A 113,484-nucleotide genomic window follows, 5' to 3' on the forward strand; every position below is an offset into this window, starting at 1 on the left:
TTGGGCACCGATTTGGTCGCCGGCAAAAACCGCGTCCCCAAACCCGCAACAGGAAAAATCGCCTTCGTTACCTTGCTTCGCATCGTCTGCTCCTGAGGGACGTTCCGGTGGTCAGTCATACACATCACAATGTCGTTTTGCACAAACTTTAACTGAGAAACTTGCTGAAATTGCGTCATGCCGCAAAAGTTTGCGCCATCTGCCTCAGGCAATTCCCATCCCGGCCATCATTGCCTCGATCCTGGGCACATCCTCGGGGTTGTTCAGTTCCCAGAACTGCCGCCCGCGCGCCGCGACCTCGACGCAAAGCATCTGCCGCCCGCGTTCCAGAAACCGCAGTTGCTCCAGCCCTTCCAGCGTCTCGAGCATCCCGGCCCCCCAGGCCGTGTATTCCTCGAGCGCGCCGGGCCGGTAGGCATAGACCCCCACATGATGAAATACCGGCGTGGGCGCGTCGTCCGGGTAACGTTCTGCGGTATAGGGGATCACTTCCTTGGAGAAATAGAGCGCACGCCCCCCCTCGCCAAAGACGGCAGTGGTTCCGCCAACACGCCCCGCCGCGCGATCTTCGAGAAACCCGTTGAGGGCGCGCCCATCGCAGCGCAGCACGGGCGTCGCCACCATGGCCCCGGGATCGGCGTGCAAACCGCGGATGAGATCTTCGATGAACCAATGCGGCGTCAGCGGCGCGTCGCCCTGCAGGTTCACGATGATTTCATATCCACCGCCCAGATTGCGATTCGCCTCGGCGCAACGCTCGGTACCGTTGGCGCAACTCCGAGAAGTCATCACCACCTCTGCGCCAAAGGTCTCCGAGGCCGCCTTGATGCGGTCATCGTCCGTGGCCACCACCACGCGGTCAACGCCCGCGACCCGGCAGGCGGCCTCCCACGATCTGTGGATCAGGCTCTTGCGCAGGCCGGTCGCCCCGGCCAGCATCGCCAGCGGCTTGCCGGGATAGCGCGACGAATCGAAGCGCGCGGGGATCACGATGAGAACACTCATTCAGGCGTCTTTCAACTCGACATTGGGGGCGCAGGCGATGAAGAACGGATTGGCAAAGCCCTGCTTGCCATAGAGCAGCGGCTGATGATCGTCAAACCGCACCACGCGCCCGCCCGCGCCAAGCAGCACCGCGTGACCCGCAGCCGTGTCCCATTCCATCGTCCGCCCGACCCGCGGGTAGAGATCGGCCTCGCCCGTCGCAACAAGGCAGAACTTGAGCGAGGAACCGGCGCTCTTCATGTCCTTGACGGTATATTTGCCAATATAATCGTCCGTCGCCTGATCGCGGTGCGACTTGCTCGCCACCACCATCAGCGCGCCGTTGTCGGGGTCCGACACCCGGATCGGGCGCAGCCTGCCCGGTCGATCCCTGTCGAACGGCCCCTCCTCCTCAACCGCGCCGCCCCCCGCGAGGGTGTAGAACATCCGCCCCTTGGCAGGCGCATAGACCACGCCGCGCGTCGGCAAACCCGCCTCGACAAGCGCGATGTTGACGGTGAAATCGCCGCGACGGTTGATGAATTCCTTGGTGCCGTCCAGCGGGTCGACGATCAGAAAGGTGTCAGCCGTTTCCGCGTGCGAGGCGGCCTGTTCCTCGGTCACCAGCGCCAGTTCCGGAAACGCCTCGCGCAGTCCTGCCGAAATGATCTCGTCGGCGGCCTCGTCGGCCTCGGTGACCGGGCTTGCATCGGACTTGACCCTGACATCGAAATCGTCCGCCGCGTAGATTTCCATGATCCGGTCTCCGGCTTCGAGCGCCAGACGGCGCATGACCGCGATCAGCCTGTCATAATCCAAATTGCCACTCCCTGCCCTTCAGTCACCACACGGCGTTGTTAATGGATAGATTACTCGGGACCCCTTATGATACGCTCGTTTCGGGACAGCAAGAATCCCGACACAGAAAACCGCAGGCAAACAGGCAAATCCCGCCATGTTCAAAACCGCACGCTCGAAATCCAGTCTGCATTCAGCGGTCAGGCTAACCGAGCTGATCTATCACGCGACGGTGCGCAACCTGCGGCAGGGGCACGGCAATGCCATCATCGCTCTGGGAATGAACATCATGACTGCCGTAATCATGGTCATGGCATTCTATCTGATGTTCACGGTTCTGGGTATTCGCGGCGCCAAGCTGCGTGGCGATTTCCTGCTGTTCATGATGTCGGGCATATTCATGTACCTCACCCATATCAAGGCGCTTGGCGCGGTGCTCGGCGCCGAAGGGCCGTCATCTCCCATGATGCAGCACGCACCGATGAACACCATCGTCTCGATTGCGGCGGGGGCGCTTGGCGCGCTCTACATCCAGGTGCTGTCGATGGCCGTGATCCTGTTTGTCTATCACGTGGCCGTCACGCCGTTCGACATCCATCGGCCCATCGCGGCGTTTGGCATGCTGCTTCTGGCATGGTTCACGGGCGTGGGGGTCGGGCTTGTCCTGCTTGCGGTGAAACCGTGGTTCCCGAACTTTGTGTCAATTTTCTCGACCATTTATCAGCGCGCGAACATGATTGCATCGGGCAAGATGTTCGTGGTGAACACCCTGCCGCCGTTCATGGTCAACATGTTCGACTGGAACCCGCTCTTTCATATCATCGACCAGACGAGGGGGTTTGTCTTCATCAATTACTTTCCGCAGAAAACCGCGATCGACTATCCGATCTATGTCGGCATCTGCCTGCTGATGATCGGAATGATGGGTGAGTTCTATACAAGGCAGTACGCCTCGACCAGTTGGAACGCCCGCCGTTAATCCACCACCCGGCACGTCAGGTTGAGCCGCCCGCCCCCCTGCAGAAGCGTCGATGACCCGGCCCGGATCCGGTCCACGCCATGATGAATCAGCCGGGCGGGGCCACCCATCACCACCACATCCCCGGAACCCAGCCAGACCGATTCGGTCCTGCCGCCACGAACGACATTCCCGATCCGGAAGAGGGCGTCATCGCCCAGCGATACCGACAGAACCGGCCAGCTGAAATCGACCTCATCGCGGTCCTGATGCAGACCCATCCGCGCACCCGGTCCGTAATGGTTGATCAGACAGCAATCGGGCGCGCGGACGGTGCTGACAAGCGCATGCCAGATATCCAGAACGCATCCCGGGATCGGTGGCCAGGGCTGACCGTCCGGGTGACACCTCTCATAGCGATAGCCGCGCCGGTCGCTGACCCAGCCGTAACGCCCCGCAGAAGTCATGCGCACACTCATCGGCTTGCCCGACGGCGTGACCGGCGTGACAAGCGGCGCCTGCGCCGCGACCCCGCGCAGAGCGGCCAGCAGCGCCTCCTGCGCCGGGGCATCCAGCCACTCCTTGTAAATCGCAACACCACGTATGATCAACGTCGGCTCTTCCATCACGGGCCTCCAATCCTGCCAGAGGGCATAATTTAGGCCAAATTCACAAGATCCACCCCTCACCAATGCTTGCAGGGTCACCTGGCCCTGCCTATATACGCCCAGAAACACGGATGCCGCCTGTATTGGCACCGTCACTCATCGGGGGCCAGATGCCGCAACGGGTCTGGCTTTCGTCACATCGCCTAAAGAAGAAGGGATCGAAAACATGGCCAAAGTAATTGGTATTGACCTTGGCACCACGAACAGTTGCGTCGCCATCATGGACGGGTCACAGGCCCGCGTGCTCGAAAACTCCGAAGGGGCGCGCACAACCCCCTCGATCGTCGCATTCACCGAAAACGAGCGCCTCGTCGGCCAACCGGCCAAACGACAGGCCGTCACCAACCCCGAAAACACCATCTTTGGCGTCAAGCGCCTGATCGGGCGTCGCGCGGACGACGTCGATCTGGCCAAGGACAAGAAGAACATGCCCTTTGCCGTGATCGATGGCGGCAATGGCGACGCCTGGGTCAAGGCGCGCGGCGAAAAATACTCGCCCAGCCAGATTTCCGCCTTCATCCTCGGCAAGATGAAGGAAACCGCCGAGAGCTATCTTGGCGAAGAGGTGACGCAGGCCGTCATCACCGTGCCCGCCTATTTCAACGACGCCCAGCGTCAGGCGACCAAGGACGCGGGCAAGATTGCCGGCCTTGAGGTGCTGCGCATCATCAACGAGCCGACTGCCGCCGCACTCGCCTATGGTCTGGACAAGGAAGACACCCACACCATCGCCGTCTATGACCTTGGCGGCGGCACATTCGACGTGACCATCCTGGAAATCGACGACGGCCTGTTCGAGGTGAAATCGACCAACGGCGACACATTCCTCGGCGGCGAGGATTTTGACATGCGAATCGTCAATTATCTTGCCGATGAGTTCAAGAAAGAGCACGGCGTCGATCTGACTCAGGACAAGATGGCCCTGCAACGCCTCAAGGAAGCCGCAGAAAAGGCCAAGATCGAGCTTTCCAGCAGTTCGCAGACCGAAATCAACCAGCCCTTCATCTCGATGGGCTCGAACGGTCAGCCGCTGCACATGGTGGTCAAACTGACCCGTGCCAAGCTTGAAAGTCTGGTCAACGACCTGATTCAGGCCTCGCTCAAGCCTTGCAAGGCCGCACTCAAGGATGCGGGCATGTCGGCAAGCGATATCGACGAGGTCGTGCTGGTCGGCGGGATGACCCGGATGCCCAAGGTTGTCGAGGAAGTCACCAAGTTCTTCGGCAAGGAGCCGCACAAGGGCGTGAACCCGGACGAAGTGGTTGCCATGGGCGCCGCCATTCAGGCCGGCGTGTTGCAGGGCGATGTCAAGGATGTGGTCCTGCTCGACGTCACGCCGCTCTCGCTTGGGATCGAAACGCTGGGCGGTGTCTTTACCCGCCTCATCGACCGCAACACCACGATCCCGACCAACAAGTCGCAGATCTTCTCGACCGCCGAGGACAACCAGAACGCGGTGACGATCCGCGTCTTCCAGGGCGAGCGGGAAATGGCGGCGGACAACAAGATGCTGGGCCAGTTCAATCTGGAAAACATCCCGCCCGCCCCGCGCGGCATGCCGCAGATCGAAGTGACCTTTGACATTGACGCCAACGGCATTGTCTCGGTCTCTGCCAAGGACAAGGGGACCGGCAAGGAGCAGAAGATCACCATCCAGGCCTCGGGCGGTCTGTCGGACGAGGACATCGAGAAGATGATCCGCGATGCCGAGGAGAACGCTGAATCCGACAAGGCGCGCCGCGAACTGGTCGAGGCAAAGAACCAGGCGGAGAGCCTGATCAACTCGACCGAAAAGTCGATCGAGGAACATGGCGACAAGGTCGATCCGACCACGATCGAGGCGATCGAACTGGCCATCGCCGCTCTCAAGGACGAGTTGGAAGGCGACAATGTCGGCAAGATCAAATCGGGCATCCAGAATGTGGCCGAGGCGTCGATGAGACTTGGCGAAGCCATTTACAAGGCCAGCCAGGAAGAGGGTGACGACGAGCCTGCCGCTGCGGACCGCGCCGGTGCCAATGATGAAGAGATCCTGGATGCAGATTTCGAGGATCTCGACGACAATAAACGCGCCTAAGGCACGTATCGGAGCCTTCAGGCCGGTCCGCGACAGTTTCGGACCGGCCCCGATGCTCTGATACCAAGGAGGTCCTCGATGGCCAAACGCGACTATTATGAAGTGCTTGGGCTTTCCAGAGGAGCCTCGGCAGATGAAATAAAGAAGGCCTATCGCACAAAGGCCAAGGAACTGCATCCTGACCGCAACAAGGACAATCCTGACGCCGAACGCCGGTTCAAGGAAGCCGGCGAGGCATACGATGTTCTGAAGGATTCGGACAAGAAGGCTGCCTATGACCGCTTTGGTCATGCTGCCTTTGAGGGTGGTATGGGCGGCAATGGGCGCACGCAAGGCGGCGGATTTGGCGGTCAGGGCGATTTTGCCAGCGCCTTCTCGGACGTGTTCGACGACCTCTTTGGTGACTTCATGGGCGGCGGGCGTGGTGGCAGCCGTCAGCGCGCCGCACGCGGAGCAGATCTGCGCTATAATCTGTCCGTGACGCTGGAAGATGCCTATTCCGGCATGCAAAAGACCATCAAGGTGCCAACTGCCGTCGCCTGCGACGCCTGCGATGGCTCCGGCGCTGAGGGAGGCGCACAGCCGACAACCTGCCCGACCTGCTCGGGCATGGGCAAGGTGCGTGCGCAGCAGGGCTTTTTCACGGTCGAGCGCACCTGTCCCACCTGCGGCGGTCTGGGCCAGATCATCAAGAACCCCTGCAAGGTCTGCCATGGTCAGGGGCGTGTGCAAAGGGACCGCGCCCTCAGCGTGAACATCCCGGCGGGCGTCGAAACCGGCACACGTATCCGCCTTGCGGGCGAAGGTGAGGCTGGCATGCGCGGCGGGCCGGCGGGCGATCTCTACATTTTTATCGAAGTGATCAAGCATGACCTCTTCGAGCGCGAAGAGAGCAATCTCTTCTGCCGCGTGCCGGTCTCGATGGCCAAGGCAGCGCTCGGCGGTGACATTGAGGTACCGACCATCGACGGCGGTCGCAGCCGGGTGAAAATCCCCGCCGGGTCGCAATCCGGTCGTCAGATGCGCCTGCGCGGCAAGGGCATGCCCGCCCTGCGTGGCGGCGCGTCGGGCGACATGTTCATCGAGCTCGCGGTGGAAACCCCGGTGAACCTGACCGCAAGGCAGAAAGAACTGTTACACGAATTCGAGGCGCTGTCCGAGGACAACAACCCTGAAAGCAAGAGCTTTTTCTCCTCGGTCAAGAATTTCTGGGACTCGATGAAGAGTTAACAGCGCTCCACCGCAGACATTAACCCGTTGCTAACGATCCTGCGGCAGGGTTGGCGCATGACTGATCCGCGCGCCTTTTCCGATCTGCCCTTGCCGCTCTTTGCGGGGGATGAGGTGCGACAGGCTGCGCCGCTGCCGACCGGCAGGCTGCCTTCTTACATCCGCGATCACCGGCAACGGCTGCGGGCGCGGTTTCTCGCCGGCGGGGCGCAGGCCATGCCGGATTATGAACTGTTGGAACTTGTCCTCTTCCGCGCCATTCCCCGCCGGGACGTCAAACCTCTGGCGCATGAGTTGCTGAAAGAGTTCGGGGATTTCAACGCGGTTCTGTCAGCCTCGCCGGATCAACTCGGGACTGTGCCGGGCCTTGGCGAGGCGGCGGTCACCGAGATCAAGATCATCGAGGCCGCAGCGCATCGCCTGTCGCGCGCCCGGGTGCTGCGGCGACAGGTGATTTCGTCCTGGGATGCGCTGCTGGATTACTGCCATACCACCATGGCGCATCACGAGGTGGAGCAGTTTCGGGTATTCTATCTCGACCGCAAGAATGTCCTGATTGCGGATGAGCAACAGGCGCGCGGCACCGTCGATCACGTGCCGGTCTATCCGCGTGAGGTGGTCAAGCGCGCCCTGCAACTGAACGCCAGCGCCCTGATCCTGGTGCACAACCACCCCTCCGGCGATCCAACCCCGTCTGCGGCCGATATCGACATGACGCGACAGGTGCAGCGGGCGGCGGATGCGCTTGGCATCACGCTGCACGACCACATCATCATCGGCAAATCCGCCGAGGTCAGTTTCCGCTCTGCGGGTCATCTCTGACCGGGGGCTATTGCACCCAGACCTCGACCCGCCGGTTCACCTGCCGTCCCCAGGCGGTGTCATCGCATGCCATGGGCATCGCCTCGCCAAAGGCCACGACCTCCAGCCCGATACGGTCGAAATCTGCGGTCTCGGCGGTCCGCATGACGGCGCGCTTCACGGTCTCTGCGCGCCTCAGGGCAATCTCCTGATTGGTCGCGGCCGGGCCATCCCCGTCCGAAAACCCGACAAATACCAGCCGCCGCGCATCATAAAGCCCCAGTTCGAGCGCCCGCGCCAGTTGTGCGACATTGGAGCGCGACTGCGCATCCAGCCGCACTGATCCCGATTCAAAGCGGAACGTGGTCGTCAGTCTCCGGAGAGGCCCCAGAACCTGCACCATATGCTGCAGGTCCTCCAGCCCCACCTCGGTCCCCGCCTGCGCGATGGCATTGGCAAAGCGGTCGCCCTGCGCGTTGATCTCGATCTCTTCCGGGGCCTGATCGACAAAACCCGCGCGCCGGATGACCAGTTGCGCGGACGGATCGCGCAGATAGGCCAGAAATTCACGGCCCAGCGCGGGAAACCGCCTGGCTGGCAGATAGAGAAAGAGCGGCGCGGTCAGCGGATAATCCTCTGTCTTGACCGCGCGCCGGGAGGCGCGCAGCGCGAAACCGCACTCGCCGATCAGGGCGAGTTCCCATGTAGCGCCCTGCTCCGAGCGCGTCGTCAGGCCCAGCGCGAACGGATCACGGTTCACCACCTCGGCAAAGTCCGCTCCGTTGGCATGACGTCTTACCTTCTCTCTTAGGTTCAGCCGCTCCGGCACAAGCAGGCGCTGCACGCTGGCCTGGCCTATTCCCGTGCTCTCATCCCACAGATGCACATCAATCGGCGCATCCGGCCCGCCCAGCGCGGTCCAGTTGGTGATCTCGCCGGACAGTACCCTTGCCAGTTGCCGCAGGCTAATCCCCTGAACCGGATTGCTCGGGGCAACGACGGGAACAAGCGCATCGAGCGCCAGAACCCGCATGCGCCCCGATGCGGACAGATCGCCCAGCCCGGCCTCGCGCGCACGATCGAGTTCATCCCGGCGCACCTCGCGCAGGGCCATGGTGATATCGGCCTCATTGGCCAGAAGATCGGCAAACCCTTCATCAGTATTTGTCAGACGAAAGATGAACTCGCCGATCAGCCTGCGATCCGCGCCGGAGTGCACAGCATAGCGGGTCTCGTATGCGCTCAGATCCTCTCGCGTCACATCATGGTTTTCGCGAATGGCAAAAGCCTCGATCAGGGCGGGCATCAGAACCCGGCCGATCGTCGGCGCGCCGGAAAACACCAGCCGCGCCACATAGCTTTCAAGGTCGGGACAGCCGGGCCCCTCGCAGACCACGCCAGAGCCATCCACTGTCAATTCGCCATAAATGGTGTCGACGCGATAGAATTCGCCGTCAAAACCCAGCAGGTTTCCGGATATTTCCACGTCGCCCCGATGAGACCGCAACATGACATCCTGCGCCAGGCCGGATCCGGCCATGGTCAATGAGATCAGTGCGGCGGAAATCGCCGCACAAAGCCTTGTCATCAGGTGACCCCCGCATGCCGCGAACCTAGTTCCGGGTGATCTTCAGGCTATTGAACAGGTTTTTCAACACCAGAAAATCGCCGACCGCTTCGCAATCGGGCATGGCCAGCACGACTTGTTGTGCGCCGGAACTGACACCTCCCCGGCTGGACAGCGCATGCACCTCCAGATCGCGACCGCAATTGGCATCCGTCACCTCGGCCTCGACCAGAATCCGGGCCGCGTCCTGCTGCTGTGCGCGACCGACCGGAAAGGTATAGACCTCGGCATGGTGACCACCTGCCAGATCCGGCGCGCCGAGGCTGGTCAGAAATCCGCCATCGCCCGAAACCGCGCGGATCATGTCATGGCGTGCGCCGGCCCAGACATGACCCGCCTCACCAAAGTCCGCACCATATTCAAAGGCATGTACATGCACCCCGCCGGAACCGGCCCAATGGACGACATAGCGGTCATATATCCCGAGCACGCTGACGGTGGTTCTGGCAACCGCAGTCTCTTCCGCACCGAACGCGGCGACGAACACTGCCTCTTCGCCGAGTGCCGGAACCTCAAGGACGCTGCTGCCCTGATGGTCGGTCACCGCCGTAAAGCGCAGACCGCTATGTTCGAGCGTGAACCTCTCGTTGATCCTGCACGGGGCGTTCAGCGTCAGCCGGACCATCGCGGCAACCAGCGGTTCGGCGGTCATCACCTGATCGCAGACCAGAGCGGTCACGCTTTCCTCCTGTGGTGCGGGCGTCAATGCGCGCCACTCTTCGGTGACGGACAGCGCCACAGCCGTCGCCGGCAGTGCCGCGGGTTCGGGTGCGGTCGGGGGCAGCATGGGTGCGCCCGACCGGTCTACGCCACCGGCCATCTGCCGGGCGATCACATCGCCAGCCGAAACCCCGGTCACAGGCGTATTAGCGCCCGCCTCGATAAAGTAGGCGACCCCGAGCGCGCAGGTCAGAATACCGCCTGCGGTGATGTAACGTCGCGCCTTGGACATGACACTCTCCACATTTCAAAACGCTGGAGAATGTAGCCGGTGATTGGGGCTGTCTTGTGGCGCGGATGCAGCGGCCCTGTGCGGACCCGCTCAGGCCAGCCTTCCGTGGCAATGCTTGAATTTCTTGCCCGATCCGCAGGGACATTGCTCGTTTCGCCCCGGATTGCCCCAGGTTGTGGGGTCGCTCTCGACAAATCCGGGGGCGGCTCCCTCGGGCGTTTCCGGCTGGGCCCCTGCCATCATCGCAGCGCGCTGCTGCTCGAGTTCGCGCATCAGGGACTGCTGCTCTGTCTCGGTCATGGGCCGGATTTGCGCAAGTTTCTGCGTCACATCCGCCCGCAGACTGTTGAGCATCGACTCGAAGAGCTGGAACGCCTCGTTCTTGTATTCGTTCAGCGGATCGCGTTGCGCATAGCCGCGGAACCCCACGACGCTGCGCAGATGCTCCAGCGTCAGCAGATGTTCGCGCCATTTGCTGTCGATCGTTTGCAGAAGAACCTGCTTTTCGATCATACGCATGGTGTCCGGGCCGAATTGCGCGGCCTTGGCGGCCATCATCTCGTCGGCGGCCTTGTCCAGTCGCTCGATGATCTCCTCGTCGTCCACGCCCTCCTCGGCGGCCCAGTCGATTACCGGCAGATCCATGTTCAGCTTTTCGAGTACCGCAGCATAGAGCCCCTCGGTGTCCCATTGATCGGCATAGGTCTTGGGCGGCATGTATTGATCGACCAGTTCGTCAATCACCTCGGCGCGCATGTCGCTGACGATCTCGCTCAGATCATCGGCCTTCATGATGTCGAGCCGCTGCTTGAAGATCACCTTGCGCTGCTCGTTCATCACATCGTCGAACTTGAGCAACTGCTTGCGGATGTCAAAGTTGCGCGCCTCGACCTTGGCCTGCGCGCGCTCAAGGCTCTTGTTGACCCAGGGGTGAATGATCGCCTCGCCTTCCTTCATTCCCAGCGTCGAGAGTACCTTTTCCAGCCGCTCAGAGCCGAAAATCCGCATCAGGTCATCTTCCAGGCTGAGGAAGAACGCCGATGCGCCCGGATCGCCCTGACGGCCCGACCGGCCGCGCAGCTGGTTGTCGATGCGACGGCTCTCGTGCCGTTCGGTGGCCAGCACAAAGAGGCCGCCGGCAACCTTTACCGCCTCTTCGTCAGCCTTGTGCTCCTCTTCGATCCGGCGGCGGATCGCTTCGGGATCAGCCCCGGGTTCGGCGGCGATGGCTTCCATGACCTTGAACTCGACATTACCACCCAGCTTGATGTCGGTGCCGCGCCCGGCCATGTTGGTGGCGATCGTCACTGCACCCAGCTTGCCCGCATCCGCGACGATCTGCGCCTCCTGCTCATGCTGGCGCGCGTTCAGCACGTTGTGCCTGATCCCCGCCTTGGTCAGCAGGGCGCTCAACATCTCGGATTTCTCGATGGACGTGGTGCCAACCAGAATCGGCTGCCCCTTGCCATGTGCCTCGCGGATCTCGGCGACGATGGCGTCGTATTTTTCCTGCGCGGTGCGATAGACGGCATCGTCCTTGTCGATCCGGGCGATCGGCCGGTTGGTCGGAACCTCGATCACGCCCAGCCCGTAGATTTCCATGAATTCCTCGGCTTCGGTCACAGCCGTGCCGGTCATGCCTGCCAGCTTGTCGTAAAGGCGAAAATAATTCTGAAAGGTCACGCTGGCCAGCGTCACGTTCTCGGGCTGGATCGCGCAGCCCTCCTTGGCCTCGATCGCCTGATGCAGCCCGTCCGACAGCCGCCGCCCGGCCATCATGCGCCCGGTGAATTCGTCGATCAGCACAACCTCGTTACCGCGCACGATATAGTCCTTGTCCTTCTGGAACATCTTGTGCGCCCGGAGACTCTGATTGACGTGATGCACGATTGTCGTGCTCTCGGGATCATAGAGCGACTGCCCCTCCGGCAGAATGCCGCGCTCCTTCAACAGTTCTTCGAGATACTCGTTACCATCATCGGTAAAGGTCACGTTGCGGGTTTTCTCGTCTATCTTGTAGTCGCCCTCTTCCAGTTCCGGGATCAGCGTGTCGATGGTCTGATACAGTTCGCTGCGGTCATGGCTGGGGCCGGAAATGATCAGCGGCGTGCGGGCCTCGTCGATCAGGATGCTGTCCACCTCGTCCACGACGGCGAAATTATGACCGCGCTGATTCATCTCGTCGAGCGAGGATTTCATGTTGTCGCGCAGGTAGTCGAACCCCAGCTCGTTGTTGGTAGCGTAGGTCACATCGGCCGCATAAGCCGCCTTTTTCTCGGCTTCGGGCTGTTGCGGATAAACGACGCCCGTGGTCATGCCAAGCGCAGAGTAAACCTTGCCCATCCATTCGGCATCGCGTTTTGCGAGGTAGTCGTTGACCGTGACCACATGCACGCCCTTGCCCGAGAGCGCGTTGAGATAGCAGGGGAACGTGGCCACCAGCGTCTTGCCCTCGCCGGTCTTCATCTCGGAAATATTGCCCTGATGCAGGAATATCCCGCCCATCAGCTGCACGTCAAAGGCATGCAACCCAAGCGCCCGCCGCGCCGCTTCGCGACAATTGGCAAAGGCTTCGGGCAGGATCGCATCAAGGCTCTCGCCATCGGTGATCCGCTTGCGGAATTCGTTGGTCTTGTCGATCAGCCCCGCATCGTTCAGCGCCTCGAACTCAGGTTCAAGCGCGTTGATCCTGTCAACCAGCGGGCGCGCCAGCTTGACCCTGCGGTCGTTCGGAGTGCCAAAGATCTTTCTGGCGACCGTTCCAATACCCAACATGTTCCATCCGTTCCGGTGTTTTGACTGCCCGTGACAGGCAATCGCTTGCCCCGCTTGTCCGCGCGCCCTAAAACGGGCGCGAGTTAGCGGTTTTGCCTCGGTATGAAGGCGATGTAAGGGGCCGCTGTAAGAGTGTCAACGCTGCGCACCCGCGCACCCGCACCCTGCGGGCCAGATCAAGGATGAATCCATGCTTCCACGCCTTCTTTCCTCTGCTGCACTTGCCACCGGGCTGGCGCTTGCGACACCCGGCTTCACCCAGGATACCGCCACTCCGGATACCGTCATGGCCACGGTAGGCGGTACGGATATCACACTTGGCCATATGCTTTCGCTGCGCGCCAGCCTGCCGCAGCAGTACGATCAGCTGACCCCGGATATCCTGTTCACCGGGGTTCTGGATCAGCTCATCCAGCAAACACTGCTGATGCAGGCGCTAGAGGGTGACCTGTCGCGCGCCGCGCAACTCAGGCTGGAAAACGAGCGCCGCGCGATCATGGCGGCGGATGCGGTGGAGGTCGAACTGGCCACCGCCGTGACCGAGGAAGCCCTGCAACAAGCCTATGAGTCGCGCTATACCAATGCGGAACCCGAGACCGAATACAAGGCGGCGCATATCTTGGTCGAAACCGAGGAAGAGGCGCAGAAACTCGTGGAGGAGATCGCGGGCGGCGCCAATTTCGCAGCCCTCGCGCAGGAACATTCCATCGGACCCTCCGGCCCGTCCGGCGGCGACCTGGGCTGGTTCGGGGATGGCGTCATGGTGCCGGAATTCTTTGACGCGGTCGCAGCGCTCGAGGTCGGCACTGTCTCTGACCCGGTTCAAACACAATTTGGCTGGCACGTAATCAAGCTCAGCGAAACCCGGATCAAGGAACGCCCCGCCCTGGACGCGGTGCGCGAGGATCTGCTCGGGGAACTGCGGCAACAGGCATTCGAGGCCTATCTCGCATCGCTTGAAAGCGCGGCCGATATCACCCGCACCGACAGCAGCGGGTTTGACCCCGCCCTGATCAACCAAACCGACCTTCTGGAGAACTGAACATGGGCGCAACCCCACCGCTGTCACCGCTTGCCCCGGCGGCCTTTCCTGATCTGCCCGTGATTGCCGGGGTCAGCTTTGCGACCGCCGCCGCTGGCGTGCGTTATCAGAACCGCACCGATGTGCTGCTGGTCAGTCTGGCCCCCGGCACCGCGATGGCCGGGGCCTTTACCCGGTCGACCACCCGTTCGGCGGCGGTTCTGGATTGCCAGACCAAGATCGGCGGCGACCCTGCGCCGGGCGCCGCAATCATTGTCAACTCGGGCAACGCCAACGCCTTTACAGGACGGCGCGGCGCAGAATCGGTGCAGGCGGTGACAAACGCGGTGTCCGAAAAACTGGGCGTGCCGGTGGCCCGTGTCTTTTCCTCATCGACTGGCGTGATCGGCGAACCGCTGCCGCATGAGCGCATCATCGACAGTCTCGACGACCTGACAGCCGCCCTGTCCCCCGACGCCATCGCGACCGCAGCCCGCGCGATCATGACAACCGATACCTTTCCCAAGGGCGCGTCCGAGACCGTCGTGATCGACGGTCAGGCGGTGCATATCGCGGGCATCGCCAAGGGATCGGGCATGATCGCCCCCGACATGGCGACGATGCTGGTCTATATCTTTACCGATGCGGCGATGGATCAGGCGGTGCTTCAGGACATGGTGAGCGCGCTCAACCGCACGACGTTCAACTGCATCACCGTGGACAGCGACACCTCGACCTCCGACACCCTGCTGGTGGCGGCCACCGGCGGATCGGGTATCCGTGTGACCGAGAACAATGTCGGCTTCATGGAGGCGCTGCGCCGCGTCATGCTCGACCTGGCGCATCAGGTGGTGCGCGATGGCGAGGGGGCGACGAAATTCGTCGAGATTTCCGTGACCGGCGCAGCCTCGGATGCCGAGGCGCATATCCACGCAAAGGCGATCGCCAATTCCCCCCTGATCAAGACCGCGATCGCGGGCGAGGATCCCAACTGGGGTCGGGTCGTCATGGCGGTGGGCAAATCCGGCGCGCGCGCGGATCGCGACACGCTGGCGATCTGGTTCGGCGACATGCAGGTAGCCCGTGACGGCTTTGTCAGCCCCGACTATGACGAGGCGCGCGCTGCCGCCTACATGAAGAACCAGAACCTGATCATCCATGTCGATCTGGGCCTCGGCGGCGGGACGGCGCGCGTCTGGACCTGCGATCTAACGCATGGCTATATCGACATCAACGCGGATTACCGGTCTTGAAAACCGTCCTTGTTTCGGCCGTGGCGCTGATCGACGTGGACGGCCGCATCCTGCTCACGCAGCGGCCGGAGGGAAAATCCATGGCCGGGCTGTGGGAGTTTCCGGGCGGCAAGGTCGAACCGGGAGAAACCCCCGAGGCCGCTCTGATCCGCGAGCTGGAGGAGGAACTGGGCATCAGCACATGGGCCAGTTGCCTTGCGCCGCTGACCTTTGCCAGCCATTCTTATGCAGAGTTCCACCTGCTGATGCCGCTCTTTGCCTGCCGCAAATGGCAGGGGATTCCGCAGGGTCGCGAGGGGCAGAACCTGAAATGGGTGCGCGCGGCGGACCTCCGATCCTGTCCGATGCCACCGGCAGACATCCCGCTGATCCCGATCCTGCGGGACTGGCTGTGACGGTCAGGGGCCTTGTCAATCCGGCAGCCCGGTGTTCTCTTGTGGGCCGCAACGTCAATTTCTCTTGGACAGGTTGTGTAATTATCATATGGTGCAATCATGAAATGTGATTGGTGCGTCTCTTTACCGGGTTCTTTCACGTCAATCTTGGGGAATAGTCATGTTGCGCACCATTCAGGTTGGTTCCTGCATATTGATTCAGGGTTTTTTTGTCAGAATGCTTGAGAACGGCCTGATGCAGATCCGGGTAGGCACTCAACTGTATTGCGGACGGCCCGTTTCCCGCACGATCTGACATCCCCACAGGACATAGAAAAGGGCGACGCTAGCGCCGCCCCGTTCGTTCCATCATTACCTCATGGCACAATCATGCCAGCGTGCGTGTGACCTCTTCGCGTTCGAAGATCTCGATGACATCGCCGGGGCGGATATCATCGTAACTCTCAAAGGCCATGCCGCATTCCTGACCGGATTGCACCTCTGTCACTTCATCCTTGAAGCGTTTGAGGGTCTTGAGCGTGCCTTCGTGGATCACCACATCGTCACGCAACAGACGCACACCGGCAGAACGCCGCGCCACGCCTTCGGTCACGAGACAACCCGCGACCCGACCGATGCCCGTTACCTTGAACACTTCCTTGATCTGGGCATAGCCGATGAATTTCTCGCGGATTTCCGCGCCCAACAGGCCGCTTGCGGCGGATTTCACGTCATCCACGAGGTCATAGATGACGCTGTAATAGCGGATTTCCACGCCCTTCTGGTTGGCGCTGTTGCGCGCGGGCGCATTGGCCCGCACGTTAAAGCCAAAGACCGGCGCACCCGATGCCTCGGCCAGACCGATATCGGACTCGGTTATCGCGCCCACGCCGGAATGCAGCACGCGCACGCGCACCTCGTCATTACCGATCTTTTCCATCGCCTGCACGATCGCCTCGGCAGAGCCCTGCACGTCAGCCTTGACGACGATCGGCATCTCCTTGACGTTCTCGTCTTCCCTGGCCTTCGCCAGAAGCTGCTCGAGCGAGGTGCCCGCACCCACCGCCGCACGCTTTTCCTTGGCCGCATTGGCGCGGTATTCGGCGATTTCACGCGCCTGCGCCTCGGTCTCGACCACGTTCAGGACATCGCCCGCCTCGGGTGTGCCGTTGAGACCCAGAACCTCGACCGGGGCCGATGGCCCGGCCTCGGCGACACGTTCACCACGGTCGTTGATCAGGGCACGGACCTTGCCAAACTGTTCGCCCACAACGAAAATATCACCCTGACGCAGGGTGCCCTTCTTGACAAGAACAGTCGCAACAGGGCCGCGGCCCACATCAAGCTGCGCCTCGATCACAGCACCCTCTGCCGCACGGTTGGGATTTGCCCTGAGTTCGAGGATCTCGGCCTGCAGCGCAATCGCATCGAGCAGTTCATCAAGACCCAGCCCGGCCTTGGCGGAGACTTCGACATCCTGCACATCGCCGGACATGGCCTCGACAATCACCTCGTGACGCAACAGATCGGCACGCACCTTGTCGGGATCAGCCGCAGGCAGGTCGATCTTGTTGATCGCGACGATCATCGGCACCTTGGCCGCCTTGGCATGGTTGATCGCCTCGATGGTCTGCGGCATCACGGCGTCATCCGCCGCCACTACCAACACCACGATATCCGTCACCTGAGCACCCCGCGCCCGCATGCTGGTGAATGCCGCGTGACCGGGGGTGTCGAGGAATGTCAGCAGCGCGCCGCTGTCGGTCGTGACCTGATAGGCCCCGATATGCTGGGTAATGCCGCCGGCCTCGCCAGCCACGACCTTGGCGTCGCGGATCGCATCCAGAAGCGAGGTCTTGCCATGATCCACGTGACCCATGATCGTGATCACCGGCGGACGCGGCTGGAGATCCTCGGCCTTGTCTTCGACCGAGTCGATCACGTCCTCGACATCTGAATCGCTGACGCGCACGACGCGGTGGCCGAATTCCTCGATGATGAGCTCGGCGGTATCGGCGTCGATCGATTGGTTCTGCGTGACCATCATGCCGTTCTGCATCAGCGCCTTGACCACATCGCCGACCCGTTCAGCCATCCGGTTGGCCAGTTCCGAGACCACAATCACCTCGGGCAGTTGCACATCGCGCACGACCTTTTCGCGCTCCTGCACGCCGCCCATCGCCTTCTGCCGCGCGCGTTCCTGCTTGCGCTTCATCGCGGCCATGGATTTCTGCCGTCCGCCCTCGCCGCCCGCGAGCGCCTGATTGAGCGTGAGCTTACCCGACCGGCGGACATCCTCGCCGCCGCGGCCCTTGCTGCGGCGGGACTGCTGATCGTCGTCTTCGCGCTTGCGCGGCGCAGGGGCCGATTTGGCCGGGGCCTGACGCGCGGGTGCGGGCACTGCATCGGGCTCTGCGGCAGCAGCCGCGGCGGCCTTGATCGCGGCCTGTTCCGACACGCGCTTGCTGCGCTCGTCCTCGGCGGCCTTGGCGCGGGCGCGCTCTTCGGCCTCGCGCTGCTCGCGTTCCTTGGCCTCGGCCTCTTCCCGGCGACGCAGGCGTTCTTCTTCGCGGGCCTTTTCATCCGCTTCGCGCTGCGCGGCCTCTTCGGATTCGCGTGCCTTGGCGGCAGAGAGCGCCTTCATCCGGCGTTCCATCTCCGCATCCGTGATCCCGGCAGGGCGCTTTGACGCGGTGCCGGGGCTCATGGGTTTGCCGGCCTCGCCCGCAGCCCCCGCAGCGCCCGCGCCCGGCTTGGGCACGACCACGCGCTTGCGCTTGGTTTCCACCACGACGTTCTTGGTCCGGCCATGGCTGAAGCTCTGCTTCACGTTCCCCGGACGGGATCCGGCGCCACGCACACCCAAGGGTTTTTTTCCGTCGTTGTCGCTCATAGTGCTCTACTTTCCTTTCCGGCGCGCTATCTCGCCGTCCGAAACGCGCAGACCTTTCAGTCTTGCCGCCTCCTCTACAACACGTTGCAACAAACCTCCAGCGCCCAATGCCGCATGGATTGTGGTCTGCCGCCCAAAGGCCCGGCCCAGCTCTGCCGCCGTCAGCCAGCCTATGAAAGAGCCGCCATAGGGCGTGCTCAGCTTTGATTTTCCCCGCTCGGAGCCATCGCTGGCCTGGATCAGCACGCGGGCCTCTTCGCGGGCCAGCATGTCCTTGACCTTTTCATAACCCGACACCGCGCGACCGCCCTTGCGGGCAAGGCTGATCAGGTTGACCACCCGCTGCGCGAGCAACGCCTCGACCTGATCGGCCAGCCCCTCGGGAACCTGAACGGGCTGCCTGGCGACGCGGGCAAACAGCCCCTTGTTGGCGGCCTTGTCCAGCGCCGCGCGATCCGCAGCCACCCAGATGCCACGCCCCGGCAGCTTTTCAGCGAGGTCCGGCGCAACCTGCCCTTCGGGGCCGATCACGAACCGGATCAGCCCATGCTTGGGCTGCACCTCACCCGTGGCAATGCATTTGCGCTCTGGACCATCCGTCCGGTCTTTGGGTTGCCCGCCGCGCCCCATCTGATTCCTCTGAGACCTGATAAATCAGGCCTCAGCCTCCGTTTCATCGCCGTCGGTCTCTGCGGTCGCGGTCGCCAGATCGGCGGGATCGACCCAGCCCAGCATCACCCGGGCGGTCATCACCATGTTCTGCGCCTCTTCCAGCGACACGTCAAACTTCTCAAGCAATCCCTCGTCCTTGACCCGCGCGCCGTCAACCGTGGTCCAGCCACCGGCCAGTTCCCAATCCGCGCAGGTGGCAAAATCCTCCAGCGTTTTCACATCATCCTCGGCCAGAGCCAGCACCATCTGCGGCGTCAGCCCCTCAAAGTCGATCAGGCTGTCCTCTGCTCCCAGGGCGCGCGCCTTTTCCAGCGCCTCTGTTGCCTGCGCTTCCAGCACGTCGCGCGCGCGCGCCTGCAACTCGTTGGCGGTATCCTCGTCGACACCGTCGATGACCAGGAGCTCGTCAAGCTCGACATAGGCCACCTCTTCGAGCGTGGTAAAGCCTTCGGAAACCAGAAGCTGTGCAAAGAATTCGTCGAGATCGAGCATGTCCATGAACAACTTGGTCCGTTCCTCAAATTCCTTCTGACGGCGTTCGCTGTCCTCGGCCTCGGTCATGATGTCGATGTCAAGACCGGTGAGTTGGCTCGCCAGGCGCACGTTCTGACCGCGCCGCCCGATGGCGAGGCTCAGTTGCTCTTCCGGCACGACCACCTCGATCCGGCCTGCATCCTCGTCGATCACCACCTTGCTGACTTCTGCGGGTTGCAGCGCGTTGACAAGGAACGTCGCCTGATCCTCGTTCCACGGGATGATGTCGATCTTTTCACCCTGCAGCTCGTTGACCACGGCCTGCACCCGGCTGCCGCGCATGCCCACGCAGGCGCCCACCGGATCGATCGAGCTGTCATAGCTGATCACCGCGATCTTGGCCCGGCTGCCCGGATCGCGCGCCACGGCCTTGATCTCGATGATGCCGTCGTAAATCTCCGGCACTTCCATCTTGAACAGTTCCGCCATGAACTGCGGATCGGTGCGGCTGAGGAATATCTGCGGCCCGCGCTGTTCGCGGCGCACGTCCTTGATATAGCAGCGCACACGGTCATTGGGGCGATAGGCTTCGCGCCCGATCTTTTCATTGCGGCGCAGGATCGCCTCGCCGCGGCCCACATCGACGATGACGTTGCCGTATTCCTCGCGCTTGACCTGACCATTGATGATCGTGCCGACGCGGTCCTTGAATTCCTCATACTGCCGGTCGCGCTCGGCCTCGCGCACCTTTTGCAGGATCACCTGCTTGGCGCTCTGCGCGGCGATCCGGCCCATTTCCACCGGCGGCACCTCTTCGACAAAGGTGTCACCCACCTTGGGATCCTCAAGATACTGCCGGGCCTGTTCGACCGTCATCTCGGCCTGATAATTCTCGACCGCATCGTCCTCGACCACGGTGCGCACACGGGTAAACGTGGCGCGTCCCGTCTTGCGGTCGATCGTCACGCGGATGTCCATCTCGCTGCCGTAGCGGCTCTTGGCGGCGCGGGCGAGGGATTCTTCCATCGCCTCGACCACCAGCGCGGGGTCGATCATCTTTTCGCGGGCCACCGCCTCGGCGGTCTGCAACAGCTCCAACTGGTTGGCGGATGTGATTGCCATGGTCTCAGTCCTCCTCAGAACCGCTATCGGTCTCGGTTTCAATCTCGTCAAAGTGGTCTTCGTTGATCACGCCAGCCGCCTTGCGCTGCCGCAGCATTTCGCGGATCAGTTCGTCGGTCAGCACCAGCTTGGCGTCAGACAGCCAGTCGAATTCCAGCCCGATGGTGCCTTCCTCGACATTGATCAGCACCTCGTTGCCCTCGACCCCCGCCAGCACGCCCTTGAAGCGCCTGCGCCCGTCGATGCCCTCGGCCGTTTCCAGCTTGGCCTCGTAGCCTTCGAACGCCTCGAAATCCTTGAGCCGGGTCAGCGGCCGGTCGATACCGGGCGACGAAACCTCCAGCGTATAGGCATCCATGATCGGATCCTCGACATCCAGAATCGCGCTGACCGCCGTGCTGATCGCCGCGCAATCATCCACCTCGATCCCGCCCTGCGGTTTGTCCGCCATGATCTGCAGCGTATGCGTCTTGCCGCCCATCAGCCGGACCCGCACCAGTTCATACCCGAGATCCTCGATCACGGGTGTGATGATCTCGGCCAGCCGACGGTCAATCGCTGCCTTGGCAATCAGGTCGTTCGTCATCGTATCCAAGCACAAAAAAACGGGCGCGCGGCCCGTTGATCTAATCCGGTGGGCTGTCGGAGTGGACCCGAAAGCGCCGCTGTTGAGGGGCATATACGCTCCTCTCCCCGAGTCTGCAAGGCTTTGCTTCAAGAATCTGCCGCGCCGAACCGCGCCTGCCAGCAGGGCAGCAAGTCTCCCGCCAAGGGTGTGGCGGCATGGACCGCCCGCGCGATTGCCCGCGCCATGACACAAGCCGCCGCATGGCCCAGCAACACCTGATCCGCCAGATCGGGCGCAGGTCGCGCGCCTGTGGCTGCGGCAAAAACCAGATCGCCATCCATCAGCGTATGCGAGGGCATCAGCGCGCGGGCAAACCCGTCATGGGCCGCCGTCGCGAGCCTTGTGCATTGCGCCTGCGTGAGCCGCGCATCGGTGGCCACGATCCCGATGGTGGTATTGCCATGCTGCGCCAGCTTGGTCGGCGCGAGCATCGGATCGGGATAATCCCGCGCGACGCCGCGCCCGCCATACTCATCCCCCATCTCGAACGGGGCCGCCCAGAACTCCGGCCCACTCCCCACCGTGGCCGACCCCAGCGCATTGACCGCCACCAGCGCCCCCACCGTCACGCCCGAGGGCAGCACGACCGAGGCCGAGCCAAGCCCACCCTTGAGATTGGCGGTGCCCGCCCCGGTGCCCGCGCCCTCAGTGCCAATCCCGAAATCTTCTGCCGCCGCCGCCAAGGCCGCACGGCCCAGCCCGTTGTAAGGGTTTTCAACCCAATCCTTGTCACCGCCATTCAGGAGATCGAACAGGATCGCCCCCGGCACGATGGGCACCCGCACGTCGCCCACGGCAAACCCGCGCCCCGCCGCGCGTAACCCGTCCGCCACGCCCGACGCGGCATCCAGACCAAAGGCCGAGCCACCCGACAGCACCAGCGCATCCACCTGCTCAATCACCCGATCCGCGGCCAGCAGATCGGTCTCGCGCGTGCCCGGCGCGCCGCCCATCACATGCACGCCCGCCGTGAACGGTGCATCCGCCACCAGAACCGTCACACCCGACCGCAGGCGCATGTCCCCGGCATTGCCCACCCGCAACCCGGCCACATCGGTGATCAGATTTCGCGCGCCCGGTTTCGTTTTCATGCCGCAGCCCCCTATCGCTGTCGCAAACCCGCCTGCCAGATCCTGCCGGGTCGGCAAGAACGACTAGCAGGCCCGGGCGATGGCGTCGCCCCGATCAGGGCCAAGCAATGGGGCGGCGCATTGGCCGCCCCGTCACCGTCCCATTCCTGATCCCTCAGCCTTCCAGCGTGCGGCGCAGCAATTCCAGATCGTCGGCGATCTGTGCGTCCTGCACCCGCAATTCCTCGATCCGCTTGACCCCGTGCATTACCGTGGTGTGATCGCGCCCGCCGAAACGGCGACCGATCTCGGGCAGCGAGCGGCTGGTCATCTGCTTGCACAGATACATCGCCACCTGCCGTGGCCGGGCATAGCAGCGCGTGCGCTTGGGGCCGATCATGTCGCTGAGGCGAATATTGTAGTGATCCGACACCTTGCGTTGAATCTCCTCGACCGAAACCTTGCGCTCGGACGCGCGCAGCACATCGGCCAGACAGTCCTGCGTCAATTCATGCGTGATCGGCTGACGCACCAGAGAGGCAAAGGCAAAGAGCCGCGTCAGCGCCCCTTCCAGAGCGCGCACATTGGTGCTGATCCGGTGCGCCAGAAACTCCAGCACGCCGTCATTCAGAACCAGATCGGGATATTGCTGCCGGTAACGCTCGACCTTGGACTGCAGGATGCCGAGGCGCAATTCGTAATCCGTCGGATGCAGATCCACCACCAGACCGCATTGCAGCCGCGACTTGATCCGTTCTTCGAGATTGGCAATCTCGCCCGGCGCGCGGTCGGCGGAAATGACGATCTGCCGATTTTGATCCACCAGCGCGTTGAAGGTGTGAAAGAATTCCTCTTGCGTGCTGTCCTTGCCCGCGATGAATTGCACATCATCGACCATCAGAACATCGACCGAACGGAACACTTCCTTGAAATCCATCATCTTGCGGTCGCGCAGCGCCTGCACGAACCGATACATGAACTGCTCTGCCGAGAGATAGACGACGTTGAGCTCGGGATGACTGGTTTTCAGCTCCCATGCGATTGCATGCATCAGGTGCGTCTTGCCCAGCCCCACGCCCCCGTAAAGAAACAGAGGGTTGAATGTCGTCGGCCCACCCTCGGCCACGCGGCGAGCGGCGGCATGCGCCAGCTCGTTAGGTTTGCCCACCACGAAGGTGTCAAAGCTGAAACGTTCATCAAGCGGGGCTGCGGGCAGGAAACTGTCAATTTGCATCGAAATCGCCCCTGCGGTCGCATTCTTGGGCGCGCGCGTGGGGCGCGCGGCGCTGTTGGCCGCCACCTGAAAGGTTATGCGCCTGACATGGGGGACAAGGGAACTCATCTGATAGAGGATCAGATCGCCGAAATGCTGAGAAACGTAGTTCCCAAGGAACGTGGTCGGGACATGGAACGTGGCGACCCCGTCCGATACGCTGGAAAACTCCAGTGGTTCGATCCAGTTCCGGAAATTGCTCTGCCCGACTGATTGTTGAAGTTTCTTCTTCAACTGGCCCCATTGTTCTTGTGTCATGTTTCCCCGTTCCGCGACTTCTGTCAAACCATTGACACCGAAATATCCGTTACCACACCGGCAAAGCCGGACAATGCCGGCGCTTGATCAGACACAATTCGTTTCGGGGTTCTGAATACAGAAGAGACATACCGTTGGCTCGATGCAACGGACGTCACGTCCTCATCAAACTTGCGCGCATTCCCAGGTAAAACCCGTGCTTCGCGGCCCGTCCCAAAACCGCGCAGTCACCTACCTCAAAATGCTTTCGCAATGGACAAGACCAGAGCACGAATGCTCAGTTACAACGTTCGAGACGCATTTTGCGGCCCTCTGACGCTGATGCAGCCTGTCCCCCCAAGCGTGAATCGCAGGTTTGAAACTAGCAAGATCGCAGGAGTGCCGGCAACTTATCATTGTGCTTGACAGCGGCTTTCAGTGAAAAGAATCTCCTGCCCTTACTGAAGCACAGGCATGAAAAAGGCACCGTTCGCGACGGTGCCTTTTGCGTTCAATGGTTTAGCCTGACGCTTAGCCCAGCGCCTTGACCCGCGCCGCAAGGCGGGAAATTTTGCGCGAGGCGGTGTTCTTGTGGAAGACGCCCTTGGTCACGCCGCGCATCAGTTCGGGTTGCGCTGCGCGCAGCGCCGAGGCGGCCGCGTCCTTGTCACCCGAGGCGATGGCCTCTTCGACCTTGCGCAGAAAGGTGCGAATCCGCGAACGGCGGGCCTTGTTGATCGCAAAGCGGGTTTCGTTCTGCCGGGCGCGCTTTTTGGATTGAGGCGTATTTGCCATTTGAATCAGACCCTTATCTTGGTTCGGTATATGTTTAATTGCACGCATACCAACCCGGGCCCCCAATCTCTGGGGTCAAGATTCCTGCCTGAGCGGGCATCACGCGCATGTCTGGCGCAGGCCTATACGCGACTTCTCCGGAAAAGCAAAGACCAAATCTGACATCACTCCCCCAGCTTGGCATGCACCTCATCAAGATCAATCTCGCCGGTCGGCATCTTGTTCGAGGGATTCTCGAAATCGTATCTGAACAGATTGAAATCGCGTTTGTATATCTCGTAGACCAGATGCATCGACAGATCGTCGAAATAGTCCTCGACCGGATGGGCACGCCTGGGGCCGTGGCTTTCGGATTCATTGAACCGCGGGATCGTCTTCAGATCGACCGGGTGCGGGGTATCGACCGCGTCCAGCACCGCCTGCATGCCGTCGTTGAATTTCTCGGTCCAGAAAATCTTGTCATAGGTGCCGCCGTTCACGATGAAGGTCGAGATATGGCCTGACATCGACGACCAGTGGATGTCGGGTTCCATCGGGCGCTTCCAGCGGATGGTATCGCGCGCGAAAAGCAGGAAACGGCGAAAACTCTGGATCTGGTCAAACTCTTGCCTGCCGTCGTCGCCGCCCACCTGGATTCCGTATTTCTGGGTCAGCATCGGCACCAGTTTGCCGCGGTAGCGCCTGCCGTTGCGCTGGATGCCGCAAATCTTGTCGAAAAAGGAACTCAGGATGCGTGTGTAGGGGTTTCGCACGCAGGTAAACGCATAAGAGGCGTGGTTTTTGACATTGGCCTCGATCCGCGCCTGGCTGTCCTCAAGCGCCCATTTGTGCAGCCCGGTGGTCGCATCATGGATATCGCCGTCGAAAAACTCACCGTGGTCCGAGAAATACAGAATCTGCCCTATTGTGGAACAGGCGCATTTCGGCACGACACGGTAGACCATGCTTTCGCTCCGGGTCATCCATGTGCCGGGAAACCCCATTGATATCTGCCTCCGCGCGCCACATCCCGCTTTCTGCGGTTTTGACGATGTGTAACCTGTTCAAAAATCCAACGAAAGTCTGTTTATTCAGGCGGTGCTGATGGCTATTGCTGTAGACAACGCCAGAACGAGGGAGAAATTGTTTCCGCAATGGCAAGAATTGCGTTCATCCTGCTCTGCCACAAGGATCCGCAGGCGATCGTCCGTCAGGCAGAGATGCTGACGGCCTCGGGCGATTTCATCGCGATCCATTTCGACGCACGCGCCAAATCCGAGCATTTTGAAATGATCCAGACCGCGCTCAAGGACAATCCCAGCGTGGCCTTTGCCCGGCGGCGGATCAGATGCGGCTGGGGCGAATGGTCTCTGGTTCAGGCAACGCTTCATGCGATCGAGACCGCGCTGGAGTCATTTCCGAGAGCCACCCATTTCTACATGCTGTCGGGCGACTGCGCGCCAATCAAATCGGCCAGCTTTGCGCATGCCTTTCTGGACGCGGCGGATGTGGACTATATCGAGAGCTTTGATTTCTTCGAAAGCGACTGGATCAGGACGGGGATGAAGCAGGATCGCCTGATCTATCGCCACTTCTTCAACGAGCGCACGCAATCGCGCTGGTTCTATGCCGCCTACAACCTGCAACGCAGGTTGCGCCTGACGCGCGCTATCCCCGACGACATTCAGGTTCAGATCGGCAGCCAGTGGTGGTGTCTGCGGCGGCGCACCGTCGAATGGGTGATGGACTTCACACGCACGAGGCGCGACGTGATGCGATTCTTCCGCACCACATGGATTCCGGACGAGACTTTTTTCCAGACCCTCGTGCGACACATGGTGCCGGAAACCGAGATCCGCAGCAGGACACTCACGTTCCTCATGTTCACCGCTTACGGGATGCCAGTGGCGTTCTATAACGATCACTACGATCTTCTGCTGGGTCAGGACTATCTCTTTGCACGCAAGATCAGCCCCGAGGCGCTCGACCTCAAACAGCGCCTCGGCACGCTCTACAACAACGCCGGCGCCAGTTTTCAGATTTCGAACGAGGGGCGCAGCCTGTTCACCTTTCTGACCGCGCGCGGGCGCGAAGGACGGCGTTTTGCCCGCCGGTTCTGGGAAACCGAGAGCACCCTGGGGCGCGAACGCGAACTGCTCATCGTCGTCTGCAAGAGATGGCATGTCGCCAAGCGTTTCGTGGACCATATCCGTAAGGTGACCGGCCTGCCCGCGGTCGAATACCTTTTCAACGAGGAAAACACCGCCCTGCCCGACCTTGGCGGGATTCAGCGGTCGCTGGGAAAACGCGCGCGCCATCGCCGGGCGCTCGTGCGGATGCTGTTCGAGTATTACCGGGCAGACCGGCTTGTCGTCTGCATGGACCCCGGCGATCTGGATATTTTGCAGGATTTCTGCCGCGACCGGGCGACCACGAAGCTGCTGGAAATCCAGTGCGCGTTCAGCGATGCCTACCTGATCGGCCATGCCAGGCGCGTCGGGCTGGCCGGGGAACAGTCCCCGCCCGAGACGCTGGCGCGGCTCTTGCCCACGATTCGCGGGGACATGATCCATGAGAGCGACCGCATTCGCGATGCACAGTTCGAGAACCACATGATCCTGCGCGAGCGCGATGGTCGCGATCAGCGGATCCGTCTGATACAAAGGTTCCTTGATATATCACCTGAAATGGCGCAGGAAATCGCCGACACGCACCACCTTTTTGCAGACTGAGGACGGCCGATGCCCTACAGCTACGACGATCAGAATATCTTTGCCAAAATCCTGCGCGGCGAAATCCCGAACAATACGGTGCTGGAAACCGCACACAGCCTTGCCTTTCACGATATCCGGCCGCAGGCGCCGGTGCATGTGCTGGTGATCCCCAAGGGACCCTATGTCTGTTACGACCATTTCGCCGAGGCGGCCACAGATGCCGAGATCGTCGATTTCACCCGCGCCGTCGGCGAGGTCTGTCGCATGACCGGCGTGCAACCGGGCGAGGGCGGCGACGGCTTTCGCGCCATCTCGAACACCGGCGAGAATGGCGTGCAGGAGGTGCCGCATTTTCACCTGCATATCCTCGGTGGCCGCCCCCTGGGCCGGATGCTGACGCGCACCGATCCCTGATCCGTCACCGCTTGCAGGTCGGTCGGGATACGCCCATATGAGGCGAAATCGCAGGCATGAAACAACAGGCAGACCATGACATTTCGCAGCCGTATCGGCGCCATACTCGACTCTACCGGGGTTCAGAACACCATCCTCGGGGTGATTCTGTTCAACGCCGTGATCCTGGGCATGGAAACCTCGGACCCGGTCATGGACCGGGCCGGGCCGCTGATCCTGCTTCTGGACAGGCTGTGCCTGTCGGTTTTCGTCGTCGAGATCGCGGCCAAGCTCTATGCACGGGGCGTTGCCGGGTTCTTCCGGCGTGGCTGGAACATCTTTGATTTCGTGATCGTGGGCATTTCGCTGGTGCCCGCCACGCAGGGCCTGTCGGTGCTGCGGGCGCTGCGCATCCTGCGCCTGCTGCGGGTCGTTTCGGTCGCGCCCTCGCTGCGTCGGGTGGTCGAGGGGCTGGTGAACGCCTTGCCGGGGATGGGCTCTGTCTTTCTGCTGATGGGGATGATTTTCTACATCGGCTCCGTCATGGCGACCAAGCTCTTTGGCGCGACCTTTCCCGACTGGTTCGGCGATCTGGGACGCAGCGCCTATTCACTTTTTCAGATCATGACGCTGGAGTCGTGGTCGATGGGCATCGCGCGCCCGGTGATGGAGCAGTTTCCCTATGCCTGGGCATTCTTTGTGCCCTTCATCATGGTCACCACCTTTGCGGTGGTGAACCTGCTGGTCGGTCTCATCGTCAATTCGATGCAGGACGCGCACCATGCCGAGGATTCGGTCAAGACCGACAGCTACCGCGACGAGGTTCTGACGCGGCTGGCGCATCTCGAAACGCTCATCAAGGAGAGGCAGGGCAGCGAGCGCGTCGACTGACGGCGCATTGCGCAGGAAACGGGTCGATAGGCACCACCGGACGCGGCAGGTTACGGGCCTGACACAACCGGAGACCCGCCCATGATCACCTTCACCGCACTGCCCACCCCCATCGCCCGCGCCTGGCAGGCGGGCGCGCCCGATGCCTATGGCAACCCGCCAGAGCGCCATGTAGCGCAGGGCACCGGCAATCCCTGCCGCCACTGCCTGCGCTTCATCCCCGAGGGGGCAGGGATGCTGATCCTGGCCCACCGCCCGTTCGACGGCCTGCATCCCTATGCCGAGACAGGGCCGATATTCCTGTGCGCCGACGCCTGCCCCCGGCATGAGGGCGCGGCGATGCCGGAGATCCTGCGCGACAGTCCCGATTACCTGCTCAAGGGTTACAATGCGCAGGACCGCATCGTCTATGGCACCGGCAGGGTGGTGGCGGCGGCAGATGTCGCAGGCTATGCACAAGCAGTGTTCGAACGATCCGACGTGGCCTATATCCATGTCCGCTCTGCCCGTAACAACTGTTATCAGGCGCGGATTGACCGCGGCTGATCCCTCGTACTGGCGGACAATCGCTTGCACGCCGCGCCGATGCGCGCTAACTCGCCCAAGGCACCATTGGGGACAGGGCGATGAACGATCTGCGTGACAAGTATCTGACGGCAATCGCCGGCGCGCGCGATGAGGCGGCGCTGGAGGATCTGCGCGTGCAGGCAGTTGGCAAAAAGGGCGAGATCAGCCTGCAGATGCGCGAACTGGGCCGGATGACCCCCGAGGAACGGCAGGTCGCGGGCCCCCTCCTGAACGCGCTGAAGGACGAGATCAACTCGGCCTTGGCCGCCCGCAAGGCCGCTCTGTCGGATGCGGCGCTCGACGAGCGGCTGCGCTCGGAATGGCTCGACGTGACGCTGCCCGCGCGGCCCCGCCGGACGGGCACGATCCATCCGGTTAGCCAGGTGACCGAAGAGGTCACCGCGATCTTTGCCGACATGGGCTTTGCCGTCGCCGAAGGCCCCCAGATCGAGAGCGACTGGTACAATTTCGACGCTCTCAACATTCCCGGCCATCACCCCGCCCGCGCCGAGATGGACACGTTCTACACCCATCGCGCGACAGGTGACGAGCGCCCGCCGCATGTGCTGCGCACCCATACCAGCCCTGTGCAGATCCGCGCGATGCAGGCGCAGGGCGCGCCGCTGCGGGTGATCGCGCCGGGCCGCGTCTATCGCGCCGATTACGACCAGACCCATACGCCGATGTTCCATCAGGTCGAGGGGCTGGCGATCGACCGCGACATTTCCATGGCCAACCTGAAATGGGTGCTCGAGGAATTCGTCAAGGCGTTCTTCGAGGTGGACAATGTGGACCTGCGCTTTCGCGCCTCGCATTTCCCGTTCACCGAACCCTCGGCCGAGGTCGATATCCGCTGTTCCTGGGAGGGCGGGACGCTCAAGGTGGGCGAGGGTGACGACTGGCTCGAAATACTCGGAAGCGGCATGGTACATCCACATGTGCTCAAGGCCGGGAACATCGACCCGAACGAATGGCAGGGCTTTGCCTTCGGCATGGGCATCGACCGGATCGCGATGCTGAAATACGGCATCCCCGACCTGCGCGCGTTCTTCGATTCAGACCTGCGCTGGCTGCGGCATTACGGGTTCACGGCGCTGGATGTGCCGACATTGCATGGGGGATTGTCGCGATAGGCGCAAGTCTCGCTCCGCCCTTGACCATGCCGGAAATACAACCGAAAACACCAAAAAACACTTGAGCGGCAGGGGGAAATTGCTACCGTGCCCCTCCCGGCGTGAAACCGGCACCTGACAGGAGCGAGGGAATGAAACTCAGCATCGAACGCGGCGCATTGCTCAAGGCCGTGGCGCAGGCTCAATCCGTGGTCGAGCGGCGCAACACCATCCCGATCCTCGCCAATGTGCTGATCGAGGCCGAGGGCAGCAATGTGCATTTCCGCGCCACCGACCTGGATATCGAGGTGGTGGACAAGGCCCCCGCACAGGTCGAGCGCGCCGGCGCCACCACGGTTTCCGCCGTCATGCTGCACGAGATCGTGCGCAAACTGCCCGATGGCGCGCTGGTCACGCTGGCCGATGACGGCGCATCGGGGCGTCTTGCGGTGCAGGCGGGGCGGTCGCATTTCAATCTTGCAACCCTGCCGAAAGAGGATTTTCCGGTGATGGCCTCGTCGGAATATGCCAGCAATTTCTCGGCCCCCGCGCCGGTGCTGCGCCGCCTCTTCGACAAGTCGAAATTCGCGATTTCCACCGAAGAGACCCGCTATTACCTCAATGGCGTCTACCTGCATGTCGCCGATGCCGATGGCGGCCGCGTGCTACGCTGCGTGGCCACGGATGGCCACCGCCTCGCCCGGATCGACGCCGAACTGCCCGAGGGCGCGGCCGACATGCCCGGCGTCATCGTGCCGCGCAAGACCGTGGGTGAACTGCGCAAGCTGCTTGAGGATGACGAGATGAAGATCGCGGTCTCCGTGTCGGAGACCAAGATCCGCTTTGCCACGCCCGACATCACCCTCACCTCCAAGGTGATCGACGGCACCTTTCCCGACTACACCCGCGTCATCCCGCAGGGCAACACCCGCCGGATGGAGGTGGACGCCGCCGAATTCGCCCATGCCGTCGACCGCGTGGCGACCGTCAGCTCCGAACGATCGCGCGCCGTGAAACTCTCGCTGGACGAGGACCGGCTGGTGCTGTCGGTCAACGCTCCCGACAGCGGCGCGGCCGAGGAAGAACTGGCCGTGGCCTATGGTGACGAGCGGCTCGAAATCGGATTCAATGCCAAATACCTGCTGGAGATCGCCAGCCAGGTCGACCGCGAAAACGCCGTCTTCCTGTTCAACTCCTCCGGCGACCCCACCCTGATGCGCGAGGGCAACGACACGACGGCGGTCTATGTCGTCATGCCGATGCGGGTGTAAAAATAAACCCCGCAAACCGTGGTTCACGGGGGGGCTGTTGGGCGTACCATCCAGCGTTGCAACGCCTATATGGTCCTGAAAGGTTAAAATGTCAAGAATCGATCGCGTAAGAGGTGGCGTCTGTGTCGATGGTTTCAATCTCTATCACGCAATAGACGATCTGGGCCAACCCTACCTCAAATGGCTTGATCTGAGAAAGCTCTCAGAGAAATTTGCACGCGGTCATGCACATGTCATAGAAGAAATTGTATTTTGCACGGCATTCTTTCCGGGCGATTTCGGCAAACGAAAGCGGCACGAAGCATATAATGCTGCACTGGAGGCCCGCGGTGTGAAAATCCTCAAAGGACATACCACAAAAGAGCCGATGAAATGTAATACCTGCGGCAATCTGTGGGATCAACCGCGAGAGAAAGAAACCGACATAAACGTTGCGCTTTCCCTGTTCTCTGCCGCGATGACGGGAAAAGTTGATGTCGTATTTCTTTTGACAGCAGACACAGATCAGGCAGCAACGCTAAAGTACATAAAAGAGCATTGCCCACAAGTGAAGCGCGTAGTCGTGACGCCGCCAGGGCGCGAGAAATCGAAACATCTGAGAGACCTGTCACACGCAAATTTGAGGCTAGGTGAAGGCGATATTGATGACTGTGTTTTACCGGCAATGGTCCAACCTGAAAAAGGACGGCTGATTGTCAGGCCGGATAACTATCAACCGCCCGCAGGCTGGGTGCATCCTGATGAAAGACCAGCGTAGGCTGCACATTGCGTCTTTGACCCTCTCGCATTTCCGCTCGCATAAATCCGCGCGGCTGACGCTCGATTCGCGCCCCGTGGCGATCCATGGCCCCAATGGCGCGGGCAAGACCAACCTGATCGAGGCGGTTTCACTCCTCTCGCCCGGTCGCGGCCTCAGGCGCGCGGCGGCGCAGGACATGGCGCGGCGACCTGACGGCATCGGCTGGAAAGCAACCGTGATCCTGCATTCCCTTCATCAGGTCCACGAGGTCGAGACCATGGCAGAGGGCTCTGCCGCCCGGCAGGTCCGCATCGACGGCAAATCCGCTACCCAGCTTGCACTGGGCCGGATCGCCCGCGTGCTCTGGCTTATCCCGGCCATGGACCGGCTGTGGATCGAGGGCGCAGAGGGGCGGCGGCGGTTTCTGGATCGCATGACCATGAGCTTCATCCCCGCCCATGCCGAGGTCACGCTCGCCTATGACAAGGCCATGCGCGAACGCAACCGCCTGCTCAAGGATCAGGTGCGCGACGCCCATTGGTATCTGGCGCTGGAACGGCAGATGGCCGAGACCGGCGCAGAGATCCACGCCAACCGGCAAACCGCGCTGGCGCTGATCGCGGGCGCGCAGATGCAGGCCGAGACAGCCTTTCCCGCCGCCGAACTGGACCTGACCCAGACCGAAGGCGAAATGCCCGAAACCGCCGACGATCTGCGCGGCGCACTGGCCGAGAGCCGCTTTCGCGATCTCGTCGCCGGACGCAGCCTGATCGGACCGCACCGCGCCGATCTCTACGGCGTCTATGCCGCCAAGGGCGTGCCCGCCGCCGATTGCTCGACCGGCGAGCAAAAGGCGCTTCTGGTTTCGCTGATCCTCGCCAACGCACGCGCGCTGGCCCGCGATTTCGGCGCGCCGCCGCTGCTTTTGCTCGACGAGGTCGCGGCGCATCTTGACGCCACCCGCCGCGCCGCGCTCTATGACGAAATCTGTGCACTTGGCGCTCAGGCCTGGATGACCGGCACGGGGCCGGAACTCTTTGCCGATCTCGCCGACCGCGCGCAGCATTTCGAAGTCACCGACATGGACGGCGCCAGCCGGATCACCCAGAAAGCATCGCCATGACCCCACAGCGCGTCAGCCTCATCACCCTTGGTGTCGACGACCTCGATCGGTCACGCGCCTTTTATGCCGCCCTCGGCTGGACCCCCGCCGCGACACTGGAAGAGGTCGCATTCTACCAGTTGAACGGCCTCGTGCTCGGTCTCTTTGGCAAGACCGATCTCGCCGCCGATCAGGGCCGGCCCGGTGCCGCCCTTGGCACGGGCGCGATCATCCTGGCGCAGAATTTCCCGACAGAGGCCGAGGTGGATGCCGCCTATGCCACGGCCCTTGCCGCCGGGGCCACTCCGCTCAAACGCCCGGAAAAGGTGTTCTGGGGCGGCTATTCCGGTTATTACGCCGATCCCGACGGCCATGTCTGGGAACTGGCGATGAATCCCTTCTGGCCGCTCTCCGAGGATGGTAGCCTGACCCTGCCAGACGCGCCATGACCCTCGCCCCGTTCGATCTGGCGCTCTATGCGGCGGCCATGGCCGGCCTCTGGGCGGTGCCCGGACCGGTCTGGGTGGCGCTCACGGCGCGCGCTCTGTCGGGGGGCATGCGAGGGGCTTGGCCACTGGCAGTGGGCGTGGCATTGGGCGATCTGATCTGGCCGCTCTGCGCCATACTCGGCCTCGCATGGGTGCTGTCGCTCTATGGCGACGCACTCAGCCTGCTGCGCTGGATCGCGGCGGGGGTGTTCATTGTGATGGGCCTGCTCCTGATCCGCGCCCCGGCCCGCGCACCCGGTGCCGACAGTCGAATGACCCGCCCAGGGCTCTGGGCCGGGTTCTCCGTGGGTGTCGCGGCAGTGATCGGCAACCCCAAGGCGATCCTGTTCTACATGGGCTTTCTACCGGGCTTCTTCGACCTCTCCAGGGTCACGGTGCCCGACATCGCCGCGATCCTCGCGGTTTCGGCCGTCGTGCCGATGCTGGGAAATCTCGCGCTGGCCCTCTTTCTGGACCACGCGCGGCGTCTCTTGCAGAGCCCCAAGGCCATCGCGCGGCTCAATTTCTGCTCCGGTCTTCTGCTGGTTCTGGTTGGGCTCGTCATCCCCTTTACCTGACAGCTCATAACCGCAAAATATGGGGGAATGACGTGACATTCCCCCCCAGACTTCGTATAAAATTACAAACCGTCCAGAGGAAAATCCGCATGTCCGAAGCAGCCGCCGCGCCCGAAGAATACGGCGCCGATTCCATCAAGGTTCTCAAAGGCTTGGAGGCCGTCCGCAAGCGTCCCGGCATGTATATCGGCGACACCGATGACGGCTCGGGCCTGCATCATATGGTTTACGAGGTCGTGGACAACGGCATTGACGAGGCTCTGGCCGGTCATGCCGACGCGGTAAACGTCACCATCCACGCGGATTCCAGCGTATCGGTCAGCGACAACGGGCGCGGCATCCCCGTCGATATCCACGAAGGCGAAGGCGTCTCTGCCGCCGAGGTCATCATGACCCAGCTTCACGCGGGCGGCAAATTCGACAGCAATTCCTACAAGGTCTCGGGCGGATTGCACGGCGTTGGCGTCTCGGTGGTCAACGCCCTGTCAGAATGGCTTGAACTGCGCATCTGGCGCAATGGCAAGGAGCATTACGCTCGCTTCGCGGGCGGCTTTACAGTCGAACCCCTGCGCGTCGTCGGCGATGCCAATGGCCGCAAGGGCACCGAGGTTCGCTTTCTCGCCTCGTTGGAGACCTTCTCCAATCTCGACTACAACTTCGAAACGCTGGAAAAGCGCCTGCGCGAACTGGCCTTTCTCAATTCCGGCGTGCGCATCATCCTGCGGGATGAGCGCCCGACAGAGCCGCTCATGTCAGAGCTGTTCTACGAGGGCGGGGTCAGGGAATTCGTCAAGTATCTCGACCGCCACAAGACCCCGGCCATGGCCCAGCCAATCTTCATCACCGGCGAGCGCGACGAGATCGGTGTCGAGGTGGCGATGTGGTGGAATGACAGCTACCACGAAACCGTGCTGCCCTTTACCAACAACATCCCGCAGCGCGACGGCGGCACCCATATGGCGGGCTTTCGCGGCGCGCTGACCCGCACCATCAACAACTATGCCCAAACCACCGGCATCGCCAAGAAGGAAAAGGTCAGCTTTACCGGCGACGACGCCCGCGAGGGTCTGACCTGCGTGCTCTCGGTCAAGGTGCCCGATCCCAAGTTCTCCTCCCAGACCAAGGACAAGCTGGTCAGTTCCGAGGTGCGCCCGGCGGTCGAGGGTCTGGTCAACGAGAAACTCGCCGAATGGTTCGAGGAAAACCCCAACGAGGCCAAGGTCATCGTGACCAAGATCATCGAGGCCGCGCATGCCCGCGAGGCGGCGCGCAAGGCGCGCGAACTCACCCGCCGCAAGAACCCGATGGATGTCAATTTCCTCGCCGGCAAGCTCAAGGACTGCTCGTCCAAGGATCCGTCCAAGACCGAGCTTTTCCTCGTCGAGGGCGACAGCGCTGGCGGCTCGGCCCAAACGGGCCGTGACCGTGGCACGCAGGCCGTTCTGCCACTCCGCGGCAAGATCCTCAACGTCGAACGCGCCCGCTTTGACCGGATGCTGGGCAGTCAGGAAATCGGTAATCTCGTGATGGCGCTGGGCACCGGCATTGGCCGCGATGAATTCGACATCTCGAAACTGCGCTACCACAAGATCGTCATCATGACCGACGCTGACGTGGACGGCGCGCATATCCGCACGCTTCTGCTCACCTTCTTCTACCGGCAGATGCCGGAACTGATCGAGGGCGGATATCTCTACATCGCCCAGCCGCCGCTTTACAAGGTGATGCGCGGCAAATCCGAGGTCTATCTCAAGGACCAGGTCGCGCTCGAGGATTATCTCATCGCCCAGGGCACCACCGACGCCGCCCTGCGCCTTGGCAATGGCGAGGACATCGCCGGACCCGACCTTGTGCGCGTGGTCGAAGAGGCCCGACAGGCGCGGCGAATCCTTGAGGCATTCCCCACCCACTACCCCCGTCATATTCTCGAGCAGGCCGCGATCGCCGAGGCGTTTCTGGCCGGTCGTGTCGATGCCGACCTGCAAGGCGTGGCCGACACCGTGGCCCTCCGGCTCGACATGATCTCGAACGAATACGAACGCGGCTGGCAGGGGCGCCCGACACAGGACAGCGGCATCCGCCTGACCCGCACCGTGCGCGGGGTCGAGGAGATGCGCACGCTTGACGGCCCCGTCCTGCGCGGCGGCGAGGCGCGCAAGCTGGCGAAGATGACCGAACAGCTGCGCGAGATTTACCGCGACCGGGCAATGCTCCTGCGCAAGGACCGGATGCAGGCGATCCACGGTCCGCTCGACCTGTTGGATGCGATCCTGAAAGAGGGCGAAAAGGGCCTGACCCTGCAACGCTACAAGGGGCTGGGCGAGATGAACCCCGATCAGCTGTGGGAAACCACGCTCGACCCCGAGGCGCGCACGCTCCTGCAGGTGCGAATCGATGATGTGGCCGAGGCGGATGACCTCTTTACCAAGCTGATGGGCGATGTGGTCGAACCGCGCCGCGAGTTCATTCAGGAGAACGCGCTGAATGTGGAGAACCTGGATTTCTGAGGCCGCAGGTCAGAAACTGCCAAAGACGCTGCCAAGCGCGATGAGCAGGACCAGCGCCAGCACCGGAATGACCACCGCGACCACAGCAATATCCTTGTAGGCATCGCGGTGGCTCAGGCCGCAAATGGCCAGGAGGGTGATGACCGCCCCATTATGCGGCAGCGCGTCAAGACCGCCGGTTGCCACCGCCGTTACCCGGTGCAACAGATCCGGCGCGATGCCCGCCGCAGCTCCCATCTCGCGATAAGTTTCGCCCAGTGTGGCGAGCGCGATGCTCATCCCGCCCGAGGCAGAACCGGTCATCCCCGCAAGGATGCTGGTGCCAACTGCCAGCGAGATCAGCGGGTTGTCACCCCCCACCGTCACTACCCAATCGCGAATGGCGCCAAAGGCAGAGAGCGACGCGATCACCGCCCCAAAGCCCACGAGGCTGGCGGTGTTGAAGATCGGCTTCAGCGATCCGCTGGCGCCGCGATCAATCGTGTCGGCCAATTGTCCGGCAAGACGGGGGTAGTTGAACAGCACCAGCAGCCCCGAGGCCAGCGTCAACGCCGCAATGATCGACCATATGCCGCGCAGCGCTTCAACTGTCGTAGCACCGTAGGCGGGTTGTGACAGATAACCGGTATCGAGCCGGGGGATGATGACAAAGGTAAAGGCAAGATTCAAGACAATCACCAGCACCAGAGGCGTGGCCGCCAGCAGCAAGTCGGGCGGATCGGCAAGCGGCCCGGCTTCTTCCTCTGCTTCGATGTGATTGCCATAGCCGGGGCCAAGCGCATGCGCCCGACGGTCGAGCCAGAGCCAGCCCAGCCCCAACATCACCGCCGCCGAAATCAAACCCACCCCCGGCGCGGCAAAGGTGGTTGTGCCGAAATAGGGCATCGGGATTGCATTCTGGATCGCCGGGGTGCCCGGCAGCGCCGTCATGGTAAAGGTAAACGCGCCAAGCGCGATGCTCGCCGGGATCAGTACCTTGGGCAAGCGCGCCGTCCGAAACAGCACGCGGGCAATGGGATAGACGGCAAATGCCACGACAAAGAGCGACACACCGCCATAGGTCATCACCGCACAGGACAGGATGGTCGCGAGAATGGCGCGCTCTGCCCCCAGCCGGGTGATGATTCCATCGGCCAGAACCTGCGCGTTGCCGCTCGCCTCCATCAGCTTCCCGAACACCGCGCCCAACAGGAAAAGCGGAAAATACTGGATGACAAAGCCGCCCATCGCCTGCATGAAAATCTGCGTGTAACTGCCCAGAAGCGGTCCATCGCCGGTGGCCGCAACCGCCAGAAGCGCCATGGCCGGGGCCAGCACCAACAGGTTGACCCCGCGATAGGCCAGATACATGAGCGCCAGCAGTGTTGCGGTTATGATCGCAATGCCGGTCATCCGATGAAAGAATGCGGAAACCCGGGGCGGGGCATGATAAGGTTACTTTCGCTGCGCTGCAGCAATACTAGACCGATGCCGCACGGGGTGCAACAGAGCCGCGCGCGGGGCGCAGATCAGATCACCCGGATCACATCCTTGTCGATCGCCAGCATATAGCCGCGCCGCGCGATGTTCTTGACCAGAAGCTCGCTGACAAGCTGATTGCCCAACGTGTCGCGCAGGCGCTTGATCCGGGTGGCGCCGGCGGCCTCTTCGCAATCCTCGGGCTTGCGGCCCGAGATCACCGCCTCGATCTCGGCACCGGTCATGACGTCATCATCCAGCCGCGCCTCGGCCAGAACGCTCAGTGTTTCCATCGCCGCATCGGTCAGCTTGAACCCCATATTGTTGAGGTAAACGGTCTTTTCATCCCGGCTGATCAGCAGCGAACTGACCTGGATGCCCGATCGCTCGATCTGCGCCATGCGCCGGTTGAGCGTGATCAGCATGACCAGAAACACCAGCGATGCCACCAGCAGCGCGGTGGCAAAGACCAACAGGACGAATATGACCATCCGGTAACTCACAAGTGTTTCCGAGAACGCAGTGCCCGACAGCGCGAGTATTTCCAGCAGCTTGATCTCACCCTGCCCGGTCAATGCATCGTTCTCGACGAATATCCGCTCGACCCGCGCGTTGAAGGCGTTGGCATCGGGCAGGCTCAGAAACAGGAACACCGCCGCAAGGGTCAGGATCGCAACGATCGCAATAACCCCGATGATCACCACACGGTTGCCGGACCTGCGCGCGTCAGCGGCTGTGGCTGTTATCCCGCGCATCTGCGCGCCCCCGGATTACCCAAGTCATTTTTCCTTCTTCGACAGCACCTTGAGCAGGGTCAGACCCTTCTTTGCCAGTTGCGCCCTCAGCGCTGCCTCGGCCGAGGCGCAAGGCGCGTTGACGGTGGTCACATCATAGTAAAGCGCAAGCGGCTTGTCGCGCTTGGCCTTGTATTCGACCTCGCAGGCGGCATGTGCGCCGGTGGCGACCAGCATGAACCCTAAGGCGATAACGGGGAGGCGTGCAATATGTGTCATGCCGCCAAGATGCCCCGAACCCCACGGCTATTCAATAACCTGTGACTCAAAATGACCCGAAAACAGCGTGTTATCTGATATCATCGGGGCGTTATTGCCTGTCTGCACAGGTTGGTCCCAGTCTCAGTCTATCCCACAGTTCTCGCGGGTCAGCGCCCTGCGCAGTGGCACGACTGTCTAAAACCGGAAAGGAAAGACCATGCATCGCAGATTCATCGCTCTCATCGTCGGCACGGCGCTGGCTGTAACCGGCCTCACCGCCGCATCGGCTCAGGCGCAGGGTCGAGGAGACGCAGCTGCGATCGTGGCTGGCGTTGCCGCGCCTGCCATCATCGGCGCAACTGTCGTCAATCACCGCAAGTACGACCACCGCAGCGGGCATGTGGCCCGCGACTACGGCTATTCGCACAACTACTACGCGCCCAAAGGGTATGCCTACGCACCCAAAGGCCATGCAAAAGGGCACCATGCAAAGAAACGACACCACTACGGCTACAAACATCACTACAGACCGCGCCATTACAACCACCATCGCGGCTACTACGACTATGACCGCCGCTCGCGTTACTACCGCGACCAGTATGGCAAGTAATGTCGCCAGCCCCGGAAAGGAGCGCAAGATGTTCACCAGACTCACCTCAATCCTGATGATCGGCGCGCTTGCGCTGACCACCGTAACTGCCACCCCGACCATGGCGCGGGACCGCAGCGACAACCGCAACCTGATCGCCGGACTGGCCATCGGGGCGATCGTCGGCGCGGCGATCGCCAGCAACAACAGATCGCGAAACAGCGGTCACGGCGGGCATGTGTCGCAGGGCTATGTCGGCGACCCCTATGGGTACAGCCGGGGGTTCGGCGGCGGCCATGGCAAAGATTACAACTACGCCCGCCCCGCCGCCCTGCCCGGCGCCTGCCGGGTCTATGCCGGCAATCGTTCGGGTTATTCCGGGCGCTGCCTGAGCCGCAATTACCATGCCTATCACGCGCTGCCCTCGGCCTGCGCGGTGCATGTTGGCGGGCATCACCGGACAATCTACCGCGACCGCTGTCTGAACCAGTACGGCTATTACTGAGCCTTTCGAGCAGGCCGGCAGAGGGAAGGGGCGCGCCCCTTCCCTTTTGCATTTAGGGCGCGACCGTGCGATTGCAGGCCATGACCGGCCCTGATTTCACCCACGAGACGCTTGCCCGCTCTGCGGGATTCACTCACATCGCCGGGGTCGATGAGGTCGGACGGGGGCCGCTGGCCGGGCCGGTGACAGCGGCGGCGGTGATCCTTGATCCCGATACTATCCCGCCAGGGCTGAACGATTCCAAGAAACTGAGCGCCGGGCGGCGCGAAGCGCTCTTTGAGGCGATCCTCGCCTGTAGTCGGGTGGGCATCGCCCATGCCAGTGTCGAGGAGATCGACCGCCTCAACATCCTGCGCGCCGCGCATCTGGCGATGGGGCGCGCGATTGCGGCGCTCTGCCCGCCGCCCGACATGGCGCTGATCGACGGCAATCTCATTCCCCGCGGCCTGCCCCTTGCGGCGCGCGCCGTGATCCGGGGCGATGCCGCTTCACTGTCGATCGCGGCGGCCTCGATCGTGGCCAAAGTCACCCGCGACCGCATCATGCGGGATTTGGCGCAACAGTTCCCCGGCTATGGCTGGGAAAGGAACGCGGGCTATCCCTCCAAAAGCCACAAACAGGCGCTTCTAGATCTCGGCGTGACCCCACACCATAGACGTTCCTTCAGACCCGTCCACAACATCTTGTATCAAGAAAAATAACTAACACACTGATTCAAAAAAGAAATTGACGTCGAATCGCCTTTGACTCATCTTCGTGAACAACAAGACCAGAGCGCAGAAGCGCCGGGACAGAGGCAGAAGATGACAACGATGACCAAGCCCGAAAGCGCCCCTGCGCTGCCACTCAACACGATTATCGCCGGCGATTGCATCGAGGTGATGAATGGCCTGCCAGAGGCCAGCATCGACCTGATCTTTGCCGACCCGCCCTATAACCTGCAACTGCGCGGCGACCTGCAACGCCCCGACAACAGCCAGGTGGATGCGGTCGACGACGCCTGGGATCAGTTCGCCAGCTTTGCCGCCTATGACGAATTCACCCGGGCCTGGCTTGGCGCGGCGCGGCGGCTGCTCAAACCCAACGGCGCGATCTGGGTCATCGGCTCTTATCACAACATCTTTCGCGTGGGCGCGGCCTTGCAGGACGCGGGTTACTGGATCCTCAATGATGTGATCTGGCGCAAATCCAACCCGATGCCGAATTTCCGCGGCAAACGCCTGACCAACGCGCATGAAACGATGATCTGGGCCTCGAAATCCGAGGGCGCGAAATACACTTTCAACTACGAGGCGCTGAAGTCGCTCAATGACGGGGTGCAGATGCGCTCTGACTGGGTGCTGCCGCTGTGCACCGGCCACGAACGGCTCAAGGATGACAATGGCGACAAGGCCCACCCAACCCAGAAACCCGAGAGCCTGCTGCATCGCGTCCTGATCGGGTCCACCAATCCCGGCGACGTTGTGCTCGATCCGTTCTTCGGCACCGGCACCACGGGCGCCGTGGCCCGGATGCTGGGCCGCGACTACATCGGGATCGAACGCGAAGAGGCCTATCGCAAGGTGGCCGCGAAACGCCTCGCCTCGATCCGCAAATTCGACCGCGAGGCGCTTCAGGTCTCGACCTCCAGACGCGCGGAACCGCGCGTGCCCTTTGGCCAGCTGATCGAGCGCGGCATGCTGCGCCCCGGCGAGGTGCTGACCTCGATGAACGGCAAATCGGCCGCCAAGGTGCGCGCCGACGGCACATTGGTCGCCGACAGCATCAAGGGCTCGATCCACCAGGTCGGCGCGCATCTCGAAGGCGCGCCAAGCTGCAACGGCTGGACCTACTGGTGCTTCAGGCGTGACGGCAAGACCGTGCCCATCGACGTGCTGCGCCAGCAGATCCGCTCGGAGATGGAAGCGCTGCCCAACTGAGCTCACAAGTTACCGCCGGTGCCCGTGGCCTGACTTTCGCGGGCACCATTCACCTGCCCCGCCCTGACGGCGGGGCATTTTTCTGCTCAGCATCCAAGCCAAACGTTGCAAAACCCCAGCCCCGGTTGCGGCGCCGCGTGATCGACGGGCCGCGGGCTGGCGAAACAACCGCGGTAGCTGCCAGTTTATCCCGCCAAATCCGTATGACCTCCAAGCGTTACGCTACGCCTCAAAATCGCCAGGCCGTCCGTGCGGCCCGGCGATCGCGCGGCACCTTCGGTGCTATTCGCCCGGGTGCCATACGAAAGGCGGCTCAAGGCCAGAGACGGATCGCTTGTTCAACAGCACCGACGACACCTTGCGCCTCAGTATCCCCGCCCCGGATCGACCACGTTCAGCAGCGGCTCCCCCTTCCGCCAGCGCCCGAAATTTTCCAGAAACAACTCGAACGACTGCATCGCCCAATCCTCGTAGACCGCCGAACAATGCGGCGAGAGGATCACGTTCTCCAAACCCCAGATCGGGCTGTCCGCCGGCAGCGGCTCGGTTTCGAACACGTCGAGTGCCGCCCCTTTCAGCCGCCCGGCACGCATCGCATTGATCAGCGCGGCCCCGTCCAGAACCCCGCCGCGCGACACGTCCACCAGGATCGCATCCGGCTTCATCGCCACCAGCGCCCGCGCATTGACCAACCCCCGCGTCTGGGGCAACAGCGGCACCGACAGCACCACGATATCCGCCCGCCCCCACAGATCGGCCAGCGCGTCAGAGCCATGCACCTCGTCGACATTCTCCACCGGCTGCGGTCGTGCGCGGGTGCCGATCACCCTCAGGCCAAAGGCTTGGGCCCGCGCCGCAACCGCCTGCCCGGTGTGGCCCAACCCCACGATCAGCATGGTTTTGCCCCTGAGCGGCGTCATCAGACGGTTGGGCGGCCAGTGCCGCGCCGCGCGGTCCGCCGCCATCCCGTCGATATCCAGCGTGAAATGCAGAACCGCGCCCAGCACGTATTCCGCCATCATCGCGGCGGCGACCCCGGCGGAATTGGTAACCGTCACCGCGCCCATGTCCCACGGCGTCAGGTGATCCACCCCCGACCCGCCCACGGCGATCCAGCCGGGTCCATCGGGACCAAGCAGCGCCTCACGCGGGAAACCATCCCGCCCGCGAAAGGCGACCGAATAGGCGATGTCGGGTCTGAAATCCGCCAGAACCCGACCCAGCCCGTCATAGCTGTCGTGCCCCCGCGCCTCGATGCCCGGCGCGGCCTCGGCCAGACGCGCCAGCATCGGCGCGGGGTCGCTGGTGTGAATCAGGATGCGGGCGCTCTTGGTCATGGTCCGTCCGTTGCAGGGTGAATGAGCCCCGCAAGCTGCGAGAATTTGCAGGCCGGGTCAAGCAGGGCCTCGCGCATCTGCCAGATCGCCCTGATCCGCCCGTCCGACAGCGCCACCCCCGCCATGCGAAACAGCTTGTCGCGGATCTCCTGCTCCGACAGCGGATCCTCCGGCCCGCCGCGCGCATTGACATCCCCCGAGGCAATTACCCGCCCGTCGCGCAGCGTGATGGTGATATCCGACCAGCGCCCCTCGGGATAGCGCGCGCTGTGACGCGGTTCCTCGCGCACCGCGATGCGGTCGAGCGCGGCCAGAACGCGCGGATCGCGCAGACCCTCGCCCGTCACATGTTCCGGCGCGATCCGGCCATGCACCAGCAGCACCGCCAGGGCAAAACCCAGCGAATACTGCGCCTGCCGCGTGTCCTGCGGCACCCCGGCAAACAGCCGCGCGGAATAGGCGAAGGTGCCCACCCGCATCCTGGTCACCTCCTCGGCGGCAAAGTCATGCGCCGCCATCAGCTGCCGCAACGCCTCAAGCGCGCCATGCGCCCAGCGGCAGATCGGATAGGGCTTGATATAATTGCGCATCACCGTCCAGTCCTGCCCCAGATCGGCCCAGACATGCGCCACCTCGGGCCCCTCCACGGTGATCGCCGGCGCCCCGGTGAATCCGCGCTCGGCCAGAAGTGCGGCACTCATGCCCACATAGGCCCCCATGCCGGACCCGTCGCGCAGCATGGTGGGATTGTCGATCTCGCGCATCATCTGGCTGCGCGGCCCGTGATATTCCGCAATACCCAGCGCCTGACGGAACACGTCCCCGCCGTGCCCGCGCAGACGCGATCCCAGCGCCGCCACGCCCAGCGCGTTCCACGCCCCCGATGTGTGATAATCCGCAACCGTCGCATGCAGCGCCACCGCCGCGCGCGCCGCAACCTCATATCCCATGGCCAGCGCCGCCAGCGCCTGACGCCCGCTCAGATCCGGGCGATGTTCCGCCAGGGCAAAGAGCGCCGGCACCAGCGCACAGCCGATGTGCCCCTTGGTCGGGTTATACCCGTCATGCCCGTCCAGATTGTCGATCTGCGTCGCCAGCGCCCAGGCCGCCCCCGGCAGGCTGCACCGCCGCCCGTCAAACAGCAGCGTCGCGGCGTGCTCAACCCGGTTCGCGCCATGATAGTCACAGGCATAATCCCGCGCGATCACCGCCACATCAAGGCCAGAGGCCCCCGCTGCAACCCCCAGCGTGTCAATAAGCAGGGTGGACATGCGCAGCAGCACATCCTCCGGCACCGCCAATGCGGGATCTAGCGCAAAGCGCGCGATCGCATCAAACTGCAGGGAGTTGGCAGCGTCCGGCATGTTCACACCTCTCAGTATTCGGTCAGCCCATCCTGACCCAGACGCCCGGTCATATGAGCGCCGTTTGCGACATATCCTGTCCTGCATTCCCCACTTGCGAGAGACCCGTCCCGCTGTTACGATCTGGATCTACATCCGTTGGGGTGCCCGCAAGACCGGGCTGAGAGGCATCGCGCCAACCCATCGAACCTGATCCGGCTGATACCGGCGTAGGGAACGGACCTCAGCACGCCCAGCGCGCCCCCCGTCCGTTCCCGATAAGAGGAGAGGAACGGCACATGGTGGCGACAGCCCTGACAATCGCAGGCTCTGACAGCGGTGGCGGCGCAGGCATTCAGGCCGATCTCAAGACGTTTTCCGCTCTGGGCGTCTATGGCACGAGCGTGATCACCGCCGTTACCGCGCAGAATACCTGCGCCGTGACCGATGTGCATCCCATCCCCAACGCCACCATCGCAGCACAGATCGCCGCCGTTCTCGATGATATCAGGGTCGATGCGATCAAGATCGGCATGCTTGGCGATGCCAGCCTGATCGGGACCGTGGCCGAGGCGCTTGCAGGCTATCCCGGCCCCATCGTCCTTGATCCCGTGATGGTCGCCAAATCCGGCGCGCGCCTGCTGCCCGATGCGGCGCGGACGGCCCTGATCACCCGTCTTCTGCCCCGCGCCGATCTGCTCACGCCCAACCTGCCCGAGGCCGCCAGCCTGTTGGGCATGCCCGAGGCCGCCACGGATGCCGACATGCAGGAGCAGGGCGCGCGCCTGCGCGACCTGGGAGCCAAGGCGGTGCTGATGAAGGGCGGGCACGGCACCGGCGATATCTGCACCGACTGGCTGATCGCCGATGAGATCCTGCGCCTCGATGTCCCCCGCATCGCCACGCGCAACACGCACGGCACCGGCTGCACCCTGTCTTCGGCAATCGCGGCGGGGCTTGCACAGGGGTTGCCCCTGACCAGAGCGGTCGAAACGGCCCATCTCTGGCTGCACCGGGCGATCCGCGCCGCCGACACGCTTGGGATCGGGCAGGGGCACGGCCCGGTGCATCATTTTCACGAGGTCTGGAAATGACCGGATCGATCACGATTCGCGGTGCGGGCGTCGTCGGCCTCTGCGTTGCCACCGAACTGGTGGCGCGCGGCCACGCCGTCACCCTGCGCGATCCCGCCGCCGCGCCCGGATCACAGGCCTGTTCGTGGTGGGCGGGCGGCATGCTGGCACCCTGGTGCGAAGGGTTCACCGCCGAGGAGCCCGTCGTGCGGCTGGGACAGCAGGCCGCCGATTGGTGGGCGGCGCAGGGCGTGCCGGTCCATCGCAGCGGCTCGCTCGTCGTGACGCTGCAACGCGACCGCCGTGAACTCGATCAATTCGCCCGCCGCACAACCGGGCATCGTCTATTGACTGGCGCGGAGTTGGCAGAGTTAGAGCCTGTTCTGGCCGACCGCCACGACCGCGCCCTCTATTTCGAGTCCGAGGCGCATATCGACCCGCGCGCCGCCCTTGCGCATCTGCACGGCCGGTTACAACATGCCGGGGTGCGGTTCGAGCAGAACGACGCTGCCCCGGATGGTCCGGTGATCGACTGTCGCGGATTGGCGGCACGCGACAACCTGAGAGAACTGCGCGGCGTCAGGGGTGAGATGCTGGTGCTCCGCGCCCCCGATGTGACCCTGAACCGGCCCGTCCGCCTGCTGCATCCGCGCTTTCCGCTCTACATAGTGCCGCGCGGCGATGGTGTCTTCATGCTGGGCGCCACGCAGATCGAAAGCGCGGAACACGGCCGCGCCACTGTCCGCTCGGTGATGGAACTGTTGTCCGCCGCCTACGCGCTGCATCCCGCATTCGGCGAGGCGGAAGTGATGGAAATTGGCGCCGACGCGCGCCCCGCCTTTCCCGACAACCTGCCGCGCATCACCCGCAAGGGCGACACACTCCATGTCAACGGCCTGTTTCGCCACGGTTTCCTTCTTTCGCCCGCCGTGGCGCGGATGACGGCGGCGCTGGTGTCGCGCGACAACGAAATCCCGGAGTTCTACCATGAAGATCACGATTAACGGCACCCCCCAGAGCACCACCGCTGCCACCCTCTCCGACCTGCTCACCGAACTGGGTTATGGTCAGGCCAAGGTGGCCACAGCGGTCAACGAGGGCTTTGTGCCTGCGACCATGCGGGCAGAACACAAACTGACCGAGGGCGACCGCATCGAAATTGTCGCGCCGCGACAAGGGGGCTGACATGCCGCGTTTCTATGACACAGAGGTCACATCGCGCCTGATGCTGGGCACCGCGCAATACCCCTCGCCCGCGATTCTGGCAGAGGCATTCAAACGCTCCGGCGCGGGCATCGCCACCGTTTCGGTACGCCGCGAGGCGGGGGGCGAACGCGCCGGTCAGGCGTTCTGGGACATGATCCGCGATCTGGGCGTGCATGTCCTGCCCAACACCGCCGGCTGCCATTCGGTGCGTGAGGCAGTAACGACAGCGCAGATGGCGCGCGAGTTGTTCGACACCAACTGGATCAAGCTTGAGGTGATCGGTCACGCCGACACACTGCAACCCGATCCCTTCGGCCTGGTCGAGGCGGCGCGTATCCTGACCGACGAGGGATTCGCGGTCTTTCCCTACTGCACAGAGGATCTGGTGCTCTGCGAACGTCTGGTTCAGGCCGGGTGCCGGGTGCTGATGCCCTGGGGCGCGCCCATCGGCACCGGGCTGGGGCTAAACAACATCTACGGGCTGCGCAGCTTGCGCGCACATTTCCCCGACCTGCCGCTGGTGATCGACGCGGGCCTCGGCCTGCCGAGTCAGGCGGCGCATGCGATGGAACTGGGCTATGACGCGGTGCTGCTCAACACCGCCGTCGCCCGCGCAGGCGACCCGGCGGCGATGGCCGAGGGTTTTGCCCGCGCGCTGGAGGCCGGGCGGCTGGCCCATGAGGCCGACCCGATGGAGCCGCGCGACATGGCCGCCCCTTCCACCCCGGTTCTCGGCAAGGCGTTCCTGTGATGCCCCTTCCCCGTTTCTACCCGATATTCGACAGCGCCGAATGGCTGCGCCGCACTCTGCCGCTTGGGGTCAAGCTGGTGCAGTTGCGGATCAAGGATCTGTCCGGCGACACACTGAAACAAGAGATCACGCAGGCACAAAGCCTGTGCCGCGCCCACGGCGCGACACTGGTGGTCAACGATCACTGGCAGGTGGCGATCGACGCGGGCTGTGACTGGGTGCATCTGGGACAAGAGGATCTCGATACCGCCGACATCGCCGCGATCCGGCGGGCGGGGATCAGGCTGGGACTCAGCACCCATGATCATGCAGAGCTTGACCGGGCGCTGTTGCACGACCCCGATTACGTGGCCCTCGGCCCGGTCTATCCGACCATCCTCAAGAAGATGAAATGGCACGAACAGGGGCTGGACAAGCTGACCGAATGGAAGCACCTGATCGGCGACATCCCCCTCGTCGCCATTGGCGGCATGTCTGTGGAGCGTGCGGCGGGGGCGTTCGCCGCAGGGGCCGATATCGTCTCTGCCGTGACGGATATCACCCTCAACGACGACCCCGAGGCGCGGGTGCGGCAATGGATCGGGGCGACCGCATGAACCGCTACGCCCGCCAGATCGCCCTGCCCCAATTCGGGGCCGCGGCGCAGGAACGTCTGACGGCGGCGCATGTGCTGGTTGTCGGCGCGGGGGGCCTGGCCGCGCCGGTGCTGCAATATCTGGTGGGCGCTGGCGTGGGGCGCATCACGCTGATGGATGGCGACCGGGTGTCGCTCAGCAACCTGCACCGGCAGACGCTGTTTCGCATGGACGACATCGGCAGACCCAAGGCCGAGGCAGCCGCCGCGCATATGGCCGCGCTCAACCCGGAGTGCGTGATTTCCGCCGTATCGACACAACTGAACCCCCTGAACGCGCCGGATCGCGTGGCACAAGCCGATCTGGTGCTCGACTGCGCCGACAGTTTCGCCGCCAGCTATATCCTGTCGGACACCTGCCTTGCCCGGGGCAAACCGCTGATCAGTGCCTCCATCGTCGGCACTTCAGGGTACTGCGGCGGGTTCTGCGGCGGCGCACCCTCGCTACGCGCGGTGTTTCCCGACCTGCCGGACCGACTTGGTTCATGCGATGCCGATGGTGTTCTCGGCCCCTCTGTGGGCGTGATAGGCAGCCTTCAGGCCCAGATGGCAATCGCGATTCTGGCCGGGATAGACCCTGTTCCACTGGGCCAGCTTGTCACCTTCGAGGCGGTCGGCCACCGCTTCGGCGGCTTTCGCTTTGATGGCGCATCAGAGCCGGAGCAGGGTTTCACCTTTATCGCCCCCGCCCAGATTGCCCCGGGCGACTGGCTGATCGACCTGCGCGCCAGCGATGAACCCGGTCCGCCCCTGCCGGGGGCCATGCGCCGCACCGTGCCCGATTTCGACCACCCCGACACCCGCCCCGATGCCGCCCGCGCCGTTCTTGCCTGCCGCTCCGGTCTGCGGTCCTGGCAGGCGGCCACCCGATTGCGCAGCCATTGGGACGGAGAGATTACACTGATCGCCCTTGGCGACACCCAACAGGAGACTGCCCCATGAGATACTTCGCCCTGATCCTTGCCCTTCTGGCCGCCCCGGCCATGGCGCAGGACAAGATGACCCTGATTCTCGACTGGTTCGTCAACCCAGACCACGGCCCGATCATCCTGGCCGAAGAGTTGGGATACTTCACCGAAGCCGGACTCGAGGTCGAGATCATAGCCCCCGCCGACCCGAGCGACCCGCCCAAGATGGTCGCCGCCGGCCAGGCCGATCTGGCGATTTCGTATCAGCCGCAACTGCATATGCAGGTGGAAAACGGCCTGCCGCTGCGCCGTGTCGGCACGCTGGTCGCCACGCCGCTCAACTGCCTTTTGGTGCTGGCGGACGGGCCGGTCAAGTCCACCGCCGACCTCAAGGGGCGCAAGGTGGGCTTTTCCGTCGCGGGGGTCGAAGAGGTGCTCTTGTCCACCATCCTCGCGCAGCACGACCTCAGCCTCGACGATATCGAACTGGTCAGCGTCAACTGGTCGCTCTCGCCCTCGCTCATGTCCGGGCAGGTGGATGCGGTGATCGGTGCCTATCGCAATTTCGAACTGAACCAGATGGAGATCGAGGGCGTGCCGGGCCGCTGCTTCTACATCGAGGAAGAGGGGATTCCCGCCTATGACGAGTTGATCTATGTGGCCAATCCCGACCGGATGAATGCCGACATGCTCCGCCGCTTCCTGCACGCAACCGAACGCGCGACGCAATACATCATGAACCACCCGCAGGAGAGCTGGGAGATATTTGCAGGCACCTCGCCCGAATTGCAGGATGAACTGAACGAAAAGGCCTGGGCCGATACCTTTCCGCGCTTCGCCACGCGTCCTGCCGCCTTGGATCATGCCCGTTACAAACGGTTCGAGCAATTCCTGCTCGACACCGGAATGATAGAAACCCCGACGCCGGTTTCAGGCCTTGCCATGGACCTGAACGCGGAATGACCCATGACTACGGCATGACCTTCCCCCGCCTGCGCGATGCGGCGGGGACGGTCTGGCGGGATTACACCCATCACGCCTTTGTCGAGGGGCTGCGCGACGGCAACCTGCCGCGAGAGGCGTTCCTGGGCTATCTGGTGCAGGATTACGTCTTTCTGATCCATTTCGCCCGCGCCTGGGCACTGGCCGTCACCAAGTCCGAGACGCTGGAGGAAATGCGCGCCTGCGCCGCCACGGTCGATGCGCTGGTCAACGACGAGATCGGCCTGCATGTGAAAACCTGCGCCGCGGCGGGACTGAGCGAACATGACCTCTACAACGCCGAGGAACACCCCGCCAACCTCGCCTACACGCGCTACGTGCTCGATGCCGGGCATTCGGGGGATTTCCTTGATCTTCTGGCCGCGTTGGCGCCCTGTGTCATGGGATATGGCGAAATCGGCGCGCGCCTTGGGCCGGTCGCGGATGATCACCCCTATGCCGACTGGATCAGAACCTATGCCGGGGCGGACTATCAACAGGTCTGCCGCGACGCGGGCGCGCTCTTTGACGGGGCAGTGACCCGGCGTCTGGGAGATGCCCCAATGGGCACGCCCGGCTGGACCAGACTCTGCCAGCGCTTCACCACCGCGACACGGCTCGAGGTGTCGTTCTGGGACATGGGCCTGTCTTTCGGCGGCTGACACCCACCTGTCCGGTCGATGCGTGGTGACCCCGGCAGGATTCGAACCTGCAACCTGCCCCTTAGGAGGGGGCTGCTCTATCCTGTTGAGCCACGGGGCCACGCGCAGCGGTCTTAACCGGGGCGGGCGGCTTTGTCATCGTCAGATTTATCTGAAACGGCATTTCCGGCGGGGGCGTGGTGCGCAGGCCGCTTGATCCGGCCCGGCTGTTCGCGGTAACAGTTGCCATAGACCTTTTCTGGACAACACCCGTGCCCCCACATGACAGACACCCCCTGACCCTGCGCGACGTGTCCGAGGCGGCGGGCGTCTCGGAAATGACCGTAAGCCGGGTCCTGCGTCAAAAGGGGGACGTTTCCGAAGGCACCCGGCACCGGGTGCTGGAGGCCGCCAAGCGGCTGGGCTACGTGCCCAACAAGATCGCGGGCGCGCTGGCAAGCCAGCGGGTCAATCTGGTTGCGGTCATAATTCCGTCGATGTCGAACATGGTCTTTCCCGAGGTGATGACCGGGATCAGCGAAGTGCTGGAGCAAACCAGCCTTCAGCCGGTGGTGGGACTCACCGGCTATCGTCCCGAAAAAGAGGAAAAGGTGCTATACGAGATGCTCTCGTGGCGGCCGTCGGGGGTGATCATCGCCGGGCTTGAACATTCGGATGCCAGCCGTGCGATGCTCCGCGCGAGCGGCATTCCGGTGGTCGAGATCATGGACGTGGACGGCACGCCGATCGATTCCGTCGTCGGCATCTCGCATCGCCGCGCCGGTCAGCAGATGGCGCAGGCGATCATCCGGGGGGGGTATCGCAGGATCGGCTTCATGGGCACCAAGATGCCGCTCGACCACCGGGCGCGCAAACGCTTCGAAGGGTTCACCGAGGCGCTGGCCAAGGCCGGGATCGAGATGGCCGACCACGAATTCTATTCCGGCGGATCGGCCCTGCTCAAGGGGCGCGAGATGACCGCCGAGATGCTCCGGCGCACACCTGATCTTGATTTTCTGTATTACTCCAATGACATGATCGGTGCTGGCGGCCTGCTCTATCTGCTGGAACAGGGCGCGGATATCCCCGATCAGATAGGGCTCGCGGGCTTTAACGGTGTCGATCTGCTCAAGGGGCTGCCGCGCGATCTGGCTACGATGGATGCCTGTCGGCTGGAGATCGGGCGCAAGGCGGCAGAGATCATCGCGGCGCGCGCCGAGCACCCCGAAAATACCGATCCGGTGCGCATCACGCTGGAACCGACACTCAGCCTGGGCGACACGCTGCGCCGGGGATGATTCACGGGGCTTGTGCGGTCTCGTGAAATTTCGGCTTTGCATTTCACGCACGAATCGACAAAGGCTGTGCCGAAACGCGCTGGATCGTGCGAGCAACAGGGATGGCAAAATATGAAAATCGGATTCATCGGCCTGGGCAATGTCGGCGGCAAACTGTCCGGTAGCCTCTTGCGCAACGGGCATGACCTGACGGTGCATGATCTGAACCCGGATCTGGTGCGCGGCTTCGTGGCGCGCGGTGCCACTGCGGGCGAAAGCCCCGCACAGATGATGCGCGATTGCGAGGTGGTGATCACCTGCCTGCCCTCGCCCGCCGCGTCGGATGCGGTCCTGCAACAGATGCTTCCCGAGGTAGGGCCGGGCAAGATCTGGATGGAGATGTCCACCACCGACGAGGCGGAAATCAGGCGATTGGGACCGATGGTGATCGCGCGCGGCGGCGCGGCGGTGGATTGCCCGGTCTCGGGCGGCTGTCATCGGGCCGATACCGGCAACATCTCGATCTTCGCGGGCTGCGACCGGGCAACCTTCGAGCGGATCCTGCCGCTGCTGCAAACCATGGGCCGCCGCATCCTGCATACCGGCGAACTGGGCAGTGCGTCGGTGCTCAAGGTGATGACCAACTATCTGGCCACCGCCAACCTGCTCACGCTCTGCGAGGCGATGGTGACGATGAAGGCCGCCGGGATGGATCTGGGCACCACATTCGAGGCAATCCGCATCAGTTCGGGCAATTCCTTCGTGCATGAGACCGAAAGCCAGGTGATCCTCAACGGCTCGCGCGATATCAGTTTCACCATGGATCTGGTGAAAAAGGATATCGGGCTGTTTCAGGCGATCGCGGACCGGACCGGAGTGCCACTGGAAATCTCGCCGCTGATGATCGACATCTTCAACGATGGCATCCGCCGCTATGGCGAACGGGCACAATCCGATGACATCATCCGCAGGCTGGAAGAGGCGACCGGGCTCGATATCCGCGCGCCGGGGTTTCCGGCGGAAATGGTTGACGACGAGGCGGAAGAACCCGGATACGAGGTCGTCCCGCCCTCGCGGGTGGCCTTGGCGGGCTGACACCGGCCAGGCGACGACGTTAACCACGTTCCCACTCCTTTGTTGCCAAGACGCATCCCGGCTGGCTTGATGCTTTGTGGTTAGTGCGGGTTGGTGCAATGCTGATGTTGGCGGGTGTTCTGGGCGTGTTGGCCATGGGTGCTGCCGCCTTTGTGGGATTGGAAACCGGATCGTCGAACGACGATGACGCATCCTCCGACAATGACGCCGGGGATCAACCTGCTGGCGTTGGCGGCCCCGTGCCGGACCTGTTGCAGGACGCGATTGACGCCACCGAACCCCCTGACGCGCCGGAAGACCAGGGCCGGATCATCGCCGGAACACCCGACCCGGATCTCATCGAGGGGACACCCGGAAACGACCAGATCAACGGCTACGCGGGCGATGACACGATCCGCAGTGGCGCGGGCGACGATCAGATATTTGGCGGTCCGGGGCAGGATGATCTGGCCGGCGATTCCGGCGACGACACGCTGCAGGGCGGCGACGGGAACGATGTGTTGCGCGGCGGCGAGGGGGCGGACCATCTCTTCGGTCACAACGGTCACGACACGCTCCATGGTGGCACGGACGATGACAGCCTCGTGGGCAGCGCCGGGAACGATCTGCTGTTCGGCGATGACGGAAACGATGCGCTGCATGGCGACATCGGCAATGACACGCTGCATGGCGGACTGGGGCAGGATACGCTCTTTGGCGGCTGGGGCGACGACGTGATCATCGGAATTGTAGATGACCCCGATACCCCGAAACTGGACGATATCGACGGGCGAGATTATTTGAATGGCGGTGGCGGCAATGACCTGATCATCGCCGGACGCGGCGACATCGTCACCACCGGATCAGGCGCCGACACGATCGTCTTTGGTGACTGGCTGTCCGGGGATGATCCGGCCGAGGTTCTCGATTTCTCGAACGATGAGGATCGGCTTGCGGTGCTCTATGACGATTCCGACGGGCAAGAGCCGGTCGTGACATTCGAACCGGACGAGGAGCGTCAGGATCATCAGCACCTTGTCGTGAACGGTGTGCGGATCGCGGTGCTGGTGAATGCCGGGAATATATCCCCCGATGATGTGACGCTGCTGCCGCAGAGCGGTTTCGGCCCCCTGCCCGGCCTCTGACCCGGCGGCGCGATTCGCGCTTTCAATTCCGGGCAATTTCTCCTATACGCGCGTATCGCTCGGGCCTTTGCCCCGGCGATCTCTCTTGGACCGTGCTGGACGACATCCCGGCATGCGCCCGCAACTCTGACTGAAAAGGAGACCCCGATGTCGATCACTGTCGAAGAAAAGACCCGCGTCATCAAGGAATTCGCGACCAAGGAAGGCGACACCGGCTCGCCCGAAGTGCAGGTTGCCATTCTCACCTCGCGGATCACCACGCTGACCGAACATTTCAAGACCCACAAGAAAGACAACCACGGTCGTCGCGGGCTGTTGAAGATGGTCGCGCTGCGCCGCAAGCTTCTGGACTACCTCAAGGGCAAGGACGAGAGCCGCTATCAGGATCTCATCAAGCGCCTCGGTATCCGCCGCTAAGACAGAATGCCGCGCCCTTCACCGGGCGCGGTTTTCACATGATCCGATTGCTTTCCGACCCGGCTTTGCCGGAGAGCAGGATGAAACGACAAAAGCCGCGGGGCAATGCGGCCCCGGATGCAAATGGGCCCGACGGGATACGCCCGGACCGGCCAACCTAGGAAACGTGATGTTTAAAGAGACGAAAAAATCAATGCAGTGGGGCGAGGAAACCCTCACTCTGGAAACCGGAAAGATCGCCCGTCAGGCTGACGGCTCGGTGATTGCCACGCTTGGCGAGACCTCGGTCATGGCCAACGTGACCTTTGCCAAGGAACCGAAACCGGGAATGGATTTCTTTCCGCTGACGGTCCATTACCAGGAAAAATATTATGCAGCCGGCAAGGTGCCCGGCGGTTTCTTCAAACGCGAGGCGCGACCCTCGGAAAAGGAAACGCTGACCGCGCGCCTGATCGACCGCCCGATCCGGCCGCTCTTCGTGCCGGGTTTCAAGAACGAGACGCTGGTCATGTGCACCGTGCTCAGTCACGATCTGGTCAACGATCCCGATATCGTGGCAATGATCGCGACCAGCGCCGCGCTGACCATTTCGGGCGCGCCCTTCCGGGGTCCGATTGCGGGCTGCCGCGTGGGTTATGTGGATGGGCAATACATCCTCAACCCCGAAATCGACGATATGCACGACCTGCGCAACAATCCCGAACAGCGCCTCGATCTGGTCGTGGCAGGCACCAAGGACGCGGTCATGATGGTCGAATCCGAGGCTTATGAGCTGTCGGAAGAGGAAATGCTGGGCGCAGTCACCTTCGCGCATGAGCAGATCAAACCGGTCTGCGACCTGATCATTGATCTGGCCGAGGCCTGCGCCAAAGAGCCGTTCGATTTCACCCCGCCGGATTATTCGGACCTCTTCGCCGCCGTCAAGGCCGCCGGTGAGGAACAGATGCGCGCCGCCTTCGCCATCCGCGACAAGCAGGAGCGCACCCAGGCAATTTCCGCCGCGAAAGAGGCGATCAAGGCGCAACTGACCGAGGAACAACTGGCCGATGAAAACCTCGGCTCGGCGCTGAAGAAGCTGGAATCCGTCGTGCTGCGCGGCGATGTGGTCAAGAACGGCAACCGGATCGATGGTCGCCGTCTGGATGAAATCCGCCCCATCGTCTGCGAAACCGGCCTCTTGCCGCGCACCCACGGTTCGGCGCTCTTTACGCGCGGCGAAACGCAGGGTCTGGTGGTAACCACGCTGGGCACCGGCGACGATGAGCAATTCGTCGATGCGCTGCACGGGAATTTCAAGTCGAACTTCCTGCTGCACTACAACTTCCCTCCCTATTCGGTGGGCGAGGCGGGGCGTGTCGGCCCTCCGGGTCGTCGTGAAATCGGCCACGGCAAACTGGCATGGCGCGCGCTTCAGGCGGTGCTGCCACCGGCGACCGATTTCCCCTACACGATCCGTCTGGTGTCCGAGATCACGGAATCGAACGGCTCTTCGTCCATGGCTTCGGTCTGTGGCGGGTCGCTGTCGATGATGGATGCGGGCGTGCCGCTCAAGACCTCTGTCGCCGGCGTGGCGATGGGTCTGGTGCTGGAAGAGGACGGATCCTTTGCGATCCTGTCGGACATCCTGGGCGACGAGGATCACCTGGGCGACATGGATTTCAAGGTGGCGGGCACATCCGCGGGGATCACCTCGCTGCAAATGGACATCAAGGTTGCAGGCATCACGCCCGAGATCATGAAGCAGGCGCTGGAACAGGCCAAGGCCGGCCGGATGCACATTCTGGGCGAAATGGACAAGGCACTTTCAGGCGCGGCCGAGTTCAGCATCCACGCACCCCGGATCGAGACCATGCAGATCCCCACCGACAAGATCCGCGAAGTGATCGGTTCTGGCGGCAAGGTGATCCGCGAGATCGTCGAAGTGTCGGGAGCCAAGGTCGATATCAACGACGAGGGTATCATCAAGATCGCCTCGCCCAACGGCGAGTCCATCAAAAAGGCCTATGACATGATCTGGTCGATCGTGGCAGAGCCGGAAGAGGGCAAGATATATGACGGCAAGGTCGTCAAGCTCGTCGATTTCGGCGCCTTCGTGAACTTCTTTGGCAAGCGCGACGGTCTGGTCCATGTCAGCCAGATCGAGAACCGCCGCCTGAACCATCCCAGCGACGTGCTCAAGGAAGGTCAGGACGTGAAAGTTAAACTTCTGGGCTTTGACGATCGCGGCAAGGTGCGTCTGTCGATGAAGATGGTCGATCAGAAAACCGGCGAGGAAATCGCGCCGGAAAACAAGGAAAAAGACGACGCCTGACTTCAACCACAAGCTGCGCAAAGGCTCCGGCATACCACCGGAGCCTTTTTTCACGGTCAAAGGTGACGTTACGTCACCATGATTTCGGGGCAAAAGGTAAGGTTTCCCTTACGGGACAGTCACCAGATTTTTCCTCATGAACGCAATCACAAGACAAGGTAATGATTTTGCGTGAATCGATGAACGAGTGACTTTGAGTAGGTGTGTATCTTGTAAACTCAGGCGCGACATCGCTCAGATGCGCGCGCCATTGGGCCCCGGTGCAAGCATCGGGGTTTTTTCTTGCCCGCCCTATTCCCTCGCATCGGCAAGGATCATGTCAGCAGCCTTTTCCGCGATCATGATGGTGGGGGAATTGGTGTTGCCGCTGGTGATGGTCGGCATCACACTGGCATCCACGACGCGCAGTCCGCCAATCCCGCGCAGCCGCAGCCGGGGATCGAGCGGCGCGCTGTCCTGCGACCCCATATGCACGGTCCCGACAGGATGAAAGATGGTGGTCCCGATATCCCCGGCTGCGCGGATCAGGTCTGCCTCGGTCTGCACGGTATCGCCCGGCTTGATCTCTTGCGGGCTGTAACGCTGCATCGGGGCCTGATCCATGATCCGCCGCGCCAGCCGGATCGCGGCGGCTGCCACCTGACGATCGCCTTCGGTCGAGAGGTAATTGGGGGCGATACGGGGCGCTGTCCTGGCATCGGGCGAGGTGACGCGAACCTCCCCCCGGCTTTCCGGCCGCAGGTTGCAGACACTCGCGGTCATGCCGGGAAAATCGTGCAAGCGCCCGCCAAACGCCTCCAGCGACAGGGGCTGAACGTGAAATTCCAGATCCGGCGTGGCAAGATCGGGGCGCGAGCGCGCAAAGGCGCCAAGCTGGCTGGGCGCCATCGACATCGGCCCGCTGCGCCTGAACAGGTATTCCAGCCCGATCCTTGCCTTGCCAAGCACCGAATTGGCCAGCGTATTGAGCGTTTGCGCCCCATCCAGCCGCCAGGCGCAGCGCAGTTGCAGATGATCCTGCAGGTTGCCCCCGATGGCTGGCATGTCGCGGCGCACCTCGATCCCCATCCGGCGCAGATGGTCGGCGGGCCCCAGACCCGAAAGCTGCAGGATCTGCGGGCTTCCGATCGCCCCGGCACTCAGGATCACCTCGCCTTGCGCCCGCGCAGTCCTGACCCTGCCGCCCTGTTCATATTCCACCCCCACCGCGCGCCCGGCCTCGATCAGCAGGCGGCAGGTATGGGCCTGCGTCTCCACACGCAACCCCGGACCGCTGGCCGTGCGCAGAAATGCCCTGGCAGTATTCAGCCGCCAGCCATTGCGCTGATTGACCCTGAAATAACCGACGCCCTCATTGTCGCCGGTGTTGAAATCCATCGTCCGGGGCAACCCCGCCGCCACTGCCGCATCGCGCCAGTGATCCAGCACATCCCAATGCAGGCGCTGATTGTCCACGCGCCATTCGCCGCCCGCGCCGTGCATTTCTGACGGCCCGTCGACATAATCCTCGGAGCGCTTGAAATAGGGCAGCACATCGTCCCAGCCCCAGCCGGGATTGCCCATCTGCCGCCAGCCGTCGTAATCCGCCGCCTGCCCGCGCAGATAGAGCATGCCATTGATCGACGATGAGCCACCCAGCACCTTGCCGCGCGGATAAAGCAGCGCCCGCCCGTTCAGCCCCGCCTCTTCCTCCGTGCGAAAACACCAGTCGGTGCGCGGATTGCCGATACAGTAGAGATATCCCATCGGGATATGCACCCAATGGTAATTGTCGCGCCCACCCGCCTCGAGCAAGAGCACCCGATGCCCCGCGCCGCTCAGCCGGTTGGCCAGCACACAGCCCGCGCTGCCCGCGCCGACGATGATATAGTCCCAGTCCATGATCCTCTCCGGGGTTGCTCAGACCGGCAGCGCGGTCGTCTTGAACACGGTGCGCAGCGCAAAACTCGACTGCATCTTGGCCACGCCGGGCAGGCGGGTCAGATACTGGCGATGAATCCGGGCGAAATCCTCAGTATCCTCGGCCACGATCTTGAGGATATAGTCGGCGGTCCCGGCCGTCAGGTGACATTCCAGCACATCCGGGATGCGCGCCACCGCCTTTTCAAACGCATCGAGCACCTCATCGGCCTGCGTCGTCAGCGTGATCTCGACAAAGACCGTCGCGGGCACGCCCATCTTGCGCGCATCCAGCAGCGCCACATAGCCCTTTATATACCCCTCGGATTCCAGCCGCTGCACCCTGCGGTGACAGGCGCTGGCCGACAGGTTCACCTCTTCGGCAAGGTCGGCATTGGAAATGCGCCCGCGCCGCTGGAGCACCTGCAACAAGCGGCGATCAGTCGGATCAAGGGACATCAACACAAGACCTTTCGAACCAGATGCCATATACCCGAATAATATTCTGATAATTCTCATTTAAGCGAGCAAAATTTCAACCGCCTTGCGTGCCATCTGCGACAGGTTGCGCGCAACGTTCAGGAGGAGAGATTGACATGATCATCGGGTGCCCAACAGAAATCAAGCCGCAGGAATTCCGCGTCGGCATCACCCCCATTGCGGCACAAGAGGCCGTGAGCAGCGGTCACGAGGTGATCGTTCAGGCCGGGGCCGGGTTGGGTGCGGGGTTCGACGACGCTGCCTATGTGGCAGCGGGTGCAAGGATCATCGACACGGCGGCAGAGATATTCGCCACCGCCGACATGATCGTCAAGGTCAAGGAACCGCAGGCCGTCGAGCGCAAGATGCTGCGCGAGGGGCAACTGCTCTTTACCTATCTGCATCTGGCCCCCGACCCGGAACAGACCCGGGATTTGCTCGCCTCTGGCTGCACTGCGATTGCCTATGAAACGGTAACCGACCGCGCAGGCGGCCTACCGCTGCTCGCGCCGATGTCCGAGGTCGCCGGGCGTCTTGCGCCGCAGGTTGGCGCCTGGACCCTGCAAAAGGCGAACGGCGGACGCGGCGTTCTGATGGGCGGTGTGCCCGGCGTGGGGCCTGCTCGCGTAATTGTGATCGGCGGTGGTGTTGTCGGCACCCATGCCGCCAAGATCGCTGCCGGGATGGGCGCGGATGTGAGCGTGCTCGACCGTTCGCTGCCACGGCTGCGCTATCTCGATGACGTGTTCGGCGGCACCTTCAAGACCGGCTATTCCTCTGCCGGGTTGCTTGCCGAACTGTTGCCGCTCGCGGATATGGTGATCGGCGCGGTTCTCATCCCCGGGGCCGCCGCGCCCAAGCTGGTGCGCCGCGATCAGTTCGCGGTGATGAAGCCCGGCGCGGTGCTGGTGGATGTCGCAATTGATCAGGGCGGCTGCTTTGAAACCTCGCGTGCAACCACCCATCAGGATCCGATCTACGAGGTTGATGGCATCATGCATTACTGCGTCGCCAACATGCCCGGCGCGGTGGCGCGCACCTCGACGCTGGCGCTGGGCAATGCCACCATGCCGTTCATGCTGGCGCTGGCAAACAAGGGCTGGAAACAGGCCTGTGCCGATGATCCGCATCTGCTGAACGGCCTGAACGTGCATGCCGGGAAACTGACCTACGAGGCCGTCGGCACCGCTCTGGGGATCGAAACCGTCGATCCCGCATCTCTGATCTGATCGCCCGACGCGCCCCCGGCCCGACCGCGTCGGGGGCGCTGACGACACATGTCGTGTCGCAGATGATGCTGGACCGCCCGCCCCCCATAGACTAGCAATTGTAAAAAAAACGCCAACAGGGGGCGCAAAATGGCCATGTTCATACTGCGCAGGGTCGGGATCATGATCCTGACGGCGCTAAGTCTGACGTTTATCGTCTTTTTCCTGACGAATCTTTATCCCAATCTGGAAAAGCTGGCCAAGACCCAGGGCGATTTCCGCATGAGCGACGAAGAGGTCGCCAGCTATCTGAACCGCAACGGCTATCTGCAGCCGATGGCGGTGAAATACGGGCAATGGATCGGGGTGCTGCCCGGTTTCGTGATCGATGATCGCGATGGCGTGACGCGCGGCCATTGTATCGCGCCCGGCACCGCCCCCGAGGACGCGCCCCGCTTTTGCGGTATTCTTCAGGGCGAGTGGGGCCATTCCACCGTGTTCAAGGAAGATGTGGGCAAGATCCTCAACGACAAGCTGGCACTGACGGGCAGGCTGATGCTCTGGGTGATGCTGCTCATGGTGCCCACTGCACTGGTTCTGGGCGTGCTGGCGGGAATGCGCGAAGGCTCGCGCACCGACCGCACGCTCTCGACCGTTGCGATCACCACGACGGCCACGCCGGAATATGTCTCGGGCGTTCTGTTCATCGCGATTTTTGCCAGCACGGCGGTGGGCCTCAAATGGTTCAAGGGCACCGCAACCGGTGCGATGGACCAGGCCACGTTCGAGAATTTCTTTCTGCCGGTTTTGACCATTGCGCTTTACGGCATGGGCTATATCGCGCGGATGACACGCGCCAGCATGGCCGAGGTGATGACTGCGCAATATATCCGCACCGCACGCCTCAAAGGCGTGAGCTTTCCCAATATCGTGATGAAACACGCGCTCAGAAACGCGCTGATCGCGCCCTTCACGGTGATCATGCTGCAATTCCCGTGGCTTCTGAACGGGGTGGTGATCGTCGAGACGCTGTTCAACTACAAGGGCTTTGGCTGGACCCTGGTGCAGGCGGCGGGCAACAACGACATCGAGCTGCTGCTTGCCGTGTCGGTGGTGTCGGTGGTGGTGGTGCTGGTCACGCAGTTCATCTCGGACATTGGCTACGTCTATCTCAACCCGCGCATCAGCGTCAGCTAAGGGAGGCGTCAATCATGGAAGCACTTGGCTGGAGCGACATAATCCTGCGTATTCTGCAGCAATTCACGCCCGTCTGGATTGCGCTTGTCGTCACCTTTGCGCTTTCGATCACGTTCAAGCGCCGGCTCGGGCTTTATGGCAAGCTCTTTGACAGCCCGATCGGCATGATCGGCTTTGCCATGGTGATGTTCTGGGTGTTCACCGGCATATTCGGCGGCGCGTTCGACATGATCACCACGCATGACGTGCTGGAACAATCTGCCTCGATGAAGAACAAGGGACCCGGCTGGCCCTATTCGAAAATGACCGGAACGCCAGACCCCAACGCCTATCCCTATTATCTGCTTGGCGGCGACAATCTGGGGCGCGATGTATTCAGCCGCATGATCGTGGGCGCGTGGGAGGTCATAAAGATCGCGCCCTTCGCCAGCCTTTTCGCCTTCATGGTCGGCATAACGCTGGGTCTGCCAGCCGGATATTATGGCGGCAAGCTGGACACCATTCTGTCCTTCATGGCCAATCTCATCCTGGCCTTTCCGGTGATCCTGTTGTTCTACCTTCTGGTCACACCCGAGATCGTGCTGACCGGCATTCCGGTCTACATGGCCGCGGTGCTCTTTGTCTTTCCCATCGTGTTCCTGATCCTGCTATGGAATTCGCGGTTTCACACGCAGCCGCAGCGCCGGAACATCTATGTCGGCGTGACGCTGGTGATCGGTCTCTGGCTCTATCTCGGGATCGCGTGGGATGCCGATCCGCTGGGAATTGTCAGTTTCCCCCCCAACCTGCTGGTGGTTTTCGTCGCGGTGGTTTTTGTCAACACGCCCACCGTGTTCCGGATCGTGCGCGGTCTCACGATGGACATAAAGACGCGCGATTACGTGGCTGCTGCCCAGACCCGTGGTGAGAGGCCGTGGTATATCATGCTGTGGGAAATCCTGCCCAACGCGCGTGGACCGCTTCTGGTCGATTTCTGCCTGCGTATCGGCTATACCACGATCCTTCTGGGGACCCTCGGCTTCTTTGGTCTGGGGCTCAGCCCCGAAAGCCCGGACTGGGGCAGCACGATCAACGAGGGGCGCAAATTGCTGACGATGTATCTCCACCCTGCCCTGCCCCCGGCGCTTGCGCTGCTCAGTCTCGTTCTGGGCCTCAACCTGCTGGCCGACGGGCTGCGCGAGGAGAGCCTGCGCGACTGAGTATTCTTTGCAAGATGAAAGAGGGCGGGAACGCCCCGGTGACAAGGGAGTTGGACATGACCAAGCCGGATCATGACGGACCGATCCTCGAGATCGAGAACCTGTCTATATCCTTTTTCACAAGGCTGCGCGAGATTCCGGCGGTGATGGACTTTTCCGTGACCGTCCAGCCCGGCGAGGCGGTGGGGCTCGTGGGGGAATCCGGCTGTGGCAAATCCACCGTGGCGCTTGGCGTGATGCAGGATCTGGGTGTGAACGGGCGGGTTGTCGGCGGATCGGTCAAGTTCAAGGGACGCGATCTGGGTCAGATGAGCGCGGCAGAGTTGCGCGACATCCGAGGCAATGAGATAGCGATGATCTATCAGGAACCGATGGCAAGCCTCAACCCGGCGATGAAGGTGGGCCGCCAGCTGATCGAAGTGCCGATGATCCACGAGGGGATCTCCGAATCCGAGGCATGGAAACGTGCTCTCGAAGTTGTGCGCGACGTGAAGCTGCCCGATCCCGAGCGCATCCTCAAAAGCTATCCGCATCAGCTCTCGGGCGGGCAGCAGCAGCGCATCGTCATTGCAATGGCGCTGATGTCGAAACCCTCCCTGCTGATCCTCGACGAACCGACCACGGCGCTCGACGTGACGGTCGAGGCGGCGGTGGTGGAACTGGTCAAGGATCTGGGCAAGAAATACGGCACCTCGATGCTGTTCATCAGCCACAACCTGGGTCTGGTGCTGGAAACCTGCGACCGCATCTGCGTGATGTATTCCGGCGAGGCGGTCGAGACCGGCAGCATCAAGGACGTGTTCGACAAGATGCAGCACCCCTACACACAGGCGCTCTTTCGCTCGATCCCGCTGCCCGGCGCGGACAAGAACAGCCGCCCGCTCAAGGCGATTCCAGGCAATTTCCCGCTGCCGCATGAACGTCCGCCGGGCTGCAATTTCGGCCCACGCTGCGATTATTTCCAGGCGGGTCTCTGCGATCGCGGCGACATTCCCATGGCGCGGATCGACGGGGATGACCGGCATTTCACCCGCTGTCTGCGCTACGCCGATATCGACTGGCACACGCCCATCGAGGCAATGGCGCAGCATGAGGCGACCACACCGGGCAAGGTCGTGCTCAAGATGGAGAACCTCAAGAAATATTACGAGGTGGCGGCCAACGCGCTCTTTGGCGGCAAGGTCGGGGCGCGGGTGGTCAAGGCCAATGAAACCCTCAGCTTCGAGGCGCGCGAATCCGAGACGCTGGCCATCGTCGGGGAATCGGGCTGTGGCAAATCCACCTTCGCCAAGGTTCTCATGGGACTTGAGACAGCGACCGAAGGGCAGATCCTGCTCGACAACCGAAACATAGAACAGACCCCGATCGAGCAACGCGACACGCAGACCGTGGCCGATATCCAGATGGTGTTCCAGAATCCGTTCGACACGCTCAACCCGTCGATGACCGTGGGTCGCCAGATCATGCGCGCGCTCGAGGTGTTCAGGATCGGCAATTCGGATCAGGAACGTCATGACGAGATGATGCGCCTCCTCGATCTGGTGAAACTGCCGCGCGAATTTGCCGAACGCATGCCACGGCAACTGTCGGGCGGTCAGAAACAGCGCGTGGGCATCGCCCGCGCCTTTGCCGGCGGCGCGCGGATCGTGGTGGCGGACGAACCGGTCTCGGCGCTCGACGTGAGCGTGCAGGCGGCGGTGACCGACCTGCTGATGGAGATCCAGCGCAAGCAGAAGACGACGCTGCTGTTCATCAGCCACGACCTCAGCATCGTGCGCTATCTCAGCGACCGGGTGATGGTGATGTATCTGGGGCATGTGGTGGAACTGGGCACGACCGATCAGGTCTTTGCCCCGCCCTATCACCCCTATACCGAGGCGCTCTTGTCCGCCGTCCCGATTGCCGACACCGGCGTGGTGAAAAAACACATCGTGCTCGAGGGTGATGTACCATCGGCGATGAATCCGCCGCCGGGATGCCCGTTCCAGACGCGCTGCCGGTGGAAAACCGAGGTGCCGGGCAATCTCTGCGAACGCGAAGTGCCGCCGGTGCGCGAACTGGCCCCGGGCCATCAGGTCAAATGCCACCTCTCGCAAGAGATGCTGGACCGGATGGAGCCGGTGATCACAGTCGCCGCAGAATAGGATCAAGCCGGGCGCGGCAGCTTCTCGGGATTGCGCATGATGTAGATCCAGTCGATCCGACCTCTCTCATCCGTTGTCAGGCTATAGACCACATCCTCTTCGCGACCTTCCAGAATGGCCAGAGCCGGCGCACCATTCGCCAGCACCATACGCGGACTGCTGTCGCCGCGCTTTGCAGCCACTGCAAGGATCACCTGCGCCACTTCCTCTGCGCCGTGCAGCGGGCGCAGCGCCGCGCGCGTCTTTCCGCCACCATCGCTGATCGCGACCACATCGGGCGCGAGCATCGCCAGAACCGCCGCATGATCCTGCGCCATGGCCGCCTGAGAAAACCGCAGGAGCATGTCGCGCGTGGCCTCGGGATCCGGGGGGAACCGGGGCCGCGCCCGGTGCCGTGGCATGAAATCCGGCAGGCGAGATCAGCATCCAGAACGCAAGGACGGCAAACCAGGCCGCCAGCAGATAGAGTATGGGTCTTGTCATCTTGCATCTCCTTTCCCCGTAAGACGGGACAAGGCCGCGATCTGTGACAAAGAGCGCACGGAAATATACAGGTGCTCCCCGCCTGTCGTTCATCGTTCTGTAAATACTCAAAAAAATCCGGCGCGCCCCTCGGCGCGCCGGTCATCCTGACATTCTGCGGCGGATGTTACTGCGCCGTGATCATCTCGGCCTGCTTGACGATGCCCTCGGCCTGTTTGATCGAGGCGATATCGACCAGACGGCCCTTGTATGTGGTCGCCCCCTCGCCGCGCGCCTTAGCCTCTTCCATCGCCTTGAGAATCTCGCGCGCCTCCTGCACCGCCGCCTCCGAGGGGGTGAAAATCTCGTTGGCCAGCGCCACCTGCCTGGGATGGATCGCCCATTTGCCAACCATGCCAAGCGTGGCGGAACGGCGCGCCTGTGCGCGGAACCCCTCGTCATCGCTGAAATCGCCGAACGGCCCGTCCACCGGCAAGAGGCCATGCGTCCGGCAGGCGGCAACGATGGCGGCCTGCGCCCAATGCCAGGGATCGGACCAGTATTTCGCGCCCTCGTGCAGCATGTAGTAATTTTCCTGCGTGCCGCCGATGCCGGTGGTGGCCATGCCCATCGAGGCGGCGAAATCGGCGGCGCCAAGGCTCATCGCCTGCAGGCGCGGTGAGGCGGCGGCGATTTCTTCGACATGGCTGATCCCGGCAGCGGATTCGATGATCACCTCAAAGCTGATCCGCTTGCGACGTCCCTTGGCGTTCTCGATCGAGGTCACCAGCGCGTCGACCGCGTAGATATCGGCGGCGCAACCGGCCTTGGGGATCATGATCTGATCCAGCCGCTCGCCGGCCTGCTCCAGCAGGTCCACCACGTCACGATACCAGAAGGGGGAATCAAGCCCGTTGATCCGCACGCTGAGGTATTTGCGGCCCCAGTCCACGTCGTTGATCGCCTGAATCGTGTTCCGGCGTGCGGCATCCTTGTCAGTCGGCGCGACGGAATCCTCAAGGTCGATATTGACCACATCCGCCGCAGAGCCGGCCATTTTCTCGAACAGGCCGACGTTCGAACCGGGACCAAAGAGCTGACAGCGGTTGGGGCGGGCGGGGGCGGGTGGTTGCAAGCGAAAGCTCATGATCAGGCGGCTCCATTGGTTCAGGAAATTGCGGGATCGTCGCGGCTGTGGTTATTAAATTGCCCGATCCTCCGCAAGGCGGTTTTCCGTCACCAAGGGTTCGCACAACGTTGAAAGCTGTAGAAGAAAATTCTATGATTTACACTTCATACCGAAGAAAAATGCTCAAAATGACGAATATGAATTGAGATAAACAGAAAATCGCAGCGTTTTCGTTGGAAATTGCCATCACCCCGACACCCCGAAAGGATGCGCCATGATCGAAACCCCCTATCTGCTGTTTCTGGGCGACGCGCCCGACATGCTGGCCGCCAAGGTGGCCATCGGCATCCGCGACTGGCGGCCCGGGAATGCCGTGGGACAGTTCCGCCTGCCCGGCTGTGGCGCGGATCTGGGGCTGACCGACATGACGCTGGCCCAGGCCAGGGCGGCGGGGGCAAGAACCGTGGTGATCGGCGTCGCCAACCGGGGCGGCGTTATCAGCCATGAGTGGAAAAAGGTTCTGGTGACGGCGCTGGAAGAAGGGTTTGATCTGGCCGCCGGACTGCACAACCTCTTGCGTGACGAACCCGATCTGCGCGCGGTGGCCGAGGCAACGGGCCGCAAGCTGCACGATGTGCGGGTGCCGTCGGTGAAATATCCCATCGCTGATGGCAAGAAGCGGACCGGCAAACGCTGTCTGGCGGTCGGCACGGATTGCTCTGTCGGCAAGATGTATACCGCCATGGCGATGGAGCGCGAGATGCACGCGGCAGGGATGAAGGCCACGTTCCGGGCGACCGGGCAGACAGGGATCCTCATCACCGGCGACGGCGTGCCGCTCGATGCGGTGATCGCCGATTTCATGGCCGGGTCGGTGGAATGGCTGACGCCGGACAACGACCCCGATCACTGGGATCTGATCGAGGGACAGGGAAGCCTGTTTCACGTATCCTTTTCGGGCGTGACCATGGCGCTCATTCATGGCGGGCAACCCGATGCGCTGATTCTCTGCCACGAGCCGACGCGGACGCATATGCGCGGCTTGCCGGATTACACACCACCGACGCTGGAGGCGCTGCGCGATATGGTGCTGTCGATCGCGCGGATCGCCAACCCGGCCTGTGAGGTTGTGGGCGTCTCGATCAATACGCAGCATATGGCCGAGGATGACGCACGCGCCTATCTGGCAAAGGTTGAGGCAGAAATGGAATTGCCCGCGACCGATCCGTATCGGTTCGGGGCCGCACCGCTGGTGGCTGCCCTTGCGACAATTTGAGTATTTCTGGAACGATGAAAGGCGGACGTTGTGCGGATTGAAGTGACGCGGGATGTGTTCCGGCTGGCGCAGGTCTTTACCATCAGCCGGGGATCGCGGACCGAGGCCAGGGTGCTGACCGTGCGGATCAGCGACGGCGGCGCGACCGGCTGGGGCGAATGCGTGCCCTATGCGCGCTATGACGAGACGCTCGACAGCGTGACGGCGCAGGTGGCGAGCCTGCCCGAGACGTTTGACCGCGCCATGCTGCAATCGCTGCTGCCCGCCGGGGCGGCGCGCAACGCGGTCGATTGCGCGCTCTGGGATCTGGAGGCGAAACGAGCGGGCCGACGCGTCTGGGAACTGGCGGGCCTGCCCGCGCCGGAACCGGAGATCACCGCCTACACGCTGTCGCTCGACACGCCCGAGGCGATGCAGGCGCAGGCTTTGAGCCATGCGCATCGGCCCCTCCTGAAAATCAAGCTGGGCACGCCAGACGACATGCCCCGACTGGAGGCGGTCAGGCGCGGCGCGCCGGGGGCGCGGATCATCGTCGATGCCAACGAGGGCTGGAGTGCGGCAATCTATGCCGATCTGGCGCCGCATCTGCTGCGCCTTGGCGTGGCGCTGGTCGAACAGCCGCTGCCCGCAGGCGAGGATGAGGCGCTGATCGGCATGAAACGCCCGGTGCCGGTCTGCGCCGACGAGAGCTGTCATGACCGCGCCAGCCTGCCGGGGCTGAAGGGCAAATATGACGTGGTCAACATCAAGCTGGACAAGACCGGCGGACTGACCGAGGCGCTGGCCCTGCGCGATGCCGCGCGCGCCGAGGGCTATGGGATCATGGTGGGCTGCATGGTCGGAAGCTCGCTTGCGATGGCGCCCGCGACGCTTGTGGCACAGGGCGCGATGGTGACAGACCTTGACGGCCCCCTGCTCTTGGCCGAAGACCGTCAGAACGCTTTGATGTTCGACGAGGCCGGGGTGCATCCGCCGATGGCCGCATTATGGGGATAGGACCATGCGTACAGTCTATGTAAACGGCGACTACCTGCCCGAGACCGAGGCGCGGATCTCGATCTTTGACCGTGGCTTCCTGATGGCCGACGGGGTCTATGAGGTGACCAGCGTGCTGGATGGCAAGCTGATTGATTTCGCCGGACATCTGGCGCGGCTGGAACGGTCCCTGAACGAACTCGACATGAAGAAACCGGCGGCTTTCGACGATCTGCTCGAGATTCACCGCGAACTGGTGCGCCTGAACGGAATCGCGGACGGGCTGGTCTATCTGCAGGTCACCCGTGGCAGCGATGGCGACCGCGATTTCGTCTTTCCCGACGCGGCGACGACCGAGCCGACCTTGGTGCTGTTCACCCAGTCGAAACCGGGGCTGGCGGATAATCCGGCTGCGAAAAAGGGGATCAGGATCATCAGCATCGACGATATCCGCTGGGGCAGGCGCGATATCAAGACGGTGCAGCTTCTCTACCCTTCCATGGGCAAGATGATGGCCAAGAAGGCCGGTTGCGATGACGCCTGGATGGTCGAGGATGGCCACGTGACCGAGGGCACCAGCAACAACGCCTATATCGTCAAGGGGGGGCGGATCATCACCCGGCATCTGTCGAACGATATCCTGCACGGGATCACCCGCGCCGCCGTGCTGCGCTTTGCCCGCGAGGCGCAGATGGAGGTGGAAGAGCGCGCCTTTACCGTTGAAGAGGCGAAATCGGCGGACGAGGCATTCGTGACCTCGGCCAGCGCCTTTGTCATGCCGGTGGTCGAGATCGACGGCGTTCCCCTCGGCACCGGCGCTCCGGGGCGGGTGGCGACGCGGCTGCGCGAGATCTACCTGGACGAAAGCCGCAAGGCGGCGGTATAGTTGCGCGATCGCGCACAGAAACTGGGCGAAATCGGGGAATTGCGCAGAACGCGCGCAGGGCGCATCCTTGGGCAAAGCAAGGAAAGGTATCCGACATGACCCCTGTTCACCCCGCAACGCGCATTGGCCATGTGCATCTCAAAGTGGCCGATCTCGACCGCGCCATCGATTTCTATTCCGGTGTCCTCGGCTTTGAACTGCAACAGAAATTCGGCACCCGCGCGGCCTTTCTCTCGGCAGGCGGCTATCATCATCACCTCGGCCTGAACACCTGGGAAAGCCTTGGCGGCAAACCCGCGCCCAAGGGGCACACCGGCCTCTATCACACGGCGATTCTCTATCCTGACCGGGCACAGCTGGCGGATGCGCTGCGACGGATAATCCAGGCGGGCATCCCGATCGAGGGGGCGGCGGATCATGGCGTGAGCGAGGCGATCTATGTCTCGGACCCGGACGGCAACGGCGTGGAACTCTATCGCGACCGCGCCCCCGAAGAATGGCCGCTCGACGCCGATGGCAATCTGGCGATGGTTAATGATCCCATTGATCTGAATGAACTTTTGTCACAAGCCCCGGCAGAGGACTAGACGCCCCCGCGCACCCGGCATAGGCTGCGCCTGAACCACAGGGAGAGGACGCAGATGGCGACGGGCACGAATATCCGCACCTATTACAACGGGCAATGGCATGACGGCGATCCTGCGGTGATCCGGGCGGCGGATCATGGCGCGTGGCTGGGCACGACGGTGTTTGACGGTGCGCGCTATGTCGACGGGATCGCACCCGACCTTGACAGGCATTGCGCGCGGGTGAATGCCTCGGCCAGCGCGCTGATGATCACGCCGACGGTGACATCATCGGACATGGTGGGGATCGTCCGGGAGGGTCTGAAACTATACCCCAGATCCGCCGCCATCTATATCCGGCCGATGTACTGGGCACTGGACGGCGGCGATCTCGGAGTCGTGCCGAAAGAGGGCGCGACCGGCTTTGCCATCAGCCTCGAGGAAATTCCGATGCCGCCCCCGGGCACCAGCACCACGCTCTGCCGCACCCGGTTTCGTCGCCCGGTGCTGGAGGACGCGGTGGTCAACGCCAAGGCCGGATGCCTCTATCCCAACAACGCCAGGATGCTGAAAGAGGCGCGCGACAAGGGGTTTGGCAATGCGCTGGTGGCCGATGCCCTTGGCAATGTGGCCGAGACGGCGACGGCGAACGTGTTTGCCGTCAAGGATGGAGAGGTGTTCACGCCCATCCCCAACGGCACCTTCCTCGCCGGGATCACGCGGGCGCGACATATCGCCAACATGCGCCGCGAGGGCATGCAGGTGCATGAAACCGTCATGACGTTCGACGATTTCCGCGCGGCGGACGAGGTGTTTCTGTCAGGCAACCTGATGAAGGTGACGCCGGTGTCGGCCTTTGAGGACACCCATTACCAACCCGGCCCGGTGACCGAGAAAGTGCGGCAGATGTATTGGGACTGGGCGTATTCGGAGGGCTGAGACCTGCCACGGGCGTTGAACGGCGCCTGCACGGGTTTGTGCCCCGACCAGGCATGGCAGCCCCGGGCCGCACATTCGCCGCATTGCAGCACCCTTGCACGCGGGCGCAAATCGGAATAGGCCATCGGCAACTTTTCAACCGACGGAGAATGATCCAATGGCCAGACCCAAGATTGCGCTGATCGGCGCCGGACAGATCGGCGGCACCCTCGCCCATCTCGCCGCGCTCAAGGAACTGGGCGACATCGTCCTTTTCGACATCGCCGAGGGCACCCCCGAGGGCAAGGCGCTCGATATCGCGGAATCCGGCCCCTCCGAAGGGTTTGACGCGGCCCTGAAGGGCACGCAGTCCTATGCCGATATCGCCGGTGCGGATGTCTGCATCGTCACCGCCGGCGTGCCGCGCAAGCCGGGAATGAGCCGCGACGACCTTTTGGGCATCAATCTCAAGGTCATGAAATCCGTGGGCGAGGGCATCGCCACCCATGCACCCGACGCCTTTGTCATCTGCATCACCAACCCGCTCGATGCGATGGTCTGGGCGCTGCGCGAATTCTCCGGCCTGCCGCAGGAAAAGGTCTGCGGCATGGCGGGCGTGCTCGACAGCGCACGGTTCCGGCACTTCCTCAGCCTCGAATTCGGCGTCTCGATGCGCGATGTGACCGCCTTTGTGCTGGGCGGCCATGGCGACACGATGGTCCCGCTGGTGCGGTATTCCACCGTCGCCGGTATCCCGCTGCCCGACCTGATAGATATGGGCTGGACCACGCAGGAAAAACTTGACGCCATCGTGCAGCGCACGCGCGACGGCGGGGCCGAGATCGTGGGCCTGCTGAAAACCGGCTCTGCCTTTTATGCGCCCGCCACCAGTGCCATCGAAATGGCCGAGGCCTATCTCAAGGATCAGAAGCGCGTTCTGCCCTGCGCGGCATATGTGGACGGGGCTTATGGCCTCAAGGGATTCTATGTCGGCGTGCCCACGGTGATCGGCGCGGGCGGGGTCGAGCGTATCGTGGACATCAGGATGAACAAGGACGAACAGGCGATGTTCGACAAATCCGTCGATGCGGTCAAGGGCCTGGTCAAGGCCTGCAAGGAAATCGACCCTTCGCTGGCGTGACATCCACAGGCAGCACTCAATTCGGGGCCGGATCATGTCCGGCCCTGATTCTTTTTCGGCAGCAATGATGCCGGTTTCCCTATTTGTGATCACACGTTTTACTCGTGTGATCACAAAATTGAAAAAATCGCCCAAAATCTCGTCATTCGGCAGAAAACCGTTTATTTCCCCTGCAAGGATATGCCTATACCTGTCCCAATCGCAGCAAAACGGGACAGTTTCATGAATATCCATGAGTATCAGGCGAAGGCCCTGCTTCGCTCTTACGGCGCCCCGGTGTCGGACGGCCGCGTGGTTCTGCGCGCGGAAGAGGCCAAAACCGCCGCAGGCGCGCTCGACGGGCCGCTCTGGGTGGTCAAGGCGCAGATCCACGCAGGCGGACGCGGCAAGGGCAAGTTCAAGGAGACCGGCGCCGGTGACGCGGGCGGCGTGCGCCTTGCGAAATCCGTCGAAGAGGCTGCCGAAGAGGCCCGCCGCATGCTGGGCCGCACGCTGGTCACCAAACAGACAGGCCCCGCGGGCAAGCAGGTCAACCGCATCTATATCGAGGACGGATCGGGCATCGAGACCGAGATGTATCTCGCCCTGCTCGTGGATCGCGGCACCAGCCGCGTCAGTTTCGTCGCCTCCACCGAGGGCGGCATGGACATCGAGGAAGTGGCCGAAAGGACGCCCGAGAAAATCCTCAGCTTCTCGGTCGATCCCGCCACCGGCTATCAGCCCTTTCATGGCCGCCGTATCGCCTTTGCCCTCGGCCTTTCGGGCGCGCAGGTCAAGCAATGCGTGGCGCTGATGGGCACGCTCTACAGGCTCTTTGTCGAGAAGGACATGGAGATGCTGGAAATCAACCCGCTGATCGTGACCGACAAGGGCGACCTGAAATGTCTTGATGCCAAGATGGGTTTCGATTCCAACGCGATCTACCGCCATTCGGACATTGCCGAACTGCGCGACACAACCGAAGAGGATCCCAAGGAACTTGAGGCGTCGAAATACGACCTCAACTATATCGCGCTCGATGGCGAAATCGGCTGTATGGTCAACGGCGCGGGTCTGGCGATGGCCACGATGGACATCATCAAGCTTTACGGGGCAGAGCCTGCCAATTTCCTCGACGTGGGCGGCGGGGCGACCAAGGAAAAGGTCACCGAGGCGTTCAAGATCATCACCTCCGACCCGCAGGTCAAGGGCATCCTCGTCAACATCTTCGGCGGCATCATGCGCTGCGACGTGATCGCAGAGGGCGTGGTTGCGGCAGTCAAGGAGGTCGGCCTCAAGGTGCCGCTGGTGGTGCGTCTCGAAGGCACCAATGTCGAAAAGGGCAAGGAGATCATCAACAATTCCGGCCTCGACGTCATCGCCGCCGACAACCTCAAGGACGGCGCGCAGAAGATCGTGAAGGCTGTGAGGGGGTAATGCCAATTGTTCTCAAGATAGACGGCTCAGCGGTTTCGCCTCTGGAGTGTTCGTTACTGACGTTGACGACCAAAATCAGGGTCAAAGATACCGATGTTCGCGTCGGAGACTCGGCTTTCATTTGGAGCCACTATTCCCAACCGAGAGTTCGCGACGGGAAGCTTATCGCATTAGGAGTAGTTGTGGCTTCGACCAGAGGCGAGGACCGAAAAACCGTCGATTTGAGGATTGCAATGTCTTCTTGCCCTCCACGCCGAGACTGGAGAACAGAGGAACTGGATGCCTTGAAGAACCGCAACGATGGTTCTCCCGAAACCGAAATTGCTAACGAAGTGCGCGGATACACCCATGACCATGTGGGACATGTTTCTCAAGATGCCGCTGCACTAATGGCCACTTACTTCATTTAGGAGCCTAAAATGGCAGTCCTCGTAGACGAAAACACCCGCGTCATCTGTCAGGGCCTCACCGGCTCTCAGGGCACGTTCCACTCCGAACAGGCCATCGCCTATGGCACGAAAATGGTCGGCGGCGTTACCCCCGGCAAGGGCGGCACGACGCACCTCGACCTGCCCGTGTTCAACTCGGTGCACGAGGCGATAGCCGCGACAGAGGCCAACGCCTCGGTCATCTACGTCCCGCCCCCCTTCGCCGCCGACTCGATCCTCGAGGCGATCGACGCGGAAATGCCGCTCATCGTCTGCATCACCGAAGGCATCCCCGTCCTTGACATGATGCGCGTCAAGCGGGCGCTGGAAGGCAGCAAATCCCGCCTCATCGGGCCGAACTGCCCCGGCATCATCACGCCGGACGCCTGCAAGATCGGCATCATGCCCGGCCATATCCACAAGCGCGGCAGCGTCGGCGTCGTCAGCCGCTCCGGCACGCTGACCTACGAGGCGGTCAAGCAGACGACGGATGTGGGTCTGGGACAGAGCACCTGCGTGGGTATCGGCGGCGACCCGATCAAGGGGACCGAGCATATCGACGTGCTGGAATGGTTCCTTGCCGATGACGAAACGCAGTCGATCATCATGATCGGCGAGATCGGCGGATCGGCCGAGGAAGAGGCGGCGCAATTCCTCGCCGATGAAAAGAAAAAGGGCCGCTGGAAACCCACCGCAGGCTTCATCGCCGGACGCACCGCCCCCCCGGGCCGCCGCATGGGCCACGCCGGCGCCATCGTCGCCGGCGGCAAGGGCGACGCGGAATCCAAGATCGAAGCCATGAAATCCGCCGGCATCACCGTCGCCGAAAGCCCCGCCGGGCTGGGCGAGGCGGTACTAAAGGCGATCGGGTAGCACATCACGCAGGCCGGGGCTGACCCCGGCCTGCGTCAACACACAGGGTTTCACGTCCTCTCCGAGGTGCCACAATGACCGACCAATCCCCCAACGACCTCTTCCATGCCTCCTCCTTCATGCAGGGGCATAATGCCGAGTATCTCGAACAGCTCTATGCGCGCTACGCCAGCGATCCGAACGCGGTCGATGGGGCGTGGAAATCGTTTTTCGATCAGTTGGGCGACCGCGACGACGACGTAAGGAAAGAGGCCGCCGGCCCGTCCTGGGCACGCGCAGACTGGCCACAAATGCCCTCGGACGACCTGACCGCCGCCCTGACCGGCGAATGGCCTGCCGAACCGGAACTCAAGGACGCAGGCAAGAAGATCGCCGCCAAGGCCGCCGACAAGGGCATCGCGGTCTCGGACGAGGCGATCAAGCGCGCCGTGCTCGATTCGGTGCGCGCGCTGATGCTGATCCGCGCCTATCGCATCCGGGGCCACCTCATCGCCGATCTCGACCCGCTCGGCCTGCGCGAGATGACCCACCACCCGGAACTTGACCCGAAATCCTACGGCTTCACCGAGGCCGACATGGACCGGCCGATCTTTATCGACAACGTTCTGGGCCTGCAGATCGCGAGCTTGCGCGAGATTCTCGCGATCGTCAAACGCACCTATTGCGGCACCTTCGCGCTGCAATACATGCATATCTCCGACCCCGAGCAATCCGCCTGGCTGAAAGAGCGGATCGAGGGCTATGACAAGGAGATCACCTTTACCCGCGCCGGTCGCAAGGCGATCCTGAACAAGCTGGTCGAGGCCGAGGGTTTCGAGAAATACCTGCATGTCAAATACATGGGCACCAAGCGGTTCGGCCTCGACGGCGGCGAATCCCTCATCCCGGCGATGGAACAGATCATCAAGCGCGGCGGACAACTGGGCGTCGAGGATATCGTGATCGGCATGCCGCACCGGGGGCGACTGTCGGTGCTGGCCAATGTGATGGGCAAACCCTATCGTGCCATTTTCAACGAATTCCAGGGCGGCAGCTTCAAACCCGACGAGGTGGATGGATCGGGCGATGTGAAATATCACCTCGGCGCCAGTTCCGACCGCGAATTCGACGGCAACCGGGTCCATCTCAGCCTGACCGCCAACCCCAGCCATCTCGAGGCGGTGAACCCCGTCGTTCTGGGCAAGGTCCGCGCCAAGCAGGATCAACTGGGCGACAAGGACCGCACCAGGGTGCTGCCCATCCTTCTGCATGGCGACGCGGCTTTTGCCGGACAGGGCGTGGTGGCGGAATGTTTCGGCCTCTCGGGCCTCAAGGGGCACCGCACCGGGGGCACCATGCATATCGTGGTCAACAACCAGATCGGTTTCACCACCGCACCGCATTTCAGCCGGTCCTCGCCCTATCCGACCGACATCGCGCTGATGGTCGAGGCGCCGATCTTTCACGTCAACGGCGACGACCCCGAGGCGGTGGTGCATGCCGCCCGCGTCGCCACGGAATTCCGCCAGAAGTTCCGCAAGGACGTGGTCATCGACATGATCTGCTATCGCCGGTTCGGTCACAACGAGGGCGACGAGCCCATGTTCACCAACCCGCTGATGTACAAGAAGATCAAGCAGCAAAAGACCACGCTCTCGCTCTATACCGAGCGGCTGGTCAAGGACGGCCTCATCCCCGAGGGCGAGATCGAGGACATGAAGACCGCGTTCCAGGCCTATCTCGCCGACGAATTCGAGGCGGGCAAGGATTACCGCCCGAACAAGGCCGACTGGCTAGATGGCAAATGGTCCGACCTCAACGCCCATCGCGGCAAATACGAGCGCGGCGAGACCGCGATCAAGCCCGAGACGCTGGCCGAAATCGGCCGCGCGCTGACCACCGCCCCCGAGAATTTTCCGCTGCACAAGACGGTCGAGCGCCTGCTCGAAAGCAAGGCAAGGATGTTCGAGACAGGCGAGGGCTTTGACTGGGCCACCGCCGAGGCGCTGGCCTTTGGCAGCCTGCTGACCGAGGGTCTGCCGGTGCGCCTGTCGGGGCAGGACTGCACCCGCGGCACCTTCAGCCAGCGCCATTCCGGCCTGATCAATCAGGACAACGAAGAACGCTATTACCCGCTCAACCACATCCGCGAGGGGCAGGCGCAATACGAGGTCATCGACTCGATGCTCTCGGAATACGCGGTGCTGGGCTTTGAATATGGCTACAGCCTGGCGGAACCCAACGCGCTGACCCTGTGGGAGGCGCAGTTCGGCGATTTCGCCAACGGCGCACAGATCATGTTCGATCAGTTCATCTCATCGGGCGAATCGAAATGGCTGCGCATGTCCGGTCTCGTCTGCCTCTTGCCGCATGGCTACGAGGGGCAGGGGCCGGAACATTCCTCGGCCCGGCTGGAACGGTTCCTGACAATGTGCGGCGGCGACAACTGGATCGTGGCCAATTGCACGACACCGGCAAACTATTTCCACATCCTGCGCCGCCAGATGTATCGCACCTTCCGCAAACCGCTGATCCTGATGACGCCGAAATCGCTGTTGCGGCACAAGCTGGCGGTCTCGAAGGCCGAGGAATTCACCACCGGCTCCAGCTTTCACAGGGTCCTGTGGGACGATGCGCAATACGGCAATTCCGACACCACGCTGGTCGAGGACAAGAAGATCCGCCGCGTCGTCATGTGCTCGGGCAAGGTCTATTACGATCTGCTCGAAGAGCGCGACGCCCGCGGAATCGACGACATCTACCTGATGCGCATCGAACAGTTCTACCCCTTCCCGGCGATGTCACTGGTCAAGGAACTGGAACGCTTCAAGAGCGCGGAAATGGTCTGGTGTCAGGAAGAGCCCAAGAACCAGGGCGCCTGGTCCTTCATCGAGCCCAATATCGAATGGGTGCTGACCCGGATCAAGGCCCGGCACAAACGGCCCGTCTATGCGGGCCGCCCGGCCTCCGCCTCGCCCGCCACGGGCCTTGCCAAGCAGCACAAAGAACAACAAGAAGCGCTGGTCGATGCCGCGCTGACCATCGAAGGGAAATAACCCATGACCACCGAAGTCCGCGTCCCCACCCTTGGCGAATCCGTGACCGAGGCGACCGTCGCCACCTGGTTCAAGAAACCCGGCGATCCGGTCGCCGCCGACGAGATGCTGTGCGAACTGGAAACCGACAAGGTCACCGTCGAGGTGCCCAGCCCCGCCGCCGGTACGATGGGCGAGATCGTGGCGCAGGAGGGCGAGACGGTAGGTGTAGATGCGCTGCTCGCCACCATCGCCGAGGGCGAGGGCAAGGCAGCTCCGGCCAAGGCAGAAAAGACTGAAAAATCTGAAAAACCGGCCAAGATCGACAGCGCCAATGCCAAGGCCAGTGTCGATGTCATGGTCCCCACCCTTGGCGAGTCGGTGACAGAGGCGACGGTTTCGACCTGGTTCAAGAAGGTCGGCGATCAGGTCAGCGCGGATGAAATGCTCTGCGAACTGGAAACCGACAAGGTTTCCGTCGAAGTCCCCGCACCCGCTTCCGGCACGCTGACGGAAATCCTCGCCGCTGAGGGCGCCACCGTGCAGGCCGGCGGCAAACTGGCGGTCCTCTCGTCTGGCGAGGGCGCGACCGCGCCAGCCACACAGAAGGCAGAAGAGCCTGCTGCACCCGCGAAATCCTCTGGCAAGGATGTCGAGGACGCCCCCGCCGCGAAAAAGGCCATGGCAGAGGCAGGTATCAGCCGCGATCAGGTGCAGGCGTCGGGCCGCGATGGCCGCGTGATGAAAGAGGACGTGGCGCGCGCCGCAGCGGTCACAAAGGCCCCCGCCGTTTCTGCCGCCCCCGCACAGGCACCCCGCGCGCCCTCCCCGGCAGAGGACGCCGCCCGCGAGGAGCGGGTCAAGATGACCCGCCTGCGCCAGACCATCGCCCGCCGCCTCAAGGACAGCCAGAACACCGCCGCCATGCTCACCACCTACAACGAGGTGGACATGACCGAGGTGATGGCGCTCCGCAACCAGTACAAGGACGAATTCTTCAAGAAACACGGCGTGCGCCTTGGCTTCATGTCCTTCTTCACCAAGGCCTGCTGCCACGCGCTGAAAGAGGTGCCCGAGGTCAATGCCGAGATCGACGGCACAGACATCGTCTACAAGAACTTCGTGCATATGGGCATCGCCGCGGGCACGCCCACCGGCCTTGTCGTGCCGGTGATCCGCGACGTGGATTCCATGTCCTTCGCCGCCATCGAAAAGGCCATCGCCGAAAAGGGCGCCCGCGCCCGCGACGGCAAACTCAGCATGGCGGAAATGCAGGGCGGCACCTTCACCATCTCCAATGGCGGCGTCTACGGCTCGCTGATGTCCTCGCCCATCCTCAACCCGCCGCAGTCGGGTATTCTGGGCATGCACAAGATTCAGGATCGGCCGATGGCGATCGACGGCCAGGTGGTGATCCGCCCGATGATGTATCTCGCGCTCAGCTACGATCATCGCATCGTCGACGGCAAGGGCGCCGTCACCTTCCTCGTGCGGGTGAAAGAGGCGCTGGAAGATCCCCGGCGGTTGTTGATGGATTTGTGATTGGGAATGGTGGGTTTCACCCACCCTACGGGACAATTCGTAGGGTGGGTGCCAACCCACCACGAGGAGAAACCATGACCCCCGAACTCACCGCCCTCACCCTCGCGGCACTCCTGCAAGCGGTCCAGTACCTCCTCTACGCCGTCCCCGCCAATCTCGAACTTGGCCCCGGCTACACCATGTCCGCCCGCGACCGCGAACCCTCCCGCCAACTCTCGCCAAAAACCGCCCGCTTGGGCCGCGCGCTCACCAACCATTTCGAGGGGCTGATCCTCTTCACCATCGCCGTGATCGTGGTCACCTTCACCAAGATCACCACCCCGCTCACCGCCGCCTGCGCCTTCACCTATCTCGGCGCGCGCGTCCTCTATATCCCCGCCTACTACCTCGGTCTGCGCCCCTGGCGCTCGCTGATCTGGGCGGTGGGCTGGCTCGCCACGCTTTTCATGCTGCTGGCCGCGCTCTTCTGATGCTTCATCTGGCCGCAAATACCTCGGGGGGAATTGGCCGCAGGCCAAGGGGGGCAGAGCCCCCACCCCGCCCAACTGAAAGGAAACACCCATGGCATCCTATGACGTGATCATCATCGGCGCCGGCCCCGGCGGCTATGTCTGCGCCATCCGCTGCGCGCAGCTGGGGCTGAAAACCGCCGTGGTCGAGGGCCGCGAAACACTGGGCGGCACCTGCCTAAACGTCGGCTGCATTCCGTCCAAGGCGCTTTTGCACGCCAGCCACATGCTGCACGAGGCAGAGCACAATTTCGCCGCCATGGGCCTCAAGGGCAAGGCGCCCTCGGTCGACTGGAAACAGATGCTCGCCTACAAGGATGACGTCATCGGCCAGAACACCAAGGGCATCGAATTCCTGTTCAAGAAGAACAAGATCGACTGGCTCAAGGGCTGGGGCTCCATCCCCGGGGCAGGCAAGGTCAAGGTCGGTGACGACATCCACGAGGCTAAAAACATCGTCATCGCCACCGGCTCGGACTCCTCCAGCCTGCCCGGCGTCGAAGTGGACGAAAAGATCGTCGTCACCTCGACCGGCGCGCTGGAACTGGGCAAGATCCCGAAATCCATGGTGGTGATCGGCGCAGGCGTGATCGGCCTTGAAATGGGCAGCGTCTATGCCCGCCTCGGCACGGAGGTGACGGTCGTCGAATATCTCGACGCGATCACGCCGGGCATGGACGGCGAGGTGCAAAAGACCTTTCAGCGCATCCTCAAGAAACAGGGGCTCAAGTTCATCATGTCCGCCGCCGTGCAATCGGTCGAGACGCTGAAAACCAAGGCCAAGGTCCATTACAAGCTGCGCAAGGACGACAGCGAGCATCAGTTGGACGCCGATACCGTCCTCGTCGCCACGGGCCGCAAACCCTATACCGACGGGCTGGGCCTCGACACACTCGGCATCACCCTGTCGAAACGCGGCCAGATCGAGACCGACAAGCACTGGCAGACGAATGTAAAGGGGATCTATGCCATCGGCGACGCCATCGACGGCCCGATGCTGGCGCACAAGGCCGAGGACGAGGGCATGGCCGTGGCCGAGGTGCTGGCGGGCAAGCATGGACATGTCAATTACGGCGTCATCCCCGGCGTGATCTACACCCACCCCGAGGTCGCCAACGTGGGCGAGACCGAGGAATCGCTGAAAGAGCAGGGCCGCGCCTACAAGGTCGGCAAGTTCTCCTTCATGGGCAACGGACGGGCCAAGGCGGTGTTCGCGGGCGACGGTTTCGTCAAGATCCTCGCCGACAGGGAAACCGACCGCATCCTTGGCGCGCATATCATCGGCCCCGCCGCGGGCGATCTCATCCACGAGATTTGCGTGGCGATGGAATTCGGCGCCTCCGCGCAGGATCTGGCGCTCACCTGCCACGCCCACCCCACCTATTCCGAGGCGGTGCGCGAGGCCGCGCTGGCCTGCGGCGACGGAGCCATTCACGCGTGAGCAGTGCGGCGGCCACGCCCCTCGTCTCGGTCGTCATCCCGGCCTTTCAGGCGGGGGAAACCTTGCGCACAGCGCTGGCCTCGGTGGCGGCCGCCGGCCTGCCGCCCGAGCGGGTCGAAGTGGTGATCGCCCCCGATGACGGGCAGGGCTACGACGACCTGCCCGATCACGGCCTGACCCTCACCCGCTGCGCCACGCATCACATGGCCACCGGCGCTGGCCCCGCCCGCAACCGCGCCATCGCCCGCGCGCGCGGCGCGTTCATCGCCTTTCTGGACGCCGATGACACCTGGGCACCCGGTTATCTGGCCGCCCTGTTACCACTGGCACAGCGGCACGGCGCAGCTTTTGGCCGGACCCGCGTCCTGCTCGGGAAACAACCCCTCCTGCATCTGCCCGGCCCGGCGCAATCCACGCTCGGCCTTGCCGATCTGGGGCGCACCGGATGCAGCTTTCACCCCCTCGCGCAACGGGTGCTCGTGGGACCGTTCCGTAACCGCGCGGCGCAGGATGTGCTGCACACGATGGAGGTACTCTCGCTCGTGGGAGGACGCGCACCGCTGGCCAAAACCAGCTACAACCTGCATCTCAACCCCCAGAGCACCACCGCCCGCAACGCCTTTGCACAGCGCGCGCAACAGGCCTATTACGACCACATCCGCGCCATCGGGGCGGGTCAGACCCGCATCGCGCCGGGCCACGGGGCGGCGGCGCGCCACGCCTTCGAATCCAAGGCCCGGCTCAACCGCGCCTATATCCGATCCGGCAAGGCGCAGTTCTTCTACCAGTTCATGCAGGAACGGCTGGCGGCTGAACAACGCACCGCCGCCGTGCAGCCCGATCCGTCGTGACGCGCCCCACGTCCCAAGGTCTCATTCCGCGGGCGATATCGTCTCTTTCGTCTTTTTCGACCGACGCAGTCGCCGGACCACATTCCGGAAGGGCACCAGATAGAGCTTGGCGCAGCTGTCCATTTCCTCTGCGTTCATCCCGGCCACCCCGAACCGCACGTCCCGGTTATCCTCCGGCAGTTCGTAGGTCTTGAAGATGACATCCCAGACCGGGAACATGAAGGCGAAATTCTTGTCGATATGATCCGGGTGACAACTGTGGTGGACATGGTGATGCGCCGGAGACGGAAACACCTTCGACCAGTTGCCCGGCCAGCGCAGCCAGATATGCGAATGCCGCAGATTATAACCCATGACGTTGAACAGAAACATCAAAAGCGGCACGCCAAGCACCGCCGGCATGCTCGGCAGATACCCCAGAAGCTGCGCAGCGGTCCCCATGAAGATCCCGTTGCCGGCCCCGATACAGACCAGATAGGCAAGGTTGTCGATAGGATGCTCGCGAAAATTCGACATCGGATGCATCACCTCGGCGCTGTGATGAACCTTGTGAAATTCCCACAGGATCGGGATCTTGTGCTGCAAATAGTGGATCGTATAGGCGATGAGATCCGACAGAACGAAAAACCCGACCATATAGCCAAAGGCAATCACATAGGCCCCAGTCCCGGACCGGGTATCGCCAATGCGCGCAGCCTCTGCAAGACTCTCGCCGCCGGTGACCAGCGCATAGGCCCAGGCGGAACACGCCGCCATCACACCGAACAGCAGGAAATGACCGATGAGCTTGTGAAAGAAGAAATAGCGCACGTCCAGCCAGGCCGAGGGATGCGACCAGACGCGCCTGGGCAAGAGAAAGCCCAGGAATGTCGGGGCATCCTCTTCGCCATCATGCCGACGCCAGGCACGGACCCTGTAGACCACATAGGCAAACCCGACTGCGGTCAGAAGATAGAGCGCAAAGAGCCGCTCGCCCGGCGACCAGAAGAAGCCGAGAAAATGAAGCAGATAGCTCACGTAAAGCTGCCACAGATCCGTCAGATATCCCATATGCCCGACCCTACATTCAACTGTTACGCCTGACAATCACGGCAGGATGCGTGCTTTGTGTGAACAGAATGTGGAAATCTGCGGGCCACGTTCCGCTCAGACGGCACCGGGATCAAACCCCGCCTCGCGCATCAGCCGATCAGAGGCGTCCTCGACCTCCCGCTCCAGCCGCGCCATGAAACTGTCCTTGTCCAGCCCGGCAGGGATCACCGGCAGAAACTCCACCACCGCCAGCCCCGGCTTGCGATAGATCCCCCTGCGCGGCCAGAACACGCCCACATTGGTGGCGGCAGGTACGCAATCCTGCCCAAGCTGGTCATAGAGCACACCCGCACCGACCTTGTAGGGCACCTTGCGGCCCGGTGCCACGCGCGTGCCCTGCGCATAGATGATCAGTTGCCCCGGCTCCTGCGCACCACGGGCCACATCCTCAGACATCTGCCTGATCGCCGCGCTCCGCTTGCCGCGATCCACGGGCACACAGCCGATCCTGAGCGCATATTGCCCGATCACCGGCGCCCACATGAGCTCACGTTTCATGATGAACTTGCCCGCCGGAATACTCCCGAAAATCAGGATGATATCCAGAAACGACTGATGCTTGGCGGCGATCAGCACCTCGCCGCGGGGTGGCGTGCCGCGCACCTCGCTGCGCAGCCCCACCATCCAGGCAGCGGTCCAGCGCACCCACCGGCAAAAGCTTTTGCAGGCGACACGCGCGCCCCGGCGGCTCACCAGCGCCCAGGGCAGGAACACGATGCCCAGGACACCCATCGCCAGGTACATCTGCACGACAAAGATCAGCGAACGCAACCATTGAACCGGATGTTTCATGTCATGTCTTTCAACGTTCTTTGCGCCGCCGCGCGAGTGGCGGCATAGGCGACACCCGCCGCCAGCGGCGGAATGACCAGCGGCCACAGCCAGTGCCAGCCCTGAAATCCCAGCCCGGTCAGGAACCCGCCTTCGGCCTGCGCCCGCGGCAGGAACAGGATCGCCGCGCAGCCCAGCGCCACCCCGGTCGCGGCGCCCGCGAGCGCGCGCAGCGTGAACCGCCGCACAAAGGCCCCGGCGATAAAGCTGTCCTGCGCCCCCACCAGCCGCAGCACACTGATCACCTGCGCGTTGGCCGCCAGCGATGCGTTGGCCGCCAGCGTGATCATCGCCCCCATCGCGGTGCCGATCAGCAACAGCACGACCCAGCCCAGCAGCCGCAACCGCTCTGCGGCGCGCACCAGCGGCGCGCGCCAGCGGCTGTGATCGTCGAGAACGGCCCCCGGCACCTCGGCGGCCAGCCGCAGGCGCAGGCCTTCGGGATCCATGCCTTCGCCCGTTTCCACGATCTCGATGAGCCGCGGAATCGGCAATTGTTCCACCGGCAGATCCGGGCCGAACCAAGGCGCCAGAAGCGCCGCCTGCTCCGCGTCGCTCAGCGCGCGGGCCTGCGCCACCCCGGCGGTCGTTTCCAGCACCCTGAGCGCCGCCGCCGTTTGCGCCGCCATCTGCGCCTCGGGGGCAGAGATACGCACCGTCGCCGTGCGCGCCATCTCGTCGTCCCAGCGATCCGCCAGCCGCCCGGTCGCCAGCGCCAGCGCCAGCGCGCAGACCGCGACAAATCCCATCACCGCCGCGCTGAACAGCGTCAGCCTTGCGGTCATGCCGGTCGGCGGCACCACCCGGTCAGCCTGCGCATCCCCCAGCAGAAAGGCCCCCGCCTGCGACACATCCAGCCTCACAGGTCCGCCCCCGCCAGTTGCAACCGCCGTGCGGCGATCCTGAGCACCCGTGCCTGCACATGGGTCTTGGCCGCGCGGATGAGCGCCAGGTCATGCGTGGCGATCAGGATCGTCTTGCCCATGCGGTTGAGTTCGATCAACAGCCGCATGAGCCGCTGCGACATCTCCCAGTCCACGTTGCCGGTGGGCTCGTCGGCCAGCACCACCTCGGGTGACATGATCAGCGCCCGCGCCAGTGCCGCCCTCTGCCGCTCTCCGCCCGACAGTTCCGGCGGCAGGGCCCGGGCCCGCTCCCTCAGTCCGACCCAACCGATCAACTCCCGCAGATTGGCATCCTCGGCCAGCAGATCGCGACCGGACACCATCAACGGCAGCGCGATGTTGTCCGACACATCGAGGTGATCCAGAAACTGACAGTCCTGATGTACAACTCCGATACGGCGGCGCGCCATGGCGATATCGTCGCGCCCCATATCCTGCCGGTCCTTGCCAAAGATACGCAACTGCCCGGCAGTCGGGACCAGCGCGCCGTAACACAACTTCAGCAGCGTGGTCTTGCCCGATCCCGAGGGGCCGGTCAGGAAATGAAACGATCCGGCGCTCAGCGACAGCGACACATCGGTCAGCAACTCGCCCCCGTCATAACCATAGGCCACATTTTCCAGCTCGATCACACCTGCGCCCCTCGCGTTGCCACCCCTAAATGCCCCAGAGGCAACAGTTGTGCAATGATCCAGCACGCGATTTCCTTTGTCCTTTCCCGAACATAAAGTTACGCTTATGGTAGGCGTCAGCGAAATGGACCGGATAACGGCAGCAGGCAACAGGTGTAGTATGAGGTTGACTTGCCCGAATTGCGGGGCTCAATACGAAGTCCCCGACGAAGTCATCCCCGAGGACGGGCGTGACGTGCAATGCTCGAATTGCGGCGATACCTGGTTTCAGCAACATCCTCATCATGCCCCCCTGGACGCGCAGGAAGAAGACGCCCCAGCCCCCGCACCATCGAAAGACGGGACGCCAGAGACCGCGACCGCCACGAAACCGCCCGCCGATCTGCCGGGCACGGACATGGCAGAGACCCCCGCCCCCAGAACCGACGAGAACAGGCCCTCAGCGCGAACCGCAGGCCCCAGTGTTGCCCCGGACCGCCGCAGCGTCGATCCGGCAGTAGCGGATATCCTCCGGCAGGAGGCCGAGCGCGAAAAGGCTGTCCGCACCGCAGAGGCCACCGGCGGCCTCGAGACGCAGCCCGAACTCGGCCTGAGCCAGCGCCCAGGCGGCAGCGACGACCGCAGCCGCCATGCCCAGGCCAGGATGGACCGGCCGCACGGCACCACGACCCGCCCCATTGGCCCGACCGCGGATGACGCCGACGACTACGCAGATATCGACCCGGCATCGCGCCGCAACCTTCTGCCGGATATCGAAGAGATAAATTCCTCCCTCAGTTCACACCAAAAAACCTCGCACCAAGAGAAAGAGGCCCCGGAACAGGTCGCCATCCCCGAATACACATCAGAACCCGTGCGGCGCAGCGGCTTTGGCCGCGGCTTTCGACTGGCGATCCTGATATTCATTCTGGCTACGCTGATCTATCTTCTGTCGCCCCTGATCGCTGGTCAGTTTCCCGCCGCCGAGGGGCCGCTGGCGCAATATGTCGCGACGGTCGATAATCTCAGGCTCTGGCTCGACAGTCATGTCAGCGCGGCAATCGGCTGGTTCTCGAAAATGTCCGCACCGGCCACCGGAAACTGAACCCACCGGGTGTGACGGCCTCAGAACCTTTCCAGCAACCTGCGCAGGTAATCCAGTTCGACATCGGGGCGCTCACCCTCTCCGGAGCGGCGGCGTATCTCGTCCAGCAGATCCCGCGCCCGGCGATATACATCCGCACCCTGCAGCAGATTGTCCTGCGTGCCCGCCTGACGCCCCTGCCCGGCGTCGCGCCCCAGAGGATCGGTCTGCGCCTGCCCCGCGGGGCCCTGCGCGTCGCCCTGTCCACCCGGATTCTGCTGCTCGGCCAGTGCCTCGCCCATGTTGCGCATACCCTCGCGCAGCGCATCCATCGCTTCGGCCTGGTTGTCTATGGCCCCGGCCAGATCGTCACCCCGCAGCGCCTCTTCGGCACCCTCCATCGCGCGCCCGGCCCGTTCCAGCGCCTCACGCGCGGCTTCTCCGGCCTCACCGCCCAGTTGCGGCAGGCCCTGTCGCTGACGCTCCAGCTCACGCCGCAGCGCCTCTTGACGGTCGGCCAGAGATCCCTCGGCGCCCTGCCCGTCCTCAGCCTGTTGCTGACCCTCGGCACCGGGCTGCGCGCCGCCCTCGCCGCCGCCCTGACCTTGCTGGCCGTCATGACTCTGACCGCGCCCGTCGCCGCCGCTGCGGCCTTCGTTGCCCTGCGACTGACCGGACCGCGCACCGGGGTTGAACTGTTCCTGCAGGTCGCGGAACGCCTGATCCGACAGGCCCTGTTGCTGGCGCAGCGTATCGGCCAGCCCCTCCATCGCCTGCTGCCCCGGTGACTGGCCCTGCTGACTACCGCCCTGCGTGACCTGCATGTTCTCCATCATCTGCTGGAATTCCTCCAGCGCCTGCTGCGCCTCGGCAAAGCGACCCTGTTCCATCAACTCCTGAATGCGGTCCATCATGTCCTGCAGATCCTGCTGGGTCATCCGCATCATGTTCTCGGCGCTCTGCTGATCGCCGTTCTGGGGATCGTCGCGCTGCGCCTGCTGCATCTTCTGGCGCAGGTAATCCTGCGTCGCATCGCGCAATTCCTGCATCAGACGCGCGATCTCATCCTCGGTCGCGCCATTCCTCATCGCCTCGCTCAGCCGCTCCTGCGCCGCGCGCATCCGCGCCAGCGCATCGCCGATATCGCCATCCTCCAGCAGAATGCCCAGATCCCACAGCGCCTGCGCGACCTCGTCGCGCTCCGGCCCGCTCAACCCGTCGTCGTCGGTCATCGCCTCCAGCTGCCGCAGGATCACCCGCAGCCGCAGATAGGCCGCCTCGGAGCGAAACAGCCCCTCGGTTGGCAGGTAGGACACCGCCCGCAGCACCTGCGCCACGCGACCCGCATTCTCTCGCGACCACAAGAGATCGCGCCGCTGTTCGATCACCGCCGCCGCCATCGGGTTGAAGAACCGCCGCGCCGGCAGCGTCATCTGCACGGCTTCCGACACACCTTCCTGCCCCGCCGCATCCGCGACACGCAGCTCCAGCGTCACCGGCAGATGCGCCCAGGGGTGCTCTGACAGGTTCTCGATCAATGTCTCGATGAACGCCGCCCGATTGCCCGCCAGCGGCAACGGCAGATCGAGCGTGATCGGCTCGCGCGGCTCGGGGTCCACGGTCAAACCATGCCGCCGGTCAACCTGACCGGGATCAAGCGCGAACACCGCGCTGCCCCCCACGATGCCATAATCGTCATGTGCCTCGAAGGGCTGGCTCATCTGGCCGTCAAAGGTGGTTTTCAGACCATCCCGCATCACCCGCACCTGCGGCGGCGCATCCGGTATCGCCTCGACCTGCCAGCTTTGCCCGCCGGGTCCGTCGATCCGCAGATCGCCATTGCCCGCAATCTCGAAACGCTGTTCGGTATCCGTCGCCTCCGGCGCATCCCCGGTGCGCCCCGACACCGTTTCGACAAGGCTCAGCGCACCGACCTCGCCATAGAACCGCAGCGTCACCCGGCTGCCAACCGGCGCGCGGATCAGCTCACGCTGATCGGCCAGATAGAGGCTCGGCAATCCGGTATAGGACGGCGGCTCGATCCAGCCCTCCCATGTCGGACCCTGCGCCAGAGCGGCCCCCGGAGTAGCACCCGGCATCATCTCGGCCACCGACCCGGCCCGCCACACCGATCCGAAGATGAGCGCCATCACCAGCCCCAGAAGAGCGATATAGCGCAGGCCGAACGGATCCTGCCGCGAGAGCCGCAGATCCGGCTCGACTGCCCTCGCCGCGGCCGCGCGCAACGCCATCCGCGCCTGATGCGCCCGCCAGAGCGTCTCCGACCCGCCATCGCCCGCGCCGATCGCCTGACTGTCGGCCAGCGCCGCCAGCGGCCGTCCCGGCATCGCCGCATCCAGCCGCGCCAGCGCCTCGGCCCGGCGCGGAAAGCGAAACCGCATCGCGCCCCAACCGGCAAACCCCACCAGCGCCAGCCCGCCCAGCATCAGCGCGGACCAGACCACCTCGACCGGGGCGATGTCGTGCAGCCCCAGCATCAGCATCGCCGCACCCGCCGCGATCAGGCTCCAGACCGGCCAGAACGCGCGCACCAGCCGCTCGGCGATCAGCCCCGCCCAGGTCAGACTGAGCGGACGGCGCAGCCGCGCCATGACTGCGCCCAGGTTATCCTGCGTTGTCCTTCGCGTTGCTGGCATGCGTCACGCCTTTTCCCGGCCTCACGCGCCCATCGCGTCAGAGCCATTCGGGGATGGTATCGCGATTTATCATTTCGTCAAAGGTCGGTCTGGCCCTGATCACGGCAAATTCACGCCCATGCACCAGAACCTCGGGGATCAGGGGCCGGGTGTTGTATTCGCTCGACATCACCGCGCCATAGGCCCCGGCGCTGCGAAACGCCACCAGATCGCCCGCGACAAGCGGCGGCAGCATCCGCCCCCTGGCAAAGGTATCGCCCGATTCGCAGACCGGGCCGACCACGTCGTAGGGGCGCTGCTCAACCCCCGGCGCGGCCTCGGCCACCGGCACGATATCGTGATGCGCGTCATACATCGCAGGCCGGATCAGATCGTTCATCGCGGCATCAAGGATCAGGAAATCCCGCCCTTCGCCAGATTTCACATAAATCACCTCGCTGACCAGAATACCCGCGTTCCCGGCAATCAGCCGCCCCGGCTCGATCTCGATCTCACAGCCCAGATGCCCCAGCGTCTCGCGGATCAGCGCGCCATATTCGGTCGGCAGCGGCGGCGCCTCGTTGCTGCGCGTGTAGGGGATGCCCAGACCGCCCCCCAGATCCAGCCGCCGGATGTCATGGCCATCCTCACGCAACTGCACAGTGAGATCCGCCACCTTCTCATAGGCCAGCCGGAAGGGCGTCAACTCGGTGAGTTGCGACCCGATATGCACGTCGATCCCCACCACCTCCAGCCCCGGCAGCCGGGCCGCCTCGGCATAGACCTCGCGGGCGCGCGCGATCGGAATGCCAAACTTGTTCTCGCTCTTGCCGGTGGCGATCTTGGCATGGGTTCTGGCATCCACATCCGGGTTGACCCGGATGGTGATGGGCACCTGCACCCCCATATCCAGCGCCACGGCATTCAGCGCCGCCATCTCCGGCTCGCTCTCCACGTTGAACTGCCGCACGCCGCCCTCCAGCGCCATGCGCATCTCGGCCCGCGTCTTGCCGACGCCGGAGAAAACGATCCGCTCACCCGGCACGCCTGCGGCGCGCGCGCGGGCATATTCTCCGCCCGAAACCACATCCATCCCCGCGCCCAGCGCCGCCAGCGTTTTCAGGATCGCCTGATTGCTCGCCGCCTTCATGGCATAACAGACCAGGTGATCCATTCCCGCCAGCGCCTCGTCGAACAGCCGGAAATGCCGCGTCAGCGTGGCAGTGGAATAGCAGTAGAACGGCGTGCCCACGGCGGCGACGATCTCGGCCACCGGCACATCCTCGGCACAGAGCCTGCCGTCCTGATAGAGAAAATGATCCATTCCGCCCGCCTGTCCCCGCGCTACCCGTTTCTTCTTGGCATAAATACCCGAATCCGCCCTATCCGCGCCGCGACGCCCGCAGGAAAAGATAGAGCGGCAGCCCGCAACTCACCCCGATACCGAACGTCGCCGGAATGGCGATCAGCCCCAGCCAGGCGCGCCGCTGCACCGCCTCGGCCAGCACCCAGAGCGTCAGCACCACCGCCGCGATGGTCAGATCCCAGACCAGCCCGCTTGACGCCGCATTGGCATGCCAGGCGTCGACCATGCCCATCAGGTCAAACCCGTTCTGCCCGAACCATTGCACGAAGTAATACATCGGATGGATGGCGCCCCAGACCGCCAGCGCGGCAAAGACCCATCTCACAGACCCACTCCCACGCCCACATTCACACCGCCGACACGCGCCCCGGCATGCACGCCGGTATGCACCCCGCCGCTGCCCGCGCTGACCGTGCCGCCAAACGTCGGACGCACCGGCTCGCCATCGGCCCCGCACCCCGCCAGAACCGCCAGCGCGAACATCGCCAGACCCGCCCTGATCATCCCAACCGCTCCTTCCACCGCGCCGCCTGCATGCGCACCTGCGCAGGCGCCGTGCCGCCATAGCTCATCCTTGAGGCCACCGAATTATGCACCCCCAGCACATCATAGACCGAGGCATCGATTTCGCCATGCACCGCCTGCATTTCCGCAAGGCTCAGATCCGGCAGGTCACATCCCCTGGCCTCGGCCCGCGCCACCAGCGCGCCCGTCACGTGATGCGCCTCGCGAAACGGCATGTCGAGCACCCGCACCAGCCAGTCCGCCAGATCCGTCGCGGTCGAGAACCCGGCCCCGGCGGCGGCCTCCAGATTGGCCTTCTGCGCCACCATGTCGCGCACCATGCCCTCCATCGCGGCCAGCGCCAGCATCAGGTTGTCGGCGGCATCGAACACCTGCTCCTTGTCCTCCTGCATGTCCTTGGAATAGGCCAGCGGCAGACCCTTCATCACCATCATCAGCGCCACGTTGGCCCCGAATATCCGCCCCACCTTGGCGCGGATCAACTCGGCGGCATCGGGGTTCTTCTTCTGCGGCATGATGGATGAGCCGGTCGAGAACCGGTCGCTCAACGCCACGAACCTGAACTGCGCAGAGGACCAGATCACCAATTCCTCGGCGAACCGGCTCAGGTGCATCGCGCAGATGCCGGCGACGCTCAGAAACTCCAGCGCGAAATCCCGGTCGCTGACGGCATCCAGGCTGTTGGCGCAGGGCGCATCGAATCCCAATTCCCTCGCCGTCATCTCCCGGTCGATGGGAAAGGACGTGCCCGCCAGCGCCGCCGCCCCCAGCGGACATTCGTTCATCCGCGCCCGCGCATCACGCACCCGGCTCAGGTCACGCCCGAACATCTCGACATAGGCCATCATGTGATGCCCCCAGGTCACCGGCTGCGCGGTCTGCAGATGGGTGAAACCGGGCATCACCCACTCTGCCCCCGCCTCGGCCTGCGCCACCAGCGCGCGCATCAGCGCCCGCAACGCCTGCTCTGCGGCATCCAGCTGGTCGCGCACCCAGAGCCGGAAATCGGTGGCCACCTGATCGTTGCGGCTCCGCCCGGTGTGCAGCCGCCCGGCAGGCGCGCCGATGATCTCCTTCAGCCGCGCCTCGACATTCATGTGAATGTCCTCCAGCGCCGTCGAAAACCGAAATTCCCCCGCCTCGATTTCTGACAAGACCGTGAACAGCCCTTCCCTCATCGCCTCGGCGTCACTATCACTGACGATACCCGTTGCCGCCAGCATCGCGGCATGGGCACGCGACCCGGCGATATCCTGCGCCGCCATCCGCCTGTCGAATCCGATCGAGGCATTGATCGCCTCCATGATCGCATCCGGCCCGGCGGCAAAGCGGCCGCCCCACATCTGGTTCGAGGTCGTGTCAGTCATCTCTGTTGGCCCTTCGGAGGGAAGTATGAAACGCATTCGTCAGATCGTCCTTTATATGGCCCTTGCACTCGGTGCAAATGCTGCCCTCGCCGATACCGCAGCACTTGAGACGCTGCGCGAGGGGGACATGAAGAAACTGATGTTCCACAGCACACCCGCCCCGGCCCCGCTGACCGAATACGAACGCGACGACGGCACCACCGGCACGCTCGCCGATTATCGCGGCAAGCACATCTTGCTCAATTTCTGGGCCACATGGTGCGCCCCCTGCCGCGCCGAAATGCCGATGCTGTCGAACCTGCAGACCGACATGCGCAGCGACGCCTTCGAGGTCGTCACCATCGCCACGGGCCGCAACCCGCCGCCCGCGATGAAAAAGTTTCTAAACGAGATCGGCGTCGACAACCTGCCGCTCCACCGCGACCCCAAAAGCGCGCTCGCCCGCGACATGGGTGTGTTCGGCCTGCCGATCACCGTGATCATCGACCCCGAGGGCCTTGAGATCGCCCGCCTCATGGGCGACGCCCACTGGGACAGCGACAGCGCCAAGGCGATCGTTCAGGCGCTGATCGACGGGAAGGGGGAGAGTTGAGGGGGAGGAGTTACGGTAGACGCAGAGGGGCGGGTTTGCGGGACATTTCTGCCGTTCAGCGCTCCCCTCTATGCAGACGCACCCTCAAACCCGCCCACTGCTGGCAGAACTCTGTAACCCTTGTCGTTATTTCCTCGTCAGGGTTCAGCACAAAAAACGTCCTTGGGCTGTATGCCGTTGCCCGCACTGCCAATCCCGGCATCCCGACCTCGCCCAGCCAATGATCGACCTCAGCGTCGTGGCCCCCTCGCCGCCGAGTATTGTGATGGTAGATCACTGCGCATCGACCTTGGGCCAGTTCCTTTACCTCTGCCAAGGGCATCTGCTTGCCAAACGTCGCACGTCCCCTTCGCCAATCGCCGTCATCGATGATGCCGTTGTCGGGATCTGCGAAAACTAGGTCGCAAGGGGATAGCCTTTGCATCACACGCTTGAACCATGCGGTGCGCCAAGAACGGCGTTCACGAGGCGATATCGTGCTACTGTCTACGGTCTCATCTGATGAGATCACACCCTCCAATACCGGCAACAGCGAGTTAATCGAGCGCACCTCTTTTGTGATGTTCCGGAGATGGCTGAACAAGTCTGGGTCTAGGTGTTCGTACTGATGCGGTTCGTCGAGATAGATAATGTGCCGCCCATCCCCGTTGTGGTCCTCGTCCGGGTAACGGTACCAAGCAACGCCCAACTGTCGTCGCGGTGAGAGGGCTCTGAGTAGGCCGATCTTTACATAGTCTCCGACATCGCCAGCGTAGCGGTCCTGCATTGGTCTAGCTTTCTTCTTATGGCTCTGATTTTCCAACAGAGTATAGTCGGTTGATGCGTGTGGTGGCCACTACCGTTCAATGACGGCAACCAAATCAGTTTTTCGCAGCATGGTTATTTGGGCGACCGCGTAGGCTCGTCCGTGATGCCGCAGCATGGAAGGCCCCTTCCTAGCTGCGGCCTGCCTGAATGTAGCTTCCGAACTCCAAGCCGCCACTCCCACCACCCACCACCCCCATTTCATCTGGCCGGAAAATACCTCGGGGGAGTCGCCGCGCAGCGCGCGACGGGGGCGGCGCCCCCATCCTCCGCCCTGCGGCAAACCGGCTGCGTACATCTCGCGTGTCCGCCCTGCACACCGCGTACGCATCACGCCCCCGCGATACCCGCCCCAGATCCCCGCAACCCTTACCCCACCGCACGCTTGACAGCCCCTTGCACACCCTTGTGCGAACCCCTCAAAACCCCTAAAGCCAGCCCATGCTAGACGAGACCGAAGAGATCCATCCGCTCTTTCACGGTGCCCCCACCAGCACCGAATTCAAGAAGCTGCGCAAGCGCATCGTCCGCCACACCCGCGAGGCGATCGAGCAATACGGCATGGTCGAACCGGGCGGCAAATGGCTGGTTTGCCTCTCGGGCGGCAAGGACAGCTATACCCTTCTCGCCGTGCTTTACGAACTGCAATGGCGCGGCCTCCTGCCGGTCGAACTGCTCGCCTGCAATCTCGATCAGGGGCAACCCGGATTTCCCGCCACCGTCCTGCCCGAGTTCCTGAAAGAGCGCGGCGTGCCCCACCGCATCGAGTATCAGGACACCTATTCCATCGTCGTGGACAAGGTGCCCGCCGGGCGCACCTATTGCGCGCTATGTTCCCGTTTAAGAAGGGGAAATCTCTATCGCATCGCCCGCGAGGAGGGCTGCACGGCGGTCGTTCTCGGTCATCACCGCGACGACATTCTGGAGACCTTTTTCATGAACCTCTTTCACGGAGGTCGGCTGGCGACGATGCCCCCGAAACTGGTCAACGAAGAAGGCGATCTGTTCGTCTACCGCCCCCTCGCCCATGTCGCCGAGGCCGATTGCGAGCGGTTTGCCCGCGCGATGAACTACCCGATCATTCCTTGCGATCTCTGCGGCAGCCAGGACGGGCTGCAACGCCAGCAGGTCAAGCAGATCCTCGACCGCTGGGAAGCGAATTCGCCGGGCCGCCGCCAGGTCATGTTCCGCGCCCTGATGAACGCGCGGCCCTCGCATCTACTTGATTCGGGCCTGTTCGACTTCGCCGGTCTGCGGACAAGTTCGCTCAAGCCCGAGGGAAATCCCGAAGCTCTGCCCAAACTCCGTTAACCGATCCGCGCCGGTCTTCGCGGGTGATGGCAGCGACAAATCCGCTTCGGCGGCGCTGAACTCCCGGAATCCGCTTGACCTTTGGGTCCGCACTCTGTTGAACCCCCCTGACATGCAACAGACAAGTGGCCATCGGCAATGGATGATCAAAACAAGAACCTGATCGTTGCGACAGCACTCAGTTTTCTAGTGATCCTGGTGTGGTTCGTGGTGTTCCCGCCACCTGAGCCCACTTCGGTCGACCCCAGCGCCCCGGTCCCCACGGCCAGCGACCACCAGAGCGCCCCGCTCGCGGGCAATCCAGTGGTTGCCGACAGCGCCGCAACTGGCACGGGTCAGACCACCACAGAAGTGGACAGCGCGCCGGACGCGCCCCGGCTCACCATCGACACCCCCAGCCTCCAGGGCACGATCTCCCTCAAGGGTGGGCGGATCGACGATCTGTTCCTCAAGAACTATCGCGAAACCATCGCCGCCGATGCCGATATCGTGCGCCTGCTGGCGCCGGTCGGCAGTGCTGCGCCATATTACGCCCTCTACGGCTGGGCCCCCGGTGCGGGGCTGACGGCCGAGGGCGTGCCCGGCGCCAACACGCTCTGGCAGGTCGAGAGTGGCAGCACGCTTACCCCCGCAAGCCCCGTCACGCTGGTCTGGGACAACGGTGCGGGCCTGATTTTCCGCCGCGAGATCAGCATTGACGAGGATTTCATGTTCTCGGTGCGCCAGTCGGTCGAGAATACCGGCACAAACCCGGTCAGTCTTGCGCCCTACGGCATTCTCGCGCGACACGGGCAGCCTCACGATCTCAAGAATTTCTTTATCCTTCATGAGGGGCTGATTGGCATGGCCGACGGCACGCTCAGCGAAACCGATTATGACGATGTCGAGGAATACGCGTTCAACCCGCGCGAGGGCGCCCCGGCGGAGGTCACGCAGGTGACGGAAAACGGCTGGACCGGATTTACCGATCACTACTGGATGACCACGCTGATCCCCGCCTCGGGCGCCCCGTTCAAGGCGGTCAACAAATATGACCCGCAGCGCGGCATCTATCAGACCGAAACCGTGCAGGCGACGCAGACCGTGGCGCCGGGCCAGATCGCCAGCGCCGAAACCCGTTTGTTTGCCGGGGCCAAGGAATGGGCCACGATCCGGCACTATCAGAACGAGGAAGGGGTCGAGCGTTTCCTCGATTCCATCGACTGGGGCTGGTTTTTCTTTCTGACCAAGCCGATTTTTGCGGCACTGCACTGGCTCAACGCGGTTATCGGCAACATGGGTTGGTCGATCATTGCCCTGACGCTGCTGATCAAGGCTCTGGTGCTGCCGCTGGCATATAAATCCTACGTCTCGATGGCCAAGATGAAGGAACTCCAGCCACAGATGGAAAAGATCAAGGAGATCGCGGGCGACGACCGGCAGAAACTCCAGAAAGAGATGATGGAGCTTTACAAGAAGGAAAAGGTCAATCCGGCCTCGGGCTGCCTGCCGATCCTGTTGCAGATTCCGATCTTCTTTTCGCTCTACAAGGTGATCTTCGTCACGCTGGAACTGCGCCACGCGCCGTGGGTCGGCTGGATCCGGGATCTTTCGGCCCCCGATCCCTCGTCGATCCTGAACCTCTGGGGCGTTTTCCCCTGGGCCTCGCCAGAGCCCGGCTCGATACTCGCGCTGATCTTCATCGGTATCCTGCCGCTCGGACTCGGTATCTCGATGTGGCTCCAGCAAAAGCTGAACCCATCGCCCACCGATCCCACGCAAAAGATGATCTTTGCCTGGATGCCCTGGGTTTTCATGTTCATGCTGGGCAGTTTCGCCAGCGGTCTCGTGCTCTACTGGATCGCCAACAACGTGATCACATTCGCCCAGCAATATCTGATCATGCGCAGCCAGGGCTACAAACCGGATGTCTTCGGCAATATTCTGTCAAGCTTCAAGCGGGAGAAGGCAGTGCCTGAGGCACCGAAAAAGAAAAAATGACAGAGGTTCGCGCCCTCTGGCGGCACCCGATCAAGGGGCATGGGCGCGAGGCGCTCACCTCGGTGTCCGTCACCGCCGGTCAGGCCATGCCCGGCGACCGCCTCTGGGCGGTCGCGCTCGAAATCGCCCGCCTGACCGAGGGCGAGTGGGGCCCCTGCGTCAACTTCTCGCGCGGCTCGAAGACCGGCACGATCATGGCGATCAATGCCCGGCTCGATGAGAGATCAGAGACCGTCACCCTTACCCACCCTGACCGCCCGGACCTATGCTTTCACCCCGATCGCGACCAGCAGGCCTTTCTCGATTGGGTGCGCCCGCTGATGCCGCCCGGAGGCACGCAACCCTTGCGCCTTTACCGGCTTGATGAACGCGGCTTTACCGATACCGATTATCCCTCGGTCAGCCTGCTCAACCTCGCCTCCAACGCCGATCTCGCGGCCAAGATGGGGGCTGAGGTCTCGCCCCTGCGCTGGCGCTGCAACATCCATCTTGACGGACTGGCCCCCTGGGCCGAATTCGATCTCATCGGCCGGCACCTGCGCATCGGCACCGCCGAAATGACCGTGCGCGAACCGATCCGGCGCTGTCTGGCGACCACCGCCAACCCGGCAACGGGCCTGCGCGATCTTGACACGTTGGGCGCGCTCAACCGTCACTTTGACCATCAGGATTTCGGCATCTACGCTGAGGTTGTGAAATCCGGCGAAATCGGGATCGGTGACCGGCTGGAGGTGCTCTGATGCAGCTGCGTTTCCCGCTTGCGCAAGAGCCGGATCAAGAGGCGGCAGAGCAGGGCCGCAAGCTCTTTGCCGGGCCGGTAGAGTTTCTCAAGGGCATCGTGGCGATGTCCGGCCTACCACCTGCCGACCGGCTGGAGGTGTGCTTTGCGGGCCGCTCGAACGTCGGCAAATCCAGCCTGATCAATGCCATTACCGGTCGCAAAGCGCTGGCACGCGCCTCGAACACGCCGGGCCGAACGCAGGAAATCAACTATTTCACGCTGGGCGACAGTCGTTATCTGGTCGATCTGCCCGGCTATGGCTATGCCAATGCGCCGGTCGCCGTGGTGCAGAAATGGCAGGCCCTGCTCAGGCAGTATCTGTCGGGTCGGCAGACCCTGCGCCGCGCCTTTGTGCTGGTCGATGCCCGCCACGGGATCAAGCCGGTGGACGAGGAAATCATGCGCCTGCTGGACAGCGCGGCCGTGACCTTTCAATGCGTGCTGACCAAGACCGACAAAATCAGCACCGCGGAACGCGAGCGCGTGCTGGCGCAGGTGCGCGAGAACCTGGCCCCCCATCCCGCCGCCTTCCCCGAACTGATCCTCACCTCCAGCGAAAAGGGCGAGGGCATCGCCACGCTGCGCGCCACCATTGCCACCCTGGAATGATCCACACAACCCCTTGCGCGCGCGTCCGCTTGCGGGGATAAACGCGCACACACGAGGATCCCGAGGATGAAGACCAGAGACATGAACCGCGACTGGATCGCCACCGCCCGCACCCTCTCCGAGGCGTTGCCCTATCTGCAGCGCTATACCGGCGCGATTGTCGTGATCAAGCTGGGCGGTCATGCTATGGGCAGCGACGAGGCGATGGAGACCTTTGCCCGCGATGTCGTGCTAATGAGCCATGTCGGCGTCAATCCGGTGATCGTGCATGGCGGTGGACCGATGATCAACGAGATGCTGGGCAAGCTGGCGATCAAATCCGAGTTTGTGAACGGCAAGCGCGTCACCGACACAGCCACGATGGAAGTCGTGGAAATGGTGCTCTCGGGCCGCGTCAACAAGCGCATCGTGCAGGCGATCAACCGGCAAGGCGGTCGCGCCGTGGGCCTGTCGGGCAAGGATGCCAATCTCATCACCTGCAACCCGTCGAGTCCCGATCTGGGCCTTGTCGGCGAGCCGTCGGAGATCGACACAAGAATCCTGCGCACGCTATTTGACGCCAACATGATCCCGGTGATCGCCCCCTTGGGCACCGGTCGCGCGGGCGAGACATACAACATCAACGGTGACACGGCGGCTGGCGCGATCGCCGCCGCGCTCAAGGCGGACCGCCTGCTGCTGCTGACCGATATCGACGGGGTGCGCGATGCCTCGGGGCAGGTTGTGACCGAACTCAGCGCCGATCAGATCCGTCAGATGACCCGCGATGGCGTGATCGCGGGCGGTATGATCCCCAAGACCGAAACGGCGCTGGCCGCGATCGAGGGAGGCGTGCGCGCCGTCGTCATCCTGGATGGCCGCGCACCCAATGCAACGCTTCTGGAACTCTATACAGAACATGGCGCAGGCTCGCTGATCCGGGCCAGATGACATCCCTGCGGCAAGGCGCTGCGCCACCTTGTGCGCGAGGCGAAACGGGATAGATTTGCGGTCATGGAAAACGAAGCCCTCATTCGCCTGTCCGTCTTTGCTAGTCTCTTCGCGCTCTTCGCGATGATCGAGGCGCTCGCACCCCGGCGCGTCCGCACACAGCCGCGCCGCAGCCGCTGGATCACCAACTGGGCCATCGTAATCCTGGACACGATCACCCTGCGTCTGCTGGCGCTTGCCCTGCCGCTGCTGGCGGTGGGGGCGGCGGTAGATGCGCAGGCGCAGGGTTGGGGCATGTTCAACGCACTTGACCTGCCGCTCTGGCTGACCATTCCCCTGACCGTGCTGATCTTTGACCTGGCGATCTGGGCGCAGCATCTTGTCACCCACAAGATCCCGCTTCTGTGGCGCTTTCACCGGGTTCACCATGCCGACCGCGATATTGATGTCACGACGGCAATTCGCTTTCACCCGGTCGAGATCGCCTTTTCGATGCTGCTCAAGATCGGGCTGGTCTATCTGTTGGGGCCACCCGCCGCCGGGATCGTCCTGTTCGAGATCATCCTGAACGGCACGGCGATGTTCAACCACGCCAATATCCGCCTGCCGCTCTGGCTGGACCAGGTACTTCGAAGGATTCTCGTCACCCCCGACATGCACCGCGTGCATCATTCAAACCTGCGCAGCGAGCATGACAGTAACTATGGCTTTGCCCTCTCGATCTGGGACCAGATGTTCGACACCTACGTCGCGCAGCCGTCGCGGGGCCATGACGAAATGACCGTCGGACTGGAATGGCAGGACGATCGCCCCTCGCGCCTTGGCTGGGCGCTGGCCCTGCCCTTCCGGCGCAAGTGATGCTGGCCCGCCTCAAGGCCCTGGCCGCCGCGCATCACCTTGCCCTGTTCGGCGCGCTGCATCTGGAGCCGGACGAGGTGCCGGGGCATCGGACGCTGATCCTGCTTGGCCCGTCAGAGCCGGGTTTCTGGACGCATTTCACCGCCACACCGGAATATGCGGACGGCGCGCCCGACCCGATGAACCGCTGGTCAGAGCGGGTGATCCGGGGAATGGCCAGAGACCTTGGGGCGACCGCGCTCTTTCCCTTTGGCGGCCCACCCTGGCAGCCGTTTACCGGCTGGGCGCGGCGCAGCGGGCGCGCCTGGCCCTCGCCCGTCGGCCTTCTGGTGCATGACACCGCCGGGCTCATGGTTTCCTATCGCGGTGCCCTAGCCCTGACCGACCGGCTTGACCTGCCCAAGACCGGAGCCTCGCCCTGTGACGCCTGTGCCGATCAGCCCTGTCGCAACGCCTGTCCGGTCGATGCCCTTGGCCCCGATGCCTATGACGTGCCCGCCTGCAAGGCCGATCTTGACCGTCCCGGCAATGATTGCCGGGCGCGCGGCTGCGCAGTACGCCGCGCCTGCCCGGTCAGTCAGCGTTATGGCCGGCAAGAGACGCAGTCGGCCTTTCATATGGGATATTTCCAGTGAAGACTCTCATCCTGATGCGCCATGCCAAGTCGGACTGGGGCGATTCGCGCCTCAGCGATCACGCCCGTCCGCTCAACGGGCGCGGCAAGCGTTCGGCGACAGCGCTTGGCGACTGGCTGCGGGCGCAGAATCTCCTTCCCGATCAGATTCTCTGCTCCTCGGCCACCCGCGCACAGGAAACCTGTGCGCGGCTCAAACTGCCAAAGATGCACCAGCTGCTGGACAGCCTCTATATGGCCGAGCCCGATGCGATGCTGACCGTCCTGCGCCGCGCGACGGGCGACACCGTTCTGATGATAGGTCACAACCCCGGCATCGCGGAGTTCGCGCACCATCTTGTCACCATACCCCCCGATCACGTGCGCTTTGACGACTACCCGACCGGCGCGACGCTGATCGCGCGCTTCGATATCGCAGATTGGTCCGACCTCCGCCCTGGCACCGGCATGCCGCTTTTCTTCGTCATTCCGCGGGAACTTGACTGAGCGTGCAACATGAAAGGGGCGGCCCGGCGCCGCCCCTTTTCCTGGTCTTGTCCATTTGGCTACGACAGCTCCGGATCCCGTTCAGTGCCCCAGAATCTGACTCAGGAACAGCTTGGTCCGGTCCGATTGCGGGTTGTTGAAGAACTCTTCAGGCTCGTTCTGTTCCACGATCTGTCCCTGATCCATGAAAATCACCCGGTTCGCCACCTTGCGGGCAAAGCCCATCTCGTGGGTCACGCAGATCATGGTCATGCCTTCCTCGGCCAGTTGGATCATGGTGTCGAGCACCTCCGAGATCATCTCGGGATCGAGCGCCGAGGTCGGTTCGTCAAACAGCATGATGCGCGGCCGCATGCAAAGCGAACGCGCTATCGCCACCCGCTGCTGCTGACCGCCCGAGAGCTGGCCGGGGTACTTGTCCGCCTGTTCGGGGATTTTGACCTTGGTGAGGAAATGCATCGCAATCTCCTCGGCCTCCTTCTTGGGTATCTTGCGCACCCAGATCGGCGCGAGGGTGCAGTTTTCCAGAATGGTCAGATGCGGGAAGAGGTTGAAGTGCTGGAACACCATGCCAACCTCTGACCGGATCTTGTCGATATTCTTGAGGTCGTTGGACAGAAGCGTTCCGTCCACCTTGATCGACCCCTTCTGGTGCTCTTCCAGCGCGTTGATGCAACGGATCAGCGTCGATTTTCCCGATCCTGACGGCCCCGCGATGACGATCCGCTCGCCCTGATAAACGGTCAGGTCGATATCGCGTAGAACATGGAACGCGCCATACCATTTGTTCATCTTGACGATCTCGATGGCAACTTCATCGGAGATTTTCATTTGCGTTTCTGCGGCCATAGGTATGACCCTCCTTACCGATGATCGGTCTGAAGCTGACGCTCCAGCCACTGGGAATATTGCGAAATGCCGTAGCAGGTGATGAAGAACAGGACACAGGCAAAGCCAAAGACTTCCCAATAGACCCCGTTCCACTCCGGCGAGGCCAGGATCGGTCCGCGGATCATGCCGACGATGTCGAACATCGAAATGACCGAAACAAGCGTCGTATCCTTGAAGAGCCCCACCGCCACGTTGACGATGCCGGGGATCGAGATCTTGAGCGCCTGCGGCAGGATGATGAGCTGCATCGACTGCGCGTAATCCAGCCCCAGACTGTCAGCCGCCTCATACTGCCCGCGCGGCAGCGCCGCGAGACCACCCCGGATCACCTCGGCGATATAGGCCGACGAGAACATGGTGATCATGATGATCACCCGCAGGATCAGGTCGAAATTCGTACCCGGCGGCAGGAAATAGGCCAGCACCACGTTGGCGACAAAAAGAAGCGTGATCAGCGGCACGCCGCGGATGAACTCGATGAAGACCACGCAGATCCATTTTATGATCGGCATGCTCGATTGCCGCCCGAGCGCCAGAAGGATGCCGATCGGCAGCGAGAGCGACACGCAGACAACCCCCAACATCAGATTGATCATGAACCCGCCCATGTCGCGCGAGGCTACGGCCTCCATGGCCAGAAACCCATCGAATGGCGCCTTGAGGTATCCCGAAAGGATCCAGAACACCAGTGCCGCCAGAAATCCGGCGATCACCGCTACGCCTGCGCTGGTTCTCAGCAGGCGGAAATAGACGAAAATACCAACCAGAACGCCAAGCAGCGCAAAGACCGGCGTTGCAATCGGCCCGCCCCAGATCAGCCAGAAGGCGATAAAGGGATAAAGCCCGGTAAACACCAGGAGCTTGCGTGGAAGATACTTGATGAAGAGCACAGGCGCCACCGCCACGAACAGCAGCACAAAGGCAAGCGTCGGGCGCCAGTAAAGCTCAGGCGGATATTTGAACCCGAACAGCAGTTGGTTCCAGCGCTCGGTCAGAACCGCAAAACAGCCGCCGACCTTGCCGCCCAGAATCTCGCGGCAGGCCGTCAGGCTGGGGCTATCCCAGATGCCATTGATGAACCAGGGTGCCGCGCCCATGACGATCTTGAATATCACATAGGCCGATACCAGCGTAAGCAATGTATTGGCCGGTGACGAAAAGAGATTTTCGCGCAGCCACTTGATAGCTCCGGTTTCCGCAGTGGGTGGCGGCGCCTCCGGCAGCATATGCGAGCGCACGAAAGACAGTTGTTCACGCGACATAGCTCAACGCTCCTTGAGTTTGATGCTGTTGTTATAGACGTTCATCACAGCCGAGATGCTGAGCGAGATCGTCAGATAGAACAACATCAGCAAAAGCACGCTCTCGATCGCCCGACCTGTCTGGTTCAGCGTGATACCCCCCAGAGTGCCGGTTACATCCATATAGCCCACGGCAATGGCCAGAGACGAGTTCTTGGTCAGGTTCAGATATTGCGAGATCAGCGGCGGAATGATCACCCGGAGCGCCTGTGGCAGGATCACGAGATTCATGATACGGCGCGGACGAAGTCCCAGCGAGGCTGCGGCCTCTGTCTGCCCCCGGCTGACCGCCTGAATACCCGCACGCACGTTTTCCGCGATGAACGCACCGGTATAGATCGCCAGGGCGAACCAGAGCGCGATCAGCGAGCCGCGAATATGCAGCCCCCCGCCAAAATTGAAGCCGCGCAGTTCGGGATAATCGAGCGAGATCGGTCGTCCCATGATGAAATAGATCAGGATCGTCGGCACGAACAGGATCACCAGCGACGGCCAGCCCATCGGCAAGAGCCGCCCCGTATCATAAAGCAGCTTGGTCGCGTAGTGGCGATAGTAGAACACCCCAAAGATTGACGCCAGAAAGACCAGCACCACCACAAGCGAACCCGGCCCCCAGATCGGTGCCGGCGTATACACGCCACGATTTGTGAACGCAAAGGAGTCAAACAGCATCGACGCGCTCGCATCCTCCCCACGGAATTGATTGGGCGCGGGCATCACCGCCGTCATGATGGTAAAGATGATCAGGATCCAGATCAGCACCGGCACGTTGCGGAATGCTTCGACATAGATCGCCATCAGCTTGCGCACCAACCAGTTGGGCGAAAGCCGAAGAATCCCTGCCGTCACCCCGAACAGCGTCGCCGTGATACAGCCGAGAAAAGCCACGATCAGCGTGTTGAGCACACCCACGATGGACGCGCGCAGATGGGTCGAGCGGCTGTCATACTCGATCGGTCGCTGGTTGATGTCATAATTGGATGGCTCACCGAGGAATCGGTAAGAGATGTCCTGACCCTGCGACGCAAGGTTCTGGATCAGGTTCATGCCGAGATAGCCGATCAACAGCATCAGCAGCACAAGCGCGATGAACTGAAAGGTGTAAGAGCGATACCGGGTATCGTAGATCAGCGAAGAAAGCTGAAACGACGCCCTTGGGGGGTCGGTCATCGTTGTCATCTGGGATGTTCCCTGTTTCTCGACCCGGTTTTTTATCGGCGATTGCACCGTGGGCCGATTTATTTGTCGTCAGGTGAAAAGGGCGCGGAATGACCCGCGCCCTTCGCCATCCGGTCTTACCGGAAAGGCGGCGAGTAGAGGATGCCGCCATCAGTCCATTGCGCGTTCAGGCCGCGCGCCAGACCGATCGGTGTCTTTTCCCCGATGTTCTTTTCGAACACTTCGCCATAGTTGCCGACCGCCGCAATCGCCCGCTTGGCCCAGTCATTGTCGAGGCCGACCATCGCGCCAAGGTCACCCTCGGTGCCCAGCAGACGATTGATTTCCGGGTTCCCACCCGGAGCCGATCCCAGTTCCGCCACATTCGCGCTCGTCACGCCCAGTTCTTCGGCCGAGATCAGCGCGTTCAGCGTCCAGCGGACGATGTCGCCCCAGTCGTTGTCGCCATGGCGCACAAGCGGACCCAGCGGCTCTTTCGAGATGATTTCCGGCAGGATCACGTGATCGCCCGGATTCTCGAACGCGGCACGGGTCGAGGCAAGACCCGAAGCGTCGGTGGTGTAGGTGTCGCAGGCCCCGGCCAGATACTGCTGCTGGCCTTCAGCGTTGGTTTCGATCGGAACCGGCTCATAGCTGATGTTGTTGGCCCGGAAGAAATCCGCCAGGTTCAGCTCTGTCGTGGTGCCGGTCTGGATACATACGGTTGCGCCATCCAGTTCCTTGGCCGAGCTTACGCCCAGCGACTTGGGAACCAGAAAGCCCTGACCGTCGTAGTAGTTGACACCGACGAAATCGAACTTGAGGTCGGTGTCGCGCGAGAAGGTCCATGTGGTGTTGCGCGCCAGCATGTCGATCTCGCCGGAGGCCAGAGCGGTAAAGCGGGTCTTGCCAGTGGTCGGCACGAATTCGACGGCGGACGCATCCCCCAGAACGGCGGCAGCCACGGCGCGGCACACGGCCACGTCAAAGCCTTCCCAAACGCCGTTGGCATCGGGGGCTGCAAAGCCGACGAGGCCGGTGGTCACGCCGCAGTTCAGCTTGCCACGGGCCTTCACGTCGTCAAGCGTGGCCGCGGCGGATGCCCCTGCAGCAAGACCCGCAACGGTCAGCGTGCCCAAAAATACGGTTCGTTTCATGTTTACCTCTTCCTGATTGTCCACCCTTTCGAGGGCGGTTCGTTCGGCCCTCGCAGGCCGGAGTGACACTGTTTGCGGGACGATAGCCCCCATCAGTGCCAGCAAGTTTGTGTGGATTCATCACGAAACGTCAAGTCTTTGTTCACAAAAACCAATGTCCGGCCCGGGGTTTCCGCGTGGTCAGCTCTGCTTTCCCGCCCAGGTCCGTCACAATCGCGAAAGATCGTGAAAGCGTTTGGCGTGCAGAAAGTCAGATTCTTTCCTCAGCGCCATACATCTCGCCTCTTCGTCGCTACCCCATTGCTCTTCCTGCCAGGTTTCGTCAATCCGGGACAGCCGCCAGAGGTCCTCCGGCGCGTGCAACCCCTCCAGCACGGCAAAACCGATCACCAGTGATCCGCTGAGACTCACAAGATCGTGAAACGCCGTCAGCGCCCAGATATCTAGCGCCGCCACCCGCGCATGCAGATTCTCCAGCGCTTCCGCCCTCTGGGGGACATGCACCACCCCCACAACCGAGGACAGGCGTGCTGCAAGGGCCGATTCGGCCCAATTCAGCAGCGGATCCCAGGCTTCGGCCTGCCGCGCCACCAGTTCCGCCGGACTTTGGGCGCGATAGCAGATCAGATCGCTGTCGCCATAGGCGGCAAGCATCTGCACCACCTCGGCCTTCTGTACGGCCACCTTGTCGAGCGCGGCATTGGCCGAGCGGGTGAAAGGCATCGTATCGGGGTCGATTCGTCCCTCCTGCGTCTGCCACTCCGCAGCGATCACCTCTGCCAGCGCGCGTGTCGGCACGATCAGAGCGACCTTGGCCGGTGTACGCAGGGGGCGTCCGTCAAGATGAACGGTATAGCCACCCGGCACCCCGACAACGCAGGCCTCTTTCCAGAACCGCCTGGCAGCCCACCCGCTCATGCGTTCATCCCCAAACCTTGTCGATCAGGCCAGGCAGGTCGCGGAAATCGCGCGCTATGGCGCACGCCGTGCCCAATGCCTCGGGCCGGTGATAACCCCAGGCGACCCCGATCCCGGCGATGCCCGCCGCCCGCGCCATTTCCATGTCAAAGCTGGTGTCGCCGATCATCACCGCATTCTCCGACGCGACCCCGGTTTCGGCCAGGGCCGCGAGCAGCATGGAAGGATGCGGCTTGGACGGGTGATGATCCGCCACCTGGCGGGTCACGAAATAGGACCGCAGGTCATGCCCGTCCAACAGCTTGTCCAGCCCCCGCGCCGATTTTCCGGTGGCCACGCCCAGCAGATTGCCCTCTGCGGCATGCAGCGCCCGGAGCGTGTCCAGCGCATGCGGATAGAGCGGCGAAGATTGCACCACCCCGGACTGCGCACGCAGGCCCATATAGGCCTCCTTGTACCAGCCAACGATGCATCCGTGCATCTCGTCCGTCAGGTGCGGGGCAAGGCGCGGGATCGCCACATCAAGCGAGAGGCCGACGATGCCCAGCACAGCCTCTCGCAGCGGCGGCGCGTGATCCGCGCGCTCGAAGGCATGGGTCATCGCCGCCAGAATGTCCCCCTGGCTGTCCACCAACGTGCCATCGACATCGAACATGATCAGGCGTTCGGGGCGGCTCATGCCATATCCTCCAGCGGATCCTCCGGGGCCTCGGACGGCATCCACTGGAACAGACCCCAGGTGCGGGTCATATGTTCCGGCAGCGGTGCGGTGACATGCAGGACGGAGCGGGTCACCGGATGCTCGATCCTGAGCGAGCGGGCGTGCAGATGCAGCTTGCGGCTGACATCGCCGCCCAGTTGCGCGCCCCAGCCATCGCCAAGGTTTTCCTGCCCCGAACCGCCATATTTGCCATCGCCCACGATGGGATGCCCGATCTCGGCCATATGCGCGCGCAACTGATGCGTCCGCCCCGTCACCGGAATGAGCGCCATCCACGCGGTGCGCCCGCCCGCCGCCTCGATCACCGCATAATCGGTGGTCGCGGGCTTGGCGCCCGGCGTGCTTTCAACCTCGCGCGGATGGATGCAGAGCATTTTCTCGCCCTCGCCGCCCGCCCCGTGTCCCGGCGCCTTGACGAGGGCGTAGCGGATCGTGCCCATGCGCGGCGTCGGCACACCGGCGACCGCGGCCCAGTAGATCTTGCGCGTCGCACGATGCCGGAACGCAGCCGTCAGCCCCTTGGCCGCCTCGCGGGTGCGCGCGAGCAGCAGCACACCCGACGTGTCCTTGTCCAACCGATGCACCAGCCGGGGCTTTTCCTCCGCGCCAAAACGCAGCGCCTCGGCCAGCCCGTCCACATGCCGCGCCTGTTTGCTGCCACCCTGCACCGGCAGGCCCGGCGGCTTGTTCAGCGCGATGATGTGATCGTCGCGGTAGATCACGCAGGACTGGATCATCTTTGCATCCGCCGGGCTGATCCGCGCCGCCTGCCCGGTGGGCCGTTCGTCACTGTCAGGCAGCGGCGGGATGCGCACGCTTTGCCCGGCCTCCAGCCGGGTCGCGGGTTTGACCCGTCCGCCATCGACGCGCACCTCACCCTTGCGGCACATCTTCTCGATCTGCACCTGCCCGACATGCGGGAATAGACGCCGCAGCCAGCGATCCAGCCGCTGATCGCCCTCGTCCGGCCCGACCGTGCGGGTCTGCACGCCGCTCATGCGACTGCCGCCCGCGTCAGCGCCGCGCCCAGCACCAGTGCCCCGATCGACAGCACGACCGACAGCGCGACATAGATCGCCGCCGCAGCCGCCTGCCCGCGCTCATAAAGCGTGAACGCCTCCACCGAAAAGGCGGAAAATGTGGTGAACCCACCCAGAAGCCCGGTCATCAGCAAAGGGTTGAGATGTCCCAGGTCCCGATGCAGCGACAGGACCATCATCACCCCCATCAGGAAAGAGCCGACGATATTCACCGTCAGCACGCCAAGCGGAAAGCCGGGTCCGGTCAACCGCAACATCGCTAGCCCCACACCAAAGCGCAGGCACGACCCGATTGCGCCGCCGACCGCCACCTGAAGAAAGCTCGTCATCATGCCCGCGTCTGTCGCTCGCACGTCCTGCGATGTCAAGCCACCGGGCCTCTTTTGCCTTTGCGCAAAGGTGGCTAGGGTGTCCCGACCCGGAATTGCGAGGCCCCGACACCATGCCTGATCCCTTCATCCTCCTGCGCCGCCTCTTTGATCGCGCCGTCGCCGTGGCCGATCCGATGCAAAGCCTTGCGGCCTGTCTGCCGGATCGCCCTGCCGGGCGGCTGGTCGTGATCGGTGCGGGCAAGGCCAGCGCGCGCATGGCCGAAGCGGTCGAGGCCGCCTGGGGTCCCTGCGAGGGGCTGGTGATCACCCGCTACGGTTATGCCCGGCCCTGTCAGGGTATCGAGATCGTCGAGGCGGCGCATCCGGTACCGGACGAGGCCGGGCTGCGCGCCACGGCCCGGATGCTGCGACTTGTCGAAGAGTTGGGCGAGGGTGACATGGCGCTGGCGCTCATCTCGGGCGGGGCATCTGCGTTGCTGGTGCAGCCTGCGGGCGCGATCACTCTGGCCGAGAAACAGGCGGTCAACGCCGCGCTGCTGGCATCCGGCGCGCCCATCGGACAGATGAACGTGTTGCGCAAACATCTGAGCCGGGTGAAAGGCGGGCAACTGGCCGCCGCAGCATACCCTGCGCGCATGCTGGCTCTGATGATCTCGGACGTGCCGGGGGATGATCCCGGCATGATCGGATCAGGACCGACCGTGGGCGAGCCGAGCACGCCCGCCGATGCGCTTGGCATCGTCACACGCTATGGCATCGACCTGCCCGAGACGGCGCTGGCGACGCTGGCCGGGCGGAGCGGCGTTGTCCCGCCGGGCGATTCGCGCCTCAGCCGGGTCGAGAACGTGATCTATGCCGCCCCCGGCCAGTCGCTCGCCGCCGCCGCCAAGGTGGCAAGCGCCGAGGGCATCGAAGTGCGCAACCTCGGAGACGCACTCGAAGGCGAGGCGCGCGACATCGCCCGCGCCCATGCCGCACAGGCACTGGAGGTGCAGGCAAGCCTTGCACCGGACGCCGCACCCGTTCTTCTGCTGTCCGGGGGCGAGTTGACCGTGACGCGGCGCGGCAGCGGCGTGGGCGGACCCAACGCCGAATACGCGCTGGCGCTGGCCATCGCGCTGAACCGCGCGCCGGGAATTCATGCCATTGCCTGCGACACCGACGGGGTGGATGGCGCCGCCGAGGTGGCCGGGGCGAAGATTGGCCCTGACACGCTGGCGCAGGCCAGGGCCGTCGGGGTCGATCCGCAGACGGCCCTGGCCGGCAATGACGCCCATTCCTTCTTTGCCGCGCTCGGAGATCAGGTGGTGACCGGGCCGACTCTGACCAATGTCAACGACTTCCGCGGCATTCTGATCGCCCCGGTCTGACACCGCGTCACTTGCAGAACCTGCAGATTCGAGTCGCATCCCGGTCGGCGTTTTGCGATAATGCGTCCGGAAATCAACGGAGACTGCCCATGCAACGCCGATCATTTACCGCCACCCTCGCGGCGCTGATGCTGGCCCCGGCCCTGCCGGCACTTGCCGCACCCACCCGCATGACCGCGCCCGAAATCGAGACGCTGCTGGCGGGCAACACGATTGTCGGCACCTGGTCCGGCACCGCCTACCGGCAGTATTACAATGCGGATGGCAGCACGCTCTATGTGCCCGAGGGCGGCAAGCCGGACGAGGGGCGCTGGCGCGTCAACGCCGAGACCAACGAATACGAGAGCTGGTGGCGCAGCACCGGCTGGACGCCCTACGCGATGGTGCGCAACGACGACGGCAACTATGCCTGGATCAACGGCGACCGGCTGGAGCCGTTTCAGGTGCAGGCCGGGCGACAGGTGGAGTGAACCTTACCCCCGCAACGCCGGCAGCCCAATCCCCGTCGCCTCGAACCCGCCATCGACGGCGATGATCTGGCCAGTGACATAGCTGGCCTTGTCCGAGCAGAGGAAGGTTATGACATTGGCGATCTCGTCCTCGGTGCCGTAGCGGTTGAGCGGGATCGCGTCGTGATAGGCGGCGATGATCTCGGGCGAATGCACTGCCATCGCCAGTTTCGTCGCCACCGGGCCGGGGCAGACGCAATTGGCGCGCACGCCGTATTCGCCGAGTTCAGCCGCCTGTTGCAGTGTCAGATGCCTGACCGCCGCCTTGGACGTTCCATAGGCCACCCGCAGCGTCGAGGCGCGCAGCCCCGAAATCGAGGCGACGTTAACGATTGAACCGCGTGCCGCGCAGAGCGGCTCGCGCAGCGCCTGGGACATCAGGAAAACCCCGTCGAGATTGGTCTCCATCACCACCCGCCAACGGGCGAAATCGGTTTCGGCCAGTGGGCCGAAATCCGCCACGCCCGCGTTGTTGACCAGCGCATCGACGCTGGTGCAGGTCGCGGTCACATGGGCGGCCATCCGGGCCACCTGATCGGGCTGCGACACGTCGCAAACCACCGGATCGGCATTGGCCAGCGGCGCTGCGACCGCTTCCAGCGCGGGCGCGTCGCGGTCGATCATCACGACACGCCAGCCCTGATCGAGGAACTGTCGCGCGGTTGCCAGGCCGATACCGCGCGCGGCACCGGTTACGACGGCTGTCTTGGGGGTATCGGACAACACTTGCTCTCCTCACTTGCCCGCGGGCATATCGCGGCGATAGGGCGCGCGGCCGATGCTGTCATAGGCCTCGAACCCGGCGCGCCGTGCATCCTTGACCGAATAGATGTTGCGCAGATCGGCCATGCGCGGCCTGGCCATCCTGCGCGCCAGCCGCTTGAGATCGAGGGCGCGAAACTCGTTCCATTCGGTCAGGATCACCAGCAGATCGGCCTTGCCCGCGCATTTGTAGGGATCGTCCTGCCAGCTGACCCCAGGCAAGAGCGCCTCGCCCTCGCGCGCGCCCTGCGGATCGCAGACCCTCACACGTGCCCCGGCACCGACCAGCGCCGGAATGATCGTGAGGCTGGGGGCCTCGCGCATGTCGTCGGTGTTGGGCTTGAAGGTCACGCCCAGCACAGCCACGGTCTTGCCGTTGAACGTGCCGTCGCAGAGATCGAGCAGCTTGTCGATCATCCGGCGCTTGACCGTTTCGTTGACGCCGATCACCGTTTCGGTGATCTGCATCGGCAGGCCGTGCTCCTGTCCGATCCGGGCCAGCGCCCTGGTGTCCTTGGGAAAACAGCTGCCGCCATAGCCGGGACCCGCATGCAGGAACTTGTTGCCGATGCGCCCGTCAAGACCGATGCCACGGGCCACTTCCTTGACATCGCCGCCGGTGCGCTCGCAGAGCGCCGCAATCTCGTTGATGAAACTGATCTTGGTGGCAAGAAACGCATTGGCCGCATATTTGATCATCTCGGCCGATTCCAGATCCGTCGTGACAATCGGAAAATCGCGCAGATAGAGCGGGCGGTAGATATCCGCCATGACATCCGCCG

At 63.1% G+C, this 113,484-nt stretch carries 107 protein-coding genes, 1 tRNA gene and 1 riboswitch (1 of these 109 only partly in view); of the genes, 64 read left to right on the forward strand and 44 right to left on the reverse strand.

The window, feature by feature from the left end; translation table 11 throughout:
* Positions 1–204: 204 nt before the first annotated feature.
* Positions 205–1,005, reverse strand: coding sequence for a 3-deoxy-manno-octulosonate cytidylyltransferase (locus BSG08_RS08650; RefSeq protein ID WP_093035210.1), 801 nt, complete (start codon positions 1,003–1,005; stop codon positions 205–207).
* Positions 1,006–1,803: a 3'(2'),5'-bisphosphate nucleotidase CysQ gene (gene cysQ / locus BSG08_RS08655; protein WP_093035213.1), complete on the reverse strand. Its 798-nt coding sequence runs from the start codon at positions 1,801–1,803 to the stop codon at positions 1,006–1,008.
* A gap of 136 nt (positions 1,804–1,939) precedes the next feature.
* Between cysQ and BSG08_RS08660 the strand changes: the two genes are divergently transcribed.
* Entirely contained in the window at positions 1,940–2,761 is an 822-nt protein-coding gene (locus BSG08_RS08660) for an ABC transporter permease (RefSeq protein ID WP_093035216.1), read from the forward strand.
* Here BSG08_RS08660 and BSG08_RS08665 read toward each other — a convergent pair.
* Positions 2,758–3,366 (reverse strand): alpha-ketoglutarate-dependent dioxygenase AlkB family protein, encoded by a 609-nt coding sequence (locus tag BSG08_RS08665; protein ID WP_093035219.1) that lies wholly within the window; start codon positions 3,364–3,366, stop codon positions 2,758–2,760. The two genes, BSG08_RS08660 and BSG08_RS08665, sit on opposite strands and share 4 nt — an antisense overlap.
* A 208-nt stretch (positions 3,367–3,574) precedes the next feature.
* Between BSG08_RS08665 and dnaK the strand changes: the two genes are divergently transcribed.
* From dnaK to radC, 3 genes are all read left to right on the forward strand, one after another.
* Positions 3,575–5,485, forward strand: a complete 1,911-nt coding sequence (gene dnaK / locus BSG08_RS08670; protein WP_093035222.1) for a molecular chaperone DnaK — start codon at positions 3,575–3,577, stop codon at positions 5,483–5,485.
* A gap of 78 nt (positions 5,486–5,563) precedes the next feature.
* A complete protein-coding gene (gene dnaJ, locus BSG08_RS08675) occupies positions 5,564–6,715 on the forward strand; it encodes a molecular chaperone DnaJ (protein ID WP_093035225.1) in 1,152 nt (383 codons plus the stop codon).
* Between the two features lie 57 nt (positions 6,716–6,772).
* Positions 6,773–7,537, forward strand: coding sequence for a RadC family protein (radC, locus tag BSG08_RS08680; RefSeq protein WP_093035963.1), 765 nt, complete (start codon positions 6,773–6,775; stop codon positions 7,535–7,537).
* Positions 7,538–7,544: 7 nt separating this feature from the next.
* Here the strand turns inward: radC and BSG08_RS08685 are convergent, their stop codons facing one another.
* From BSG08_RS08685 to secA, 3 genes are all read right to left on the reverse strand, one after another.
* Complete coding sequence (locus BSG08_RS08685; RefSeq protein ID WP_093035227.1) at positions 7,545–9,104, reverse strand: phosphate ABC transporter substrate-binding/OmpA family protein; 1,560 nt, start codon at positions 9,102–9,104, stop codon at positions 7,545–7,547.
* 25 nt (positions 9,105–9,129) lie between these two features.
* Positions 9,130–10,095, reverse strand: coding sequence for a hypothetical protein (locus tag BSG08_RS08690; protein WP_093035230.1), 966 nt, complete (start codon positions 10,093–10,095; stop codon positions 9,130–9,132).
* A 90-nt stretch (positions 10,096–10,185) separates the two neighbouring features.
* On the reverse strand, positions 10,186–12,870 hold the full coding sequence (gene secA / locus BSG08_RS08695; protein WP_093035233.1) for a preprotein translocase subunit SecA: 2,685 nt from the start codon (positions 12,868–12,870) through the stop codon (positions 10,186–10,188).
* 190 nt (positions 12,871–13,060) lie between these two features.
* Here secA and BSG08_RS08700 point away from each other — a divergent pair, with 190 nt between their 5' ends.
* From BSG08_RS08700 to mutT, 3 genes are read left to right on the forward strand one after another with little or no spacing between them, the layout of a single operon-like run.
* Positions 13,061–13,912, forward strand: coding sequence for a peptidylprolyl isomerase (locus tag BSG08_RS08700; protein ID WP_093035237.1), 852 nt, complete (start codon positions 13,061–13,063; stop codon positions 13,910–13,912).
* Between the two features lie 2 nt (positions 13,913–13,914).
* Complete coding sequence (argJ, locus tag BSG08_RS08705) at positions 13,915–15,144, forward strand: bifunctional glutamate N-acetyltransferase/amino-acid acetyltransferase ArgJ (protein WP_093035240.1); 1,230 nt, start codon at positions 13,915–13,917, stop codon at positions 15,142–15,144.
* On the forward strand, positions 15,141–15,539 hold the full coding sequence (gene mutT, locus BSG08_RS08710; protein WP_093035243.1) for an 8-oxo-dGTP diphosphatase MutT: 399 nt from the start codon (positions 15,141–15,143) through the stop codon (positions 15,537–15,539). Before argJ ends, mutT begins: the two co-directional genes overlap by 4 nt.
* A 367-nt stretch (positions 15,540–15,906) precedes the next feature.
* Here mutT and infB read toward each other — a convergent pair whose 3' ends face one another.
* The 8 genes from infB to BSG08_RS08755 form a co-directional block, all read right to left on the reverse strand.
* The gene (infB, locus tag BSG08_RS08720) at positions 15,907–18,411 is read right to left on the reverse strand and encodes a translation initiation factor IF-2 (protein ID WP_093035251.1); all 2,505 of its coding nucleotides are present in this window, start codon (positions 18,409–18,411) and stop codon (positions 15,907–15,909) included.
* Positions 18,412–18,417: 6 nt separating this feature from the next.
* Positions 18,418–19,041 carry an RNA-binding protein gene (locus BSG08_RS08725; protein ID WP_093035254.1) on the reverse strand — a complete coding sequence of 208 codons (624 nt, stop codon included), beginning with the start codon at positions 19,039–19,041 and terminating at the stop codon, positions 18,418–18,420.
* A 24-nt stretch (positions 19,042–19,065) separates the two neighbouring features.
* Positions 19,066–20,679 carry a transcription termination factor NusA gene (gene nusA, locus BSG08_RS08730; protein WP_093035257.1) on the reverse strand — a complete coding sequence of 538 codons (1,614 nt, stop codon included), beginning with the start codon at positions 20,677–20,679 and terminating at the stop codon, positions 19,066–19,068.
* Between the two features lie 4 nt (positions 20,680–20,683).
* A complete protein-coding gene (rimP, locus tag BSG08_RS08735) occupies positions 20,684–21,265 on the reverse strand; it encodes a ribosome maturation factor RimP (RefSeq protein ID WP_093035260.1) in 582 nt (193 codons plus the stop codon).
* A 128-nt stretch (positions 21,266–21,393) separates the two neighbouring features.
* Positions 21,394–22,398: a P1 family peptidase gene (locus BSG08_RS08740; protein ID WP_093035966.1), complete on the reverse strand. Its 1,005-nt coding sequence runs from the start codon at positions 22,396–22,398 to the stop codon at positions 21,394–21,396.
* Between the two features lie 154 nt (positions 22,399–22,552).
* On the reverse strand, positions 22,553–23,908 hold the full coding sequence (dnaA, locus tag BSG08_RS08745; RefSeq protein WP_093035263.1) for a chromosomal replication initiator protein DnaA: 1,356 nt from the start codon (positions 23,906–23,908) through the stop codon (positions 22,553–22,555).
* Positions 23,909–24,418: 510 nt separating this feature from the next.
* Positions 24,419–24,682 carry a 30S ribosomal protein S20 gene (gene rpsT / locus BSG08_RS08750; RefSeq protein ID WP_093035266.1) on the reverse strand — a complete coding sequence of 88 codons (264 nt, stop codon included), beginning with the start codon at positions 24,680–24,682 and terminating at the stop codon, positions 24,419–24,421.
* 164 nt (positions 24,683–24,846) lie between these two features.
* Positions 24,847–25,665 (reverse strand): sulfotransferase family protein, encoded by an 819-nt coding sequence (locus BSG08_RS08755; protein ID WP_093035269.1) that lies wholly within the window; start codon positions 25,663–25,665, stop codon positions 24,847–24,849.
* A gap of 150 nt (positions 25,666–25,815) precedes the next feature.
* Between BSG08_RS08755 and BSG08_RS08760 the strand changes: the two genes are divergently transcribed.
* From BSG08_RS08760 to gyrB, 11 genes are all read left to right on the forward strand, one after another.
* The gene (locus BSG08_RS08760; RefSeq protein WP_093035272.1) at positions 25,816–27,393 is read left to right on the forward strand and encodes a DUF5928 domain-containing protein; all 1,578 of its coding nucleotides are present in this window, start codon (positions 25,816–25,818) and stop codon (positions 27,391–27,393) included.
* A gap of 9 nt (positions 27,394–27,402) precedes the next feature.
* The gene (locus tag BSG08_RS08765) at positions 27,403–27,789 is read left to right on the forward strand and encodes an HIT domain-containing protein (RefSeq protein ID WP_093035275.1); all 387 of its coding nucleotides are present in this window, start codon (positions 27,403–27,405) and stop codon (positions 27,787–27,789) included.
* 75 nt (positions 27,790–27,864) lie between these two features.
* Entirely contained in the window at positions 27,865–28,659 is a 795-nt protein-coding gene (locus BSG08_RS08770; protein WP_093035277.1) for an ion transporter, read from the forward strand.
* An 81-nt stretch (positions 28,660–28,740) separates the two neighbouring features.
* On the forward strand, positions 28,741–29,205 hold the full coding sequence (locus BSG08_RS08775; protein WP_093035280.1) for a DUF1203 domain-containing protein: 465 nt from the start codon (positions 28,741–28,743) through the stop codon (positions 29,203–29,205).
* Positions 29,206–29,285: 80 nt separating this feature from the next.
* Complete coding sequence (pheS, locus tag BSG08_RS08780; RefSeq protein ID WP_093035283.1) at positions 29,286–30,359, forward strand: phenylalanine--tRNA ligase subunit alpha; 1,074 nt, start codon at positions 29,286–29,288, stop codon at positions 30,357–30,359.
* A gap of 131 nt (positions 30,360–30,490) precedes the next feature.
* Positions 30,491–31,609, forward strand: coding sequence for a DNA polymerase III subunit beta (gene dnaN / locus BSG08_RS08785; RefSeq protein ID WP_093035286.1), 1,119 nt, complete (start codon positions 30,491–30,493; stop codon positions 31,607–31,609).
* Positions 31,610–31,697: 88 nt separating this feature from the next.
* Positions 31,698–32,366: an NYN domain-containing protein gene (locus BSG08_RS08790; protein ID WP_093035289.1), complete on the forward strand. Its 669-nt coding sequence runs from the start codon at positions 31,698–31,700 to the stop codon at positions 32,364–32,366.
* Complete coding sequence (recF, locus tag BSG08_RS08795; RefSeq protein WP_093035292.1) at positions 32,350–33,471, forward strand: DNA replication/repair protein RecF; 1,122 nt, start codon at positions 32,350–32,352, stop codon at positions 33,469–33,471. Before BSG08_RS08790 ends, recF begins: the two co-directional genes overlap by 17 nt.
* On the forward strand, positions 33,468–33,899 hold the full coding sequence (locus BSG08_RS08800; RefSeq protein ID WP_093035295.1) for a VOC family protein: 432 nt from the start codon (positions 33,468–33,470) through the stop codon (positions 33,897–33,899). Before recF ends, BSG08_RS08800 begins: the two co-directional genes overlap by 4 nt.
* The gene (locus tag BSG08_RS08805; RefSeq protein ID WP_093035298.1) at positions 33,896–34,516 is read left to right on the forward strand and encodes a LysE family translocator; all 621 of its coding nucleotides are present in this window, start codon (positions 33,896–33,898) and stop codon (positions 34,514–34,516) included. Before BSG08_RS08800 ends, BSG08_RS08805 begins: the two co-directional genes overlap by 4 nt.
* Before the next feature lie 89 nt (positions 34,517–34,605).
* Positions 34,606–37,023: a DNA topoisomerase (ATP-hydrolyzing) subunit B gene (gene gyrB, locus BSG08_RS08810; RefSeq protein ID WP_093035302.1), complete on the forward strand. Its 2,418-nt coding sequence runs from the start codon at positions 34,606–34,608 to the stop codon at positions 37,021–37,023.
* A 9-nt stretch (positions 37,024–37,032) separates the two neighbouring features.
* Here gyrB and BSG08_RS08815 read toward each other — a convergent pair whose 3' ends face one another.
* The 3 genes from BSG08_RS08815 to BSG08_RS08825 form a co-directional block, all read right to left on the reverse strand.
* Positions 37,033–38,415 carry a GntP family permease gene (locus BSG08_RS08815; protein ID WP_093035305.1) on the reverse strand — a complete coding sequence of 461 codons (1,383 nt, stop codon included), beginning with the start codon at positions 38,413–38,415 and terminating at the stop codon, positions 37,033–37,035.
* Between the two features lie 116 nt (positions 38,416–38,531).
* Positions 38,532–39,236 (reverse strand): winged helix-turn-helix domain-containing protein, encoded by a 705-nt coding sequence (locus tag BSG08_RS08820; RefSeq protein ID WP_093035308.1) that lies wholly within the window; start codon positions 39,234–39,236, stop codon positions 38,532–38,534.
* Positions 39,237–39,260: 24 nt separating this feature from the next.
* Positions 39,261–39,494 (reverse strand): hypothetical protein, encoded by a 234-nt coding sequence (locus tag BSG08_RS08825; RefSeq protein ID WP_093035311.1) that lies wholly within the window; start codon positions 39,492–39,494, stop codon positions 39,261–39,263.
* A 199-nt stretch (positions 39,495–39,693) separates the two neighbouring features.
* Here BSG08_RS08825 and BSG08_RS08830 point away from each other — a divergent pair, with 199 nt between their 5' ends.
* The 4 genes from BSG08_RS08830 to BSG08_RS08845 all read left to right on the forward strand — a co-directional run bounded on the left by BSG08_RS08830 (position 39,694) and on the right by BSG08_RS08845 (position 42,489).
* Positions 39,694–40,086, forward strand: coding sequence for a hypothetical protein (locus BSG08_RS08830; RefSeq protein ID WP_093035314.1), 393 nt, complete (start codon positions 39,694–39,696; stop codon positions 40,084–40,086).
* 28 nt (positions 40,087–40,114) lie between these two features.
* A complete protein-coding gene (locus BSG08_RS08835) occupies positions 40,115–40,570 on the forward strand; it encodes a hypothetical protein (protein WP_093035317.1) in 456 nt (151 codons plus the stop codon).
* Positions 40,571–40,650: 80 nt separating this feature from the next.
* Positions 40,651–41,271: a ribonuclease HII gene (locus BSG08_RS08840; protein ID WP_093035321.1), complete on the forward strand. Its 621-nt coding sequence runs from the start codon at positions 40,651–40,653 to the stop codon at positions 41,269–41,271.
* A 102-nt stretch (positions 41,272–41,373) separates the two neighbouring features.
* Complete coding sequence (locus tag BSG08_RS08845) at positions 41,374–42,489, forward strand: site-specific DNA-methyltransferase (RefSeq protein WP_093035324.1); 1,116 nt, start codon at positions 41,374–41,376, stop codon at positions 42,487–42,489.
* 365 nt (positions 42,490–42,854) lie between these two features.
* Here the strand turns inward: BSG08_RS08845 and BSG08_RS08850 are convergent, their stop codons facing one another.
* Together BSG08_RS08850 and BSG08_RS08855 are read right to left on the reverse strand one after the other, a co-directional pair.
* A complete protein-coding gene (locus BSG08_RS08850; RefSeq protein WP_093035327.1) occupies positions 42,855–43,826 on the reverse strand; it encodes a D-2-hydroxyacid dehydrogenase in 972 nt (323 codons plus the stop codon).
* The gene (locus BSG08_RS08855) at positions 43,823–45,190 is read right to left on the reverse strand and encodes an MmgE/PrpD family protein (RefSeq protein ID WP_093035330.1); all 1,368 of its coding nucleotides are present in this window, start codon (positions 45,188–45,190) and stop codon (positions 43,823–43,825) included. Before BSG08_RS08855 ends, BSG08_RS08850 begins: the two co-directional genes overlap by 4 nt.
* Positions 45,191–45,319: 129 nt before the next feature.
* A riboswitch (TPP riboswitch) is annotated at positions 45,320–45,423 on the forward strand.
* A gap of 45 nt (positions 45,424–45,468) precedes the next feature.
* On the opposite strand from BSG08_RS08855, the gene thiD reads away from it, so the two are divergent.
* The 8 genes from thiD to tenA are packed head-to-tail and all read left to right on the forward strand — an operon-like array spanning position 45,469 to position 51,384.
* On the forward strand, positions 45,469–46,263 hold the full coding sequence (gene thiD / locus BSG08_RS08860) for a bifunctional hydroxymethylpyrimidine kinase/phosphomethylpyrimidine kinase (RefSeq protein ID WP_093035333.1): 795 nt from the start codon (positions 45,469–45,471) through the stop codon (positions 46,261–46,263).
* Positions 46,260–47,246 (forward strand): FAD-dependent oxidoreductase, encoded by a 987-nt coding sequence (locus tag BSG08_RS08865; protein WP_093035336.1) that lies wholly within the window; start codon positions 46,260–46,262, stop codon positions 47,244–47,246. Before thiD ends, BSG08_RS08865 begins: the two co-directional genes overlap by 4 nt.
* On the forward strand, positions 47,230–47,427 hold the full coding sequence (gene thiS / locus BSG08_RS08870; protein WP_093035339.1) for a sulfur carrier protein ThiS: 198 nt from the start codon (positions 47,230–47,232) through the stop codon (positions 47,425–47,427). The genes BSG08_RS08865 and thiS overlap by 17 nt, the downstream gene beginning before the upstream one ends.
* A gap of 1 nt (position 47,428) precedes the next feature.
* Positions 47,429–48,199 carry a thiazole synthase gene (locus BSG08_RS08875; RefSeq protein ID WP_093035342.1) on the forward strand — a complete coding sequence of 257 codons (771 nt, stop codon included), beginning with the start codon at positions 47,429–47,431 and terminating at the stop codon, positions 48,197–48,199.
* Positions 48,199–48,795, forward strand: a complete 597-nt coding sequence (locus tag BSG08_RS08880) for a thiamine phosphate synthase (RefSeq protein WP_093035345.1) — start codon at positions 48,199–48,201, stop codon at positions 48,793–48,795. Before BSG08_RS08875 ends, BSG08_RS08880 begins: the two co-directional genes overlap by 1 nt.
* The gene (locus BSG08_RS08885) at positions 48,792–49,775 is read left to right on the forward strand and encodes a HesA/MoeB/ThiF family protein (RefSeq protein ID WP_093035969.1); all 984 of its coding nucleotides are present in this window, start codon (positions 48,792–48,794) and stop codon (positions 49,773–49,775) included. Before BSG08_RS08880 ends, BSG08_RS08885 begins: the two co-directional genes overlap by 4 nt.
* Complete coding sequence (locus tag BSG08_RS08890; RefSeq protein WP_093035352.1) at positions 49,772–50,704, forward strand: ABC transporter substrate-binding protein; 933 nt, start codon at positions 49,772–49,774, stop codon at positions 50,702–50,704. The genes BSG08_RS08885 and BSG08_RS08890 overlap by 4 nt, the downstream gene beginning before the upstream one ends.
* Entirely contained in the window at positions 50,701–51,384 is a 684-nt protein-coding gene (tenA, locus tag BSG08_RS08895; protein ID WP_093035355.1) for a thiaminase II, read from the forward strand. Before BSG08_RS08890 ends, tenA begins: the two co-directional genes overlap by 4 nt.
* A gap of 23 nt (positions 51,385–51,407) precedes the next feature.
* Here the strand turns inward: tenA and BSG08_RS08900 are convergent.
* Positions 51,408–51,484 (reverse strand) — tRNA-Arg (locus BSG08_RS08900).
* A gap of 151 nt (positions 51,485–51,635) precedes the next feature.
* Between BSG08_RS08900 and BSG08_RS08905 the strand changes: the two genes are divergently transcribed.
* The 5 genes from BSG08_RS08905 to pnp all read left to right on the forward strand — a co-directional run bounded on the left by BSG08_RS08905 (position 51,636) and on the right by pnp (position 57,587).
* Entirely contained in the window at positions 51,636–52,661 is a 1,026-nt protein-coding gene (locus tag BSG08_RS08905) for a LacI family DNA-binding transcriptional regulator (protein ID WP_093035972.1), read from the forward strand.
* Positions 52,662–52,772: 111 nt separating this feature from the next.
* Entirely contained in the window at positions 52,773–53,735 is a 963-nt protein-coding gene (locus tag BSG08_RS08910; protein WP_093035358.1) for an NAD(P)-dependent oxidoreductase, read from the forward strand.
* Positions 53,736–53,833: 98 nt separating this feature from the next.
* On the forward strand, positions 53,834–54,859 hold the full coding sequence (locus tag BSG08_RS08915) for a calcium-binding protein (protein WP_093035361.1): 1,026 nt from the start codon (positions 53,834–53,836) through the stop codon (positions 54,857–54,859).
* Positions 54,860–55,006: 147 nt separating this feature from the next.
* Complete coding sequence (gene rpsO / locus BSG08_RS08920; protein ID WP_093035363.1) at positions 55,007–55,276, forward strand: 30S ribosomal protein S15; 270 nt, start codon at positions 55,007–55,009, stop codon at positions 55,274–55,276.
* 169 nt (positions 55,277–55,445) lie between these two features.
* On the forward strand, positions 55,446–57,587 hold the full coding sequence (pnp, locus tag BSG08_RS08925) for a polyribonucleotide nucleotidyltransferase (RefSeq protein WP_093035366.1): 2,142 nt from the start codon (positions 55,446–55,448) through the stop codon (positions 57,585–57,587).
* 291 nt (positions 57,588–57,878) lie between these two features.
* Here pnp and BSG08_RS08930 read toward each other — a convergent pair whose 3' ends face one another.
* Both BSG08_RS08930 and BSG08_RS08935 read right to left on the reverse strand, forming a co-directional pair.
* Complete coding sequence (locus BSG08_RS08930; RefSeq protein WP_217649884.1) at positions 57,879–59,468, reverse strand: GMC family oxidoreductase; 1,590 nt, start codon at positions 59,466–59,468, stop codon at positions 57,879–57,881.
* Between the two features lie 18 nt (positions 59,469–59,486).
* On the reverse strand, positions 59,487–59,945 hold the full coding sequence (locus tag BSG08_RS08935) for an Lrp/AsnC family transcriptional regulator (protein WP_093035975.1): 459 nt from the start codon (positions 59,943–59,945) through the stop codon (positions 59,487–59,489).
* Positions 59,946–60,082: 137 nt separating this feature from the next.
* On the opposite strand from BSG08_RS08935, the gene ald reads away from it, so the two are divergent.
* The 4 genes from ald to BSG08_RS08955 all read left to right on the forward strand — a co-directional run bounded on the left by ald (position 60,083) and on the right by BSG08_RS08955 (position 65,714).
* Positions 60,083–61,195, forward strand: a complete 1,113-nt coding sequence (gene ald / locus BSG08_RS08940; RefSeq protein WP_093035372.1) for an alanine dehydrogenase — start codon at positions 60,083–60,085, stop codon at positions 61,193–61,195.
* 129 nt (positions 61,196–61,324) lie between these two features.
* Positions 61,325–62,371, forward strand: a complete 1,047-nt coding sequence (locus tag BSG08_RS08945) for an ABC transporter permease (protein WP_093035375.1) — start codon at positions 61,325–61,327, stop codon at positions 62,369–62,371.
* Between the two features lie 14 nt (positions 62,372–62,385).
* Positions 62,386–63,570, forward strand: a complete 1,185-nt coding sequence (locus BSG08_RS08950) for an ABC transporter permease (RefSeq protein ID WP_093035378.1) — start codon at positions 62,386–62,388, stop codon at positions 63,568–63,570.
* A gap of 56 nt (positions 63,571–63,626) precedes the next feature.
* Positions 63,627–65,714 carry a dipeptide ABC transporter ATP-binding protein gene (locus BSG08_RS08955; RefSeq protein ID WP_093035978.1) on the forward strand — a complete coding sequence of 696 codons (2,088 nt, stop codon included), beginning with the start codon at positions 63,627–63,629 and terminating at the stop codon, positions 65,712–65,714.
* Between the two features lie 2 nt (positions 65,715–65,716).
* Here BSG08_RS08955 and BSG08_RS08960 read toward each other — a convergent pair whose 3' ends face one another.
* Together BSG08_RS08960 and BSG08_RS08965 are read right to left on the reverse strand one after the other, a co-directional pair.
* Positions 65,717–66,115 carry a sigma-70 family RNA polymerase sigma factor family protein gene (locus tag BSG08_RS08960; protein WP_093035381.1) on the reverse strand — a complete coding sequence of 133 codons (399 nt, stop codon included), beginning with the start codon at positions 66,113–66,115 and terminating at the stop codon, positions 65,717–65,719.
* 248 nt (positions 66,116–66,363) lie between these two features.
* A complete protein-coding gene (locus BSG08_RS08965; protein ID WP_093035384.1) occupies positions 66,364–67,323 on the reverse strand; it encodes an L-malyl-CoA/beta-methylmalyl-CoA lyase in 960 nt (319 codons plus the stop codon).
* A gap of 256 nt (positions 67,324–67,579) precedes the next feature.
* On the opposite strand from BSG08_RS08965, the gene dgcN reads away from it, so the two are divergent.
* The 13 genes from dgcN to BSG08_RS09030 all read left to right on the forward strand — a co-directional run bounded on the left by dgcN (position 67,580) and on the right by BSG08_RS09030 (position 83,141).
* Positions 67,580–68,581 (forward strand): N-acetyltransferase DgcN, encoded by a 1,002-nt coding sequence (dgcN, locus tag BSG08_RS08970; RefSeq protein WP_093035387.1) that lies wholly within the window; start codon positions 67,580–67,582, stop codon positions 68,579–68,581.
* A gap of 30 nt (positions 68,582–68,611) precedes the next feature.
* Entirely contained in the window at positions 68,612–69,577 is a 966-nt protein-coding gene (gene dgcA / locus BSG08_RS08975) for an N-acetyl-D-Glu racemase DgcA (protein WP_093035390.1), read from the forward strand.
* A gap of 4 nt (positions 69,578–69,581) precedes the next feature.
* Positions 69,582–70,442, forward strand: a complete 861-nt coding sequence (locus BSG08_RS08980) for a D-amino-acid transaminase (RefSeq protein WP_093035393.1) — start codon at positions 69,582–69,584, stop codon at positions 70,440–70,442.
* Between the two features lie 95 nt (positions 70,443–70,537).
* Positions 70,538–71,029, forward strand: a complete 492-nt coding sequence (locus tag BSG08_RS08985; RefSeq protein ID WP_093035396.1) for a VOC family protein — start codon at positions 70,538–70,540, stop codon at positions 71,027–71,029.
* Between the two features lie 54 nt (positions 71,030–71,083).
* A complete protein-coding gene (locus tag BSG08_RS08990) occupies positions 71,084–71,947 on the forward strand; it encodes a branched-chain amino acid aminotransferase (protein ID WP_093035399.1) in 864 nt (287 codons plus the stop codon).
* A gap of 157 nt (positions 71,948–72,104) precedes the next feature.
* Positions 72,105–73,067 (forward strand): malate dehydrogenase, encoded by a 963-nt coding sequence (gene mdh, locus BSG08_RS08995; RefSeq protein ID WP_093035403.1) that lies wholly within the window; start codon positions 72,105–72,107, stop codon positions 73,065–73,067.
* A gap of 222 nt (positions 73,068–73,289) precedes the next feature.
* Entirely contained in the window at positions 73,290–74,483 is a 1,194-nt protein-coding gene (sucC, locus tag BSG08_RS09000; RefSeq protein ID WP_093035406.1) for an ADP-forming succinate--CoA ligase subunit beta, read from the forward strand.
* Positions 74,484–74,902: 419 nt separating this feature from the next.
* Positions 74,903–75,784 carry a succinate--CoA ligase subunit alpha gene (gene sucD / locus BSG08_RS09005; protein WP_093035409.1) on the forward strand — a complete coding sequence of 294 codons (882 nt, stop codon included), beginning with the start codon at positions 74,903–74,905 and terminating at the stop codon, positions 75,782–75,784.
* 74 nt (positions 75,785–75,858) lie between these two features.
* Positions 75,859–78,819 carry a 2-oxoglutarate dehydrogenase E1 component gene (locus tag BSG08_RS09010; protein WP_093035412.1) on the forward strand — a complete coding sequence of 987 codons (2,961 nt, stop codon included), beginning with the start codon at positions 75,859–75,861 and terminating at the stop codon, positions 78,817–78,819.
* Between the two features lie 3 nt (positions 78,820–78,822).
* The gene (gene odhB, locus BSG08_RS09015; protein WP_093035415.1) at positions 78,823–80,340 is read left to right on the forward strand and encodes a 2-oxoglutarate dehydrogenase complex dihydrolipoyllysine-residue succinyltransferase; all 1,518 of its coding nucleotides are present in this window, start codon (positions 78,823–78,825) and stop codon (positions 80,338–80,340) included.
* Positions 80,341–80,414: 74 nt separating this feature from the next.
* Positions 80,415–80,810: an MAPEG family protein gene (locus tag BSG08_RS09020; RefSeq protein ID WP_093035418.1), complete on the forward strand. Its 396-nt coding sequence runs from the start codon at positions 80,415–80,417 to the stop codon at positions 80,808–80,810.
* Between the two features lie 91 nt (positions 80,811–80,901).
* A complete protein-coding gene (gene lpdA, locus BSG08_RS09025; protein ID WP_093035421.1) occupies positions 80,902–82,290 on the forward strand; it encodes a dihydrolipoyl dehydrogenase in 1,389 nt (462 codons plus the stop codon).
* Positions 82,287–83,141: a glycosyltransferase family 2 protein gene (locus BSG08_RS09030; RefSeq protein WP_175544742.1), complete on the forward strand. Its 855-nt coding sequence runs from the start codon at positions 82,287–82,289 to the stop codon at positions 83,139–83,141. The genes lpdA and BSG08_RS09030 overlap by 4 nt, the downstream gene beginning before the upstream one ends.
* Before the next feature lie 21 nt (positions 83,142–83,162).
* Here the strand turns inward: BSG08_RS09030 and BSG08_RS09035 are convergent, their stop codons facing one another.
* From BSG08_RS09035 to BSG08_RS09050, 4 genes are all read right to left on the reverse strand, one after another.
* Positions 83,163–84,191: a sterol desaturase family protein gene (locus BSG08_RS09035; RefSeq protein WP_093035427.1), complete on the reverse strand. Its 1,029-nt coding sequence runs from the start codon at positions 84,189–84,191 to the stop codon at positions 83,163–83,165.
* A gap of 96 nt (positions 84,192–84,287) precedes the next feature.
* Positions 84,288–85,025: a lysophospholipid acyltransferase family protein gene (locus BSG08_RS09040; protein ID WP_093035430.1), complete on the reverse strand. Its 738-nt coding sequence runs from the start codon at positions 85,023–85,025 to the stop codon at positions 84,288–84,290.
* Positions 85,022–85,927: a cell division protein FtsX gene (locus BSG08_RS09045; RefSeq protein ID WP_093035433.1), complete on the reverse strand. Its 906-nt coding sequence runs from the start codon at positions 85,925–85,927 to the stop codon at positions 85,022–85,024. The genes BSG08_RS09040 and BSG08_RS09045 overlap by 4 nt, the downstream gene beginning before the upstream one ends.
* Positions 85,924–86,601: a cell division ATP-binding protein FtsE gene (locus BSG08_RS09050; protein WP_093035436.1), complete on the reverse strand. Its 678-nt coding sequence runs from the start codon at positions 86,599–86,601 to the stop codon at positions 85,924–85,926. The genes BSG08_RS09045 and BSG08_RS09050 overlap by 4 nt, the downstream gene beginning before the upstream one ends.
* 160 nt (positions 86,602–86,761) lie before the next feature.
* Between BSG08_RS09050 and BSG08_RS09055 the strand changes: the two genes are divergently transcribed.
* Complete coding sequence (locus BSG08_RS09055; RefSeq protein WP_093035439.1) at positions 86,762–87,685, forward strand: zinc-ribbon domain-containing protein; 924 nt, start codon at positions 86,762–86,764, stop codon at positions 87,683–87,685.
* Between the two features lie 20 nt (positions 87,686–87,705).
* On the opposite strand, the gene BSG08_RS09060 is transcribed toward BSG08_RS09055, so the two are convergent.
* Genes BSG08_RS09060 through argH form a run of 5 tightly spaced genes read right to left on the reverse strand, consistent with a single transcriptional unit; the run spans position 87,706 to position 93,558 of the window.
* Entirely contained in the window at positions 87,706–90,321 is a 2,616-nt protein-coding gene (locus BSG08_RS09060; RefSeq protein ID WP_175544743.1) for a TIGR02302 family protein, read from the reverse strand.
* A gap of 37 nt (positions 90,322–90,358) precedes the next feature.
* Positions 90,359–91,624: a diaminopimelate decarboxylase gene (gene lysA, locus BSG08_RS09065; RefSeq protein ID WP_093035441.1), complete on the reverse strand. Its 1,266-nt coding sequence runs from the start codon at positions 91,622–91,624 to the stop codon at positions 90,359–90,361.
* A gap of 58 nt (positions 91,625–91,682) precedes the next feature.
* On the reverse strand, positions 91,683–91,991 hold the full coding sequence (locus BSG08_RS09070; RefSeq protein WP_093035444.1) for a DUF2834 domain-containing protein: 309 nt from the start codon (positions 91,989–91,991) through the stop codon (positions 91,683–91,685).
* The gene (locus BSG08_RS09075; RefSeq protein ID WP_093035447.1) at positions 91,988–92,170 is read right to left on the reverse strand and encodes an argininosuccinate lyase; all 183 of its coding nucleotides are present in this window, start codon (positions 92,168–92,170) and stop codon (positions 91,988–91,990) included. The genes BSG08_RS09070 and BSG08_RS09075 overlap by 4 nt, the downstream gene beginning before the upstream one ends.
* Positions 92,167–93,558: an argininosuccinate lyase gene (argH, locus tag BSG08_RS09080; RefSeq protein WP_093035451.1), complete on the reverse strand. Its 1,392-nt coding sequence runs from the start codon at positions 93,556–93,558 to the stop codon at positions 92,167–92,169. The genes BSG08_RS09075 and argH overlap by 4 nt, the downstream gene beginning before the upstream one ends.
* A gap of 25 nt (positions 93,559–93,583) precedes the next feature.
* Between argH and BSG08_RS09085 the strand changes: the two genes are divergently transcribed.
* A complete protein-coding gene (locus tag BSG08_RS09085; RefSeq protein WP_093035453.1) occupies positions 93,584–94,150 on the forward strand; it encodes a TlpA disulfide reductase family protein in 567 nt (188 codons plus the stop codon).
* Between the two features lie 55 nt (positions 94,151–94,205).
* On the opposite strand, the gene BSG08_RS09090 is transcribed toward BSG08_RS09085, so the two are convergent.
* Positions 94,206–94,916 carry a hypothetical protein gene (locus tag BSG08_RS09090; protein ID WP_093035456.1) on the reverse strand — a complete coding sequence of 237 codons (711 nt, stop codon included), beginning with the start codon at positions 94,914–94,916 and terminating at the stop codon, positions 94,206–94,208.
* A gap of 479 nt (positions 94,917–95,395) precedes the next feature.
* Here BSG08_RS09090 and ttcA point away from each other — a divergent pair, with 479 nt between their 5' ends.
* The 8 genes from ttcA to BSG08_RS09130 all read left to right on the forward strand — a co-directional run bounded on the left by ttcA (position 95,396) and on the right by BSG08_RS09130 (position 102,543).
* On the forward strand, positions 95,396–96,265 hold the full coding sequence (gene ttcA / locus BSG08_RS09095) for a tRNA 2-thiocytidine(32) synthetase TtcA (protein ID WP_093035459.1): 870 nt from the start codon (positions 95,396–95,398) through the stop codon (positions 96,263–96,265).
* A 138-nt stretch (positions 96,266–96,403) separates the two neighbouring features.
* The gene (yidC, locus tag BSG08_RS09100; protein WP_093035462.1) at positions 96,404–98,245 is read left to right on the forward strand and encodes a membrane protein insertase YidC; all 1,842 of its coding nucleotides are present in this window, start codon (positions 96,404–96,406) and stop codon (positions 98,243–98,245) included.
* A complete protein-coding gene (locus BSG08_RS09105) occupies positions 98,242–98,985 on the forward strand; it encodes an MOSC domain-containing protein (protein WP_093035465.1) in 744 nt (247 codons plus the stop codon). The genes yidC and BSG08_RS09105 overlap by 4 nt, the downstream gene beginning before the upstream one ends.
* Complete coding sequence (yihA, locus tag BSG08_RS09110) at positions 98,985–99,635, forward strand: ribosome biogenesis GTP-binding protein YihA/YsxC (RefSeq protein ID WP_093035469.1); 651 nt, start codon at positions 98,985–98,987, stop codon at positions 99,633–99,635. The genes BSG08_RS09105 and yihA overlap by 1 nt, the downstream gene beginning before the upstream one ends.
* 66 nt (positions 99,636–99,701) lie before the next feature.
* Positions 99,702–100,565 carry an acetylglutamate kinase gene (gene argB, locus BSG08_RS09115; RefSeq protein WP_093035472.1) on the forward strand — a complete coding sequence of 288 codons (864 nt, stop codon included), beginning with the start codon at positions 99,702–99,704 and terminating at the stop codon, positions 100,563–100,565.
* Between the two features lie 63 nt (positions 100,566–100,628).
* Positions 100,629–101,423, forward strand: a complete 795-nt coding sequence (locus tag BSG08_RS09120) for a sterol desaturase family protein (protein ID WP_093035475.1) — start codon at positions 100,629–100,631, stop codon at positions 101,421–101,423.
* Positions 101,423–102,058 (forward strand): ferredoxin, encoded by a 636-nt coding sequence (locus tag BSG08_RS09125; RefSeq protein ID WP_093035478.1) that lies wholly within the window; start codon positions 101,423–101,425, stop codon positions 102,056–102,058. The genes BSG08_RS09120 and BSG08_RS09125 overlap by 1 nt, the downstream gene beginning before the upstream one ends.
* The gene (locus BSG08_RS09130) at positions 102,055–102,543 is read left to right on the forward strand and encodes a SixA phosphatase family protein (RefSeq protein ID WP_093035481.1); all 489 of its coding nucleotides are present in this window, start codon (positions 102,055–102,057) and stop codon (positions 102,541–102,543) included. The genes BSG08_RS09125 and BSG08_RS09130 overlap by 4 nt, the downstream gene beginning before the upstream one ends.
* A gap of 81 nt (positions 102,544–102,624) precedes the next feature.
* Here BSG08_RS09130 and BSG08_RS09135 read toward each other — a convergent pair whose 3' ends face one another.
* The 8 genes from BSG08_RS09135 to crcB all read right to left on the reverse strand — a co-directional run bounded on the left by BSG08_RS09135 (position 102,625) and on the right by crcB (position 110,061).
* Positions 102,625–103,392, reverse strand: coding sequence for an amino acid ABC transporter ATP-binding protein (locus BSG08_RS09135; protein ID WP_093035484.1), 768 nt, complete (start codon positions 103,390–103,392; stop codon positions 102,625–102,627).
* A gap of 14 nt (positions 103,393–103,406) precedes the next feature.
* Entirely contained in the window at positions 103,407–104,696 is a 1,290-nt protein-coding gene (locus BSG08_RS09140; protein ID WP_093035487.1) for an amino acid ABC transporter permease, read from the reverse strand.
* Positions 104,697–104,699: 3 nt separating this feature from the next.
* Positions 104,700–105,914 (reverse strand): amino acid ABC transporter permease, encoded by a 1,215-nt coding sequence (locus BSG08_RS09145; RefSeq protein ID WP_093035490.1) that lies wholly within the window; start codon positions 105,912–105,914, stop codon positions 104,700–104,702.
* Positions 105,915–106,030: 116 nt separating this feature from the next.
* Entirely contained in the window at positions 106,031–107,050 is a 1,020-nt protein-coding gene (locus BSG08_RS09150; RefSeq protein ID WP_093035493.1) for an amino acid ABC transporter substrate-binding protein, read from the reverse strand.
* Between the two features lie 207 nt (positions 107,051–107,257).
* Entirely contained in the window at positions 107,258–107,968 is a 711-nt protein-coding gene (locus tag BSG08_RS09155; RefSeq protein ID WP_093035496.1) for an ATP12 family chaperone protein, read from the reverse strand.
* A gap of 4 nt (positions 107,969–107,972) precedes the next feature.
* The gene (locus BSG08_RS09160) at positions 107,973–108,647 is read right to left on the reverse strand and encodes an HAD-IA family hydrolase (protein WP_093035499.1); all 675 of its coding nucleotides are present in this window, start codon (positions 108,645–108,647) and stop codon (positions 107,973–107,975) included.
* A complete protein-coding gene (locus BSG08_RS09165; protein WP_093035502.1) occupies positions 108,644–109,687 on the reverse strand; it encodes an RluA family pseudouridine synthase in 1,044 nt (347 codons plus the stop codon). The genes BSG08_RS09160 and BSG08_RS09165 overlap by 4 nt, the downstream gene beginning before the upstream one ends.
* A complete protein-coding gene (crcB, locus tag BSG08_RS09170) occupies positions 109,684–110,061 on the reverse strand; it encodes a fluoride efflux transporter CrcB (protein WP_093035505.1) in 378 nt (125 codons plus the stop codon). The genes BSG08_RS09165 and crcB overlap by 4 nt, the downstream gene beginning before the upstream one ends.
* Positions 110,062–110,171: 110 nt before the next feature.
* Between crcB and BSG08_RS09175 the strand changes: the two genes are divergently transcribed.
* Together BSG08_RS09175 and BSG08_RS09180 are read left to right on the forward strand one after the other, a co-directional pair.
* Positions 110,172–111,431, forward strand: coding sequence for a glycerate kinase type-2 family protein (locus tag BSG08_RS09175; RefSeq protein ID WP_093035508.1), 1,260 nt, complete (start codon positions 110,172–110,174; stop codon positions 111,429–111,431).
* A gap of 89 nt (positions 111,432–111,520) precedes the next feature.
* Positions 111,521–111,901 (forward strand): hypothetical protein, encoded by a 381-nt coding sequence (locus BSG08_RS09180; RefSeq protein WP_093035511.1) that lies wholly within the window; start codon positions 111,521–111,523, stop codon positions 111,899–111,901.
* Positions 111,902–111,904: 3 nt separating this feature from the next.
* Here BSG08_RS09180 and BSG08_RS09185 read toward each other — a convergent pair whose 3' ends face one another.
* Together BSG08_RS09185 and BSG08_RS09190 are read right to left on the reverse strand one after the other, a co-directional pair.
* Complete coding sequence (locus BSG08_RS09185; protein ID WP_093035514.1) at positions 111,905–112,663, reverse strand: SDR family NAD(P)-dependent oxidoreductase; 759 nt, start codon at positions 112,661–112,663, stop codon at positions 111,905–111,907.
* A gap of 12 nt (positions 112,664–112,675) precedes the next feature.
* Positions 112,676–113,484, reverse strand: the 3' portion of a protein-coding gene (locus BSG08_RS09190; RefSeq protein WP_093035517.1) for a UDP-glucose dehydrogenase family protein. It continues 529 nt past the right edge of the window; only the last 809 of its 1,338 coding nucleotides appear in the window; the start codon falls outside the window, past its right edge; its stop codon occupies positions 112,676–112,678.

The sequence above is a fragment of the Roseovarius azorensis genome, assembly GCF_900109455.1.
In the GTDB taxonomy this organism is placed as follows: domain Bacteria; phylum Pseudomonadota; class Alphaproteobacteria; order Rhodobacterales; family Rhodobacteraceae; genus Roseovarius; species Roseovarius azorensis.

What these genes read in the sequence shown, in the direction of transcription:
- BSG08_RS08650 (WP_093035210.1), bottom strand. Translation starts at nt 1,005, where the DNA reads ATGAGTGTTCTCATCGTGATCCCCGCGCGCTTCGATTCGTCGCGCTAT.
- BSG08_RS08660 (WP_093035216.1), top strand. Translation starts at nt 1,940, where the DNA reads ATGTTCAAAACCGCACGCTCGAAATCCAGTCTGCATTCAGCGGTCAGG.
- BSG08_RS08665 (WP_093035219.1), bottom strand. Translation starts at nt 3,366, where the DNA reads ATGGAAGAGCCGACGTTGATCATACGTGGTGTTGCGATTTACAAGGAG.
- dnaK (WP_093035222.1), top strand. Translation starts at nt 3,575, where the DNA reads ATGGCCAAAGTAATTGGTATTGACCTTGGCACCACGAACAGTTGCGTC.
- dnaJ (WP_093035225.1), top strand. Translation starts at nt 5,564, where the DNA reads ATGGCCAAACGCGACTATTATGAAGTGCTTGGGCTTTCCAGAGGAGCC.
- radC (WP_093035963.1), top strand. Translation starts at nt 6,773, where the DNA reads ATGACTGATCCGCGCGCCTTTTCCGATCTGCCCTTGCCGCTCTTTGCG.
- BSG08_RS08685 (WP_093035227.1), bottom strand. Translation starts at nt 9,104, where the DNA reads ATGACAAGGCTTTGTGCGGCGATTTCCGCCGCACTGATCTCATTGACC.
- BSG08_RS08690 (WP_093035230.1), bottom strand. Translation starts at nt 10,095, where the DNA reads ATGTCCAAGGCGCGACGTTACATCACCGCAGGCGGTATTCTGACCTGC.
- secA (WP_093035233.1), bottom strand. Translation starts at nt 12,870, where the DNA reads ATGTTGGGTATTGGAACGGTCGCCAGAAAGATCTTTGGCACTCCGAAC.
- BSG08_RS08700 (WP_093035237.1), top strand. Translation starts at nt 13,061, where the DNA reads ATGCTTCCACGCCTTCTTTCCTCTGCTGCACTTGCCACCGGGCTGGCG.
- argJ (WP_093035240.1), top strand. Translation starts at nt 13,915, where the DNA reads ATGGGCGCAACCCCACCGCTGTCACCGCTTGCCCCGGCGGCCTTTCCT.
- infB (WP_093035251.1), bottom strand. Translation starts at nt 18,411, where the DNA reads ATGAGCGACAACGACGGAAAAAAACCCTTGGGTGTGCGTGGCGCCGGA.
- BSG08_RS08725 (WP_093035254.1), bottom strand. Translation starts at nt 19,041, where the DNA reads ATGGGGCGCGGCGGGCAACCCAAAGACCGGACGGATGGTCCAGAGCGC.
- nusA (WP_093035257.1), bottom strand. Translation starts at nt 20,679, where the DNA reads ATGGCAATCACATCCGCCAACCAGTTGGAGCTGTTGCAGACCGCCGAG.
- rimP (WP_093035260.1), bottom strand. Translation starts at nt 21,265, where the DNA reads ATGACGAACGACCTGATTGCCAAGGCAGCGATTGACCGTCGGCTGGCC.
- BSG08_RS08740 (WP_093035966.1), bottom strand. Translation starts at nt 22,398, where the DNA reads ATGAAAACGAAACCGGGCGCGCGAAATCTGATCACCGATGTGGCCGGG.
- dnaA (WP_093035263.1), bottom strand. Translation starts at nt 23,908, where the DNA reads ATGACACAAGAACAATGGGGCCAGTTGAAGAAGAAACTTCAACAATCA.
- rpsT (WP_093035266.1), bottom strand. Translation starts at nt 24,682, where the DNA reads ATGGCAAATACGCCTCAATCCAAAAAGCGCGCCCGGCAGAACGAAACC.
- BSG08_RS08755 (WP_093035269.1), bottom strand. Translation starts at nt 25,665, where the DNA reads ATGGGGTTTCCCGGCACATGGATGACCCGGAGCGAAAGCATGGTCTAC.
- BSG08_RS08760 (WP_093035272.1), top strand. Translation starts at nt 25,816, where the DNA reads ATGGCAAGAATTGCGTTCATCCTGCTCTGCCACAAGGATCCGCAGGCG.
- BSG08_RS08765 (WP_093035275.1), top strand. Translation starts at nt 27,403, where the DNA reads ATGCCCTACAGCTACGACGATCAGAATATCTTTGCCAAAATCCTGCGC.
- BSG08_RS08770 (WP_093035277.1), top strand. Translation starts at nt 27,865, where the DNA reads ATGACATTTCGCAGCCGTATCGGCGCCATACTCGACTCTACCGGGGTT.
- BSG08_RS08775 (WP_093035280.1), top strand. Translation starts at nt 28,741, where the DNA reads ATGATCACCTTCACCGCACTGCCCACCCCCATCGCCCGCGCCTGGCAG.
- pheS (WP_093035283.1), top strand. Translation starts at nt 29,286, where the DNA reads ATGAACGATCTGCGTGACAAGTATCTGACGGCAATCGCCGGCGCGCGC.
- dnaN (WP_093035286.1), top strand. Translation starts at nt 30,491, where the DNA reads ATGAAACTCAGCATCGAACGCGGCGCATTGCTCAAGGCCGTGGCGCAG.
- BSG08_RS08790 (WP_093035289.1), top strand. Translation starts at nt 31,698, where the DNA reads ATGTCAAGAATCGATCGCGTAAGAGGTGGCGTCTGTGTCGATGGTTTC.
- recF (WP_093035292.1), top strand. Translation starts at nt 32,350, where the DNA reads ATGAAAGACCAGCGTAGGCTGCACATTGCGTCTTTGACCCTCTCGCAT.
- BSG08_RS08800 (WP_093035295.1), top strand. Translation starts at nt 33,468, where the DNA reads ATGACCCCACAGCGCGTCAGCCTCATCACCCTTGGTGTCGACGACCTC.
- BSG08_RS08805 (WP_093035298.1), top strand. Translation starts at nt 33,896, where the DNA reads ATGACCCTCGCCCCGTTCGATCTGGCGCTCTATGCGGCGGCCATGGCC.
- gyrB (WP_093035302.1), top strand. Translation starts at nt 34,606, where the DNA reads ATGTCCGAAGCAGCCGCCGCGCCCGAAGAATACGGCGCCGATTCCATC.
- BSG08_RS08815 (WP_093035305.1), bottom strand. Translation starts at nt 38,415, where the DNA reads ATGACCGGCATTGCGATCATAACCGCAACACTGCTGGCGCTCATGTAT.
- BSG08_RS08820 (WP_093035308.1), bottom strand. Translation starts at nt 39,236, where the DNA reads ATGCGCGGGATAACAGCCACAGCCGCTGACGCGCGCAGGTCCGGCAAC.
- BSG08_RS08825 (WP_093035311.1), bottom strand. Translation starts at nt 39,494, where the DNA reads ATGACACATATTGCACGCCTCCCCGTTATCGCCTTAGGGTTCATGCTG.
- BSG08_RS08830 (WP_093035314.1), top strand. Translation starts at nt 39,694, where the DNA reads ATGCATCGCAGATTCATCGCTCTCATCGTCGGCACGGCGCTGGCTGTA.
- BSG08_RS08835 (WP_093035317.1), top strand. Translation starts at nt 40,115, where the DNA reads ATGTTCACCAGACTCACCTCAATCCTGATGATCGGCGCGCTTGCGCTG.
- BSG08_RS08840 (WP_093035321.1), top strand. Translation starts at nt 40,651, where the DNA reads ATGACCGGCCCTGATTTCACCCACGAGACGCTTGCCCGCTCTGCGGGA.
- BSG08_RS08845 (WP_093035324.1), top strand. Translation starts at nt 41,374, where the DNA reads ATGACAACGATGACCAAGCCCGAAAGCGCCCCTGCGCTGCCACTCAAC.
- BSG08_RS08850 (WP_093035327.1), bottom strand. Translation starts at nt 43,826, where the DNA reads ATGACCAAGAGCGCCCGCATCCTGATTCACACCAGCGACCCCGCGCCG.
- BSG08_RS08855 (WP_093035330.1), bottom strand. Translation starts at nt 45,190, where the DNA reads ATGCCGGACGCTGCCAACTCCCTGCAGTTTGATGCGATCGCGCGCTTT.
- thiD (WP_093035333.1), top strand. Translation starts at nt 45,469, where the DNA reads ATGGTGGCGACAGCCCTGACAATCGCAGGCTCTGACAGCGGTGGCGGC.
- BSG08_RS08865 (WP_093035336.1), top strand. Translation starts at nt 46,260, where the DNA reads ATGACCGGATCGATCACGATTCGCGGTGCGGGCGTCGTCGGCCTCTGC.
- thiS (WP_093035339.1), top strand. Translation starts at nt 47,230, where the DNA reads ATGAAGATCACGATTAACGGCACCCCCCAGAGCACCACCGCTGCCACC.
- BSG08_RS08875 (WP_093035342.1), top strand. Translation starts at nt 47,429, where the DNA reads ATGCCGCGTTTCTATGACACAGAGGTCACATCGCGCCTGATGCTGGGC.
- BSG08_RS08880 (WP_093035345.1), top strand. Translation starts at nt 48,199, where the DNA reads ATGCCCCTTCCCCGTTTCTACCCGATATTCGACAGCGCCGAATGGCTG.
- BSG08_RS08885 (WP_093035969.1), top strand. Translation starts at nt 48,792, where the DNA reads ATGAACCGCTACGCCCGCCAGATCGCCCTGCCCCAATTCGGGGCCGCG.
- BSG08_RS08890 (WP_093035352.1), top strand. Translation starts at nt 49,772, where the DNA reads ATGAGATACTTCGCCCTGATCCTTGCCCTTCTGGCCGCCCCGGCCATG.
- tenA (WP_093035355.1), top strand. Translation starts at nt 50,701, where the DNA reads ATGACCCATGACTACGGCATGACCTTCCCCCGCCTGCGCGATGCGGCG.
- BSG08_RS08910 (WP_093035358.1), top strand. Translation starts at nt 52,773, where the DNA reads ATGAAAATCGGATTCATCGGCCTGGGCAATGTCGGCGGCAAACTGTCC.
- BSG08_RS08915 (WP_093035361.1), top strand. Translation starts at nt 53,834, where the DNA reads ATGCTGATGTTGGCGGGTGTTCTGGGCGTGTTGGCCATGGGTGCTGCC.
- rpsO (WP_093035363.1), top strand. Translation starts at nt 55,007, where the DNA reads ATGTCGATCACTGTCGAAGAAAAGACCCGCGTCATCAAGGAATTCGCG.
- pnp (WP_093035366.1), top strand. Translation starts at nt 55,446, where the DNA reads ATGTTTAAAGAGACGAAAAAATCAATGCAGTGGGGCGAGGAAACCCTC.
- BSG08_RS08930 (WP_217649884.1), bottom strand. Translation starts at nt 59,468, where the DNA reads ATGGACTGGGACTATATCATCGTCGGCGCGGGCAGCGCGGGCTGTGTG.
- BSG08_RS08935 (WP_093035975.1), bottom strand. Translation starts at nt 59,945, where the DNA reads ATGTCCCTTGATCCGACTGATCGCCGCTTGTTGCAGGTGCTCCAGCGG.
- ald (WP_093035372.1), top strand. Translation starts at nt 60,083, where the DNA reads ATGATCATCGGGTGCCCAACAGAAATCAAGCCGCAGGAATTCCGCGTC.
- BSG08_RS08945 (WP_093035375.1), top strand. Translation starts at nt 61,325, where the DNA reads ATGGCCATGTTCATACTGCGCAGGGTCGGGATCATGATCCTGACGGCG.
- BSG08_RS08950 (WP_093035378.1), top strand. Translation starts at nt 62,386, where the DNA reads ATGGAAGCACTTGGCTGGAGCGACATAATCCTGCGTATTCTGCAGCAA.
- BSG08_RS08955 (WP_093035978.1), top strand. Translation starts at nt 63,627, where the DNA reads ATGACCAAGCCGGATCATGACGGACCGATCCTCGAGATCGAGAACCTG.
- BSG08_RS08960 (WP_093035381.1), bottom strand. Translation starts at nt 66,115, where the DNA reads ATGCCACGGCACCGGGCGCGGCCCCGGTTCCCCCCGGATCCCGAGGCC.
- BSG08_RS08965 (WP_093035384.1), bottom strand. Translation starts at nt 67,323, where the DNA reads ATGAGCTTTCGCTTGCAACCACCCGCCCCCGCCCGCCCCAACCGCTGT.
- dgcN (WP_093035387.1), top strand. Translation starts at nt 67,580, where the DNA reads ATGATCGAAACCCCCTATCTGCTGTTTCTGGGCGACGCGCCCGACATG.
- BSG08_RS08980 (WP_093035393.1), top strand. Translation starts at nt 69,582, where the DNA reads ATGCGTACAGTCTATGTAAACGGCGACTACCTGCCCGAGACCGAGGCG.
- BSG08_RS08985 (WP_093035396.1), top strand. Translation starts at nt 70,538, where the DNA reads ATGACCCCTGTTCACCCCGCAACGCGCATTGGCCATGTGCATCTCAAA.
- BSG08_RS08990 (WP_093035399.1), top strand. Translation starts at nt 71,084, where the DNA reads ATGGCGACGGGCACGAATATCCGCACCTATTACAACGGGCAATGGCAT.
- mdh (WP_093035403.1), top strand. Translation starts at nt 72,105, where the DNA reads ATGGCCAGACCCAAGATTGCGCTGATCGGCGCCGGACAGATCGGCGGC.
- sucC (WP_093035406.1), top strand. Translation starts at nt 73,290, where the DNA reads ATGAATATCCATGAGTATCAGGCGAAGGCCCTGCTTCGCTCTTACGGC.
- sucD (WP_093035409.1), top strand. Translation starts at nt 74,903, where the DNA reads ATGGCAGTCCTCGTAGACGAAAACACCCGCGTCATCTGTCAGGGCCTC.
- BSG08_RS09010 (WP_093035412.1), top strand. Translation starts at nt 75,859, where the DNA reads ATGACCGACCAATCCCCCAACGACCTCTTCCATGCCTCCTCCTTCATG.
- odhB (WP_093035415.1), top strand. Translation starts at nt 78,823, where the DNA reads ATGACCACCGAAGTCCGCGTCCCCACCCTTGGCGAATCCGTGACCGAG.
- BSG08_RS09020 (WP_093035418.1), top strand. Translation starts at nt 80,415, where the DNA reads ATGACCCCCGAACTCACCGCCCTCACCCTCGCGGCACTCCTGCAAGCG.
- lpdA (WP_093035421.1), top strand. Translation starts at nt 80,902, where the DNA reads ATGGCATCCTATGACGTGATCATCATCGGCGCCGGCCCCGGCGGCTAT.
- BSG08_RS09035 (WP_093035427.1), bottom strand. Translation starts at nt 84,191, where the DNA reads ATGGGATATCTGACGGATCTGTGGCAGCTTTACGTGAGCTATCTGCTT.
- BSG08_RS09040 (WP_093035430.1), bottom strand. Translation starts at nt 85,025, where the DNA reads ATGAAACATCCGGTTCAATGGTTGCGTTCGCTGATCTTTGTCGTGCAG.
- BSG08_RS09055 (WP_093035439.1), top strand. Translation starts at nt 86,762, where the DNA reads ATGAGGTTGACTTGCCCGAATTGCGGGGCTCAATACGAAGTCCCCGAC.
- BSG08_RS09060 (WP_175544743.1), bottom strand. Translation starts at nt 90,321, where the DNA reads ATGCCAGCAACGCGAAGGACAACGCAGGATAACCTGGGCGCAGTCATG.
- lysA (WP_093035441.1), bottom strand. Translation starts at nt 91,624, where the DNA reads ATGGATCATTTTCTCTATCAGGACGGCAGGCTCTGTGCCGAGGATGTG.
- BSG08_RS09075 (WP_093035447.1), bottom strand. Translation starts at nt 92,170, where the DNA reads ATGATCAGGGCGGGTCTGGCGATGTTCGCGCTGGCGGTTCTGGCGGGG.
- argH (WP_093035451.1), bottom strand. Translation starts at nt 93,558, where the DNA reads ATGACTGACACGACCTCGAACCAGATGTGGGGCGGCCGCTTTGCCGCC.
- BSG08_RS09085 (WP_093035453.1), top strand. Translation starts at nt 93,584, where the DNA reads ATGAAACGCATTCGTCAGATCGTCCTTTATATGGCCCTTGCACTCGGT.
- BSG08_RS09090 (WP_093035456.1), bottom strand. Translation starts at nt 94,916, where the DNA reads ATGCAGGACCGCTACGCTGGCGATGTCGGAGACTATGTAAAGATCGGC.
- ttcA (WP_093035459.1), top strand. Translation starts at nt 95,396, where the DNA reads ATGCTAGACGAGACCGAAGAGATCCATCCGCTCTTTCACGGTGCCCCC.
- yidC (WP_093035462.1), top strand. Translation starts at nt 96,404, where the DNA reads ATGGATGATCAAAACAAGAACCTGATCGTTGCGACAGCACTCAGTTTT.
- BSG08_RS09105 (WP_093035465.1), top strand. Translation starts at nt 98,242, where the DNA reads ATGACAGAGGTTCGCGCCCTCTGGCGGCACCCGATCAAGGGGCATGGG.
- yihA (WP_093035469.1), top strand. Translation starts at nt 98,985, where the DNA reads ATGCAGCTGCGTTTCCCGCTTGCGCAAGAGCCGGATCAAGAGGCGGCA.
- argB (WP_093035472.1), top strand. Translation starts at nt 99,702, where the DNA reads ATGAAGACCAGAGACATGAACCGCGACTGGATCGCCACCGCCCGCACC.
- BSG08_RS09120 (WP_093035475.1), top strand. Translation starts at nt 100,629, where the DNA reads ATGGAAAACGAAGCCCTCATTCGCCTGTCCGTCTTTGCTAGTCTCTTC.
- BSG08_RS09125 (WP_093035478.1), top strand. Translation starts at nt 101,423, where the DNA reads ATGCTGGCCCGCCTCAAGGCCCTGGCCGCCGCGCATCACCTTGCCCTG.
- BSG08_RS09135 (WP_093035484.1), bottom strand. Translation starts at nt 103,392, where the DNA reads ATGGCCGCAGAAACGCAAATGAAAATCTCCGATGAAGTTGCCATCGAG.
- BSG08_RS09140 (WP_093035487.1), bottom strand. Translation starts at nt 104,696, where the DNA reads ATGTCGCGTGAACAACTGTCTTTCGTGCGCTCGCATATGCTGCCGGAG.
- BSG08_RS09145 (WP_093035490.1), bottom strand. Translation starts at nt 105,914, where the DNA reads ATGACAACGATGACCGACCCCCCAAGGGCGTCGTTTCAGCTTTCTTCG.
- BSG08_RS09150 (WP_093035493.1), bottom strand. Translation starts at nt 107,050, where the DNA reads ATGAAACGAACCGTATTTTTGGGCACGCTGACCGTTGCGGGTCTTGCT.
- BSG08_RS09155 (WP_093035496.1), bottom strand. Translation starts at nt 107,968, where the DNA reads ATGAGCGGGTGGGCTGCCAGGCGGTTCTGGAAAGAGGCCTGCGTTGTC.
- BSG08_RS09160 (WP_093035499.1), bottom strand. Translation starts at nt 108,647, where the DNA reads ATGAGCCGCCCCGAACGCCTGATCATGTTCGATGTCGATGGCACGTTG.
- BSG08_RS09165 (WP_093035502.1), bottom strand. Translation starts at nt 109,687, where the DNA reads ATGAGCGGCGTGCAGACCCGCACGGTCGGGCCGGACGAGGGCGATCAG.
- crcB (WP_093035505.1), bottom strand. Translation starts at nt 110,061, where the DNA reads ATGATGACGAGCTTTCTTCAGGTGGCGGTCGGCGGCGCAATCGGGTCG.
- BSG08_RS09175 (WP_093035508.1), top strand. Translation starts at nt 110,172, where the DNA reads ATGCCTGATCCCTTCATCCTCCTGCGCCGCCTCTTTGATCGCGCCGTC.
- BSG08_RS09180 (WP_093035511.1), top strand. Translation starts at nt 111,521, where the DNA reads ATGCAACGCCGATCATTTACCGCCACCCTCGCGGCGCTGATGCTGGCC.